Raw genomic sequence first — 111,351 nt, forward strand, 5'->3', positions numbered from 1 at the left:
CACCAGTCGGTCGCCCTGGACCTGATCCTCGACTGCGAGCCCGGGTGCTACACGCTCGTCGGCCCCCGCCTGGCCGACGACGGCACCATCGTCGACGCCCGGCGGGTCGCCTGGGAGCCGGGCGGCGCCTTCGTCACCCCGCCGGGGTGGTGGCACGCCCACCACAACGAGTCCGGCGCCGAGGCGCACCTCCTCCCCGTCCAGGACGCCGGGCTCCACACCCACCTCCGCACCCTCGACATCAGGTTCAGCTAGGACTCGGTCGCTCGTCGCCGGCGCTCACTCCCTCCGAGCGGGCGCGTGGGAGGATCCGCTCATGGACGACCGGACGATCGCTCGGGGGGTGGCGGCGGGGCGGCTGGGCTTCGGGCTGCTGGTGCTGCTCGCTCCCCGGCTGCTGACCCGGCGGGTCGGGGGCCGCACCGATCCGCCGGCCCCGTACGTGTGGTGGCTGCGGGCGTTCGGCATCCGCGACGCGGTGCTCGGCGCCGGCACCCTGGCGGCCCTCGCCGACCCCGACGAGGAGGCCGCCGTGCGGTGGGTGCAGGCCGGGGCCCTGGCCGACTCGGCCGACGCCGTCACCGCCGTCGTGTACGGGCGCGACCTCGACGGCTTCAGCCGATGGGCCACGCTCGCGCTGGCGATCCCCGCCTCCGCCCTGGGGTGGAAGGCCGCCGCCGGCCTGGCCGCCCGGCGCTGAGACCCGCCCCCCGCCGCCCGCTCGAGGCGGCCGCCGCCTACCGACCGCACGAGCCGACGGCCTATCGTGCCGCCCGATGTCTCCCCACCGAAGCCCTCGCGCCCCCCGCCGCCTCGCGGCCGCCGGCGCCCTCGCCCTGACCCTGGTCCTCGTCGCCGGAGCGTGCTCCAGCGAGGAGGAGGGCAACGTCGTGGCCGACGTCTTCGAGGACGACTCGCTCCCCACCCAGCCCGCCGCCCCCGAGAGCGCGGCCGGCAAGGAGTGCGTCGAGCCCGTCGAGCCCACCGAGTTCGAGGGCAAGCCCGAGGTCGAGATGCCCGTCGGCGAGGTGCCCACCGAGCTCGAGACCACCGACATCACCCCGGGCGACGGGGCCGAGGCCGTCGAGGGCAAGCTGCTCCGCCTCAACTACGTGGGCGTCGCCTGCTCCACCGGCGAGGAGTTCGACACGTCGTGGAAGGAGGGCGGCGAGCCGATCGAGCTGACCCTCGGCGCCGGCGAGGTCATCCCCGGCTGGGACCAGGGCCTGGTGGGCATGAAGGTCGGCGGGACCCGGCGTCTGGTCATCCCGGCCGAGCTCGGCTACGGCGCCACCGGCTCCGGCCCCGACATCGCCCCCGACGAGGCGCTGGTGTTCGTGGTCGAGCTGCTCGAGGTCTCCGACCCGCCGCCGGAGAGCGAGACCACCGTGCCCGAGGGCGAGGCGCCCGCCGACCCCGACGCCACGACGACCACCGCCGCCGAGGGCGAGACCACCACGACTGCGGCCGCCGAGGGCGAGACGACGACCACCGCGGCCGAGGGCTGAGCGGGCGCCGGGGCCCGGCCTCGGCGCCCCGTCCCCCGTCCCCCGTCCCCCGTCCCCCGCCCGCCCCGCCGGCTCCCCTAGGAGCCGACCAGGGTGGGGTCGGTGCGGGCCAGGCGGAACGTCTCCGCCGCCAGGGCGGGCAGCTCGCCCTCGGCCCCCTGGGTGAGCCACAGCACGGTGGCCGTCGTCCACACCCGGACGACCTGCTGGCCGAGCAGACGGGGCCGGGCGTCGCTGTCGTCGGTCACGCCGAGGACCTTGGCTGCGTGCTCGGCGATGAGGACCGCCAGGCGGTCGTGGTGGCCGGCGAAGCGGTCGGCCAGGGACGGCACGGTGTAGGAGACGCGGGTCTGGACCCGAACCAGCTCGGCGCGCTCGGCCACGTCGCGGGCCAGCAGGTCGAGCACGGCGGCGGCCGTCTCCGCGAGGGGCTCGTGGGCCCGGGCGGCCAGGAGCTCGGAGACCTCCCGCTCGCGACGGGCGTGCTCGGTCAGCAAGACGGCGTCCTTGGTGGGGAAGTACCGGAAGAACGTCCGCTGGGACACGCCGGCGGCGTCGGTGATGTCCTGCACCGTCGTCTCGTCGTACCCCTGCTCCAGGAACAGGTCGATCGCCGATCGCTGGAGCGCGATCGACGTCGCTTGCTTCTTCCGGGCACGGAGCCCCATCTGAGTCGCAGCCATGGCGACAGGGTAGACCGCGCCCCACCCTGGATTGACCGCCCGGTCAGGGGATCGGAGGACCTCCCGAGACCCCCCACCAGGGACGACTGGAACTACCGTCCACCCCGTGGATCGGACCGAGGCGGCGCGGGAGCTGGGGGTGCCCAGCGGGGCGGCGCCGGCCCTCGTCGAGAAGGCGTTCCGCCGGGCCGCCCGCTCCCGCCACCCCGACGTGGGCGGCGACGCGGTGGCGTTCCGGCGGGCGACCGAGGCCCGCGCCGTGCTCCTCCGACCCCGTCCGCCCGACCCGTTGGCCCGGGCGGTCGAGGTGATCGTCCGGTACCACCCGGCGGTCCGGGCCATCGAGGCGCTGATCCGCGCCATCGACCGCCAGACCATGCGGTCCCGCGGTACGTGACCCCTGACGCCGACCCTGCCGTTGGTCGACCGGCCGCCGGGTCCTAGGGTCGATCGACGTCATGTGGACGACCGCCGCCCCGCCCGACCTGCTCCGCGCCGCCACCAGCGGCGGCGACGACCAGGAGGACGGCGCCGCCTACCGGTGGGTCCTGGAGCGGACCGACAGCGAGGGGTGGGCCGAGGTGGCCAGCTGGATGGTCGACAAGCCCCTGCGCATCGCCATCATCTGGGTCGTCGCCTGGCTGCTGTCGCGGGTGGTCCGCCGCCTGATCCGGCGGTTCTCCGACAAGCTCGTCGGCTCGGTCGGGTCGGGTCGGCTGAAGCGGGCCCGGGACCGGGCGCCGAGCATCCTGGTCAGCGCCCAGATCCCCAGCGTGCGCTCGGCGGCCCGGGCCGAGACGATCAGCGGGGTCCTGAAGAGCGTCTCGTCGGGCGTGATCTACGTCTTCGCCTTCGTGTACACGCTGGAGGTGCTGGGCCTGAACCTCGGGCCGCTGATCGCCGGCGCCGGCGTCGTCGGTGTGGCCCTCGGCTTCGGGGCCCAGAGCATGGTGCGGGACTTCCTCGCCGGGACCTTCATCCTGCTGGAGGACCAGTACGGCGTGGGCGACGTGGTCGACCTGGGTGAGGCCATCGGGACGGTCGAGGCCCTCAACCTCCGCACCACCCGCCTCCGCGACGTGAACGGGACCGTCTGGCACGTCCCCAACGGCGAGATCCTCCGCGTCGGCAACCAGTCCCAGCAGTGGGCCCGGGCCGTGCTGGACATCGTCGTCGCCCACGGCACCGACGTCGACGCCGCCCTGAAGATCCTCAAGGAGGCCGCCGACGACGTGGCCGGGCGGCCGGAGATGGCCGCCGACGTCCTCGAGGAGGCCGAGGTCTGGGGCGTCGAGGCCCTGACCCAGATGGGCGTGACCCTGCGGCTCGTCATCAAGACCCGCCCCGGCTCGCAGTGGAAGGTGATGCGGGCCCTGCGCCACGACATCGGCCACGCCCTGGCCGAGGCCGGGATCCGGATGTCGGCCCCCGTCGGCGTCATCCCCCCGCCCGCCCCGCCGGCGTAGGGGCCACGCCCGGCCCGGCACCGCCCACCCGTCCCGGCTCCGCCGGCCGCCCGTCGGTGTGCGGGGCGAGGCGGGTCGCCACTACCGTGCCCGGGCGATGGCCGACGACACCCGCCCCGACCTCGAGAAGGTCCACCCCCGCCCGGACCAGGCGGAGGAGCCGGCCGACGACGTCGGGGCCAGCAACGTCGACCTCGACGAGGCCCGCCACGGCCCGGCCCACGTCTCGCCGTCGGTCCCCGAGCCGGGCCACGAGCCCGACGCCCACGGCCATGGCCACGCCGGGCATGACGTCCACGGGCACGACGACCACGGTCACGACGACCACGGCGACCACCCCGTCGAGAGCCCGACGTGGGTGCTGGCGCCCGTCGTCGTCGGTCTCCTCATCGGCGTGGTGCTGATCATCGTCCTCGGGCTCAGCGCCGGCGCCACCCCCTTCCACACCCTCTGACCAGGGGCGGGGTCGCCCGCCACCCGTCCTCCGGGCGCCGTCGGCGGCAGTCGCTGCGCCCGCGCCCCCACGGGGCCACCCGACCGACGAAGATGGTGGGGTGGAGGGTCGGGCATGACGGCGACGCGCGACGCCGCACCCGACGCGGCATCGCCGCCGACCCCGTCCGCCGACGAGCCGTCCGAGCGACCGGTGGTGGCACCGCCGCGCCGACGCCGGAGGCCGCGGTCGGGGCGGCGGGGCGTCGTCGGCACCCCGGCCCGTCGGGGCCGCCTCCTGGTCGGGGTCGGCCTCCTGGCCCTCGCGGTGGCGGCGCCGCTCGTCGCCCGCAGCGGCCTGTCCGACGCCCGGGCCGCGTCGGCGGCGATGGGCGCCGAGCGGGCCGGCGCGGCCGGGTTCGCGGACGAGGTGGCCTCCGCCGAGTCGGTCTCGGCCGGGCGCGCCGAGCGCGCCGCGGCGCGCGCCGCCGCCGCCCTCGACGCCCGCAACGAGCAGCGCCACCGCCTGGCCGCCCTCGGGCTCAACGAGGCGACGATCGACGCCTTCCTGGCCATGATCCTCGCCGACACCGAGGCGGTCGAGCAGGAGCGGGACCGGGTCACGGCCGACGTCGATCGCCAGGCCGGCGAGATCCCCACCATGGAGGACTGCCTCGTCACCGCCCGGCAGGCGATCAACCGGGCCTTCAACACGATCTTCGACCCGAACCTGGTGGTCCCCGGCCCCGCCGAGGTGTGCCGGGCGATCCTCGCCGGATGACCGGCCGCACGCTCGTCGCCCGGGTCCTGGGCCGGGCCGTCCTGGCCCTCGTCGTGGTGGGCGGGCTGGTGGTCGCGGGGGTCGCCGTGCAGGACCGCGACGAGGTGCGGGCCGACGCCCACGCCCTGACCCACGACGCCGTCGCCGACCTGGTCGCGGCCCGCGAGGGGCGGGAACGGATCGAGGGCCTCGAGGACGACGTCGACGCGTCGCAGGCGGCCCAGCGCCGGGACGACCTGGCCACCGTGGCGATCATCACCGCCCTCGACGAGCGGGAGACCCTGCAGGACCGGATCGAGCTGGCCCAGCTCGAGCTCGACCGGGCCCGCGAGGTGAGCGCCGAGCAGGTCGCCCGGCTCGACGTGCTCAAGGCCTGCGTCCACCACCTCGAGCTGGCCCGGGCCCGCTACGTCGCCGGCGACCGGGCCGGGGCCATCGCCGCCCACGCCGCGGGGGAGGACGTGTGCCTCGAGGCCGAGGCGATCACCGAGGGGGTGGCGGCCGTCCACCCCTTCGACTTCCCCGACCCCCAGATCCTGCGCGAGGGCGACATGTACTTCGCCTTCGGCACCAACGGGCCGGCGGGTGTCGTCCAGGTGGTGTCGTCGACCGACCTCACCGACTGGGACGTCCAGGGGTCGGCCCTCGACGCGGTGCCGGCGTGGGCCCACGAGGGGTTCACCTGGGCCCCGGCCGCCATCCGCACCTGGTCGGGCTTCTCGCTCTTCTACACGGTGCGGGACAAGGCGTCGGGCCGGCAGTGCATCAGCCGGGCCACGGCTGCCGCCCCGGGTGGTCCGTACGTGGACCGGTCGACGGGCCCGCTCGTGTGCCAGGTGGACATGGGTGGGTCGATCGACCCGAGCCCCTTCGTGGCCCAGGACGGCACGCTCCACCTGACGTGGAAGAGCGAGGGCGAGGTGGTCGGCGGCGGCGCCCAGATCTGGAGCGCCCCGCTGACGCCCGACGGCGGGGCCCTGGCCTGGTTCCCCACCCCGCTGCTGACGGTCGACAAGGCGTGGGAGGGGCGGACGATCGAGGGCCCGTCGATGGCCCGCACGGCGGCCGGCTGGATCCTCCTCTACTCCGGCAACCGCTGGGACTCGGGCGCCTACGCCACCGGGTACGCCACCTGCGCCGGGCCCACCGGCCCGTGCACCAAGCCGGCCGACAACGTCGTCCTGCGCTCCGACGGGGACCGGGAGGGACCCGGCGGGGCCGAGCTCTTCCGCACCACCGACGGCCAGCTCAAGGTGGCCTACGCAGCGTGGGACACCGGCGAGGTCGGCATCCCCAACCCCCGGCGCCTCCACCTCGGCACCGTCTCGATGACCCCCCTGGGCCTGCGGATCAGCTAGTGGCGGCGGGCTCGGCCAGGCGGACGTCGGTGCCCTGCTGGTCGCCCTCCACCAGCTCGAGGTGGCGGATGCGGCCGGCGTCCTGCAGGTCCTGGCCGGCGGCCCGGACGGCGGCCAGGAACGGCGGGGCGCCGGTGACGACGACGGTGTCGACGTCGGCCCGCATGGAGACCTTGGCGTCGGACTTGGCCTTGCGGACCTCGCCGAGGACGGCGGCGGTGGCGGCGAGGACGGCCGGGTCCCCGTCCTCGGCGCGGAGCTCGTCGCCCGAGGGCCACGGCGCCCGGTGGACCGAGCCCTCCTGCCACCAGGACCAGACCTCCTCGGTCGCGTAGGGGAGGATCGGGGCGAAGAGCCGGAGCAGCGTCGAGAGGGCGATGCCGAGGGTCGCCCGGGCCGAGGCGGCGGCACCGTCGTCGGGGTCCTCGCCGTAGGCCCGGGTCTTGACCAGCTCGAGGTAGTCGTCGCAGAACGACCAGAAGAACGCCTCGGTGCGCTGGAGGGCGCGTGCGTAGTCGTAGTCGTCGAAGGCGCGGGTCGCCTCGTCGACCAGGTCGGCCAGGGTGACCAGGACCGAGCGGTCGAGGGCCTCGGTGGGCCCGGCCCCGTCGGGCGCCGGTCCCAGGTTGAGGGCGAACCGGCTGGCGTTGAGGATCTTGATCGCCAGCCGGCGACCGACCTTCATCTGCCCGGTGTCGAAGGCGGTGTCGGTGCCGGGGCGGCCGTTGGCGGCCCAGTAGCGGACCGCATCGGAGCCGTGCTGCTGGAGCAGGTCGATGGGGACGACGACGTTGCCCTTCGACTTCGACATCTTCTTGCGGTCGGGGTCGAGGATCCACCCCGACAGGGCGGCGTTGCGCCACGGCGGGCTGTCGGTCTCGAAGTGGGCCCGGACGACGGTGGAGAACAGCCAGGTCCGGATGATGTCGTGGCCCTGGGGCCGCAGGTCCATCGGGTAGGTGCGGGCGAACAGGTCGGGGTCGTCCTCCCAGCCGGTGGCGAGGAGGGGGGTGAGCGACGAGGTGGCCCACGTGTCGAAGATGTCCGGGTCACCGGTGAAGCCGCCGGGCTGGTCGCGCTGGTCGTCGGTGTAGCCGGGCGGGACGTGCGACTGCGGGTCGATGGGCAGGGCGTCGTCGTCGGGGACGAGGGGCTCGTCGTACTGGGGGACGCCGTCGTCGTCGAGGCGGTACCAGAGGGGGACGGGGACGCCGAAGAAGCGCTGCCGGGAGATGAGCCAGTCGCCGTTGAGGCCCTCGACCCAGTTCTCGTAGCGGTGGCGCATGTACTCGGGGTGCCAGTCCAGCTCGTGGGCCCGGGCGACGAGGGCGTCGCGCAGCTCGGCCGAGCGGCCGCCGTTGCGGATGTACCACTGCCGGGTGGTGACGATCTCGAGCGGCTTCTCGCCCTTCTCGTAGAACTTGACCGGGTGGGTGATCTTCTCGGGCTCGCCCTGCAGGGAGCCGGCGTCGCGCAGGAGCTCGACCATGACCTGCTGGGCGCCACCGCTGCCCTTGCCGGCGAAGCGGGCGTAGGCCTCCCGCCCGGCGTCGGTGGTGAGCCAGGCGGGGGGCTCGAAGGCGAAGCGCCCGTCCTTGCCGATGACGGCCCGCGTCGGCAGGTCGAGCTCGCGCCACCACGTGACGTCGGTGGTGTCGCCGAAGGTGCAGATCATGGCGACGCCCGTGCCCTTCTCGGGGTCGGCCAGGGGGTGGGCCCGGACGGGGACCTCGACGTCGAAGATCGGCGTGCGGACGGTGGTGTCGAACAGGGGCTGGTAGCGCTCGTCGTCGGGGTGGGCGACGAGGGCGACGCAGCTGACCAGCAGCTCCGGGCGGGTGGTGGAGATGACGATGGCGCCGTCGCCGTCGGCGCGGGGGAAGGCGATGTCGTGGTAGGCGGCGGGGCGCTCGCGGTCCTCGAGCTCGGCCTGGGCGACCGCGGTCTGGAACGTGGTGTCCCAGAGGCTGGGCGCCTCCTGGGAGTAGGCCTCGCCCCGGGCGACGTTGCGGAGGAACGCCCGCTGGCTGACCCGCTGCATCCGGGGGCCGACGGTCGTGTACTGGTGGGTCCAGTCGACCGACAGCCCGACCAGGCGGAAGAGCTGCTCGAAGACCTTCTCATCCTCGACGGTGAGCTCCTCGCACAGGGCGATGAAGTTGCGCCGGCTGATGGCCAGGAAGTCCTGCCGCTTCTTGGCCGCCTGGGCCGGGGGCCGGAAGTCGGGGTCGTAGGGGACCGACGGGTCGCAGGTGACGCCGTAGTAGTTCTCGACCCGCCGCTCGGTGGGGAGGCCGTTGTCGTCCCACCCCATCGGGTAGAAGACGTCCTTGCCCTGCATGCGCTGGTAGCGCGCGATCGTGTCGGTGTGGGTGTAGCTGAAGATGTGCCCGACGTGCAGCGACCCCGACGCCGTCGGCGGTGGCGTGTCGATGGAGAACACCTCGGCACGAGGCCGGTCGCCGGCGAACCGGTAGGTCCCGTCGGCCTCCCAGCGCTCGATCCAGCGGGCCTCGATGCCCTCCAGGGCAGGCTTGTCGGGGACCGTCCAGCTCATCGTCGGAGAGTACCGGCGGCCCGGTGGGTGCTCCGAACCGGTTGCCTCACCGGATCCCTGCTGCTGCTGGCCGCGTGCGGGTCCGACGACGACGGCGTGTGGCAGCCGTCGCCCGACGATCGCTGGCACGTCCAGTACACGGGCGAGCTCGACGTGCCCGACGGGATCGACGTGGTGGACCTCGACATGGAGGAGACGCCGGCGTCGGTGATCGACGGGCTCCACGACGATGGCATCCGGGTCGTCTGCTACCTCTCGGCCGGGTCGTGGGAGCCGTACCGGTCCGACGCCGCCGAGTTCCCCGACGCGCTCCTGGGCGAGGCCTACGAGGGCTTCGAGGACGAGCGGTGGCTCGACATCCGGTCCCGCGCCCTGCGGCCCCTGCTGACGGCCCGCATCGAGGCCGCCGCCGACAAGGGCTGCGACGCCGTCGACCCCGACAACGTCGAGGGCTTCGAGAACGACACCGGCTTCCCTCTCACCGCCGCCGACCAGCTGGAGTTCGACCGCTGGCTCTTCGCCGAGGTCCACGACCACGGCATGGCCGTCGGCCTGAAGAACGGGCGCACCCTGGCCGCCGAGCTGGTCGACGAGGTCGAGTTCCAGGTCGACGAGGAGTGCATCGCCCTCGACGAGTGCGACGCCCTCGACGTGTTCGTTGACGCCGGCAAGCCGGTCTGGTCGATCGAGTACGAGGGCGATCCCGATGTCGTCTGCGCCCGCGCCGCCGAGCTCGGCTTCGCCACCTGGATCAAGGACCTCTCGTTGTCCGCCGGGGGCCACGAGTGCCCGGTGCCGGAGGGCGAGGGCGGGGCCGACGGCGGCGGGAGGTGACGGCGCGGCCGGTTCGGTTCAGGTGATCTCGGTGCCGTCGGGTCTGGTGATGTGCCAGGTGCCGGTGGGGTCGCGCCAGGTGGTGTAGCCGTGGGTGCGGAGTCGGTTGTGCCTCCCGCAGGCGGGTCCCCCGTTGTGGGGGTTGGTACTTCCTCCGCCTTCGCCGGTGCGGCCGGTGCTCCAGGGGGTGAGGTGGTCGCTTTGGCAGTCGGTGACCGGGACGTGGCATCCGGGCCAGTAGCAGGTGGTCGATGAGAGCTTGACGGCGAGGGCGGCGGGGCCGGTGAAGAGGCGGCTCTTGCGGCCGAGGTCGATGACGACGGAGTCGGAGCCGACGACCACCCGCCGCACGTGGCCGATGAGGGCCTGGGCGACGGCGGCGGTGGGCTCGACGGGGTGGCCGTCGAGGGTGGAGCACCGCCGTCCCGCAGCGGGGAAGGTGGCCCGGGCGTCGTCGACGGGGGTGGGGTCGATGTCGGCGAGGCGGGCGGCGATGTGTTCGAAGGTGGGTTGGTCGATGACCACGTTGGTCACCACCTGGGACCCGCCGGTGCTGGTGGCGTGGTGGGCGGCGGCGGAGCGGAAGATCTCCTCGAGGGCGTCGAAGCGGCGCTGGGCGTCGGTGCGGGGCAGGTCGGTGGTGGTGGCGGCGTCGCCGTGCTCGGCGCGGGCCTTGTCCCAATCAGCGAGGGTCTCGGCCTTGAGCTGGGCCTGGAAGATCGACCACAGCTCGGCCCCGACCAACGACCCACACCGCCCGGTGATCTCCCAGCCGCCGTCGAAGTTCTGGTGCAGCCGGGCGTCGCGCTTGTCGTGGGCGGCCTGGTCGCGGTCGCGGGTGCCGTCCTCGTCGAGGAGGCTCACCCACTCGCGGACCTTCTGATCGAAGACCCGGTAGGTGTCGGTGGCGGCTTCGGCGGCGAAGGAGGCCTCGTTGGCCTCCACCGCATCCCGGACCCGCGGGTTGGCATGGGCGCGGGCGATCCGCTCGACCTGGCAGCGACCGATGGCCCCCTCCGCGAACGCGGCCCCGACGGTGGGCAGGGACCGGAGGGCCTTGGCACAGGCGGCCCGCCGGGCTGCCTCCCGGGTCGAGAGGTTGGCGTGGTGGCGGACCATGACCTTGGCCGAGGCATGGCCGTCGGCGGCGTGGACCCCGGTGCGGTCGATCTCGGACACCAGGTCGATCTGGAGCGACTGGACCCGGCGGGCCACGTTCTCCAACCGGATGGTCAGAGCCCGGGCATCGGCATCATCGACGGGGGTGACCCCGGCGGCCTGCAACCGGTCGACGGCCGCGTCGAGGGCATCGAGCCCCTCGGCCGTCGTCGGATCGCACACCATCTCCATACCCCGAACCCTACGCCGGGGGTGTGACAGTCAAGCGGCCGCAAACCCTTGCCCCACAAGGGTTCGGCGTGATCCGACACCGCACCCGGGACACCCCCCGATGGCGGCCCGCAGCATCCGGAAGGGCGTGACACTGGCGCGTTCGCGGTGTTCATCGTCGCCGTTGCGTCGCCCGCGAGCGGTGACGGCGCGGCCGGTCGGTTCAGGTGTGAACAGGGCGCCGCTTGCGGTCCAGGTCGATCACGACCGAGTTCCGATCCGATCGCCACCCCCACACGTGGCCGCCGGCACCGTTCTGACAACGCTGCCGGACACCGATGTCGCCTGGCGTGAGCAGAGCGGCGGACGATGGCCCCACCGGCCAAGGCGTCCACGCCTGAAGGGTATGTCTCGTCTCGGGGAGCATCGGCCATGATCGGGGGATGCCTGATCGGGACGTGCCACTGGGGTTGGAGGAGATCCGCCTCTACGACACGCGCACCCGCTCGGTCCGGCCGCTGGAGCCGCTCGAGCCGGGGAAGGTCGGCATCTACACCTGCGGGCCCACCGTCTACGCCCCCCAGACCCTCGGCAACATGCGCAGCCAGCTGGTGCCCGACCTGCTGCGCCGGGTGCTGATCGCCGCCGGGTACGACGTCACCTTCGTCACCAACATCACCGACGTCGGCCACCTCGTCGACGACTCCGACGACGGCGACGACAAGATGGAGAAGGCCGCCGCCGCCACCGGCGAGAGCGCGGCCGACATCGCCGCCCGCTACACCGAGCAGTGGGCCGACGACCGGCGCCGGCTCGGCTGCCTCGAGCCCGACATCCGACCCAAGGCGGCCGACCACATCGCCGAGCAGATCGCCATGGTCGAGACGCTCGAGGCCAAGGGCCACACCTACGTGATCGACGACGGCGTCTACTTCGACACGGCGTCGTTCCCGGCCTACGCCGACTTCGCCGGGCTGCGCCTCGACGACCTGGAGGCCACCGGCCGGGTCGACAGCATCGAGGCCAAGCGCCACCCCGCCGACTTCGCCCTCTGGAAGCTGACCCCGCCGGGCGTGAAGCGCCAGCAGGAGTGGGACTCGCCGTGGGGCCGGGGCTTCCCGGGCTGGCACATCGAGTGCTCGGCCATGGCCACGAAGTACCTGGGCGAGCGGTTCGACATCCACACCGGCGGCATCGACCACGTGCGGGTCCACCACACCAACGAGGTGGCCCAGAGCGAGTGCGCCCTCGACGTCCACCCGTGGGTCGGGCACTGGGTCCACACCGAGTTCCTCGACCTGGGCGGCGAGAAGATCTCCAAGTCGAAGGGCCACGTGCTCACCGTCGACACGCTCGTCGACGAGGGCATCGACCCCCTGGCGTTCCGGTACTTCTCGCTCCAGGGCCACTACCGCCAGAACCAGGCCTTCTCGATCGACGCGGTGCGCGCCGCGGGCACGGCGCTGCGCCGGCTCCGGCTGATCGCCCACCAGGCCCGGGCGGCGGGCGGCGCCGCGGACCCGGATCGGTGGGAGGGCGCGCGCCGGGCCTTCTGGTCGGCCCTGGCCGACGACCTCAACGCCCCCGCCGCCGTCGCCGCCCTCTGGGAGGCGACCCGCGACCCGGATCTGACCCCCGCCGACCTGTGGGCCCTGCTGGAGGAGGCCGACACCGTCCTCGCCGTCGACCTCGGTGCGGCCCCCGACGCCGACCAGACCGGCAGCGACGCGCGCATCGACGCCTTGGTCGCCGAGCGGGCTGCGGCCCGGGCGGCCAAGGACTTCGCCACCTCCGACCGCATCCGCGACGAGCTGGCCGCCGAGGGCATCGAGGTCGTCGACACGCCCACCGGGGCGACCTGGCGCCGCCGCTGACCCGGCGTGGCGTCCCCGGACGCGACGAGCGCCTGACCCGGGGGCCAGGCGCTCGTGCTCGGTGGGGGATCCGAGGTCTAGGGGAGGAGACCGCCGCCGGGGCAGAGGATCGGCAGCAGCGTGCAGACCGGTCCGGCGGGCGCCGTCGTGGGGGGCGGGGGAGCCGGCGCCGTCGTGGGCGGAGGCGGGGAGGTCGTGGCCGGCGGGTTCGTCGGGGTGGGGGCGGGCGCCGGGGCCGGAGCAGGGGCCGGGGCCGGGGCGGGCGCCGGCGCGGGTGACGGGACCGGGGCCGGGGTCGCGGTCCCGCCACCCCCACCGCCCGACCCGCTCGAGGCCGTCGGGACGCCCGACCCACCGGCCGATGCGCCACCGCCCGATGACCCGCTGCCGCCGCCGGCACCGGTGCCGGCGCTGGAGGGGGACCCGCCACCGGTGCGGGCCGACGGCGCCCCCGAGGGCGAGCCGCCCGTCGAGGCTCCGGCGGACGGGGTGCCGTCCGGGGCGTCGGCCGCCGGGCCGCCGTCGCTGGAGACGTTGGCGGCGGGGATGGTGTCCCCGTCGTCGAGGAGGTCGCCGGCCCCGCCGGCGTCGCTCGGGGCACCGGCGGCGACCTGGTCGTCCCGGGTCGTCGGCGACGACGTCGGTGTGGTGGTCAGCAGGCTGCCCATGGCCGAGGCGGTCAGGATGCCAGCGGCCAGGGCGGCGAGGACGCGGGCCCGGGTGGGGGTGGCGCCGGCGGCGACCAGGTGACGGGGGCTGGGCCGAGGCCGCCGGCGGTCGAGGGCGGCGAACCCGTCGGAGCCCGAGCGGGGGCCGCCGAGGAAGGTGTCGGACGCGTCGGCGAGCTCCTCGGCCCGGGCCGGGGTGGTGGTCGCCGACTCCGGCGTGGGGGCGGCCACGGGGACGACCTCGAGGTCCACGTCGTCGGACGGTCCCCGGTCCGTGGCGGTCGCGGCGCCGGCGCCGGCCGGCGCCGGCTCGGCCTCGTCGGCCTCGGCGCCGATGGGCAGCAGGACGGGCGGGGGAGGGGTGGCCGCCGCCGGCGCGGCCCGCTCGGTGCGGCGGGGGCGTGCGCGGCGCCGGGACGACGCCTTCGAGCCGGCCCGGCCCAGGGCGTCGCCGATGCGTCCCAGCGGGGCGTCGAGGCGGGAGAGGACGGAGGTGAGGGGGTGCTGGTCGGGGATCGTGAGCCCGATGCCCTGCCACTCGTGCCAGGCGGTGGCGGTGGCGGCGGCCAGCTCGGCCGGGGCGCGGAGCCCGACGTCGCCGATGGCGGCCCGGGCGCCGGTGGGGGCACCGGCGGTGTCGGGGGCGGGGCCGTCGGCGCCGTGCTCGACGGCGGCGGCTGCGTCGCGGGTGCTCCAGCCGCGGTGCTCCTCGAGCCACAGCGCCACCCGGGTGGCGGGGTCGAGGGCGAGGACGTCGTCGGGGAGGCCGTCCGGCAGCTCGGCGTCGTCGACCTTGGCGGTGGCGGCCAGCTCGAAGGCGGCGGCCACCAGGGCCCGCTCGATGCAGGCGTCGGGCTCGCTGATCCCGGCGGCCACCCCGGCGAGGGTGCGGGTGAAGGCCCGGGCGGTGGCCCGCGTCGCCGTGCCGGCGTCGGCGGCGGCGAGGGCGGCGACGGTCCAGACCTCGTCGTGGAACCGGTCGGCGAGGGCCACGAAGGCGGCGCTGTCGCCGTACGCGGCCTTGTCGGCCAGGTGTCCGTCGGACAGGTGGTCGAACCGGTGTGCCTCCCGGTCGGACATGGTGGGAACCTCCGTCGAGGGCGCCCGGCCCCCGTGTCGTGGTGCGACCGGTGCGTGGTGCCCGGCGTCACCGGTGAGGTTCGACGCTCCGTGGCGCGTGTCCTGCCGTCGCCTGGGCTGGCACCGGTCCCGGGGTGGGCCTACTCTGGTTACTGCTCGGTAACTTCGCTGCCGGTGCCATGCCCGAGACGCCTGGACCCCCCGGAGGGCCCCATGTCCGAATTCAGCCTCGCCCTCAACGAGGACCAGCTCCAGATCCAGAAGTGGGTCCACGACTTCGCCGAGTCGGTCGTGCGCCCCGCGGCCGAGGAGTGGGACGAGCGGGAGGAGTTCCCGTGGCCCATCGTCGAGGAGGCGGCCAAGATCGGCCTCTACGGCTTCGACTTCATGGCCCAGGCCATGCTCGGCGACCCCACCGGCCTCACCATGCCGGTCGCCATCGAGGAGCTCTTCTGGGGCGACGCCGGCATCGGCCTGTCGATCTTCGGCTCGGGCCTGGCCGCCGCCGGCATCGCCGGCAACGGCACGCCCGAGCAGGTCATGGAGTGGGTCCCGCAGTGCTACGGCACCCCCGAGAAGGTCCAGCTGGGCGCCTTCTGCGTGTCCGAGCCCGACGCCGGCTCCGACGTCAGCTCGCTCCGCACCCGGGCCGTCTACGACGAGGCCAAGGACGAGTGGACCCTCAACGGCACCAAGGCGTGGATCACCAACGGCGGCATCGCCGACATCCACGTCGTCGTGGCCGCCGTCGACCCCGAGCTCAAGGGCCGGGGCCAGGCCAGCTTCATCATCCCGCCCAACACCGAGGGCCTCTCGATGGGCCAGAAGTACAAGAAGCACGGCATCCGGGCCTCGCACACCTCCGAGGTCGTCCTCGACGACGTGGTGATCCCCGGCTCGTGCCTGCTCGGCGGCAAGGAGAAGCTCGACGCCAAGCTGGCCAAGGCCCGCGAGGCGCTGGGCAAGCCCAAGACCGAGTCCTCGGGCAAGCAGCCGGCCATGGCCACCTTCGAGGCCACCCGCCCGGCCGTCGGCGCCCAGGCCATCGGCATCGCCCGCGCCGCCTACGAGTACTCGCTGGAGTACGCCAAGGAGCGCAAGGCCTTCGGCAAGCCGATCATCCAGAACCAGGCGATCGCCTTCATGCTCGCCGACATGATCACCGAGATCGACGCCTCCCGGCTGCTGGTCCACCGGGCCGCCTGGCTCTCGCGCAACGGCACCTACGTCAACGCCGAGGGCAGCCAGTCGAAGCTCAAGGCCGGCCGCACCGCGGTGTGGGTCACCGAGCGGGCCATCCAGATCCTCGGGGGCTACGGCTACACCCGTGAGTACCCCGTGGAGCGCTGGCACCGCGACGCCAAGATCATGGACATCTTCGAGGGCACCGAGCAGATCCAGCAGCTCGTGATCAGCCGGGCCATCTCCGGCATGCGCATCGAGTAGCCGATCTGGTCCCTGACCAGGTGTTTCGACAGAGCCCCCGGTTCCGCCGGGGGCTCTGTCGCGTCCGGGTGTCGGCCGGCCCGATCGGACGCACCGCTCGTCGCCGGAGCGCGGTCGCGGCGGTCGGACGGCCGCGCCAGGCGGTTGCCGACCCCGCCACCCGACCACCATCGTGGGGTCCGTGACCCCGACCCCTCCGCCGGGTCCTCCCGACCGGCCCGACCCGTCGGGGCGCCAGACGGGCGCGGGACGGTCTGACGCGTCGGAGACCGCGTTGCCCGACGACTTCACGGGCTACCTGGTCGACACCGACGTGCTCCTGCGCGAGCTGGCCGCCCGAGGGGTGCGCCCCTCCCACCCCGTCATCCACGCCGACCACGTGACCTACAAGGGTCAGGGGCGGGCCCCCGAGGCCCGGACGATCACCGTCGTCGGGGTCACCGGCACCGACGAGCTCGACTGCGCGGTCGTCACCGTCGACGGAGCGTCCGACCGCCCCGATGGCTCGACGTTCCACATCACCCTCTCGACCGCGCCCGGCGTGCACGGCCGACAGGCCAACGCCGTGCTGGCGACGACACCGGTCGAGCCGATCGAACCCTTCGAGGTGCCGTTCCGCCGGGTCTGACGCTCGAGGGGTGCTCCGCCCCGTCCCTCCACGCCAGTACGGGCGCCCGTCGATCAGACCGGCGGGGTCGGACGAAGGCGCCGGACCTCGGGCGACGACAGGTACCTCTCGGGCACCGGCTGGGCCAGGTAGTCGAGCGTCAGCTCCTGGCCCGCCTCGATCGAGCCCTGCGCCCAGAGTCGTCGTCCGTCGGCGTCGATCGCCACGTTGGGGTGCTCGCTGTGGTTCATGAACCCGTAGCTGGTGCGGATCGGCCGCACCAGCAGCGCCGTCGGCGTCAGCGCGTTCCACTCCAGCGCGTCGACGACCATGGGGCTCGACTCCGGGTCGACGACCTGGCCGTCGAGCACCCCGACCAGGCTGCCGGCGGCGAGGGGCGCGGTGGCGAAGAGGCCGCGACCGTCGATCTCGCTCGGCCGCACCTCGGTGTTCGGCATGGTCACGAGGGGCGCGCCACCGAGGTGCCGCGCGACCACCTCGTCGATGGCGGCCGACGCCGCCTCACCCCGGCGGACGGTGTCGATGATCACCGCCGCCACCGTGGGGCGGACCCGAGCCGGGAGCTCGTGGCCCATCCCGGGGATGGCGTGCAGCGTGGCGGTGGCCAGCTCCCGGGCCAGCGCCTCGCCGTTGCCCAGCGGGAACAGCGGGTCGTCCTCGCCGTGCACCACGGCCACGGGCACGGTCACCTCTCCCAGGCGCTCTCGCCAGCGGTCGCCCTGCGGGGCGATCGGGTGGTTCGTGACCATCGCCTCGAGGTCGCGCGTGCGCTCCACGACGACCGCCGCCAGCGCCCGGGCGTCGTCGGCGGCGAAGGGGGAGCGGTCGCTGCCGAACGGGCGCTCGCCGGCCACCAGGTACTCGACCCAGGCCTCGGCGTCGCCGGGCGGTGGGGGTGGCGCGGAGGCGGCGAAGGCCTCCATGAGCTCGTCGCGGACCTCGGGCAGGTCGGGGTCGTTCGGTCCGTGGGCCACCGGTCGGCTGGCGACGAGGGTGAGCGAGGCCACCCGGTGCGGGTGGCGCACCGCGGCGAGCTGGGCCACCCATCCGCCCTGGGAGAACCCGACCCAGTGCGCGGCATCGACACCCGTCGCATCGAGCACGGCGAGGGCATCGTCGACCAGGTCGGGGAGCCCGTACGACGGTGCTCCGGCCGGGTCCGCCGACGCCGCGCCCGTGTCCCGCTGGTCGAAGCGGATCACCCGCAGCCCGGCCGCCGCCAGGGCCGCGCACAGGTCCGGCCGCCAGAAGTCCATGGACCCTCCGGTGCCGGCCACCAGCAGCACCGGCGGCCCGAGATGCCCCGGGGCGGGCTCGTCGACCACCACGTGCCCGCCCCGGACGGGGACCGTCACCATCTCGCTCGTCGTCGTTGCCATCTCCGGACCTCCACTCATAATATACCGTCCAGACGGTACAGTACCGTCTGGACGGTACAGTAAGTGGAAGGGGCCGACGATGGCAAGAGGCAAGGCGGAGGCGACCCGGGGCCGACTGCTGGACGCGACGAAGCAGATCCTCGTGGAGCGGGGCGTCGGTCAGCTCACGCTCGACGCCGTGGCCGAGCTGGCGGGGGTCTCCAAGGGCGGGCTCCTCTACCACTTCCCGTCCAAGGCGGCGCTGGTCGAGGGTCTGGCCGAGCGGCTGCGCGACTACACCCGGGCCAACCTCGAGCGCGCCGCCGAGGCCGGGACGGTTCGCACCTTCCTCGAGACCTCGCTCCCCCACAGCGCCGAGGCGGAGCACTACTGGGCGGTGTTCAGCGCCCTGCGGAGCGGCATCGACGTCAGCGACGAGACGCGCGACCTCGTCCAGGAGGTCTTCACCGTCTGGAGCGACGCCCTGCGCGCGGACGTCGCCGATCCCGTGCTGGCCGACATCATCCGCCTCGTGGGCGACGGGCTCTACCTCGGAGCCGTGCTGGGCCTCGAACCGCTCGACGCGCCGGCGCTCGAGCGGGTGTTCGCGCGGCTCGACGTCGACCTCCACGGTGCGGAGACGGGCCGCTGAGAGGGGCGATCCCGGGCGGGCGGGTTCGACCGAACGGGTGCGGCTCAGCGGTCCACGACGACGGCCGTGCCGATGAGCTGCTGGCTGTGGACCCGGGCCACGTTGTCGGCGAGGAGGTGGGCCCGCTCGACGTTGGGCCCGGCCCACCCGAGGTCGAGGGTCTCGTGGAACAGGCTGAGCCACCGGGCGAAGTGCGCCGGCGTGAAGGCGTGCTGGGCGTGGATGAGGGCGTGGGCGCGGAACGGGTTGCCGGCGTAGCCCGGGAGGCCGAGCAGGGCCCGACACCAGAAGGCGGTGAGCTTGGGGAGGTGCTCGGACCAGTCGACCTCGGCGACGTCCTCGAACACCGGCCCCAGCAGGTCGTCCATGGCGACGTCGGCGTAGAAGCGGCGCACCATCTCGGCGATCTCGTCGGGGCTGTCGAGGTCGTGCACCGGCGATCGGGGCTGCTCGACGTCCGCGGTGGTGGTGGTCTCGGCCATGGGGCCTATTGTACTAGCACCTGCTAGAAGAAATCCGAGCCGGCCACCCCTGGAGAGCACATGAGCGACGTCGTCGACACCCTCGTCGAGCGAGAGTACGCCTACGGGTTCCACGCCGACCTCGAGTCGGACGTGGCCCCCAAGGGTCTCGACGAGGGCGTGGTCAGGCTGATCTCGGCCAAGAAGGAGGAGCCGGCGTGGCTCCTCGAGTGGCGCCTCGCCGCCTTCGAGCACTTCCTCACCCTCGAGGAGCCGACGTGGTCGAACGTGCACCACCCGCCCATCGACTACCAGGACATGCACTACTGGGCGGCGCCCAAGCCGAAGGGGCCGGCGCCGAAGAGCCTCGACGAGGTCGACCCGCAGATCCGGGCCGAGTTCGACAAGCTCGGGATCTCCCTCGCCGAGCAGGAGCGCCTGTCCGGCGTCGCCGTCGACGCCATCATGGACTCCGTCTCGGTGGCGACGACCTTCAAGGCCAAGCTGGCCGAGGCCGGGGTGATCTTCTGCTCCTTCTCCGAAGCGGTCCGTGAGCACCCCGAGCTCGTGCGTCAGCACCTCGGGACGGTGGTGCCGTTCCGCGACAACTTCTTCGCCGCCCTCAACTCGGCGGTGTTCTCCGACGGGTCGTTCTGCTTCGTGCCCGCCGGTGTCGCCTGCCCGATGGAGCTCTCGACGTACTTCCGCATCAACGCGGCCGAGACCGGCCAGTTCGAGCGCACGCTGATCATCGCCGAGGAGGGCGCCAGCCTCAGCTACCTCGAGGGCTGCACCGCGCCCCAGCGCGACGAGAACCAGCTCCACGCCGCCGTCGTCGAGCTCGTCGCCCTCGACGACTCGTCGATTAAGTACTCCACGGTCCAGAACTGGTACCCCGGCGACGCCGACGGCAAGGGCGGCATCTACAACTTCGTGACCAAGCGGGGGCGGGCGGGGGACCGGGCGAAGATCTCGTGGACCCAGGTCGAGACCGGCTCGGCGATCACGTGGAAGTACCCGAGCGTCATCCTCCAGGGCGACGACTCCGTGGGCGAGTTCTACTCCGTCGCCGTCACCACCCACCGCCAGCAGGCCGACACCGGCACGAAGATGATCCACATCGGGCGCAACACGACGAGCACGATCCTCTCCAAGGGGATCTCGGCCGGTCACGCCCAGAACACCTACCGCGGCCTGGTCAAGGTCCTCCGCTCGGCGACCGGGGCCCGCAACCACACCCGGTGCGACTCCCTCCTGATCGGACCCGAGTGCGGCGCCCACACGTTCCCGTACGTCGAGGTGAAGAACGACACCGCCCAGGTCGAGCACGAGGCGTCGACGTCGAAGGTCAGCGAGGACCAGCTCTTCTACTGCCGCCAGCGGGGTCTCACCGAGGAGGACGCCACGTCCATGATCGTCAACGGCTTCTGCCGAGAGGTGTTCGACGAGCTCCCGATGGAGTACGCGGTCGAGGCCCAGGCCCTCATGCGGCTCACCCTCGAAGGGGCGGTGGGCTGATGCTGCGCATCGCGAACCTCACCGCGTCGATCGGCGGCACGACGATCCTCGACGGGCTCGACCTCGAGATCGGGGCGGGCGCGGTGCACGCCGTCATGGGCCCGAACGGGGCGGGCAAGAGCACCCTCTCCAACGTCCTCGCCGGCCGGGACGGCTACACGATCAGCGGCTCGGTGACCTTCGACGGCGTCGACCTGCTCGCCCTCGAGCCGGAGGAGCGGGCGGCCAGGGGCGTGTTCCTCGCCTTCCAGCACCCCGTGGAGATCCCAGGCGTGGGGAACATGTACTTCCTCCGCACCGCCCTCAACGCCACCCGCCTCGAGCGGGGCCAGCCCGAGATGAGCGCCGTCGAGTTCCTCGCCCTGGCCCGCGATCACATGGCCCGGCTCGACATGGACCCGGCCTTCCTCAGCCGCGCCGTGAACGACGGGTTCTCCGGCGGCGAGAAGAAGCGCAACGAGATCCTGCAGCTCTCGCTGCTCGAGCCGCGCCTCGCCATCCTCGACGAGACCGACTCCGGCCTCGACATCGACGCGCTGCGCGTCGTCGGTGAGGGCATGGAGCGCCTGCGCCAGCCCGACCGGTCGATGCTGATCATCACCCACCACCCTCGCCTCCTCGAGGTCGTGCGCCCGGATCGGGTGCACGTGCTCCAGGGCGGTCGGATCGTCCGATCCGGCGACCACACCCTGGCCGCTGAGCTGGAGGCGGTCGGGTACGGGGCCGTCGCGGGGGCGCCGCGATGAGCAGCACCTCGACCGGCCTGCTCGAGCGGCTCGCCCCGCCGACGCCGCCGAGCGCGCGGGCGGAGCGAGGACGGGTGTGGCTCGCCGCCCACGGGCTCCCGACCTCCCGCGACGAGGCGTGGCACTACGCGCCCGTCGACGTCATCGTCCGCGCCCTCGAGACCGCCACCCCGCCCGCCGACCCGTCCCCGGCGATGTGCCGGGCCGCGGTGGATGACCTCGCCGGCGACCACGGCGGGCCGCGCCTCGTGTTCGTCAACGGTGCCCTCGACCTCGGCGCGTCCGACGTCGGTTCCCCGGTGGACGGTCTGTGGCTCGGCAACCGCGACGGGATGAAGGCCCGGCCGCCGTCCGCGCGCGCCGCCGAGGACCAGCCCGTCGACGGCTTCCACGCCCTCAACTGGGCCGCGGGGCGCGACGTCGCCGCGGTGATGGTCGAGCCGCACGCCCAGCTCGACCGGCCCGTCCACGTCGTCCACGTCGCCGCCCCCGGCGAGGGCACCACCGCGAACCACCCGCGGACCGTCGTGCTCGCCGGCCCCGGGAGCCGCCTCCACCTGATCGAGTCCTACGTCGGGTTCGCCGGGCCGTCGGTCACCAATGCGTCCACGCGCGTCGTCGCCGGAGTCGGGTCGACCGTCACCCAGCACCGCATCCAGGACGAAGCACCGGCCGCCATCCACGTCGGCCGCACCGCCATCGACCTCGGCGCCGACGCCACGGTGCGGGCGACGTCGATCATGACGGGCGGCCGGATCGCCCGGAGCGCGATCGACGTCCGCTTCACCGGCGCCGACGGGCGCGCCGACATCGATGGGCTCTACCTGCCGTCGGGCGACCAGCGCCACGACACCGTCGTCCGGGTCGACCACGGCGCCTCCCGCGGCACGAGCACCCAGCGGTTCCGGGGGATCATCGACGGTCGCGGACGGGGCTCGTTCAGCGGCCACGTCCTCGTCCGCCCCGGGACGACCGGCACCGACGCCCACCAGTCGAACCGCAACCTCGTGCTGACCCCGACCGCCCAGGCCGACACCCGACCGTGGCTCGAGATCCTGGCCGACGACGTCCGCTGCACCCACGGCGCCACCGTGGGGCGCCTCGACGACGACGCACTGTTCTACCTGCGGACCCGCGGCATCCCGTGGGAGACGGCGCGAGCCATGCTGATCGCCGCCTTCGCCGCCGAGGTCGTCGACACCATCACCCCGACCTCGCTGCACGACCGGGTGGCCGCGTCGGCGGCGCTGCGGGGCGGGGGCTGAGCGGTGGCCTGGTCGCCGATCCGGCTCCTGCGGGACTGCCCGGCCACGACGGTGCCCGCCGGGCAGCGCGTGCTCCTGTCCGAGGGCGGCGAGGTCGAGGTCGTCCAGCGGCTCGGGGGGAGCATCACCGTGCGCACCGAGCTGGGATCGCTCCTGCGCATCGACGCCGTCGACGCCGACGCCGTCGGCCTCGAGCCGCCAGACAGCGACGCCGAGCCCGCGGACGACGAGGGCTCGTTCGCGATGGACCGCGTCCTCGACGCCCTGGGCCAGGTCTACGACCCGGAGATCCCGGTGAGCATCGTGGACCTCGGGCTGGTCTACCGCTGCGAGGAGCTCCCCGGCCCGCTCGGCACCCGCCGCATCGAGATCGACATGTCGATGACGGCGCCGGGGTGCGGGATGGGTGACGTGCTGCGCGCCGACGCCGCCCGAGCGGTCATCGCCATGCCCGGTGTCGACGACGTCGAGGTCACCCTCGTGTGGGACCCGCCGTGGACGATCCACCGCATGTCGGACGCCGCCCGCCTCCAGCTGGGGATGCTCTGAGCGTGGCCGCGAGCACGCGGCGCGCCCGCGATCAGGGCTCGGCGTAGGTCCAGTCGTGGCGCTTGCGGGCGTAGGCCTCGTCGTAGGTCGCCCGGCCGTCGGCCAGGTCGACCAGCCGCGGGAAGGGCCGGCTCGCCGGGCGGGGGCAGCGGTGCTGCTCGACGTGCTCGGCGAACTCCTCGGGGAAGGCGCGCAGGACGCTGCTGACGACGAGCTGCTCCTGGACCGGGAGGTAGCAGCGGTTGCCGTCGGTGACGCGCTGGAGCCAGCCGCCGATGGCGGCGAGGTCGTCGTCATCGCCGTCGCCGGCCTCGATGCGGGCGAGGTGGGCGGTGATCTCGCCCGAGCCGATCTTGCACGGAGGGCACTGACCGCAGGACTCGATGGCGAGGAACCGGGACATCTGGTGGGCGACCCCGACCATGCACGCCGTGTCGTCGTGGACGATGAAGCCCGCCGCGCCCATCCCGCTGCCGATGGCGGCGAAGCCCTCGTAGCTCACGGGCGTGTCGAGCTGGTCGGCCGTCACGACGGGGTTGGCGACCCCCGAGAAGACGGCCTTGATGCGCCGGCCGGGGTGGATGCCGCTGCCCACGCCGTCGATCGCCGCGCCCAGCGGGGTGCCGAGCTCGACCTCCCCGACGTCGGGCGCGACGACGTCGCCGACGACGGTGGCGACGATGGTCCCGGGCGACTCGTCGGTGCCCATGGTCCGGAACCAGTCGGCGCCCCGGGCCAGGATGTGGGGCACGTTGGCCAGGGTCTCGACGTTGTTGACGAGCGTCGGGTTGGGCTCGTCGGTCCGGCGGTCGGCGCCGTGCGGCCCCGCCTCCCAGCCGGCCTGGGGGGAGGAGGCGAACAGGCCCTGCTCGTAGGGCGGGAACCACCGGGGGAGAGGGGGCTTGCCCTCGATCACCTCGAGCATCGCCTTCTCCTCGCCGAACAGGTACTCGTCGGGGCCGCCGACGATGGTGACGGTGCAGTCCGAGCAGATGCCGGCGTCCTGGAGCTCCTGGACGGCGCGGGTGACGGCGTCGATCTCCCGCTCGAACGACGCCTTGAGGCAGATGAAGACCTCCTCGGCGCCGATGGCGAACCCGGCGATGACCATGCCCTCGACGACCTGGTAGGGGTTCGCCCGCAGCAGGGCCCTGTCCTTGAACGTGCCCGGCTCGCCCTCGGCCCCGTTGACGACCAGGTACCGACGGCGGGCGGTCTGGCCGGCGATGCCGGCCCACTTGCGGCCCGTGGGGAACCCGCCGCCGCCACGTCCCCGCAGCCCCGAGGCGGCGATCATCTCGATCGTGGCCGCCGGGCCGATCCGCTGCGCCGTCTCGACGCCGAGGCCGCCGTGCTCGGTGGCCAGGTACGCGTCGAGCGAGGTGATCGGCTCGGGCGGCAGGAGGAAGGTGCTCATGTCGGTCCTTGGCGGTCGGGGGGATGACGGCGAACGGTCGTCTTGATGTCTACGACGGCGGCGCCGGCGGCGCTGGCGGCGAGCGAACCAGCCCGCGATCGACCCGAGATTAGTTCTGCTCTACGCTAGAACTATGAACGAGACGCGCGCATGGAACCCCGACGACCTCGCCGCATCGTGGGCCTCGCCGCCAGGGTTCGGCCGGTGCGTCGGCATCGGCAGCGGCATCGGCGTCGCCCTCGCCTTCGTCGGGATCGCGGTGCCGAGCGTGCTGTCGGGGTTGGAGTGGGAGTCGGCGGTCGGGTTCGGCGCCTTCGTCGCCTTCTGGGGCGGACTGGGCTTCGGCAGCATGATGGGAGGCGTCGCCTACGTGACGGGGCTGGAGGAGGCCGCGGCCGCGGACGCGGCCCTCGAGGCACCGGAGGCCGCGGAGGCCGGCGCACCGCCGGAGCGCGAGGGACCTCCGTCGACCCCCGAGAGGTCCGACGACCGTCGTGTCGCCTGACCGCACCGCGACCGACGGCGGAGGCGCATCGGACGCGGCGCCGTCCGGGCGACGTCCGGCCCGACCGCGAGCGCCCTTCCACGTGCGCACCCGGGAGGGCCGTGTGGTGGTCGTGCTGGCCGATGCGGTGGACGCCGCCACCACCGACCGCCTCGTCGGTTGGCTGCGCGAGGCGCCACCGGAAGGCCCCGTGGTGATCGACGTCGGTGGCGTGACCCTCCGACGAGACGAGCTCCGCGCCCTGGACGAGCTCGTGGTCGCGCTGTCGGACCTCGACCTCTACCTGGCGTGCCCGCGTCTCAGTGGTCGGCGGTTGCTGACGCACCTGCTCCCGAGCAGGCCGCTGGTCGTGTCGTCCCCGAGCGATGCCGCCCCGTGGGGCCGGGATCCTGGTGACGGGTGCTGGTCGGGTCGATCCGGACGGCGTCCGGCGGACCGCCGCCCGGAACCCCCTGTCGGCGCCACGCCGCCTCGGTGACGCCCCGGACGGCCGAGGAGGCGGCGACGTGACATCCCGGGCACGTGCGCGGGCAGCACCCCGGCAGCCTGCAGGAAGGCGTGGGCTGAGGTCGGGCCGACGAACCGGAACCCGTCGGCGCGGAGGTCACGGGCGAGCTCTCCTGCCGCCCGCGCCTGACGGGGGTCGTCCGGGTCGGTGCCCACCACGCCCCGGCGGGACCAGACGAGCTCCTCGAGCCCGCCGTGTCGGCGGAGCGCGATCGTCGCCTCGGCGTTCGTCCGCGCCGCCGCGACCTTCGCACGGTTCCTGATGACCTCCCGGTCCTGCCCGATCACGTGGAGGTCGTCGTCGGTCAGGGCGGCGACGTGGTCCGGGTCGAAGGCGCCGAACGCCCGGCGGAGGGCGGGTCGCTTCTGGAGGACGATGAGGCACGACAGCCCCGCCTGGAACCCCTTCAGGGCGAGCCGCTCGTAGAGCGCTTGCTCGCCGTGGGCGGGGCGCCGTCACTCGGCGTCGTGGTAGGCGAGCAGCAGCGGGTGGTTGAACGCCCATCGGCACCGGGCGATCCCGTCATCGCCGACGCCCAGGCGTGCGTCCGTGGCGGTCCTCACGCCTCGGTGGTCAGCCGGCAGCGCAGACGGCACTGGGCGTTCCGAGGGTCCTTGGGGACGAGCTCCTCGACGACCATGCCCCCGACCGCCTCGGCGACCCCCTGGGCCAGGCCGAGGTGGATGTCGCAGATGGTGTCCGGGTCGGTGAGCACGGCGGAGGTGAAGGGGCAGGTCTGGAGGGTCACCGCCACCCGGTCCCCCCGGTGGCGGGCGGTCGGGTCGAAGCCCTGCCGGGCCATCTCCTCCACGAACGCACCCGTCGGGTCGTCGGTCGGCGTCGCGCCCCGCCGGAGGCGGAGCCCCGCCCGCCGCCCGACCTCGACCGGGGTCTCGCCGGTGCGGGCCAGCTCGGTCAGCAGCACGGCGAGCCGCTCGTAGGGGCCCATCGGGCCCCACCGACCGTCGGCCGCCGGGTCGACGGTGTAGCGCAGCCGGGGCCGGCCGCGCCCGGTCGGCGCCGCGGTGCTCTCGACCACCAGCCGGGCGGTGACCAGCTTGGCGAGGTGCTGGCGGATGGCGTTGTGGTTCAGCCCGAGGTGGGCGGTCAGCTCGGCGACGTCGGCGCCGTCGTCGGCGTCCACCAGGTACCGGAAGATCTGGTGCCGGGTAGGGTCACCCAGTGCTCGTGCCTGCTCTTGGAGGGTCGGCATGGGCGCCCCGATCTCGTGCTCGTCGATGGGGCGGTCCTCCCGCACCCCGGCGCCGGCAGTCTAGTAGCGACTAGGAATATTCGTCGCAGCGTCCCGTGCGCCACGGGGCCGGGCCGGCGACCGTGGACAGGACCTCGTGAGATGGCGATCACCGACGCGGTCGAGACGCACCTGATCCTCGGCCTCAACCTCGCCGCGACCTTCGTCTTCGGGTTCAGCGGCGGACTCGCCGCCGTCCGGGCCCGCCTCGACGTGTTCGGCGTCGTCGTGCTCGCCGCCGTCGTCGGCCTGGCCGGCGGGATCACGCGCGACCTGCTGATCGGCGTCCCGCCCGAGACCGTCCGGGATGGTCGCTTCCTGATCGCCGCCGCCGCGCCCGGCGTGGTGTGCTTCGTCGCTCGGAGGGGGCGGGACCGGCTCCAACGGGCGGTGCTCGTCTTCGACGCCGTCGGCCTGTCGCTCTTCTGCGTCACCGGTGCGACCAAGGCCCTGCGGCTCGGCCTGGGCCCGGTCCAGGCGGTCGTCCTCGGGGCGATCACCGGCATCGGCGGCGGCATCGTGCGCGACGTTCTGCTGCGCGAGGTGCCGACCGTCCTGCGCACCGAGCTCTACGCCGTGCCGGCGCTCGCCGGCGCCGCCGTCGTCGCCGTCGCCCACCGGGCGGGGAGCGATGCCGGTGCGTTCGCGGTGGTCGGGGCGGCCGTGTGCCTGCTGCTGCGCCTCGTCGGCCTGCGCTACGTCATCAACCTCCCCGTCGCCGACGACGGCCCCCGCCCCCGGGGTGAGGGGGGATCGGAGCGGTGAGGGCGCCCGTGGCGCGAGGCGGGTCGGGGGGCATCGAGATGACGTGATGTTTGCCGAAATGGGGTTGAGGGCAGGCCGGCTGCATGTCCGAGGCCGCCGCCTCCCCCGCTGACCTGCGCGCCTTCGCCGACACCGCCGACGGCATCGACGATGCCATCACCCGCGCCGGGTCCCGCCTCACCGCCGCCGCCGCCGCCTGGGCCGCGTCGGGGCCGGCCTACGGCAGCTCGGTCGGCGCCGGCACCGGCGCCGAGGTCACCGAGGTCGCCCGGGACTGGGCCTACACCACCGAGTGGGTCCGCCTGGTCGCCGCCCGCTTCGTGGCCGCCGACTCGACGCCGACGTCGTTCGGCGTGGTGGTCGGCGACGACGAGCACTTCGCCGGGCGGATCCCCCCGGCCACCGAGGACGAGGCCGAGGCCGAGGCGGCCGCCCTGGCCGACGAGTGGTTGGCGCTGCTCGACGAGACCGGCCTCTCCGAGGACGAGCTGGCCGAGATGGCCGGCGTCTCCGTCGACGACGCCGAGGCCATGGCCGAGCGGTTCCCCGAGCTGCGCGACCTCCTCGAGCGGGTCGAGGCCAACAGCGCCCTGGAGCCCTTCAGCGCCGCCTTCGTCGAGCAGCTGGGCGCCGATGGCGTGACCCAGACCGTCGAGGCCATCCACCTGCTGGGCGAGGCCCAGTTCGTCGTCGGCACCGGCGACCCGGAGTCGACCTTCGCCAACGCCGACCTGTCCCACGATCTGCTCGCCCCGTTCGACCGCGTCGTGCTGGCCGGGCTCGACGACGACCGCAACCAGGCGGTGGCCGACGACCTGCTCACCGCCGACACCCCGCGGGAGATCCACGACCTCGCCCTCCTGCTCGCCCATGGCGACGGGGCCCCGTCCTTCATCGCCGACGCCGCCGAGCTGGTCCTCCGCTACCGCCGCGAGGACCCGTTCAGCCGGGTCCCGTCGCCCCCGAGCTGGAACCGCCTGTACGTCACCGACCCCGCCCTCAACGCCGACGAGCTGCTCGCCATCCGGATCCTCGACCGCAGCCCCGAGGCCGCCTTCGAGTTCGTCACCGAGACCGACGGTGACGGCGTCTACACCGGCAACGCCGACCTCCTCGTCCACCCGCCCAACATCGACGCCGTCGAGGCCCTCACCGGCTACTTCGACGACGACATGGACGACCAGGACCTCCGGGACGAGTACCTGGAGGCTGCCGGCGGCGCCATCGAGGGCGCCTTCGCCGTCTGGCCCGAGAGCCCCGACTCGCCCCCGGGGACCGATCGCGCCGCCGCCGACGCCTTCGGGGTGGTCGTGCACCACACCGGCGACGGGGACGTGCCCGACCTGGTCAAGCGCTCGATCGCCCGGGTCGGCGCCACCACCTTGATCATGGAGCAGATCGCCCTCCACGGCGACGACGCCTCCCGGCTCCACGCCGGCGACGACGCCCTGTGGAACGTCGACGACGACGTGGTGCGGGACTTCTTCCAGGAGCTGGCCTACGACAACGACGGGCCGGGGTCGGCGCTGGAGATCATCTCCCACGGCGTCGGGGCCTACGGCCAGCGGGAGCTCCAGGCCGGCGTCGACGACCTCGTCCAGGACGGCGAGCTCCGCTACGACCACATGGCCGACGAGCTCGACCGGGTCGGCTCCCTGTGGGGCAACCTCGGCGCCGGGATGCAGGAGCTCAACGACGACGAGCTCAGCGCCGAGCAGCGGCGCGACGCCCTCCTGGCCGGCATCAACGGCGGCGGCCGGGCCCTGGGGGGCGCCCTGATCACGATCTCGCCCGCCACCGGGGGGACCTCGGCGGCCGCCGGGCTCACCGTCTACGCCCTGGTCGAGGGGGGCACCCGCCTGGGCGACTCGCTCGACGAACCCGGGCTGGTCGACGTCGACGGCTTCAAGGACGAGGCCCGGACGCTCACCTACGCCCAGATCGAGGCCATGGTCGAGGCCGACCCCGAGCTGGTGGCCCTGCTGGAGGGTGAGGACGGCGATCTCGAGGGTCCCCTGGCCACGATCTTCGGCCACGTCGACGGGCAGATGCTCGACAAGCTGTTCGAGGCCGGCGCCTGACCGGCGGCCCTCACACCAGGCCCGGCCCCGTCATCCACACCACGGGGGAGTCGGCCAGGCTGCGGCCGCGGAAGCCGAGACCGACGCCGTCGAGCACGTAGACCCGGCCGTCGTCGTCGACCTCGACCCCCACCGGGGCGTCGAACCGGAGGTCCTCGACGGGAGCGGTGTCGGCGTCGGCGTCGCCGGTGCCCAGCAGCGGCTCGAGCGGTCCGCCGGCGACCGGCCCGGCCCACACCACCCGGCACCCGGTGTCGGCCACGACCAGCATGTCGCCGTGGCGGGCCACGTCGACCGGCGCCGGGGCGCCCTCGACGCCGTCGGGGCAGCCGGGCAGGTCGCCCCGCTCGGTGACGGTGCCGTCGGCGGCGACGGCCCAGAGGGTCCGGCAGCCGGGGTCGGCGACGATCGCCCCGTCGTCGGTCGCCGCCAGGCCGTGGGGCATGGACTGGGCACACCCCTCGGCCGCCAGGTCCACCGTGAGCGTGTCGCCGGCGCCGGCGCGACGGACCGTGGCGGGCGTGCGGTAGGTGCGCCAGAGGCCGCCGTCGCCCTCGGCGAGGGAGCCGAAGACCTGCTCGGCGTCGGGCACGGAGCCGTCGGTGGGGGCGACGGGCGTGCGCGCCGCGGGGTCGGCGAGGGCGATCTCGTCGGCCAGAGCGCGGGTGTGGACGGTCGGCACCAGCACGGTGTCGGCCCGCACGAGGGGGTCGCCCGCCGAGAACGAGGCGTCCGTCCCCTCCCCGTCGGGAGCCAGGACCCGGACCGTGTCGGCGTCGGGCTCGAGCACCCAGACGCCGGCCTCGCCGTCGCCGGCCTCGGCGGCGACGGCCACGGTGCCGTCGGGGCCGACGCCCAGGCCGGTGACGTCGGCCAGGTCGGCGGAGCGGGCGTCGACCCCGTCGGCCAGCTCGGCCTCGCCACCGCCGAGGATCCGGGTCACCTCGCCCTCGTCGGCCGAGGGGCGCCCGCCGTCGCCGCCGAAGAGGCCGCAGGCCCCCAACCCGATCATCGCGGCGGCGAGCCCGATGCGGGTTGCCCAAGATCGTCCCGTCACTGGGCGTGCGCCGGCTGACCTCCGCCCCCGCCGCCGGCGGGCGCGTCCTCGGCGGCGGCGGCGTCGTTGCGGCGGCGCTGCTCGGCGTTGGCCGACTCCCAGGCGTCGATGAGCCGCCCCCGCTCCCGTGAGCAGCGGTCGGCCAGGCCGGTGGCGGTGGTCGCCTGGTCGGCCACGGCATCGTCGAACTCCCCCCGGTTGATGCCCCGCCAGTGGGTGCGGGCCCCGGCGGCGGCAGTGGCGCGGTCGGCCACGCCCTCGTTGAGGGCCGTGGCCGCCGCCCGCAGCTCCCCGGCCAGGTCGGCGGCCAGGGCGTGGTCGAAGTCGACGGCAGGGGCCCCGTTCTCGGGGCGCACGATCGGGGGAAGGTCGCTCATGGCCCCTCATGGTTCCCCGATGGCTGTCGGGCAACCCTCCGCCTGCGCCGGTCGGGGTCAGGCCATGGGCAGCCCGGCGGGGGCGGCGCTCTCCCAGGCGTCGTCGACGTGCACGACCCGGCGCCCGGCCCGGTCCAGGAGCGAGGCCCCGATGGAGGCCCGGTAGCCGGACTGGCAGTGCACCCAGACCTCGCCGTCGGGGACCTCGTGCTCGCGGCCCTCGAGGTCGTAGAAGGGGATGCCGACGGCGCCGTCGATGTGGGCCTCGTCCCACTCGTCCGGTCGGCGCACGTCCAGCACCACGACCTCGGCCCGGTGAGCCCGCTCCTCGGCCAGGTCAGCGAAGGTCGCTCGGCGGTAGCGGGCCACCGCCCGGTCGCCGGCGAGCCGCTCGGTCGGGCCCGTCGCCGCCCCCGCGGGGTCGTCGATGCCGATCCGGACCAGCTGCCGCTTGGCCTCCACGACCTGGTCGGCGGTGTCGCCGACCAGCGTCAGCGGTGTCCCCCACGGGATCGTCCAGCCCAGGAAGGTGGCGAACGGGTCGGCGAGCTCCACCGAGATCGTGCCCGGGACGTGACCGGCGGAGAATGCCGTGCGCTCCCGCAGGTCGACCACCCACTCGCCGGCGTCGATGCGGCGGCGCAGCTCGGACGGGTCGACCTCGGCCGGGATGGACAGGTCGGCCTCGTCGGCCCCCTCGGCGTTCCGCACCCCCATGTGGGCGTAGTAGCGGGGGTAGGCGGTGAGCCCGGCCACCAGCTCGGCCACGAAGGAGTCCTCGTCCTGGGTCAGGGCGTTGTTCTGCTCCTTCTCCCGTCCGATGGTCGACTCGGTGCCCTTCGTCTCGGTGGCCGAGCAGAAGCTGCCGAAGCCGTGGGTGGGGTGCACCTCGACGTCGTCGGGCAGGCGCTCGGCGAGCCGTCGCGCCGATCGGTGCTGGGCCCGGGTCAGCTCCTCGGTCCGGTCGGGGTCGACCAGATCGGTGCGACCCATGGCGCCGAAGAGCATCGAGCCGCCGGTGAACACGGCGACCTCCTCACCCCCGACCGCCAGGACGTAGGAGAGGTGGGTCAGCGTGTGCCCGGGTGTCGCCACCGCCGTGATCTCCATCGACCCCGCCGTCACCGTCTCGCCGTCGCTGATCGGCGTGCGGTCGAAGGCGACGTCGTCGGCCGCGTTGACCACGTACGCGGCCCCGGTGCGCCGGGCCAGGGCGAGACCGCCGGAGACGTAGTCGTTGTGGATGTGCGTCTCGAGCACGTGGGAGACCGGGACCTCGCCGACGACCGCCAGCACCCGGTCGATGTCGCGCTGCGGGTCGATGACCGCAGCCGCCCGACCGTCGGTCACCACGTAGCTGCGGTCGCCCAGACCGCTCGTCTCGACCACCCGGATGTCGACCATGCCGACGCCCTGGCTCGGATCGCCGTCCCGAAACAGGTTGACGAACATACCCCCCGGGGGTATACCGGAGGAGACGGAAGCGGAGGACGCACCATGAGCACCTCGACCACCCACCCCCGGAACGGCCCCCAGGCCCCGGACCACCACGGTGGCCACGGCGAGCACGAGGGACACGGCGATCACGGCGGCCACGGCGACCACGGCGATCACGCCGAGATGTTCCGCCGGAAGTTCTGGATCAGCCTGGTCCTCACCCTGCCCGCTGTCGTGTACAGCGAGATGGTCCAGGACTGGCTGGGCTACACGGCGCCGTCCTTCGCCGGTGACGAGTGGGTCGCCCCGCTCTTCGGGGCGACCGTCTTCCTCGTCGGCGGGCCCGTGTTCCTGCGGGGCGGCTGGTCCGAGCTGCGGAGCCGCCAGCCCGGGATGATGCTGCTGATCTCGATGGGTCTGCTGGTGGCGCTCGGGGGGTCGGTGGCCACCGAGCTGGACCTCATCGACGTGGACCTGTGGTTCGAGCTGGCCACCCTCGTCACGATCATGCTGCTCGGCCACTGGCAGGAGATGAAGGCGATCGGCCAGGCCCGCGGGGCGCTCGCCGCCCTCGCCGAGCTCCTGCCCGACGAGGCCGAGCGGGTGACCGAGGGTGGTGTCGAGACCGTCCACCTCGCCGACCTGGGCGTCGACGACGTCGTCCTCGTCCGCCCCGGCGGTCGGGTCCCGGCCGACGGCGTGGTCGTCGACGGCGCCGCCGAGCTGGACGAGTCGATGGTGACCGGCGAGTCCCGACCCGTCGCCAAGGGCGAGGGCGACCGGGTCGTCGCCGGCACCGTCGCCACCGACTCGTCCATCCGGGTGCGGGTCACCGCCCTCGGCGAGGACACGGCGCTGGCCGGCATCCAGCGGCTCGTGGCCGAGGCCCAGACGTCCCGGTCGCGGGCCCAGGCCCTGGCCGACCGCTTCGCCGCCCTGCTCTTCTACGTCGCCGTGGCCGCCGGGCTGGCCACCCTCCTCGTGTGGAACCTCGTCGGCGACACCGACGCCGCGGTCGTCCGCACCGTCACCGTCCTCGTCATCGCCTGCCCCCACGCCCTCGGGCTGGCCATCCCGCTGGTGATCTCGCTCTCCACCTCGGTGTCGGCCCGGGCCGGGATCCTCATCAAGGACCGCCTCTCCCTCGAGCGCATGCGCTCCATCGACGCCGTCCTGTTCGACAAGACCGGCACCCTCACGAGGGGCGAGCACGTCGTCAGCGCCGTCGTCGGCGTCGATCGTGACGACGACGACGTCCTGCGCCTCGCCGCCGCCGTCGAGGCCGACTCCGAGCACCCCCTCGCCCGCGCCATCGTGCGGGCCGCCGAGGAGCGGCGCCTCGGGTCCGCCCGGGCCACCGGGTTCCAGGCCACGACCGGCCGGGGCGTCTCGGCCACCGTCGACGGGCGCCTCTACCAGGTCGGGGGGCCGGCCCTGCTCCGGGAGGCGGGCCTCACCGTCCCCCCCGAGCTGGCCGACCCGGTCGAGACGTGGAGCGGGCGGGGTGCCGCGGTCCTTCACCTGGTCGAGGAGGGCCGGATCATCGGCGCCCTCGCCCTCGAGGACGAGGTCCGCCCGGAGTCCCGCGAGGCCATCGACGAGCTGCACCGGCTGGGCATCCGGGCCGTGATGATCACCGGCGACGCCCGTCCCGTCGCCGAGGCCGTCGGGCGCCAGCTCGGGATCGACGAGGTGTTCGCCGAGGTCCTGCCCGAGGACAAGGACAAGGCCGTGTCCGACCTCCAGGCGCGGGGCCTCTCGGTGGCCATGGTCGGCGACGGGGTCAACGACGCCCCGGCCCTGGCCCGCGCCGACGTCGGCCTCGCCATCGGCGCCGGCACCGACGTGGCCATGGAGTCCGCCGGCGTCGTGCTGGCCTCGTCCGACCCCCGCAGCGTCCTCGGCGTGATCCGCCTGTCCTGGGCCAGCTACCGCAAGATGGTCCAGAACCTGGCCTGGGGGGCGGGGTACAACCTCGTCGCCATCCCCCTCGCCGCCGGGGTCCTGGCCTTCGCCGGCGTGAGCCTCTCGCCGGCGGTGGGCGCCATCTTGATGAGCCTCAGCACCATCGTCGTGGCCGCCAACGCCCAGCTCCTGCGCCGGGTCGACCTCACCGCCGGCGACGCCTGACGGGTTCCGCTCCTGTCGATCCCATCGGCCGTCGACGGTGGATCGGGATCGACGGGACGAGCCGGAGAGCCGGCCGGGCCCCGCTCCCCGGGGCGGAGGCGAACCCTCAACGACCAGGGCGAATGGCCGACGGTTCCCCCGTGGCGATCGTGAGCGAGGGGGAGCCGGGGACGGCGGAGATCGCCGCGATCTCCCGCGCCGTCGCCGCCTCCGCCGCCGACCGCCGCCGGGAGACGCGGGACACGACGCTGATCGCCGGGCTGGTGGCGCTGGCCGCCCTCCCGCTCTGGACGACCTTCGACGCCGTGCTCGTCCCCGCCCGGGCCGGCGAGTTCCTCGTCGCCCGACTCCTCGGCGAGGCGGCCATCGGCCTGGTGTGGCTGGCGCTCCGGTGGCGCCGGGTCGGGGAGCGCTGGCCCGAGCAGCTCTCGCTCCTGATGGTGGTCGCCCTCGAGCTCACCATCGCCTGGATGGTCCCGCAGGCCGGCGCCGAGGTCGAGGCCTACCTGCTGGGCCTGACCCTCCCGTTCTTCGCCACGGCCTTCCTCGTGGTGTGGCGGTGGCCGATGACCGTCGTGCTGGCCGTCGTCACCGCGGTCGCCATCGCCGTGTCCTCGATCGGTGCCGACCCTGGTCTGACCGGGCAGCAGGTCACGACCGCGGCGTTCTACGGGCTGACCGCCGTGGCGTTGGTGATCTCCGCCCAGGTGTACCGCGAGCGCCGTCGCTGGCAGCACCACCTCACCCAGACCGCGCTCGAGTCGGAGCGGACGCGCAACGCCGCCCTCGTGGAGGAGCTCGAGCAGCTCAGCCGCGAGGACCCCCTGACCGCGGTCGGGAACCGGCGGGCGTGGGACGAGCGGCTGACCGCGGAGATGCTGCGGGCCCGCCGCCGCGGCCGGCCGCTGTCGGTCATCATCTGCGACCTCGACCACTTCAAGGCGGTCAACGACCGGGGCGGCCACATCCTGGGCGACGCCGTCCTGCGCACGTCGGCCGCCCTCGTCTCGGACCTCGTCCGCGAGACCGACTTCGTCGCCCGCCTGGGCGGCGACGAGTTCGCCGTCCTGTGCCCCGACACCTCGCTGACCCACGCCGCCGACGTGGCCTCCAGCATCCGTGACGCCATCCGGGGCGAGGCCTTCGGGCGCGGCGCCACCATGACCTGCTCGATCGGTGTGGCGGAGCTCGAGCGGGGCGACGCCAGCACCGAGGCCCTCTGCCACCGGGCCGACGGCGCGCTCTACGAGGCCAAGATCCACCGGGACACGGTGCGCTGCGCCGTCCCGACGGCGGCGGCGCACGAGCCGGTGACGCTCCCCGTCACCGGCCGCTGAGCCTCGACGCTCACACCTGAGGCCGCCGCCGCGGCCTCTCCACCGGTGTGTCCGCGGCCGGCGCTCAGGCGCCGGGGGTCGGCGGGATGGCCCCGCCGTCGGTGCTCTCGGTCAGGGTGTGGCCGCACGCGCAGGAGTACTCGTCACCGTGGGGGCACGGGACCTGCACCTGGATGCGGCACCCGCAGTCGTCGTTCGAGCAGCTCAGGACGGTGCCGGGGGCGACGGGCATCGGGGACCTCCGCAGGAGTGGTCGGGATCGCACGGCTCCCCACCGGGACGGGCGGTCAAACGCCTGCGCCCGGGTAGGGGGCGGCGGTGTCGCCGTCGACCTCTCCCCGCGGCCGGGCCCGGGTCGGCTGCTCGGGCTGGGACTACAAGCCGTGGAGCGGGCCGTTCTACCCGGCCGGCCTGCCGGCCCGGCTCCGCTTCTCCCACTACGCCGAGCAGTTCGACACCGTCGAGCTCAACGCCACCTTCTATCGGCTGCCGGCTGTGTCCACCGTCGAGGGGTGGCGGGACCAGGCGCCCCCCGGGTTCTGCTACGCGGTGAAGGTCAGCCAGTTCGCGACGCATCGGCGCAAGCTGCGGGAGCCGGCCACGTGGGTGCCGAACCACCTGGACCGGGTCGAGCACCTCGGCGCCCACCTCGGCCCGAACCTCCTGCAGCTGCCGCCCCGGTGGCGGCGCGACACCGCCCGGCTCGACGAGGCCCTCGCCGCCCTGCCCCGCCGGCTCCGCTGGGCGGTCGAGCTCCGGGACCCCGACTGGGTCCACGACGACACCTTCGCCTGCCTGGCCCGCCACGACGTGGCCCTCTGCATCCACGACCTGATCGCCGACCACCCGTGGGTCACCACCACCGACTGGACCTACGTCCGCTTCCACGGCCCCGATGCGAGGCGGGCGCCGTACGCCGGGCGCTACACAGGGCGCCGCCTGTGGCGGGTCGCCGAGAGGCTGGGGGAGTGGCAGGACGGCGGGTGCGACGTCTTCGCCTACTTCAACAACGACCAGGGGGCCCACGCCCCGGTCGATGCGGCCTGGCTGCGCGACCGCCTGGCCGATGGCGGGCGTTGAGGCCGCGTCGTCAGGTCGTGCGCAGCAGCGGGGCCAGCGCCGCCAGCAGGTAGAAGGACCCGACGACGGGGACGACGTCGGTCCCGGCGGCGGTGGCGGCGATGAAGTCCGCCGCCCCCGACGCGTCGGCGGCGATGGTGACGTCCAGCGCCGGGGCCCGGTCGTGGGCCAGGGCAGCCAGCGCGGCGGGATCCATCGACGGCCCGGACGGCACGTCGCCGCCGCGGATCGGGAACCCCACCACGCACAGGCGGTCCGCCTCGGCGGCCACGATGTCGACGAGGGCGGCGGCGTCCTTGTCGGCCTTGCAGCCCAGCACCCACGGCCGGGGGCGGCGGCCGTGCTCGCGGTGGAGGCGCTCGACGAAGGCGGCCAGCTTGATCCGGTTGTGGGCCCCGTCGAGCAGGGCGCGACCGCCGGCGGGGAGGGCGACCGCCTCGAACCGGCCGGGGAGGGCCAGGGAGCCGAGCGGCGGCAGGCGACGGGCCAGGTCGTGACCCGTGTGCGCCCCGAGCACCTCGAGCGCGGTCCGGGCCACGGCCTCGTCCTCGACGAGGTGGGGCACGTCGGTGGGCGCCGGTGCGGGATCGACCCATCGGACCCGGCAGCGTCTCGCGGCCGCGGTGTCGGCCAGCACCGCCTCCACCTCCGGGTCCTCGGGCCGCAGCACGACGGCCTCGCCGTCGACGGTCAAGATGCCGGCCTTCTGGGCGGCGATGGCGACCTCGGTGGCCCCCAGCACCGCCTGGTGGTCGAGACCGATCCGGACGATCACGGCGAGCTTGTCGCGCCGGCGGATGGTGTTGGTGGCGTCGAACAGCCCGCCCAGGCCCGTCTCGACCACCACGAGGTCGCAGCGCCGGTCCCGGAAGTGGAGCAGGCTCATGGCCAGGGTGACCTCGTAGGACGTCGGCGGGCCGTGCGGCCCGTCGCCCATGGTCCGCACGGCGGGCAGGACCCGATCGAGGAGGGCGACGACCTCGTCCTCGTCGGCCTGCTCGCCGTCGACGGCGAAGCGCTCCCGCAGGTCGTACACGTGGGGCGACACGTGGAGGCCGACGCGGAGCGGGCCCGATGCCGCTGCCGCGATGGCGGTAGCGACGGTGCCCTTGCCGGCGGTGCCGGCGACGTGGACGGCGGGGATGGCGTCCTGGGGGTCGCCGAGGGCGGCCATGAGCGCCTGCGAGCGGGCGAACCCGTCGCCCTCGCGGAACAGGCCGTCGGCCGTCTGGAACAGGTCGACCTCGACGAACGACTCGACGTCGGCGAGCGTCGTCGGCGCCCACGGGGAGCCGGACCGGTGCCGCCCGGTCGTCACCCCGCCCCCTCGAGCGGCCGCCGGCCGAGCGCCACGTCGAGCGCCGCCTCGTAGGCCGTCACCGCGTCGGGCCGCGCCGCGGGGAGGGCCCGGACGAGGTGCTCGAACGACCACCCGGAGTTGACCTCCATCACCGCCACCCGCCCGGCGTCGTCGGTGAGGAGGTCGATGGCGGCGACGGCGAGGCCCAGCGACCGGCGGGCCCGGGTGGCCAGGTCCCGACCCTCGTCGGTGCCCTCGTCCACGCCCCACGAGGTGATCGTGGCCCCGAGGGCCAGGTTGAACATGGGCAGGGATCCGTCGCCGGGGGCGGGGGCCTTGGCGTAGCGCAGGACGGGCTCGTCGCCGAGGAGGACCCAGCGCTCCTCGGCCACCACGGCCACCAGCGGCTGGACGACGACCGACGGCTCCGGGCCCAGCAGGTCCTGGACCGCGGCCCACGCCGCGACGGGGTCGTCGGCCCGGTGCACGTCCGCACCCGAGGTCCCCTCGTTGGGCTTGACCACCACCGGCGGCGACACGCGGGACAGGACGTCGTCGAACGCGGCCCGGGCGGTCCGGCCGTCGACCCACCCCTGGCGGTCGTCCCGCAGGATCAGCTCGGCGGGGACGACCGGCAGGCTGTCGGCGGCCAGACGGGCGGTGGCGGCGGCCTTGTCCCGGGCCAGGGCGGCGGCGACGGCGGTGTTGAGCGACAGCTGGTAGCCGAAGACCTCGAGGTGGCGGTGCCCGTCGCCCACGCGGACGAGCCAGCCGCCGGCCTCGACGTCGTGGCCCAGCCCCCGGCGCGCCGCGATCTCGCCGAGGGCCCGGACCACGAAGCGGTCGCGGGCGGCCGTCGCCATCAGACGGCGCGGGTGCCCTCGGGCCGCCCCGCCGCCCACCGCAGTCGGTCGGCGAGGCGGAGCTCGGGATCCACGGCGACGTCGGTCGTCAGGACCTCGAGCACGGTGAGGAACCGGCGGACCTCGGCCACGTCGTGGACCCGCAGGATGACCCCGGGGCCGCTACCCACAGCAGCCACCGCCGCCAGCGTGCCGGCCAGGCGCTCCTGGGGGCGCGTGGCGGTGAGGGCCCCGATGAAGTCCTTGCGGGAGAGGGCGAGCAGCAGCGGCAGCCCCTCGGGGTCGATCTCGTCGAGGGCGCGCAGGACCTCGACGGTCTGGGCCGGGGTCTTGGTGAAGTCCGGCCCGGGGTCGACCACGATGGCGTCGTCGGCGATCCCGGCGGCCCGGGCCTCGGCGACCTTGTCGGCCACGAACCGGCGGACGACGCCGACCACGTCGCCGTCGTACAGGTCGGTCTCCTGCAGTCGCTGCTTGGGCGGGGCGGCGGTGTGCATGACGACCAGCGCCGCCCCCCGGTCGGCCACCAGCGGGGCCAGCGCCGGGTCGCGGAGGCCGCTCACGTCGTTGACGATGTGCGCACCGGCGTCGAGGGCGGCGGCCACCACCGCGGGCTTGTAGGAGTCGACCGAGACCACCACGTCGGGGGCGGCGGCGACGATGGCGGCCACGAGCGGCACGACCCGCTCGCGCTCCACGTCCGGGTCGACCTCCGGCACCCCGGTGCTGGCGGACTGACCGCCGACGTCGAGGACGGTCGCCCCCTCCGCCACGAGGGCCAGCGCCTGGTCGACCTGGGCGTCGAGCGGACGGGCGCCGGGGTCGGAGAAGGAGTCGGGGTTGGCGTTGACGACACCCATGAGCACCGGGCGGGACAGGTCGAGGGTGCGATCGGCGAGGCGGAGGCGGGTGCGCAGGGGCCGGGTCACCCCGGTACGTTCGCGCGCCGCACGCCCCCGCCCTCAGCCGAGGTGCTCAGCCCTCCCTCGAGGAGCTCTCGCCGCCACCGGTCTGCGACGGGCGGGTCCCGCCGGGGCTCAGGGTCTGGTCCTTGCTGTAGCTCAGCGGGACGAGGTACCAGGTGACGGCGGCGAGGAGGACCACCGCGGGACCGATCCAGCGCGCCGGCGTGTCGGAGAAGGCGGCGTCGCCCACCACGTAGAGGGCACACCCGATGGCCAGCCCGAGGCAGGCGGCTCCAGCGATCGCCAGCCGGTTGGCCGTCCGGATCATCTCCTCCTTGGTGCCCTCCCGGAAGCGCAGCCGGTGATGGACGGTCGGGGCGATGAGGAGGACCGACGCCACCGCCGCCAGGGTGATGGCGGCGATGAACACGGTGCGGGACTCACCGTCGACCTTGTCGAACCCGCCGGAGAACGGCGCCGTGAGCAAGAAGGCCAGGAGCACCTGCACGCCCGGGAGGGCGACGCGGAGCTCGCCCAGCAGCTGGTCGAGCTCCCGGTTGAGCCGCTCGTGCTCGGTCTCGGCGGAGGAACCGGGGACCTGGTCGCTCACGGGGCGATCTCCGTCGGCATCGTGGGGCTCCTCTCGCCGGGCGGCGCCCTACCCGACGGGAGCGCGGACCACACTCGGCGCGTCGGTGGTGAGCGGCCGCCTGCGCCCGTCGGTTTCCCGGCCCGCCGACGGGGAGGGGCGAACCGGAGGTGCACACATGCAGAGCACAGGTGGAGACATTGGCGACGACGCCGTGGACGACGTCGAGCAGTTCCTCGCTCCCGACGACGACACGGCGGCGGGCCAGGACATGGCCAGCGACAACGATCCGGCGGAGGGCGAGGAGGGCAGCGCCTCCGGCCTGCCTTCGTCCGGCGAGGATCCCAAGGGCGGCGCCCCCTCGAGCTGACGACCGTTTCCGGGGGGCGGGGGTCGGGCAGCGGCGCGGAGACCGATGCCGACCCGGAGTGCCGACCGTGCCCCCTCGCCCCCAACCGACGCCTGCATCCGGCGCCGACCCGACCCCCAGCGAGAGCGGGCCCATCGGCCCTGTGCCCGAGGCCAACCGACCGGGGCACCACCCGCCCGTCGAGCAGGACAAGCCCCGGCGCCGGCCCCCGGTCCCCAAGGGAGCGCGACCGCGCACCACGACGTGGAGGTTCCGCTACGACTGGCCCGTGGCCGCCGCGTCGCTGCTCGCCGGCGCCCTCCCCGGCCGGAGCGAGGTCGAGGTGGGCGAGACGCACCTGCGGGTCCGCTACGGCGTCTGGTCGCTCCGCACCGAGCTGACCAACGTGGCCGACGTGACGATCACGGGCCCCTACGCACCCACCAAGGTCGGGGGCCCGCCCCGGCTGTCTCTGAAGGACAGCGGCGTCACCTTCGGCACCACGACGGCCCGCGGCGTCTGCATCGGCTTCCACCGACCGGTGCGGGCCGTCGACCCGCTCGGGCTGGTGCGCCACCCGGCCGCCACCGTCACCGTCGAGGATCCGGAGGCGTTCAGGAAGGAGCTCCAGGCCGCCGTCCGCCGGGTGAGCTGACCGACGCCCGGGCCGGCAGGGTTTCCCGCGCCGAGGCGCCGGGGAGTCGCAGCCATGGCCCTCACCGCCGTCGCCCTCAGCTGCACCCTCAAGCCCACGCCGTCCGAGTCGAGCACGGATCTCCTGTGCCAGCAGATCCTCGACGACCTGGCCGAGCACGACGTGGAGGGAGCGCTCATCCGGGTCGTCGACCACGACATCAGGCCCGGGGTGACCTCCGACGAGGGTGAGGGTGACGCCTGGCCGGCCCTGCGCCAGGAGGTCCTCGACGCCGACATCCTCGTGCTGGGCACGCCGATCTGGATGGGGCAGATGTCGAGCGTGTGCAAGCGCGTCCTCGAGCGGATGGACGCCTTCATCAGCGAGACCGACGAGGGCGGCCGGCTCATCACCTTCGACAAGGTGGCCGTGGTGGCCACCGTCGGCAACGAGGACGGGGCCCACGCCGTGGCCGCCTCGACCTACCAGGCCCTCTCCGACGTCGGCTTCACGATCCCGCCCAACGGCCAGGCCTACTGGGTCGGCGAGGCCATGGGCTCGGTCGACTACAAGGACCTCGACGCCCCGCCCGAGAAGGTCACCGAGACCGTCGCCGACGTGGCCCGCAACGCCGCCCACCTCGCCCGGCTGCTCCAGGCCGACCCCTACCCCGCCTCGGAGTAGCAGGGCGGCGGCGGCCTCGTTTCCCCGCAGGCCTCGCGGGGAGGACCGCGGCCATGAGCGACCAGCAGCGAGCCGAAGCCCTCGACGACGACAAGCTGGGTGCGGAGGTCCCGCCCGAGGAGCCCCTGGGGGTCGAGGAGTACGGCACCACGCCGGCCGAGGAGGCCTGGGACGAGCCCCTCGAGGAGCGGATCGCCCGCGAAGAGCCCGACGTGCCGGTGGGCGACCACGAGCGCGGCGAGCCGAGCGACCCGACCCTCTCGGACGTCGCCCAGGAGCGCGAGGGTGCGGTCCCGGCCGAGGAGGCCGCCCTCCACGTCGTCGAGGACCCGGAGGCCTGACCCGGCCCTCGGCCCGGCGCCGGGGGGTACCGTCAGCGATCCGGACCGAGGAGGCCCTCATGCTCGACGCCGTGCCCGCCCTGCTCCCCGACCTGCGCGGCCTCTACGAGGACCTCCACGCCCACCCCGAGCTGTCCTTCCAGGAGCACCGGACCGCCGGCATCCTCGCGGACCGCCTCCAGGCGCTCGGGTACGAGGTCACCGCCGACGTGGGTCGCACCGGGGTGGTGGCCACCATGGAGAACGGGCCTGGGCCGACCGTCCTGCTCCGCGCCGACATCGATGCCCTGCCCGTCGAGGAGGACACCGGGCTCGCCTACGCCAGCACCGTGCGAGCCCGCGACGCCAGCGGCCGCGACGTCCCCGTGGCCCACGCCTGCGGCCACGACATGCACGCCGCCTGGCTCGTCGGCGCCGCCACCGTCCTGGCCCACCACCGCGACGGCTGGGCCGGGTCGCTGCTGCTGGTCGTGCAACCGGCCGAGGAGCTCGGTGCCGGGGCCCGGGCCATGCTCGACGACGGGCTCTACGAGCGCTTCGGGCGCCCCGACGTGGTCCTGGGCCAGCACGCCGCCCCCGCCCCGGCCGGCTGGGTGCTGCACCGGGCCGGGCCGATGATGGCCGCCAGCGACGCCGTCGAGGTCGTCCTCCACGGGCGCGGGGGGCACGGCTCGGCCCCCCAGAACACCGTGGACCCGGCGGTGCTGGCCGCCTCGACCGTCCTGCGCCTCCAGACCATCGTGTCCCGCGAGGTCGACCCGGCCGAGACGGCGGTGGTGACGGTGGGCCGGCTCCAGGTCGGCACCAAGGAGAACATCATCGCCGACCGGGCCGAGCTGGGGCTCAGCATCCGGACCTTCCAGCCCCACGTCCGGGCCCAGGTGCTCGCAGCGATCACCCGCATCGTCGAGGGCGAGTGCCAGACGGCCGGCTGCGCCCGCAAGCCGGAGATCACCGAGGGCTACGCCCTGCCGGTGGTCGACAACGACGCCGCCGCGACCGAGCGGATCGCCGCCGCCTTCGCCGCCCACTTCGGCCCCGAGCGGTCGATGCCGGGGCCGGTCGCCACCGGGAGCGAGGACTTCGGGTTCTTCGGCGAGCAGGCCGAGGTGCCGTCGGTGTTCTGGTTCGTCGGGGTCACCGACCCCGAGCTGGTGCGCCGGGCGTTCGAGGAGGGCCGCTTCGCCGAGGACGTCCCCTACAACCACTCGCCCCGGTTCGCCCCCGTCCAGGACCCGTCGATCGCCACCGGGGTCGAGGCCCTCGTGACCGCCGCCCTCTGCTGGCTGGCCCCGGGCTGACGCCCTCCTGCGACAGCCGGGGGCGGTCCCGTCCCGGAGGTGTCGCGAGCGCTCCTCAGCGCAGGGCCCAGGGGCGGGGCGCCTCGCCGGTGTCGACGGTGACCAGGCGGAGCCGGGCCTCGTCCTCCATCGCCGCCGAGCGGTGGCGGTTGGCGACGCACCAGCACGTGGACCACAGGGCCCACACCTCGTCGAGGCGGTGCTCGCGGGCCCGGGCGGTGAGCGGGGCGCCGTAGGCGCCGTCGAAGGCGTCGAGATCGTCGTCGGGTCGGCCGTACCAGCGGACGAAGGCGACGGTCGGGGCGGCGTCGTAGGAGCGGGGACCCCACCCGGCCAGCTCCAGGTCGACGAGCACGGGACCGTCCCGGCCGATCACGACGTTGCCGGCGTGCAGGTCGCCGTGCAGCACGGCGCCGCCGTCGACGGCCAGGTCGGCCTCGTCGACCTCGTCCCCGCGCCCGGCGGCGGCGGCGAGGGCGCGGGCCCTCTCGACCGCGGCCGCCCAGACCGGCTCCAGCCGGGTGGCGGCCCGGCGGAGGATGCCCAGCTCGTCGTCGGTGGTCCGGCCGGCCGGGATGGCCACCTCGAGCTGGGCCAGCCCGGCGCCGAGCGGGTCGCACTCGACCAGGCCCCGGGGGTCGAGGACGCCGGTGGTGCCGTGGAGCCGGGCGGCCAGGGCGGCGAGGGTCGCCGGGTCGGCGACGGCGTCCCGGTCGACGTCGGGCACCTCCCGCCACGCCGTCACCAGCCAGCCGTCGATCGGCGCCGGTCCGGCGAGCCGCCGGGCGGCCGGGACGCCGGCGTCGGCGAGGAGGGCGGCGACGGCGGCCTCCTGCCGCGGCCCGGTGGTGCCACCGGGGACGGCGAAGGTCCGCACCCGCGAGGCCGGGAACACGACCACGTGGCGGGTCGCGGCCCGCACCACCTCGGCCCCGGTGGCGTCGAGCCCGAAGGTGGCGGCGAGGACGTCGATGTCGGGTGGGGCGGGCGCCGGGACGACCAGCGGTCCGGCGACCAACGTCCTCCGTCCCCCCCACCCCTCTGATCGGCCTCGCTCCGCTCGGAGGGCCATGACCTAGGCCGCCCCGCGGGTCTCGACCCAGTCGGCGACGAGGGCGCCGAGGACGGGGAGGCTGATGGTCGACGACCCCAGGACGACGTCGTGGAATCCCGGGAGGTCGAAGCGGTCGCCCAGCGTGCGGGTCGCCCCCTCCCGCAGCCGGAGGATCTCCCGCTGGCCGATCTTGTAGGCGAGGGCCTGACCGGGGATGGCGAGGTAGCGGTCGACCTCGGTGGTGATCTCGTCGACGCCGACCGGCATGTGCTCGACCATGTGGTCGATGGCCTGCTGGCGGCTCCACCCCAGGGCGTGCATCCCCGTGTCGACCACCAGGCGGCAGGCGCGCCAGGCGTCGTTGACCAGCATCCCGACCCGGTCGAGGTCGGTGGCGTAGAGGTCCATCTCGTCGGCCAGCCGCTCGGAGTAGAGGGCCCAGCCCTCGACGAACGCGGTGTGGCCGGTGCCGAAGCGCTGAAACGCGGGGAGGTCGTCGAGCTCGCCGGCGATGGCCAGCTGGAGGTGGTGCCCGGGGATCGACTCGTGGAACGCCACCGACGCGGTGTCGAAGCGGTTGCGCTCGGCCGGGTCGTGGGTGTTGACGAAGTAGGTGCCGGGCCGGCTGCCGTCGGCCGCGGGCGGGAAGTAGTAGGCGCCGGGAGCGTCGGCGGCGAGCATCGCGGGGACCGCCTTGACCTCGCACGGGCTGACGGGCAGGCGTCCGAACCAGTCGCCCATGACCTCGGCGGCGGCGGCGACGCAGCGGCGGGCGTCGTCGAGCGGCTCCTCGGGGCGGGCCGGGTCGTAGCGCAGCGCCGGGTCGGTGCGCAGGCGCTCGAAGATCTCCGGCAGGGCGCGGACGCCGAACATCTGCTGGCCCAGCTCGGCCAGCTGCTCGTCGATGGCGGCCAGCTCGTCGAGCCCGATCTGGTGGATGGCGGCGGGCTCGAGGTCGAGGCCGGTGTTGGAGCGGATCAGGACCCGGTACAGGGCGTCACCGTCGTCGAGGGCGCACAGGCCGGGCTCGTCGTCGCCGCGGGCGACGGGCAGCAGCTCCTCGCGCAGCACGGCGCCGTAGCGGGCGAAGGCGGGGCGGACGACCTCCTCGGCCGCACCGCGGAGCGCATCGCGCCACGCCGCCTCTCCGTCCCAGTCGGTCGGGCCCTCGTAGGCCGTGAACGGGTCGCGGTCGAGCGGCGAGGCCAGGTAGCCGTCGACCTGGTGCAGTGCCCGCTCGACGACGACGCGGGGCGGGGTGCGCCCGGCGGCCAGCCCGGCCCGGAAGCGCTCGATGGCCCCGTCGACGAGGGTGCCCACCTTCCGCTGGCGCTCGACCAGGTCGAGGGCGTTCTGGGGCTCGGGCGCGTTGATCTGCGGCGCGGAGGTGAGGAGGTCGGCGGCCAGGCCGTCCATCTGGTCGTACCGCAGCTCGGCGATGCGGTGGTCGATGTGCTCCACCGCCTCCGACAGCTCCTGGAACAGGAGGTTGTGGGTGACCCTCTCGGCCAGCGGGGCGTCGTCGACGTCGACCTCGGCCACCCGCTCCAGCAGCTCGCTCCACCGGGCGCGCTGCTCGGCCTCGGCGGCGACGCTCACGTCCTCGATCTCGGTGTCGAAGCGCCGGTCGCCGAGGAAGGTCGCGTAGGTCGGGTTGGCGCGCAGGACGGCCTCCCAGTACTCGTCGGCCAGGGCGCGGATCGGCGTCGGCTCGCTGAGGTCGGTCATGGGGACATCATGCCCCTCGGCCTCGGGAGCGTCGTTGCGCCTCTGTGAAGGCTGTGCGTCCGGTGGGCGCGGCGCCTGGTGGGTCCCGGTCAGGTGCCCCGGATGCCGCGCAGGCCGGCCCAGGCCAGGTTGGCCACCCGGTGGGCCAGGGCGTCGGGGTCCGGTTCCGATGCGGTGCCGGCGAGCGAGTGGCGGCTCGTCACCTCGGCGATGCCGACGATGCCGCGGGCCAGGAGCAGGCGGTCCTCGTCGCCCAGGCCGTCGACCTCGATCAGGGTGGCGATCGACTGGGCGAAGGTCTCCTCCACGCGGAGGACGACCTCGGTGAGGTCGTCGTCGCGCCGGCTGTCGGCGGTGAACAGGAGCCGGAAGGCGTCCCGGTGCTCGGTGACGAAGCGGAAGTAGACGCGGAACCCGGCCTCGACCTGCTCGCGGGGTGAGGCGGCGTCGGCGGTGGCCTTGACGACGGCGGCCTCCAGCCGGTCCGACACGTCGGCCACCAGCTCGAGGTAGAGGGCCCGCTTGGAGGTGAAGTGCTGGTAGAGCACGGGCTTGGTGACCCCGGCGGCCTCGGCCACCTGGTCCATGCTCACGCCCGAGTAGCCCCGCTCGGCGAACTCGCCCAGGGCCACGTCGAGGAGCTGGCGCCGACGGGCGGCGGCGGGGAGGCGAGCGGCCATCGCCCGAGGTTACCGACCAGTAGGTCCCTCTCCGCCACGACGCCCGCACCCAGCGCGAGCCCGCACGTCCGGCCCGAGGAGCCGCCAGGAGCGGGGAGGACGGCTGGGTGCCTCGGAGCGAGCGCCAGCGAGCGGAGAGATCTGCGGTCACGGCGATGGCAGACGGGACCGGGACGCGGAGGGGCCCGCCCGGACTGCGGCGGAGCCGCATGTCCGGGCGGGCCCGAGCCCCGGGGGCGGGGGGAGGGGGTGACCCCAGGACTCGGGCCCTGCCACGGTCTTGCCCATCATGCCAGAGGATGGCCGATATGGGAATGACTGAGAGGGCGCTTCTGACGACCGCCGGCGCATGCTAGCCCCGTCACCTGACCCGCGGGTCAAGTGACGGGGCTACTGTCCCGCCCCGTCCGATGTGGAGGTGGTGGCTGTGCCCGTCGTGCCCGAGATCCAGGCCCTGCTCGACCAGCTGGCGGCGGCGCCGCTCGACATCAGCGAGGTCGACCCGCCGACGATGCGGGCGCTGTACGCCGCCCTGCGCGCCGCCGACGGCGAGCCCGTCGCGGTGGGGCCGGTCGCCGACGTCGCCATCCCCGGGCCCGGCGGCGACATCCCGGCTCGGGTGTACCGGCCCACGGCCGACGGCATCGCCCCGGTCCTCGTCTGGTACCACGGCGGCGGGTGGACGATCGGGGACGTCGAGACCTCGGACCCCACCGCTCGCAAGCTGTGCCTGCGCGCTGGCGTGGTGGTGGTGTCGGTCGACTACCGGCTGGCGCCGGAGCACCCGTACCCCGCCGCCCCCGACGACGCCTGGGCCGCGCTGACCTGGGTGGCCGAGCACATCGGGGAGCACGGCGGCGACCCGGCGCGCCTCGCCGTCGGCGGCGACTCGGCCGGCGGGAACCTGGCCGCCCTGGTGGCCATCCGGGCCCGCGACGCCGGCGGGCCGGCGATCCGTCACCAGCTGCTCGTGTACCCGGCGACCGACCTGACGATGGCGCACCCGTCGATCACCGAGAACGGCGAGGGGTACTTCCTGACGAAGGCGACCATGGACTGGTTCGTGGACCACTACCTGGGCGCCGACCGGTCCCACGGCGACCCGGCCTCACCCGCCGTCTCGCCGCTCGTCGTCGAGGACCTGGCCGGGCTGCCGTCGGCGCAGGTGCTGACGGCCGAGTTCGACCCGCTGCGCGACGAGGGTGACGCCTACGCCGCCCGGCTGGCCGACGCCGGGGTGCCGGTCGACCACGTCTCGGGTCCCGGTCTGGTCCACGGCTTCTTCGCCATGGGTGACGTCTCACCCGACGCCGATGCGGCTGCCGTCGCCGCCGCCGAGCGCCTGCGGGCGGCCCTGGCGTAGCCGGTGATCGAGATCCCCGAGCTGGTCCGGAACAAGGCCCTCGCCGCCGGTGCCGACGCCTGGCTGGAGGGGCTGCCCGCCCTCGTGGCCGTCCTCGAGCAGGAGTGGGGGATCGATGTCGGACCGCCCTACCCGGACGGGACGGAGGCGTACGTCGCCCCCGCCGTGCTCGACGGGGGGACCGAGGCGGTCCTCAAGCTCTGCATCCCGAGGTCCCTCGACGCCGCCCGGCGCGAGATCGTGACGCTCCGGCTGGCCGACGGCGCGGGGTGCGCCGCCCTCCTCCGCCACGACCTCGATCGCGGCGCCCTGCTCCTCGAGCGGCTCGGGCCGTCGATGGCGGACCTGGACCTGCCGCTGGAGGAGCGGACGAGCGCCTTGCTGGACGCCGCCCGCCGGATGTGGCGCCCGGCCCCCGACGTCGACCTGCCGACCGGTGCCGAGAAGGCCCGCGACCTGGCGGCCTACGTGACGCGCACCTGGGAGGAGCTGGGGCGGCCCTGCCACGAGGCGACGGTCGAGCACGCCCTGGCCTGCGCTGCCTCCCGGGAGGCCGGCTTCGTCCCCGAGCGGGCCGTGCTCGTCCACGGCGACGTCCACCAGTGGAACGCCCTGCGCGCCGGCGACGGGTGGAAGCTGGTCGATCCCGACGGGCTGCGGGCCGAGCCCGAGCTCGACCTGGGGATCTTGCTGCGCGAGGACCCCGACACCCCCGCCGCCCTCCGGGCGCGGTGCCGGTGGCTGGCCGACCGCACCGGCCTCGACCCCACCGCCATCTGGGAGTGGGGCGTGGTCGAGCGGGTGTCGACCGGTCTGGTGTGCACCGAGATCGGGCTCCAGCCCGTCGGGCGCGACATGCTCCGCGCCGCCGACCAGGTCGCCCGGGAGCGCTGAGCAACGCCGTCTGCTCGTTCTGTCAACCCTCGTGCGCCTCTGCTGCGCATGAGGGTTGACAGAAGGGGTCACGGGACCGAGGTGGTGCCGGTCGTGGTGCCGCCGGGGCCGGAGGCGGTGAGGGTGTAGGCGCCCGGGCCGGGGGAGCAGCCGGTGGCGGTGCCGATCGTCGGCTGGGGGCCGCCCGGGGCGCCGGGGCCCGAGATGGTCACCGAGTCGGTTCCCGCCGTGCGCCAGCTCAGGGCGATGCGGGCCGAGGCGGTGGTGCAGAGCGACCCCGGGGCGGGGGCGCGGGTGGCCGAGAACGAGACGATCGTCGGCGCCGGTGGGGGTGGGGGTGGTGGTGCGGTGGTGGTCGGCGCCGGGGCGGGGGCCGTGGTGGTGGGAGCCGGATCGGGGTTGGGGCCGAGGCCGAGGTCGGGCTCGACCTCGATGTTCGCCGAGGGGCCGGTGGTCGGCGGCGCCGGTGGGGTCGGGGCCGGGAGCGACCCGGGCGGGACACTCGTCGTCGGCGCCGTCGTGGTCGAGGTCGGGGTCGTCGTGGTCGAGGTCGGGGTCGTCGTGGTCGAGGCCTGCTCGGTGGTGGTCGGGACGGTGGTCGAGGTGGTCGCGTCGGTCGCCACCTCCTCGGGGTCGGTCGCCCCGTCGTCGCCGAGCAGCACGATGGCGGCGACCACCACCAGGACGAGCACGGCGGCGGCCGCGGCCACGGCGGCCGGCCGGCGGGCCGACCGGGCGACCGGACCACCCGGCCCGGCGTCCGCCGGATCGCCGGATGCGTCGCCCGCGTCGGCGTCCTCGCCCACGAGGGCGGCCGGTGGCTCTCCCACCGGCACCCCGGCCTCGGCCAGCCCGTCGCGGATGGCGGTGATGACGGCGGGGGCGACGACGAGCAGGGGGGCGGCGGCGAACAGAGCGTCGGGCGCCAGCCGGCCCTCCTGGCGGCGGGCGCACGCCTCGCAGTCGGCCACGTGGGCCGTGGTGACGCGCACGGCGTCGGCCCCGAAGGCCTCCACGCCGGCGGCCACGAGGGTGCGGCCCAGCTCGGGGCACGCCGGGTGGCCGGCCCGCCAGAGCACGCACGCCCGGACGGCGTCGCCGAGCCGGGCCCGCAGGCGGAACAGCGCCTGGTGGGCGGTGTTGGCCGCCACACCGAGCTCCTCGGCGATCTCGCCCGGCGACAGACCGTGGCGCAGGTGCAGGTCCAGCACGCTGGCATCCCGCGGCCCCAGGGCGGCTGCCGCCGCCCACACCAGGTCGACGTCCTCGGACCGCGACGCCGCGGTCGCGGCCTCGTCGTCCGGGATCGCTCGTCGATCCACCATCTCCATCGTCTCCTCGTCGCCGACGGGGACGGACCGCCGCTCCCGCTCGAGCCGGTTGAGCGCCCGGTTGCGACCGATGCGCAGCACCCAGCCCCCGAACGACTCGACCTGCTCGAGCCGGTCGAGCCCCGTCCAGGCGGCGAGGAAGGCGTCCTGGGCCACCTCGGCCGCCACCTCCCGGTCGCGGACGATGCGGAAGGCGACGTCGAGCACGCGCACCGACCAGCGGTCGAAGAGCACGCCGAAGGCCTGCCCGTCGCCGGCCTGGGCGGCGCGCACCAGCTCGGCGTCGTCCACGGGGGTCTTCAGGTCCATCGCCGCTCCTGACCGCTCGGAGGGGGACGCCTTACATCTTGCCGGGGTCGGCTCCGAGGTGCCCGCCGGCCCGCGGGGTCGGGCCACCGGCGCCCCTCGGGCGGCCCGGGGTCGGAGGCACCGTCGTCCCCGGCGCCGTCGGCCCGGCCGGGGGGATCTCCCCGGCGCCGAGCCGTAAGCGCCTCGGCGGCGGCCGGTCAGGACGGGCACCACACACACCCGACCCCTCCCAGGAGGAAACGTGAACCGCACCACCCGCCGCCTGACCGCCGCCCTGGCGCTCGCCCTCGGCCTCGGCCTGGCCCCGACCGCCGCCGGCGCCGCCGACGGCGACGCCACCCTGCGGCCGACCCCGCTGCCCGCCGTCGGGGCCGACGGCTACGCCATCCCGACCCCCACACCCCCGCCCCCGGTCGGCTCCGACGACCTCGCCGTGGCGCGCCCCTCGCTGTCGATCGAGCTCGACGCCATCGACGAGGTCGACTTCCACATGCCCGGTCGGCTCGTCCTCTCCTCGCCGCTCGACGTCGACCTGTCCACCCAGGTGCAGGTGCTGTTCCCCGACGCCGACCCCGAGGACGTCAGCTGCCCCGAGGTCGACTTCGGCCTCCCGTGCTCGTGGACGTTCGGCGTCGATGTGCCGGCCGGCGCCACCGAGGTGCCGTTCGAGCTCGAGATCCTCGACGACCAGGTCGACGAGGACGCCGAGGTCCTGCGGGTCGCCGTCACCTCCACCCACCCCGACTCCGCCGTGCAGGTCGGTCCGGCGGCCGACGCCCTGATCTACGACGGCGCCGGTCTCGAGGTGGCCATCGTCGACGATCCCGAGGCCGCCGAGGGCGACCCCGGATCGGACGGCACCCTGGACCTCGTCGTCGAGGCGAACCAGGCCGTGCCCCACCCGGTGACGTTCCGGGTCCGCACCGGCGTGGTCGGCGGCTACAACGGCGCCCTGCCCGGCGTCGACCACCAGGCCGTCGACGTGGTGGTCGAGCTGCCCGCCGGCGACACCACGCGCACCGTCGAGGTGCCCCTCGTGGGCGACGACCTGGTCGAGCCGGACGAGCTGCTCTTCGGGTCCGTCGAGGATCCCTCGCACGGCGCCATCGCCTTCGACGGAGGCACCACCGTGGCCCGCATCCTGGACGACGACGTCGCCGTCGGCGGCTGGTCGCGACCGGGCGGGTTCACGACCCGGTAGCGGCTACCAGTCGTCGTCGCGGTCGGCCCGGTCGGCCGCCTTGACGGCGTAGCCGAAGACGATGGCCGGGGCGAGGACGATCGAACCCACCACCAGGCAGGCGACGATCAGGGTGACGACCCAGTCCTCGAGCCCGACCACGAAGCCGACCAGGAAGGCCACGATGGCCAGCCCGAACAACCCGTAGCCGAGCCTCTGGCCCAGATCGACCCATCGGGCGATCTGGGCCCGGCGCGCCAGGACCGGGTCGCCGTCGGGGTCGGGGCGGGGTCCGGACGGCATGGCCTCAGCCTGCCGTCCGGTCCCGGTCGGGGGCGAACCGGACCGGCCGGGCACAGGTCGGTACCACGTCCTCCGACCCCGCCCGCGCCCTGAGGGGGTCGGCTCCGCCGACGCCGTACCCTGCGGCGGTGCGGACGTCCCACCACACCGACCACGAACGCGAGGACCTGGTCGCCCGGAAGCGGGCCGATGGTGTGACCGCCTCCCTCGTCCTCCCCGCCCGGGACGAGGAGGCCACCATCGCCCGGGTGCTGGAGGCGTACCTCCCGCTGCGCGACGAGGGGCTGCTCGACGAGGTGCTGGTGGTCGACTCGCTCTCCGGTGACGCCACCGCCGCCGTGGCCCGGGAGGCCGGCGCCACCGTCGTGGCCGTGGGGGACGTGCACCCCGCCATCCCCGCCCGGCGGGGCAAGGGCGAGGCCCTGTGGCGGGGCGTGCTCGCCAGCACCGGCGACATCGTCGTGTTCGCCGACGCCGACGTCCTCGACGCCGGCCCCCACTACGTGGTCGGGCTCCTCGGTCCGTTCCTGGACGACCCGGCGGTGCAGCTGGTCAAGGGCTTCTACGAGCGACCCATCGTCGGCGCCGACGGGGCCGTCGAGGAGCACGGCGGACGGGTCACCGAGCTGGTGGCCCGCCCCCTGCTCAGCCTGTTCCGCCCGGAGCTGGCCCGGCTCGTCCAACCTCTCGCCGGCGAGTACGCGGGGCGTCGCTCCCTGCTCGAGGCGGTGGCCTTCCCGGTCGGCTACGGCGTCGAGATCGCCCTGCTGCTCGACGCCTTCGGCCGCCACGGCGGGGCCGGGCTGGCCCAGGTCGACCTGGGCCGGCGCACCCACCGGCGCCAGTCGCAGCAGCAGCTCGGGGTGATGGCCGCCGAGGTGATGGCGGCGGCGCTGCGCCGGCTCGGGCTCGACCCGACCGACGACGTCATGCACCAGTTCGCCCCCGAGGGCCACGGCGCCATCGCCACCGCCCTCGCGGTGGACGAGCGCCCGCCGATCGCCTCCCTCTGACCGGGGACCACGGATGGTGCCAGGCACCATCCGTGGTCTCCGCTACCGCTCCTGGAGGGTGGCCACGTCGGGGCCGGCGTCGTCGACCGCGGCCACGACCCGGTCCCAGCCGGTCGCGTCGTCCTTGAGGTGGGCGTCGTAGAAGGCCAGCGTCGCCTCGGTGACCACGGTGCCCCAGTCGTCGACCGGGCCGTCGAAGTAGCCGTCGTCGTGCACCGCGTCGGTGAGGGTGATGAACCCGCCGGGGGCGTCGATGACGTCCTCCCACGCCATGAGGGCCGCGCTGATGGGGGTGGCGGTGTCGGGACCGGTGTCGGCACCGCCGTGGAACATGAGCAGCGGCCGATCGGTGGTCGAGGGGTCCTGCTCCTCGCTCGAGAGCGGGAACCAGATCCCGGCGAACTCGGTGACGACGTCGATGCGGGGATCGGCGCAGCAGGCGTTGAACCCCACGCTCAGGGCGGTGATGGCGCCGAAGGACTGGCCGCCCACGCCGATGCGCTCGGCGTCGACGATCCCACCGAGCTCCTCGTCGCCCCCGTCGGGACCGAGGTCGGCCAGGGCGGTGTCGATCAGGAACGAGACGTCGCCGGTCTGGTTCTCCACCTCGTCGAACTTGGTCCCGCCCGGCGTGCCCTCCGACGACAGCGGGAAGTCGGGGGCGACGATGACGTAGCCGGCCGAGGCCCAGGCGCTCAGCGTGCCCTCGTAGTGGTCCCCGGCCCGGCTGCTGCCGTGCCCGAACACGATCAACGGCCAGGGCCCGGGCTCGCCCTCGGGGGCGTAGACGACGACGTCCAGGGTGCGCTCGGGGAGCTCCGGCTGGCCGCCGTGCGCCGGGGTGGTCCGGGTGGTGTCGACCCAGGTGCGCCGGGCCTCGGACACCTCGTAGGTGCCGAGGGGGCTCGCCGCGCCCTCGGCCGGCGCCGCCGTGGTGGCGTCCGACCCGGCGGCCGTCGTGGAGGGGTCGTCCGACGCCGGGGCGGTGCCCTCGGCGGTGGTGCCGTCACCGTCGTCGGAGCACCCGACGGCGGCGAGGGCCAGCAGGCCCGCGAGGAGGAGGAGCAGGAGGCGGCGCATCAGTGGTTCAGCTTCGCGTGGATGCCCTTGGTCGCCTTGTACATGGCGACGAAGGCGTCGTAGAGGGGCTCGTAGGTGGCGGTGGTCGACCGGTCGGGCGTGAACTCCCGCTCGACGGCGACGAGGCCGTCGAGCTCGTCGACGGTCATCTCGCCGAGGGCGACCCAGGACACGAGGGCCGCCCCCCGCGTGCCGGCGTGCTGGAAGTCCTCGACCCGGCGGATCGGGCGCTGCAGCACGTCGGCGTGGATCTGGCACCACAGGTCCGACCGGGCCCCGCCCCCGATGACGACGATGGGGCCGAGCGGCGCCTTGGTGAACGACTCCACCGCCTCCATCAGCCACCGGGAGTTGTAGGCGACGCCCTCGAGGATCGACCGCAGCATGTCGGCCCGGTCGTGCGAGAGCGACAGGTTGGTCCAGCCGCCCCGGATCGTGTGGTCGTCGACCGGGGTGCGCTCGCCGTTCAGCCACGGCAGGTAGATCAGCCCGTTGCTCCCCGAGGGGGCCTCCGCCGCCACCTCGTTGAGCTCGTCGAGCGTCGCGACCAGCCGCAGCCGGTCGCAGGCGTGGAGGAGGCAGGCCCCGGCGGCCTCGTGCTCGTTGGCCAGGAAGTACTTGCCCGGCAGGGCGGCGGGGAAGGCGGCCATGTTGTTGCGGACGTCGGTGCGCTTGCCGGGTAGGTGGAAGCTCAGCCACGACGACGTCCCCAGGTACAGGTGGGGCTCGTGGTCCCGCACCGCCCCGCAGCCGACGCAGGCGGCGTGGACGTCGCCCATCGACGTGGTCACCGGCACGCCCGCGGCGATCCCCCACTCCTCGGCCACGGCAGGGAGGAGCTCGCCCACCACCGACGCCGACGGCACCAGCGTGGGGAGCTTGGCCTCGTCGACCCCGGTCCACTCGAGCAGCTGCGGGTGGTAGGCGGTGGTGTGGCGGTCGCGGTTGTCGGTGAGCCAGAGCATCACCGCGCAGTCCTGGGAGGAGACCGCCTTCCCGGTGAGGCGGAGGTTGAGGTAGTCACCGGGCTCCAGCAGCCGGTCGGCGGCGGCGTAGACCTCGGGGCGCTCCTCCTTCAGCCACAGGATGTGGGCGATCGAGTCCTTGCCGCTGAGGCTGGGGGCGGCGCCGGTGAGCTGGACCCAGCGGGCCAGCCGGCGGGGGTCGTAGCCCATGACGTTGACCCGGCCGCTCACGACCCTGCCGATGGCGGCGGCGCCGCGGCTGTCCATCCAGATGATGGCGTTGCCGATGGCGTTCCCGTCGCCGTCGACCGGCACCGTCCCGCACCACTGCGACGTGACCGAGACCCCGGCCAGGTCGGCGGCCTCGTCGGGCGCCGCCGCCACCAGGCGGTGCACCGCCGCGGTGATCGCCCGCCACCAGTCATCGGGGTCCTGCTCGGCGCCGTCGGGCGGTTGGAGGAGGAGCTCGGTCATCTCGACCTCGTGGGCGACGACCTTCCCCCGACGGTCCACGAGGGCGACCTTGGGGCCGCCGGTCCCGAGGTCGATGGCGAGGATGTGGTCGGGCATCGGTGGGTCTTCCGGAGGAGGCGGGTGGGCGGCCGGACCCTACCGACCAGAAAAGTGGACCGAGCGGTCAAGTTGTCGGTGCGGATCGTCACATGCTGTGGAAGGATGCTGAACAGCCGTCCAACAAGGCCGCCCGAACGGCCGGATACGAGGAGTGAGACGTGGAGTCACGAGCCGCCATCCTGTGGGAGCAGAACGCCGAGTGGAGCGTCGAGGACATCACCCTCGACGACCCCAAGGCCGGGGAGGTCATGGTCGAGCTGGCCGCCTCGGGCATGTGCCACTCCGACGAGCACCTGGTCACCGGTGACATGGTCCTCGACCCCGAGATCGCCAAGATGATCGGCCTCGAGCAGTTCCCCGTGATCGGCGGCCACGAGGGGGCCGGCACCGTCGTCGAGGTCGGCCCCGGCGTCACCGACCTCGCCGTCGGCGACCACGTGGCCCTCGGGTTCATCCCCGCCTGCGGCCGCTGCCCGTCGTGCGCCCGGGGCTGGCAGCACCTGTGCGACCTCGGCGCCTTCCTCCTCGCCGGCCGCCAGATCACCGACCTCACCGCCCGGCACCACGCCAAGGACGGCACCGACCTGGGCACGATGTGCTGCCTGGGCACCTTCTCCCCGGTCACCGTCGTGTCCGAGGCCAGCTGCATCAAGCTCACCGACGACATCCCCCTCGACAAGGCCGCCCTCGTGGGCTGCGGCGTCACCACCGGGTGGGGCGCGGCCGTCAACGCCGCCAACGTCCAGCCCGGCGAGACCGTCGTCGTCGTCGGCATCGGCGGCGTCGGCGCCAACGCCCTCCAGGGCGCGGCCTACGCCGGCGCCCGTCACGTCATCGCCGTCGACCCCGTCGAGTTCAAGCGGGAGCAGGCCCCGATCTTCGGCGCCACCCACACCGCCTCCAGCTTCGAGGAGGCCCAGGCGCTTGTCGGCGAGCTCACCTGGGGCGCCAACGCCGACAAGGTGATCATCACCACCGGCCAGGTCACCGGCGACATGATCGCCCCGGCCATGTCGCTGCTGGCCAAGGGTGGGCGCTGCGTCGTCGTCTCGGTGGCCGACATCAAGGCCAACGACGTCCAGCTCAACCTGTTCGAGCTCACCCTCCAGCGCAAGGAGCTCGTCGGCTGCATCTTCGGCAACGCCAACCCCCGCCGGGACATCCCCCGGCTGCTGCGCCTCTACATGGAGGGCCAGCTCAAGCTCGACGAGCTCGTGACCCGCGAGTACGACCTCGACGGCGTGAACCAGGGGTACCAGGACATGCGCGACGGGAAGAACATCCGGGGCGTCATCAAGTACTGAGGCCCCGCCGGCGCCCACCGGCCCGATCGCCACTGCCTGGAGGGGTGCGGTGAAGCTGTCTCGACTCACATCTCCATCGGTGCCGGGCGGGGCGACGTTGCTCGTCCCGCTCGGCTCCACCGAGCAGCACGGTCCGCACCTGCCGCTCGGGACCGACACGCTGGTCGCCTCGGCCCTGTGCGACCGGTTGGCCGCGAGCCGGCCCGACGTCGTCGTCGCCCCCGCCCTGCCCTACGGCTCGAGCGGCGAGCACGCCGGGTTCCCCGGGACGCTGTCGATCGGCCAGGAGGCGCTCGAGCGCGTCGTGGTCGAGCTGGTGCGGTCGGCCGACGCCTTCGCCGGGGTCGTCCTCGTGTCGGGCCACGGCGGCAACGGCGAGGCCCTGTCCCGAGCGGTGGCGACGCTGACGGCCGAGGGGCGGAGGGTCCGGGTCTGGGCCCCCCGGATCCCCGGCGGCGATGCCCACGCCGGCCACACCGAGACGTCCCTGCTGCTCGCCCTCGACCCCCGCGCCGTCCGCGAGGACCGGGTCGAGCCCGGCGCCACCGAGCCCCTGGCGGAGCTGATGCCCGCCCTGCGCACCGGTGGCGTCCGGGCCGTGTCCGCCAACGGCGTCCTGGGCGACCCGACCCGGGCCTCGGCCGACGACGGCGAGCGGCTCCTCGAGACCCTCACCGCCGACCTGGCCGCCGCCGTCGGCCCCCCGCCCCCGACCCGGTGACCCGATCCGACCGGTCCCGTCGGACCTGACGCCCGTTCGCATACGGTCGGGTCATGAGCCCGCCGCCGGTCGCCATCGTGACGGGCGGGGCCCGCGGGATCGGGGCGGCCACGGCCGCCGCCCTGGCGGCCGCCGGCTGGCGGTTGGTGGTGGTCGACCGGTGCGAGGACGACCCCGCCCTCGCCTACCCCCTGGCGACGCGCGCCGACCTCGACGGGGTGGTGGCCGCGTGCGGCGGCGACGACCGGGCCGTCGGCGTCGTGGCCGACGTGCGGGACCAGGCGGCCCTCGATGCTGCCGTGGCCGAGGCCATCGCCCGCTTCGGCCGCCTCGACGCGGCCGTGGCCGCGGCCGGGGCGATCCACGGCGGCGCGCCGGCGTGGGCCACCGACGACGCCACGTGGGAGGCCATGGTCGGCATCAACCTGGAGGGGGTGTGGCGCCTGTCCCGGGCCGCCGTCCCCGCCCTCCTGGCCTCGGCGCCGCCCCGGCGGGGCCGGTTCGTGGCCGTGGCCTCGGCCGGCGCCAGCGTCGGCCTGCCCCTCCTGACCGCCTACACCGCGGCCAAGGCCGGCGTGGTGGGACTGGTCCGCAGCCTGGCCGCCGAGCTGGGCCCCGAGGGCGTGACCGCCAACGCCATCGCCCCGGGATCGACCGACACCTCGATGCTGACCGCCAGCGCCGAGGTCTACGGGCTGGCGTCGTCGGACGAGTTCGCCGTCCACCACCTCCTCCAGGGGCTGGTCACGGCCGACCAGGTGGCGGCCCTGGTGGCATGGCTCTGCAGCGAGGCCAGCGGAGCGGTCACCGGGGCCCTCCTCCCGGTCGACGCCGGCATGACCGCCCGGTGACCGATCGCCCGGCCCTCCCGGTGGGGTTCCGGGTCGCCCTCGACCCCGGCGTGCGGCGCATCGACGGGGGCCGGGTGCTCGTCGGGGGCGCGCCGCTGCGGCTGCTGCGGGTGACCTCGGCCGGCGCCGGGCTGCTCGACCGCCTGGCGTCCGGCGCCCCGGTGCCGTCCGGATCCGGCGGTGCCCGCCTCGTCCGTCGGCTGCTCGACACCGGGATGGCCCACCCCCGGCTCGACCACGTGGACCCGCCCTTCGGGGCGGGCGACGTCGCCGCCGTGATCCCCATCCGGGGGCGCACCGACCAGCTGGCCCCCACCCTCGCCGCCCTCGGCCCCGTCGGGGAGGTCGTCGTGGTCGACGACGGCTCGCCCGCGCCGGTCGCCGTCCCCGACGGGGTGCGGGTCCTGCGCCACGAGCGCAGCCGCGGCCCGGGCCCCGCCCGCGAGGTCGGCTGGCGCGCGACCGACCTCCCGGTCGTCGCCTTCGTCGATGCCGAGGTCGTGCCCGCCGCCGGGTGGCTCCCGGCCCTGCTGGCGCACCTCGCCGACCCTGCGGTGGGCGCCGTCGCACCCCGCACCGTGGCCTCCGGCGGGCCGGGCCGGCTTGCGGCCTACGACGCCGATCGGTCCCCGCTCGACCTGGGACCGGCCGAGGCGACCGTCCGCCCCGGCAGCCCGGTGCCCTACGTCCCCACGACCGCGCTGGTCGTGCGGCGGGAGGCGATGGCGGCGGTGGGCGGGTTCGACCCCGACCTGCGCTTCGGGGAGGACGTCGACCTGGTGTGGCGCCTGGTGGCCGCCGGGTGGACGGTCCGCTACGCCCCCGAGGTCACCGTCACCCACCCGGTCCGCCCCGACGGCCGCGGCTGGGTGCGGCAGCGGTTCGCCTACGGCTCGTCGGCCGGCCCGCTCGCCGTCCGCCACGGCGCCGCGGTGGTGCCCCTCCGCCTGTCGGGGTGGAGCGGCGCGGCGTGGGCCCTGGCCGCCGTCGGGCACCCGGGGCTCGGCGCCCTGGTGGCGGCCGGGTCGACCGCGGCCCTGGCCCGGAAGCTCGGCGGGCTCGACGACCCGGCGGGCGAGGCCCTCCGCCTCGCCGGTCGGGGTCATCTCCTGGCCGGCCGGGCGATCGCCCAGGCCGTGCGCCGGGCCTGGCTCCCTGCCGCGGTGGCCGCCGCCGTGGCCAGCCGTCGCCTGCGCCCGGCGGTGGCGACCGCCGTCCTCGGCCCCGCCGTGGTGGACCTGGTGCGGCGGGGCCCGGTCCCCGCCGCCCTGCACCTGGCCGACGACGCCGCCTACTGCGCCGGGGTGTGGGCCGGGTCGTGGCGCGCCCGGACCGGCCGGGCGCTCCTCCCGGCCTCCGCCGGCCCGGTCGACCCCCCGACGTGACGCGACGGGGGGTCGGGGGCGTGCCGTGAGCGGCTCAGACGGGTCGAGCCCTACTTGTGGTCGCCGAGGACCCGGGTGAAGCCCTCGGGGACGACCACGTCGTCGGGCGTGAGGTCGTGGACCGACTCGTGGCCGAGGGCGAGGAGGGCGGAGTCCATGCCGGCGCGGATGATGTCGAGCACGTTCTCGACGCCGGCCTGGCCGTTGGCCGACAGCCCCCACAGGTAGGCCCGGCCGATCATGACGGCGCGGGCGCCGAGGGCGAGGGCCTTGATCACGTCGCTGCCCCGGCGGACGCCGCCGTCGAGGAGGACCTCGACCTGGTCGCCGACGGCGTCGACGATCGAGGGCAGCATCCGGATCGGGGCCGGGGTGCCGTCGAGGTTGTTGCCGCCGTGGTTCGACACCGAGATGGCCGTGGCGCCGGCGTCGACCGCGGCGCGGGCGTTGTCGAGGCGGGAGATGCCCTTGAGCATGAACGGCCCGCCCCAGGCCTCGCGCAGCCAGGCCACGTCGTCCCACGAGGGCGGCGGGGTGCCCATCCACTCCCCGTAGGCGCCGAAGAAGCGGGGGGCCTCGGCGCCCTTGGGCACCACGTTGGGGACGGTGAGGTCGGGGAGCTTGCGGGTCCGGGCGAACTCGAGCAGCCACGCCGGCTTGAGGGCGACCTCGGGGGCGAAGGTGGCCATGGTCTTGAGGTCGATCTGGTCCGGGATCGAGGGGCTGCCCCAGTCCCGCGAGTGGGAGAACGACCAGTCCAGGGTGAGGATCAGCCCCACGCAGCCGGCGTCGCGGGCCCGCTGGAGGCGGGCCTCCATGGCGTCGCGGTCGCCCATCCAGTAGATCTGGAAGAAGACCTTGGGGTTGGCCGCCACGACCTCCTCGACGGGCTTGGACGCGAACGACGAGAGGCCCATCGCCGTGCCCCGCGCCGCCGCCGCCCGGGCGACGGCCACCTCGCCGTCGGGGTGCACCGCCTGGACCCCGGTCGGCGAGATCAGCACCGGCAGCGAGATGTCCTGGCCCATCACCGTCGTGGCCTGCTCGCGGTGGGCGGCCTGGCCGGCCACGTGGGGGGCGAAGCCCAGCTCGCCGAAGGCGTCGAGGTTGTCGGCGTAGGAGATCCCCTTCTCCGACCCGGCCAGCAGGGCGCTGTAGACGGACTTGGGCAGGCGCCGCTTGGCCCGGCGTTGGGCCTCGGCGACGGTCTCGAACCAGGGGTTGCGGGGCATGGGATCTCTCTCGGAGGGGTCAGGCGCGCGGGAGGACGAGCCCGTGCAGGGGGTCCTCCTCGCAGGCCTTGTCGGGGCGGCCCGGGCGGGGGCCGAGGGTGACGGGGACGGGCTTGGAGTGGTCGACCGACGGCCGGGGCTTGGCGGCATCGGCGGCCAGGCCGGCGAGGGCGGTCTCGCCGTGGCCCTTGACGCACTCGGGGTCGGGGGCGTCGAGGGGGAGGCCGGTGAAGAACTTGGCCGCCATGCAGCCGCCGCGGCAGGAGTCGTAGGCCGAGCACTGCGTGCACGCCCCACCCGACTGCGGCTCGCGCAGCTCGAGGAACAGCTCGGACTCCCGCCAGACCCCGGCGAACCCGCCGCGGTCGCGCACGTTCCCGGCCCTGAACCGGTCGTGGATGGCGAAGGGGCAGGCGTAGACGTCGCCCACGGGGTCGATCAGGCACACGACCCGGCCAGCGCCGCAGAGGTTGAGGCCGGGGAGGGCGTCGCCGTAGGCCGACAGGTGGAAGAACGAGTCGCCGGTGAGGACCCGGTCCCCGTGCTCGACGAGCCAGTCGTAGAGCTGGCGCTGCTGCTCGGGGCGCGGGTGGAGCTCGTCCCAGGTGTCGGCCCCGCGACCCGACGGGCGCAGGCGGGTGAGGCGGAGCTGGGCGCCGTAGCGGTCGGCGATGGCCTTGAACTCGTCGAGCTGGCCGATGTTGTGGCGGGTGCAGACGACCGACATCTTGAAGTCGCGCATCCCGGCCTCGGCCAGGTTCTCCATGGCGGTGAGGGCGGCGGCGTGGGTGCCGGGGCCGCGGACGGCGTCGTTGACCTCGGCGGTCGCCCCGTCGAGCGAGATCTGCACGTCGAGGTAGTCGGTGGCGGCCAGCCGCCGGGCCCGGGCCGGGGTGATCTTGAACCCGTTGGTCGAGAACTTCACGCCCACGTCGTGGGCCACGGAGTAGTCGAGCAGGTCCCAGAAGTCGGCCCGCACGGTGGGCTCGCCGCCGCCGATGTTGACGTAGAACACCTGCATCCGCTGGAGCTCGTCGATCACGGCCATGGCCTCGGCCGTGCTCAGCTCGTGGGGGTCGCGCCGGCCCGACGACGACAGGCAGTGGACGCACGCCAGGTTGCAGGCGTAGGTCAGCTCCCAGGTCAGGCAGATGGGGGCGTCCAGGCCGCGCTCGAACTGGTCGACCAACCGGCCGGGGGCGAGTGCGCTCATGCGGGGACGTTCCTTTCCGGCCACTCGCTCCGCTCGCCGGCCGGGACGGGGGTGCGGGGGACGATCATGCCGCTGTCGGCCAGGGTGCGGAGGGCCGTCAGGTACTGCGGCCACAGGCTCTCCTCGATGCCGGCGGCGACCAGGGCATCGGCCACGGTCGGCGCCCCGGCCAGGCCGGTCACGACGTCGACGAGCGGCGGCACCTTGAGGAAGCTGAGCTTCCGGGTGCCGAAGTGGTAGGCGAGGGCGCCGAAGGGCTCCGGACGGAGCGAGACGGCGTCGTCGAGGCCCCAGGCCTCGTCGAGCACGACGGGTCCGATCAGTAGACGCCGCACATGCCGTCGATGGAGACCTCTTCGACGAGGAGCTCCTCGACGACGTCGTCGTCGGCGCGGACGTCGGCGTCGTCCTGCTGGGGGTCGGTCACCTGGGGCTCGGACATGGTCCACCTCGACGGTCGGGGGGCGGGTCGGCTCATCGTACGAGGTGGCCCCCGAGACCGGTAACCCGGAGGTGGGAGCCGGGACCGGCCCGGCGGACGCCACACTGCCGCGGTGACGGTCGTGGTCCTCGTGCTCCTCGCCGCGGGGGTCCTCGCCGCCGTGGCGCACCTGCGACGGCCGGCGCTGGCGGTCGTCCCGCCCGTCCTCGCCGCGGTGGCGGTGGCCGTCGGCGGGCTGGCGGCCGGGGTGGCCCGCGCTGCGGTCGGCGACCTGGTCGAGCCCCTGCTGTTCGTGCTGCTGGCCGTCCCCCTCGCCGTCCTGCTCGACCGCGCCGGGTGCTTCGGCGCCGTGGCCCGGCGCCTGCCGGCGGGGCGCACCGCGGTCGGGCTGTGGGTGGCGGGCGCGGCGACGGTGGCCCTGGTGAACCTGGATGCGGCGGTGGTTCTGCTCACCCCGGTGGCCATCCGGGCGGCGGGCCGGTCGGGCGAGGACGCCCGCGGCCTGGCCCTGCAACCCGTCCTGCTGGCGGCCCTGTCGTCGTCGTGGCTCCCGGCCTCGAACCTCACCAACCTGATCGCCGAGGAGGACGGGCGGAGCGGGCCGGTGGCGTTCCTCGTCCACCTCGGCCTCCCGTCGCTGGCCGCCGTCGGCGTCGGCTACGTCCTGTGGCGGCGGGCCTGGCCCCGGCCGGTCGTCCCGGAGCCGGAGCCGGGGCCGGGCTCGGCGGGACCGGCCCCGCCGCCGGTGCGCCGTGACGTCGACCCGGTCGACGACGGGGCCGCGCTCGTCCTGGCCGCGGTGGTCGGGGTGACGCTGCTCGTCGGGTTCACGGTGGGTGGGGCCGTCGGCATCCCGCCGTGGGCCGTCGCCGCCGTGGTCGTCGCCGGCCTCGGCCTCCGGGCCGGCGCCGTGCCCCTGGCGGCCGTCCCGTGGACGAGCGCCCTGGTCGTCGCCGGGCTGGCCGTCCTGGCCGTCGCCGCCGCCGAGCACGTCGCCGTCGACGCCGCCCTGGGCACCGGTCGGGGCCCCGCCGGCATGGCCCGCGTCGTCGCCGTGGGGGCGCTGGCGGCCAACGCCACCAACAACCTCCCGGCCTTCGTGGCCGGCCTGCCCCACCTGCCGGCCGGGGACGGCGTCCGGTGGGCGTGGCTGCTGGGCGTGAACGCCGGGCCCACGGTCCTCGTGACCGGCTCGCTCGCCGGGCTCCTGTGGCTCGACGTCGCCCGGCGCAGCGGCCTCGACGTCGGCGCTCGGGACGTGGCCCGGGCCGGCCTCCGGATCGGGCTGCCCGCCCTGGTCGCGGCGACGGCCGTCCTCGTCCTCACGGTCTGAGCGGCCCCGGTAGGGTCCGGTGCCGTGGAGTCGCCGTCGTCGGACATCCGGGTCACCGTCGCCGACGGCGTGGCCCGGCTCACGATCGACCGCGAGGCGCAGCGCAACGCCCTGTCGTGGGACGCCATCGCCGCCCTGCGCACGCTGGTCGGCCAGGCCCGGACCGACCCCGCCGTGCGGGTCGTCGTGCTCACCGGCGCCGGGGACCGGGCCTTCTGCGCCGGCGCGGACCTGGGCGGCATGGCGACGGGCGCCGACGTCGACCCGGCCGCGACCCACGCCGCCCGGGGCGAGCTGGCCGGGCTGTTCACCGACCTCTGGGCCCTCGGCAAGCCGACCATCGCCCGGGTCCGGGGCTACGCCCTGGCCGGCGGGTTCGGGCTGGCCCTCGCCTGCGACCTGGTCGTGGCGGCCGACGACGCCGTCTTCGGCACCCCCGAGGTCGACGTCGGGCTCTGGCCCCACCAGATCACCGTGCCGCTGGTCCGGTCGATGCCCCCCAAGAAGGCGCTCGAGCTGATGATGACCGGTCGCCGGGTCGACGCCGCCGAGGCCGACCGCATCGGCTTCGTCACCCGTGTCGTGCCCGTCGCCGACCTGGACGCCGCCGTCGACGAGCTGGCGGCCACCCTCGCGGCCAAGTCCCCGACCGCCCTCCGGGTGGGTCGCGACGGCTTCTACGCCACGTGGGACATGGCCGCGGCCGAGGCCCTCGCCGTCCTCCACCCTCTGCTGACGGTCACCGCGTCGACCGCCGACGCCGCCGAGGGCCTGGCCGCCTTCCGGGAGAAGCGCCCGCCGAGCTGGCCCAGCGCCCGGGGCTGAGGCTCAGCGCACGAGGTCGGCCGGGAGGGGCTCGGCGTGGAGGACGACGAGCTCCTGCACGGCCCGGGTGAGGGCGATGTAGAGGAGCCGGCCGGCGGAGGCGTCGTCGAGCGCCTCGTCGACGAACCGGGCCGGCTCGACGACCACCACGCCGTCGAACTCGAGCCCCTTGGCCTCGGCCGGGCTGACGACGCTGACGGGGGCACCGGTGACGGCGCGGACGCCCTGGCCGGCGTCGACCCCGGCGGCGAGCAGCGCCCCGGCCACGCCGTCGCGCCGGTCGGGGCCGGGGACGATCACGCCCACGGACGCCCACCCCGTCGCCAGCCTCCGGACGGCGGCGACGGCGGCGGCCTCGAGCGCGTCCGGCTCGGTCACCGCCTCGAGCCGGGGCGGTCGCCCGCCGACCCGCACCGACACCGTCGGGGTCAGACCCGGGGCGACCCGCGGCAGGAGCCGGTCGGCCAGCTCCATGGCCGCAGCGGGGACCCGGTAGCCGACGGTCAGGTCCTCGCGCCGGGCCGTGGGGGGCGAGCCGAGGTGGCGGAGGGCCTCGTCCCACGACGCCGTGGCCCCGGGCTCGGTGGCCTGGGCCAGGTCGCCCAGGATCGTCATCGACGCCGACGGGCACCGACGGGCCAGCGCCCGGAGGGCCATGGGCGAGAGGTCCTGGGCCTCGTCGGCCACGAGGTGGCCGTAGGTGCGGGGCACACCGTCGATGCGGGCCCCGGCCTCGTCGACCAGCACGGCCTCGGCCACGGTCCACCGCTCGTCGTCGAGGCTCGCCGCCGCCGGGCGGAGGACGAGGGCCTGCTCGTCGGCGTCGAGGATGCCGGCGGCGGCCCGGCGGAGGGCGGCCCGGCTGGTCAGCAGGCGGCGCACCAGGGCGGGCCCGCGGGCTGACGGCCAGAGGCGGGTGAGGGCCCGCCGGAGGTCGTCGGAGGTCCGGACGGCGGCCTCCAGCTCGGGCGGCGGGCCGTCGGCGTCGCCGGCCCGGGCGGCGTGGGCCTCGAGGGCGAGGGCGACCAGCCGGGTCCGCACCGCGCCCCGACCGACGGTCCAGGGCACGCCCCGGTCGGCGACCTCGTCGAGCAGGGCCGTGACCTCGTCGGCCGGGACGGTGATCCGCCCCCACGGCGTGGCGATCACCAGGTCCTCCGTCGGCGGCCGCCGCTGCCCGGTGATCGCCGCCTCCACGACGGCGGCCATCCGGGCGTCGCCCAGGAGGCGGGCCCGGTCGGGGCCGTCGACGGCCCGCACGTGCTGGTCGACCGCCCCGGCGACCAGGCGCTCGATCGTGCTCTGCCGGGCGGCGGCCTCGCCCAGCGACGGCAGCACCTGGCTGATGTAGCGGAGGAACACCGGGTTGGGCCCCACCACCAGGACCCCGTCGCGGTCGAGTCGCTCCCGGTGCTCGTAGAGCAGGAACGCGGCCCGATGGAGGCCGACCGCGGTCTTGCCCGTCCCCGGCCCGCCCTGCACGACGAGGCAGGTCGCGAGGTCGGCCCGGATGACCTCGTCCTGCTCGGCGGCGATGGTGGCGACGATGTCGCGCATGGCGCCGGTGCGGGAGCGCTCCAGCTCGGCCAGCAGGGGGTCGGGGATCCCCGCAGCCCGGACCTCGCCGGCCAGGTCGGGGTCGTCGAACACCTCGTCGAAGAGGTCGACGACGTCCCTGCCGTCGACCAGGAACCGACGCCGCCGGGCCAGCTCCTGGGGGTCGACCGGCGTGGCCCGGTAGAAGGGGATCGACACCGGTGCCCGCCAGTCGACGACCACGGCGTCGCCGGCGGGGTCCTCGACGTGGCGCCGGCCGACGTGCCAGCGGTCGCCGGCCTCGGTGTCGATGCGGCCGAAGACGAGCCCGGGGACGTCCGGGTCGAGGAGGCGGAGGCGGTGGTCGAGGTGGCCGGCGGCGATGGTGCTGTCGACCTCACCGTCGTCGCCGGCCCGGCGGGCGGCGTCGGCGACGCGGCGGGTGGTGGCGGCCATGGCCGCCAGGTGGGCGTAGGCGGCGGCGACGTGCGCCCGCTCGTCCGGGAGGTCCGGGTGCGGCGGAGGGCCCGGCGGGTCGGGTGGCGACCCGGGGAGGGTCGGGTCGCGGGACACGGGGGCGGCGGGGTCGGCCGCCGGTGGGTCAGGGGGCATCGGGGTCTCCGGGGACGCGCGGTGGCACCCCCCGTCCGGCGGACGGGGGGTGTGGAGGGCCGGTGACGGTAGTCGCTCGGTGCCCGCGGCGCCGTCGGGATCGCCGGCGCGGGCTGTCGGCGGCGCCGGTCCCCGACGCCGCAGGTGGGCCGACCGACCCAAAGTGCGACGGACCCCTGGATGTCCCCGCCCCGAGGCCGATGGGCGGGTGTGACCGAACCAGGCGGGCCCCCCGACGACCGTCCCGATCCGCCCGAGGGCGCCGGGCCCCCGGCGCCCCGGGTCGACGGGCGAGCGCCGGTGCCGGGCCGCGTCCCGGGCCCACCGGCCGATCCCCGCCGACGCCCGCCCGGGGCCCTCGACGCCGACCGGCCCCGTCCGGCCGCACCCCCGTCCGCCGCCCCCGGCCCGCACCCCGCCGCCCCCCTCCCCACCACGGTCGCCGCCGTCGCCGCGCCCACCGCGGCACCCCGCCCGGCGCCGATCCACCCCGGAGGGAGCCCCGTCACCGAGCAGGAGTGGCAGGCCTCCGTCGCCCCGGCCGACGTCGTCACCGCCACCGCGCCCGCAGAGGCGGCCACCCCGGCGCCTCGCGCCGCGGCCCCTCCTGTCGCGACGCCGGCACCCGGCCCCTCCCGACGCGTCGTCGTGGCCGCCCCGCCCCGCCCCCCCTTCACCGACGCCGAGCCGCCGTTCCGCTGGCAGGTCGTGCTGCCCAGCGCCCTCGGCCGGAAGGTGACCATCCGCGTCGGCGAGACCCAGATCGACCTCGGGGGGACCGTCGTCGACCTCGCCCACCTGCGCGACTCCCGGTTCAAGCTCGACGTCGAGGCCGCCCTCTTCCGCCGGGCCGCCTCGGCGCGCATGACCGTCGCGGTGGCCCTGGCCGACGGGTCGACCGTGCGGGTCTCGGCTCGCAACGCGGCGTCGTCGCGCCGGGCGACGGCGATCGTGGAGACGCTCACCTACCTGTGGGCCACGATCGAGGAGATCACCGGCGGGGACCAGCGCAAGCAGCTGGTGGCCAAGCTCGAGCGGGGGTCCGAGGTGCAGGTGGGCCGGCTCCGCCTCACCAGCATCGGCGTGGCCTGGAAGCGCCACCCGATCGTGCGGTGGAGCACCCTCGGCGACCCTCGGCGCGAGGGGCTCGAGGTGGTCATCCCCGTCGAGGACGGCGACCCCCTCGTCGTGCCCCTCCACGACGACGCCTACCAGCTGCCGACCCTGATCCCGGTCCTGCGCCGCCGCTTCGGCTGAGCGACGCCCGACGGCCCGTCGGTCAGCCGGCGAGGGCGACCGGCAGCGACACGTAGGCCGGGGCGAAGTCGGTGGTGCAGAAGCTGACGTAGCCGTCGACGACCAGCGCCACCGATCGGGCACCCCCGTCGTAGCGGTGCGAGAAGGTGAACGTGTCGTCGACCGGTCCGGCGCTGGCGTCGGGCCGGGTGTCGGTGGTGGGGTCGTCGTCGACCAGCTCGTCGCACGACGTGGGCTGGTGGGCGGCCCAGGGTCCGAAGTGCTCCGGGGCGGCGCCCTCCTCCCAGGTGACGCTCCCGCTCGCCCCGCTCCCGTGGTCGGCGGTGATCCGCACCGTCAGGTCCACCCAGCCGGGCCGGGCCGGGTCCTGGGTCGCGGTCACCGTCATGGTGATGCCATCGCCGACGTCGGTCCGGCTCACCGTCTCGGGGCCGGCGGGCGGCACCGTCGGGGGCGGGGGAGAGGTCGTGGTCGGGGCGTCGGTGGGGGTCGGCGGCGGTCCCTCGGGGACGGTCGTGGGGGGCGCGGTCGTGGTGGGCGTCCCGGTCGTCGTGGTCTCCGCCTCGGTCGTCGGGGCGTCGGTGGTCGTCGGGTCCTCGACCCTCGTCGTGGTCGTCCCCGCCCGGTCGGCGTCGAGCACCTCGCCCGCGTCGCCGCCGGTCCCTGCGGCCAGGGCCCCGGCCCCGAGGAGCAGCACGATGGCGGCGGCGCCCGCCCCGACGAGGGCGCGCTGGCGGCGCTGGCGGCGGATGCCGGCCTGCTGGCGGATGTGGGTCAGGAGCTCGTCGTCAGAGCGCATCGGTGTTCTCCTCGAGTTCGCGACCCAGGTCGGCGCGCAGGGCACCGAGGCCCCGGGCGCTGTGGGTCTTGACGGTGTTGACCGACACGCCCATGGCGGCGGCGGTCTCGGCCTCGCTCAGCCCGGCGACGTGGCGCAGCACGACCGCCTCGCGCTGACGCCGGGGCAGGGCGGCGAGGGCGGCGGCCACGTCGAGCCGCAGGGCGGCGTCGGCGCCCTCCCACGGCGGGTCGTCGGGCAAGACGACGCCCGCCTCCCGGCGGCGCTTGCGGAGGGCGTCGAGGGCGACGTTGGTGGCGACCCGCATGATCCACGCGTCCCGGTGGGGCAGGGACCGCACCTTGGGCCAGCGGGTGAGGGCCCGGATGAAGGCCTCGGCGGTGGCGTCCTCGGCCGAGGCGTCGTCGCCGAGGATGCGCCAGGTGAGGTGGCGGACGAGCGGCACCAGGTCCCGGAAGGCCTGGTCGAAGCCGTCGTCGGTCGTCGTCATGGCTGTCGCCACCACCGGGTTCGCTCTGAGCGGGATCGCCGTCATCGACCTCTCAACGACGGCCGACCCTCCCACAGGTGACACGGCCTCGCGACGGCTCTGGCTACGGTCGCCCCGTGCCCGTCCACATCGAGACCCACGGCGACGCGGTCCGCGTCGTCACCATCGACCGGCCCGATCGGCGCAACGCCATCGACGCCGACCACGTGGCGGCGCTGACCGAGGCGGTGACGGGCGCCCCGCCGACGACCCGCGCCCTGGTGCTGCGGGGCGCCGGCGGGCACTTCTGCGCCGGCGCCGACCTCAAGGGCATCGAGGGCCCCGAGTTCGCCGCGCTCCTCCGGGTCCTGCTCCACGGCCTCCGCGACGCCCCGTTCCCCTGCATCGCCGCCGTGGAGGGCGCCGCCCTGGGCGCCGGCACCCAGCTCGCCGTGTCGTGCGACCTGCGCACGACGACCGACGGCGCCACCTTCGGCATCCCCGCGGCCAAGCTCGGCCTGGTGGTGGACCTCTGGACCGTGCAGCGGCTGGCCGCCCTCGCCGGCCAGGGGGTGGCCCGGGCCATGCTCCTGGCCGCCGACACGCTGTCGGGCACCGACGCCCACCGCCTCGGCCTGGCCCAGCGGCTCGGCCCGCCCGACGACGCCGTCGCCTGGGCCGAGGGCATCGCCGCCAAGGCGCCCCTCACCATCGCCGCCCACAAGCTGATGCTCAACGCCCTCGACGCCGACCTGCCGGTCGACCCCGACGTCGCCGCCGCCTTCGACCGGGCCTGGGCCAGCGCCGACCTGGTCGAGGGCAAGGCCGCCTTCGCCGAGAAGCGGACGCCCGTCTTCCGCGGCGAGTAGCCACGGATGGTGCCTGGCACCATCCGTGTGGACACGGATGGTGCCAGGCACCATCCGTGCTCATGGCTTCGGTTCAGATGCTGAGGCCGACGGTGCGGGCGAAGCCCTCGTAGCTGAAGCTCTCGAAGAACAGGTAGAGCACGACCAAGGTGGCGGGCAGGCCGACCACGTAGGACGCGATCCACGGGACCTTCGTCCGGCGGAGGAGCACGGCACCGACCCGGGTCAGGCCCCACACCAGCATGGCGACCAGGCCCCACCAGGCGCCCGGGAAGGTGAGGGCCGGCTCGGTGGCGAAGGCGTCGATGGTGGACCCGCCGCCGGCGTCCTCGCCGATCAGCTCCTGCACCTCGGCGGCGGCCTCGTCCTGGCCGTCGAGCTTGGGCACCGGGTCCCCGACCAGCTCGGCCACCACGATGATCCGCTGGGCCGCGGAGAACTTGGGGTGGCAGGCCGTGAGCGTCAGGAGGTCCTCGCCCTCGGGCTTCTCCGGGGTCGGGTTCTGGGGCTGGATGACCGACACGTCCTCGGGCTCGACGATCTTCACCTCGCGCACGGCGTAGGTGAACTCGCCCTGGAGCGTCTCGAAGATGATCTCGTCGCCGGGCACGAGGTCGTCGACGTCGTGCAGCGGGGCGCCGTAGGTCGTGCGGTGGCCGGCGACGGCGGCGTTGCCGGCCTGGCCCGGCAGCGGGGTGCCCGGGTAGTGGGCCGCGCCCCGCTTGAGCTGGTCGGTGCCCGTGCCCTCGACGGTGTAGTAGGGGCTGTCGCGCCCGATGGCGGGGATGCGGAACGAGCCGATCACCTCGCCGACGCCGGGCGGGGCGATGGTCGGGGCGACCTGCGGTGGCGTGGTCGCGACGGGGCCGCCCTCGGTCGTGGCCGGGGCGTCGGTGGTCGCCGGCGGCTCGGTGGTGGTCGCCTCGGCCTGCGCACCGGCCGCCGCGCCGGCGAACTCGTCGGCGAGCTCGCCCTGCTCCCGGTCGGTGTGCAGGTTGGTGCCCCAGATCTGGTAGGCGACGAGGAGCAGGATGACGACGCCGGTGGTCATCATCAGCCGGCCGACGGCCCCGACCACCCGGGCCACCCGGTGGCGCGACGCCGGCGGGCCGGCGCCCGCTGCTGACGGGAGGGGCCCGTCGCCCGGCGGGTCCGCCCCCACCGCGGTGTCCGTCGTCAGCACGCCCGAGAGGGTAGTGCCGGGTCGGCCACCGCCCGCCGGCGGGTCGGGTGCCGCTCCGAGAGGGCTCGGCCGGCACGGCCCCCACTAACGTCCGCCCGGCCATGGAGCCCGTCGTCGACCTCCGAGGCGCCGTCGCCCTGGTCGGCCGGTTCCCGGCCCTCGCCGGCGCCGACCTGGCCGTGGCCCGGGGCGAGGTCGTCCTCCTCCAGGGGCCCAACGGGGCCGGCAAGACGACCCTCCTGCGGTGCTGCGCCGGCCTCGTCCCGGTGGTGGACGGCGAGGCCCGGGTGCTCGGCCACGACCTCCGCCACGAACGCCGCCGGGTGAGGCGCCGGGTCGGGCTGCTGGCCCACGCCACCGGGCTCTACGACGACCTGACCGTCGAGGCCAACGTCCGGTTCTGGGCCGCGGCCGCGGGGGCGGACCCGGACGACGTCGCCGCCGCCCTCGACCGGATGGGCCTGGCCGGCCGGCTCCGGACCGTCGCCGTGGCCCAGCTGTCGGCCGGCCAGCGGCGCCGGACGTCCCTCGCCGTGCTCGTGGCCCGCCGCCCCGAGCTGTGGCTGCTCGACGAGCCCCACGCCGGGCTCGACCAGGCCGGCCGGGACCTCGTCGACGGGCTGATCGCCGACGCCGTGGCCGCCGGGGCCACCGTGCTGCTGTCGTCGCACGAGCTGGAGCGGGCCGAGCGGGTCGCGCACCGGCAGGTCGAGGTCGTCGGCGGCCAGGTCCGGGAGGTCCGCCGTGGCCGGTGACGCCTCGTCCGTCTGGCGCGACGCCGTCCTCGTCGCCCGCAAGGACCTCCTGATCGAGGCCCGTACGCGGGTGGCGGTGAACCAGGTCGCGCCGTTCGCGGTCCTCGTCCTCCTCCTGTTCGCCTTCGCCTTCGACTCCTCGACGCGGGTCCTGCGGGAGGGCACGCCGGGCCTGTTCTGGATCGCCGTGCTCCTGTCGGGCCTGCTCGCCGTGCAGCGGGCGTTCTCGCTCGAGGCCCCCGACGGCCTGCGGGACGCCCTGCGGCTCTCGGGTCTGCACCCGGCCGGGATCTTCCTGGGCAAGGTCGCCTCGGTGGCGCTCCAGCTCCTGGTGCTGGACCTCCTCCTCGGTCTCGGCGTCGTCGCCCTCTACGACGCCCGCCTCGGGGCGCCCGCCCTCCTCGTCCCCTCGGTGGTGGTGGCGACGCTCGGCCTGGCCGCCGTCGGCTGCCTGTACGGGGTCCTCTCGGTCGGCCAGCGGGTGGCGTCGACGCTGCTGCCGCTGCTGATGCTCCCGGCCCTGGCCCCGCTGCTGCTGTGCGCGACCCAGGCCGTCGACGCCGCCCTCTCGGGCACCTCGGGCGAGGGCTGGCGGTGGCTGCTCCTGCTGGTCGCCTTCACCGGGTCGTACCTGGCCCTCGGCGCCGCCACCTTCGGCATCCTCCTCGACGACTCCTAGCGGGAGGACGCGACGTGCCTGGCACGTCGCGTCCCGGCCGAGGATCTGCGCCCCGACTTGCCAGGGAGGGGGGTTCTGGAGTGCGCTGGTGGCGCTCCATGAACGCCTCGACCGCCTCCAAGGGCACGCGGGTGCTGGGTGCGCTGGCCCTCGGCGGCCTGGCGCTCCTCCTCCTGTACGGCCTCGTCCTGTCACCCGCCGACGGCGTCTCGGTGGCCCAGGCCACCGACGGCCAGCGCGTGGGCCAGGGCGACTACGTGCGGATCATGTACGTCCACGTGCCCACGGCCATCGTCGCCTTCCTGGCCTTCTTCGTCACCGTCGCCGGCAGCGTCGGCTACCTGATCCGGCGGTCCGAGTGGTGGGACGTCCTGGCCCACGCCTCGGCCGAGCTGGGCGCCGTCCTGCTCTTCGCCACCCTCGTCACCGGGGCGCTGTGGGGCGAGCCCACCTGGGGCACCTACTGGGAGTGGCAGGACGCCCGCCTGACCACCACGGCGATCCTGTTCTTCCTCGTCCTCGGGTACCTGGCCGTCCGCCGCCTGCCGCTCGAGCGGGCCCGGCGCTCGCGGATCGCCGCCGCCGTGGGCATCCTGCTGGGCCCGACGACGATCGTGTGCCACTACGCCACGACCTGGTGGCGCACCCTCCACCAGGGCCCCACCATCAGCCGGCTCGACCCGCAGATCGAGGGCGAGATGCTCCTCGCCCTGATGATCGGCATGGTCACCTTCGGCCTCATCTACGTCTGGCTCACCCTGCACCGCTTCCGGGTCCTGTGGCTCGAGAACCGGGTCGAGGACCTCGGGCTCGACCGGGCCCTGGCCGAGCGCCGGGCCGAGGCCGCCGGCCCCGCCCCGGCGACCGGCGGCCCCACCCCCACGGGAGCGCCGTCGTGATCGTCGCCAGCAGCCCCTGGGTCTCGGTGGGCGTCTCCTACGTGCTCGTCTTCGGCTCCATCGCCGTCCTGGCCTGGCGGAGCCGGGCCCGGGGCCGGCGCCTGGCCCCGCAGGTGCCCGAGGACCAGCGCTCGTGGATGACCACGGGCGCGGAGCCGGCGCCGGCCGAGCGATGAGCGACTCCCCGACACCGGAGCTCGACCTCACGCCGCGCACCGGACCCGACGACGGCCCCGGCTCGCCCCGGCGGCGCCGCTCGCGGGGCAAGGGCCTCCTCGTCGGCGGGGTGATCGCGGTGCTGCTCGCCGGCGTCGTGGCCCTGCTCGTCGTCCAGGTCCAGGGCAGCTCGCTCTACTACTACAACGTCGACGAGGCGGTCTCGCAGCGCGAGGCGCTCGGCGACCGCGACATCCGCATCCAGGGCACCGTGGTCGGTGAGCCCCGCGAGCAGGGCCCCGACGACGCCCTCGTCTTCGACCTGGCCTTCGCCGGCGAGTCGGTGGCCGTCCGCCACCTCGGCCCCGAGCCGCCGCCGCTGTTCGACGCCGGCGTCCCGTCGGTCCTCGAGGGCCACTTCGACGACGACGGGGACTTCGTCTCCGACCGGATCGTGATCAAGCACTCCGAGGAGTACCGCGAGGAGAACCCGGAGCACGTCGAGGACGCGCCGACCTAGTGCTGGCCTCGGTGAACGCTTCCCTCGGGACGGCCGGCGTGGCCCTGGCCCTGGTGGCCTCGGTGGGCGGCATCCTCACCGTGGTGCTGGCCCAGGCCAAGGGGCGGCCGGCCCTGCTGCGGCAGGTCCCCGCCTTCGTGGGCCTGGTCGCCCTCGGCGCCGTGCTGGCCACCGCGGCCATGCAGCGGGCCCTGATCACCCGCGACTTCTCGGTCGAGTTCGTGGCCCAGAACGGCAGCCGGGCCACCTCGCTGCCGTTCACCATCTCCACCATGTGGTCGGCCCTGGAGGGCTCGATCCTGCTGTGGGGCCTCGTGCTGGCCGGCTACCTCGTCGCCGTCATCTGGAAGTTCCGGACCCGCCTCGAGGACCCGCTCGTGGCCTGGGCGATGCTGGCCATGTTCGCCGTCACCGCCTTCTTCTTCGGGCTGATGGTGGGCCCGGCCGACCCGTTCGGCACCGTCGCCAACCCGCCGCTCGACGGACCCGGCCCCAACCCGCTGCTGCAGGACCACCTGCTGATGGCGTTCCACCCGCCGATGCTCTACCTGGGCTACGTGGGCTTCACCGTGCCCTTCGCCTTCGCCATCGGCGCCCTGGCCACCGGCCGGGTGGGCGAGGGGTGGCTGGTCGAGACCCGGCGGTGGACGCTCTTCGCCTGGGGCTTCCTCACCGTCGGCATCGTGCTGGGCGCGTGGTGGAGCTACGAGGTCCTCGGCTGGGGCGGGTACTGGGCGTGGGACCCGGTCGAGAACGCCTCGCTGCTGCCCTGGCTCACCGGGACCGCCTACCTGCACTCGGTGATGGTCCAGGAGCGGCGGGGGATGCTGCGGGTCTGGAACCTGTCGCTGCTCTGCGCCACCTTCGCCCTGACCATCCTGGGCACGTTCCTCACCCGGTCCGGCGTGCTCGACTCCGTCCACGCCTTCAGCGAGTCGAGCATCGGGCCCATCCTCCTCGGCTTCTTCGGGGTCGTCGTCCTGGTCACCCTCGGCCTCATCGGGTGGCGGGGCGAACAGCTGCGGGCCCCGGGCCGGATCGACTCGCCGCTGTCGCGGGAGGGGTCGTTCCTCGCCAACAACCTGCTCTTCGCCGGCTTCGCCTTCGTCGTCTTGTTCGGGACCGTGTTCCCGCTGATCGCCGAGGCCATCGACGACCGGCGGGTGTCGGTCGGCGTGCCCTACTTCAACCGCATGGCCGGGCCCATCGGCCTGATGCTCCTCTTCCTCATGGCCGTGGCCCCCGCCCTGCCGTGGCGGAAGGCCTCGCCCGAGACCCTGTCCCAGCGGCTGCTGTGGCCGGCCTGGTTCGGCGTGGGCGTCGTCGTGGCGTGCGTCGCCGCCGGGGTCCGGGGCCTGGTGCCGCTGGTCGCCTTCGGCATGGCCGCCTTCGCCGGCGGCGCCGCCCTGCGGCAGGTCATCCTGGCCACTCGCCGCAACGGCTGGCGCGGGTTCGTGGGCCGCACCAACGGCGGGATGATCGTCCACCTCGGGGTGGTCCTGGTCGCCGTCGGCCTGGCCGGGTCGGGGTCCTTCGCCGAGCAGGCCGAGGCCCGCCTGGCCCCCGGCGACAGCCGCGTCGTGCACGGCCACGAGGTCACCTACGTGGGCTACGACGAGAGCGACGAGCCCAGCCGCCTGATCCGGGCCGCCGAGGTCCGCGTCGACGGGCGGACGCTCGAGCCCCGCCTGCAGCGGTTCCCGAACGCGACCCAGGAGATCGGCAAGCCGGCCGTCCGCTACGGCATCGGCGACACCGTCTACCTCGCCCTCATCCAGGCACCGCGCAGCTCCGACGGCACGATCCTCCTGCGGATCATCGTCCAGCCCCTCGTCGGGTGGCTGTGGGCCGGTGGTGCGGTGATGGTGCTGGGCACGATCCTGTCGGCGTTCCCCGGCCGCCGCCGGCGGGGCACCGAGCCGGTCTCGGCCCCGACCCGCTGGTCGGGTCGCCGGCGGCCCGCGCCGGACGACGCCGTCCCCGAGCGGACCGACGCCGTCGATCCCGACGACGAGCGCGAGCCGGTGGTGACGGGATGACGGACCTCGACACCGACCCCGGGCTCGACGACGACGCCGATCCCGTCGCCGAGGCGCCTGCCCGCCGGTGGCGGATCTTCGGCCTGCCCGTGTCGGTGGTCGTGGCCGGCGTCCTCGGCGTCGTCATGATCCTCCTGATCGCCCTGCTGGCGACCCGCGACCCCGCCGCCGATCGCCAGGCCGACAGCCCGCTGCTCGGCCGCCCGGCGCCGCGCATCGAGGGCACCACGGCGCTGGAGGGCCGGCCCTTCGACTCGGCGACCTACGACGGCCGCTGGCTCGTCGTGAACTTCTTCGCCACCTGGTGCGTGCCCTGCGTGCAGGAGCATCCGGAGCTCATCGCCTTCCAGGAGGCGCAGCGGGAGGCGGGCCAGGCCAACGTGATCAGCGTCGTGTTCGAGGACGACCGCGCCTCGGTCGAGCGGTTCTTCGACCGCAACGGCGGCGACTGGCCGGTGGTCCTGGCCCCCTCGACCGTCATCGCCGACTGGGGCGTCCAGGGCGTGCCCGAGTCGTTCGTGGTCGACCCCTCCGGCACCGTCCGCTACAAGCTCATCGGGGGCGTCACCGCCGAGGGCCTCACCCGGCTGGTCGGCTCGTGAGCCGGCGCCTCCTGTGGGTCGTGCTCGGCGTGGTCGCCGTCGTCGCCCTGGCCATCGGGTCGCGCGGCGCCGGACCGTCCTCGGCCGAGGAGCGGCTCTGGTCGATCGCCGACGGGGTGCGCTGCCCGCAGTGCTCGGGCCAGTCGGTGGCCGACAGCGACGCCCCTGCGGCCAAGGCCCTGCGGGACCAGATCCGGGCCGACATCGAGGCCGGGCGCAGCGACGACACCATCCGGGCCCGGCTGGCCGACGGGGCCTACGGCGAGGACATCCTCCTCAACCCGCCACGGAGCGGGTTCGCCGCCCTCGTCTGGATCGTGCCCGTCGCCGTGGTCGTGGTGGCCTTCGGCGGCCTGGCCCTGGCGTTCCGACGCTGGGAGCGCCAAGGGCCGGCGACGCCGTCGCGCCGCGACCGCGAGCTGGTGGCCGCCGCCCTCGGCCCCGATCCGGACGACCCCCACGGCGAGGGCGCCGGCCGGTGAGCCCCGGCGACGCCGACACCGAGGCGTCCCCCCCGAAGCCCGGGACCCTCGCCGCCCGGCGGGCGGCGGCCGCCGCCGGCGCCCCGGGCGGGCCCAGCGCACCGCCCCGCCCGTCGTCGACCTCGCCCCGACGGGCCCGCTCCGGCGGTTCGGCGGCCGGAGCCGCCGGGGAGCCGCGGACCGGGCGGCCGCAGACCGAGCGGCCGCTGACGGGGGCCGGGCGCGACGACACCACCGCCTTCCTCCTCCAGAGCCTGCGCGACCTCGAGCGCGAGCACGACGCCGGCGACCTCGACGACGACGACTACGAGGCCCTCCGCGACGACTACACGGCCCGGGCCGCGGCCGCCCTCCGGGCCGAGCAGCGGGGAGCGGCCCCGCCCGTGCCCGCCGCGCCCCGCCGCTCGCCCGGCCAGTGGGTCCTGATCGTGGCCGGCATCGTCGGCTTCGCCGTCCTCGCCGGGGTGCTCGTGGCGCAGGCCTCGGGCCAGCGCCAGGCCGGCGAGGGCGTCACCGGGGAGGTCACCCAGACCCCGACCCAGGCCGCCGGCGAGTGCATCAACCTCACCATCGAGGTCCAGCAGGGCACCAAGGGCCCCGACGACGCCATCCCGTGCTACGAGCGGGTGCTCGAGGACGACCCCGACAACGCCGTCGCCCGCACCTACCTGGGCTGGACGCTCTACCTCACGGCCCGCCAGTTCTCCTCCAGCCTGGGCCAGGAGGAGCTGGTCGACCTCTACGTCCAGGCCCGGCGCCAGCTCGACCTGGCCGTCGAGGCCGACCCCGCCTACGCCGACGCCCGGGCCTTCCTGGTGGTCCTGGCCGTCAACGAGGGCCGCTACGCGGAGGCGGCCGAGCAGCTGGCGGCGTTCGACGACCTCGACGCCCCCGCCGACATGGCCAACCTGGTCGACGGGGTCCGGGCCGAGATCGAGGCGAACCTGGCCGACCCCTCGACCACGACCACCGCCCCCGGCTGACCTCGACAGTCGTTCTGTTCGCGCCAGGCGACATCGGTGTCCGGCAGCGGTGTCAGAACGGTGCCGGCGGCCACGACACCGACCGCCGAGCAGACCACCGACACGCCGCCTCTGCCTGGCACCACCCCCGTCCACGCATGGTGCCAGGCACCATCCGTGCGCTCGGGCTGGTCAGGGGCGCGGGTCGACGAAGGTGGCGGTGGTGATGGTGCCCTCGTCGCTCACGGCGATGGCGTAGAGGGTCCCCTTGGGGAGCCCGTCGCGGTCGCCCACCTCGACGCCGTCGCCCCGCAGGGCCTCGATGGCGGCGGGGATGACGTCGCCGTGGCTCGACAGCACGACGTCCTCGCCCTCGGCGGCCAGCTCCCACAGCAGGGTCGTCGTCTGGGCGGCCGTGGCCCCCTCGGTGAGCGCCGGGTGGACCTCGACCTCGAGGCCGCGGGCCCGGGCCACGGGGGCCACCGTCTGCTGGCAGCGCACGGCGGCGCTCGACAGCACCCGCTTCACGGGGGCGTCGGCGAGGTGGGCGGTGATCGCCTCCACCTGGCGACGGCCCTTGCCGCTGAGCGGCCGGTCGACGTCGGCGCCGTCCCAGTCCGATCTGCTCCCGGCGTTGGCGTGGCGGACGAGGAAGAGCGTCACGGCGGCGCACGGTAGCGGTGATGGGCGCCCCCGGTCATCCGGCCCCACGGTGGTCTTGGTCACCCCGACGGGTGAGCGGGGCCGCGGCGGCGGAGGGCCCGCAGCCCGCGCAGGACCTCGGGCAGGGCGGCCAGCAGGGCGTCGACGTCGGCGTCGGTGGTGGACCACCCGACCGACACCCGCAGCGACCGGAGGGCGTCGACGCCCATGGCGGCCAGGGTCGGCGAGGGCTCGAGGCTCTCCGAGGAGCAGGCCGAGCCGGAGTGGACGGCGACGCCGGCCCGGTCCAGGCCGAGCAGGACGGCCTGGGGCTCGACGTCGTCGAAGCCCAGGCACACCAGGTGGGGCAGCCGGTCGACCGGGTCGCCGTGCACCCGCACGTCGAGGTCGGCGACGCCGGCGAGGACCCGATCGGTCAGCCGGCGGGCCTCGGCCTCCTCGGCGGCCAGCGTCCCGTCGAGCAGCGACGCGGCCGCCGCCCCCAACCCGACCAGGGCGGGCACGGCCTCCATGCCGGCCCGGCGGGCCCGCTCCTGGTCGCTGCCGACCAGCAGCGGCTCCAGGCGCAGGCCGCGGCGGACGAGCAGCGCCCCCGTGCCCGACGGCGCCCCCCACTTGTGGCCGCTGAGCGAGACGAGGTCGGCCCCCAGGCTCCGGAGGTCGACGGGCACCCGCCCCACGGCCTGGGCCGCGTCCACGTGGACCAGGACGCCGCGGGCGTGGGCGGCCTCGACGACGGCCCCGACCGGCTGGGTGGTGCCCACCTCGTGGTTGCCCCACTGGACGTGGACGACCGCGGTGTCGTCGCGGATGGCGGCGGCGACCGCATCGGGATCGACCCGCCCGTGCCCGTCGACCCCGACCACGGTGACGTCGCCGTGGCGGGCCGCGGCGGCCGGCACGGCCGAGTGCTCGACGGCGGTGACGACCTGGTGGCCGCCCCGGCGGGCCGCGCCCCACGCCACCGAGGCGATGGCCTCGGTGGCCCCGCTGGTGAACACGACCTCGCGGGGGCGGGCCCCGACGAGGGCGGCCACCTGCTCGCGGGCCTGCTCGAGGGCGACCCGCGCCGTCATGCCCTCCTCGTGGATGCGCCCGGGGTCGCCGCCCCCGAGGTCGAGGGCGGCGACCAGCGCGTCACGGGCCGCCGGGCGCAGCGGCGAGGTGGAGGCGTGATCGAGGTAGTGGCGGGCCACGCCGAGACCGTACCGACGGCGGGGCGCCGACGACCGGCCCGGCCCTGCGGGTCAGCGCGAGCGGCCGGCCGCGGCGGTGCGTCGAGAGCCGGGGCCGGTGCCCGGCGGAGCCTCAGCCGTCGGTCGTGTCGTCGTCGGCCTGCGGGCAGCCCTCGAAGGCGTCGTCCACGCGCTCGGCGGCGGCCTGGAACTCCTCGTCCTCGAACACGCTGCTGCCGGCCTGCTGGGCCTCCTCGACCGTCGTCGCCTGCTCGGCCTCCTCGACCAGCAGGTCGACGGCGTCGATCAGGACCTCCACGTCGGCGGCCAGGGCGTCGGGGGCGGCGTCGGCCACGTCCTGGAGCCCGTCGCGGAGCACGGCGGCCCCGTCCCGGATGTCCTCGACGGTCTCGTCGGGCAGGTCGTCGGCCGACTCGTCGAAGGCGGCGTAGGCGGTGCAGAACGCGTCGTCGACCTCGACCTCGCCGCCGCCGCCGGTCGTCTCAGGCTCGTCGGTCCCCTCGGTGGAGTCGGGGGCCTCGGTGGTGTCGGACGGGTCGGCGGGCTCGTCGGGATCGGACTCGTCCGTCGCGTCGTCGTCGGCCGCGGTGGTCGACCCCTCGGCGGTCGTGGTGGTTGTGTCGCGATCCTCGTCGGCGGCGTGGTCGTCCCCGCCGCACCCGGCGAGCAGGGCGACGACGGCGAGGGACGCGGCGAGGAGGGTGAGGCGGCGAGGCATGGGGGCTCCGGTGGTGGGGGAACCCCCGACCGTAGTGATCAGCCCGACAGCGATGTGATGCAGACCTGGTCGCCGCGGGCCAGCGAGGCCTCGGTCTCGGCCCGGGCGTCGGCGTCGGTGAGGGTGGCCAGGAGGCCCCGGACCATCCCCCGGTCGACTGCGCAGATCACCGGGTGCTCGACGGCGGCGTCGCCGAAGGGGCAGTGCTCGGAGATGATGCGCAGCTCGCCCCGGGTGTCCTCGGCGTGGGCCGCGAACCCGTGGGCGGTGAGGGCGTCGGCGGCGGCGTGGAGGGCGGCCCGGGCGCTCCGGGGGGCGTCGTCGTCCATGCGCCCGGCCATGGCCCGGCCGTAGTGCTCGCCCACGGCCTCGGCCACCTGCTCGGCCCGGGCCGGGCCCAGCTCGGTGAGCGCCGCCCCCAGCAGGGCCAGGAGGATCTCGTCGTGGCGCACGGGGACGTCGAGCTCGACCTGCTCGGCCGTGGCCCGGTAGCGCTTGGACGGCCGGCCCGAGCCCCCGCCCCGTGCCACCGACACCTCGAGGTGGCCGGCCCCGACGAGCTTGTCGAGGTGGTGCCGGGCCACGTTGGGGTGCAGGGCGCAGGCCTCGGCGACCTCGGCGGCGGTGACGCCCTCGGCCCGCTCGTGGGCGAGGAGGTAGATCCGCCGTCGCGTCGGATCGCCGAAGGCGGAGGTGATGGCCGTCACGGCGGACGAGAAGTCGGTGGGGGACAGCCCAGGGCTGCCGGGTGCGACGGGCACACCGGTATCCTACCGGTGGCCTCGGAGGCCGCCCCGGGCGGTGCCCGTGCGGCGCATGCCCGTGCGATCGGTCTGCACCCCCGGTCCCGTGCTCCGGAGCCGCCGTCGACCCAGGAGTCCCGCCGTGCCCGTCACCGAAGCCGACGTCCTCGAGGCCCTCCGGCCCGTCCAGGACCCCGAGCTGCACCGCAGCATCGTCGACCTCGGGATGGTGAAGGGCATCGCCATCGACGGCGCCACCGTCGCCGTCCGCATCGCCCTCACCATCGCCGGGTGCCCACTGCGGGCCGAGATCACCACCCGCGTCACCGAGGCGGCCGTCTCCCTCGACGGCATCGACCGGGCCGACATCGACTTCACCGTGATGACCGACGAGGAGCGGGCCGCCGTCCGCCAGCTCATCCACGGCGACCCCGCCTCCACCGCCGGCAGCCAGGCCGCCCACGGGCACGCCGAGGGCCGGTCGATCCGCTTCGCCGAGCCCGACTGCCCCACGCGCGTCCTGCTCATCGCCTCCGGCAAGGGCGGCGTGGGCAAGTCCTCGGTGACCACCAACCTGGCCGTCTCCCTCGCCCAGCGGGGCAAGAGCGTGGCCGTCGTCGACGCCGACGTGTGGGGCTTCTCCATCCCCCGGATGCTCGGGGTCCAGCACGCCCCGGCCGTGATCGACGGGATGCTCGTGCCGCCGGAGACCCACGGCGTGCGCTGCATCTCCATGGGCTTCTTCGCCGAGGAGGACACGCCGGTCATCTGGCGGGGGCCCATGCTGCACAAGGCGCTCGAGCAGTTCCTCACCGACGTCTACTGGGACGACCCCGACTACCTGCTCGTCGACCTCCCGCCCGGCACCGGCGACATCTCCATCTCCCTCGCGTCGTTCCTCCCCCGGGCCGAGTTCTACGTGGTGACCACCCCGCAGCCGGCGGCCCAGAAGGTCGCCCAGCGGGCCGGGTTCATGGCCCAGAAGGTCAACCTCGGCATCAAGGGCGTCATCGAGAACATGAGCTGGTTCACCGGCGACGACGGCACCCGCTACGAGATCTTCGGCTCCGGCGGCGGGGCCGAGCTGGCCACCACGCTCGAGGTCCCCCTGCTCGGCCAGGTCCCGCTCGTCCCCCTCCTGCGCGAGGGCGCCGACAACGGCCGACCCATCGTCGTCCACGAGCCCGACGGCGAGGCCGCCCACGCCTTCGCCCGCATCGCCGAGGAGATCGACGTCACCCTCGCCCCCACCCGGCGCTACCGCAAGGAGCTGAAGCTGATCTAGGTCTTCTCGTCGGACGCCTCGCTGGCGCTGGTGGTGCTGGATCGTGTCGGCGGCGGAGCAGGAAACGGGTCGGGGGGAGGCGGGGGTGGGCGTAGGTTGCCGTGGTGAGCAAGGGGTCACCGTCGATCGTCGTGTTCTGCACCGTCGGGGCGTTCCTCGCCGCGGGCTACGGGACCTTGTTCACGCTGCTCGACGAGTACCGGGACGAGTACGGCATCGGCGAGACCGGCCTCGGGCTGGTGATCGGGCTGGGCTTCATCGCCGCCTTCGTCGCCCAGGTCACCATCGCCCCCCGGGCCGACCGGGGCCACGCCCGCCAGGTCGTCGTCGCCGGCGTCCTGCTCGACGTGGCCGGGCTGGTGATCCTGGCCTTCGCCACCTCGATCGTGCCGCTGCTCGTCGGCCGGTGCGTCATGGGCATCGGCATCGGCATGGCGACGCCCGCCCTGCGCCGGATCGTGATCCTCGCCGACCCCGCCGACCTGGGCCGGAACGTCGGCCGCCTGCTCGCCGCGGACGTGGCCGGCTTCGCCGCCGGTCCCGCCATCTCCGCCGTGCTGGTCGGCCCGCTGGGCATCCCGGCGCCGTTCCTGGTCATCGGGGTGGCCACGCTCGTGCTGCTGCCCGTCGTCGCCGGGACGTCCATCACCGAGACGCCGGAGGCGACCGCACCCCGCTTCGCCTTCGACCTGCTCCGCGCCCGGCCCTTCGCCGCCGCCGTGGTCCTCGGCTCCGCGGTGTGGCTGATGATCGGCGCCTTCGACGCCCTCTGGTCGCTGGCCCTCGACGACCTCGACACCGCCGACTGGCTCGCCAACCTCGGCATCAGCCTCTTCGCCCTGCCCCTCGTGATCCTCGGGTCGCGGGGCGGCCGGCTCGCCCAGCGCGTCGGCCCCTTCCGCGTCGCCTCGGCGGGGTTGTTCGCCGCGTCCGTCTTCATGTTCACCTACGGCCAGGTCCCGAGCGGGGTGGCCATGTTCGCCGTCGCCATGGTCCACGCCGTGACCGACGGGCTCACCGTGCCGGCGACGGGCGTCGCCGTCGGCGTCCTCGTGCCGGCCGAGCGCCAGGCCGGCGCCCAGGGCGTGCTCGGCGGCATCCAGGTGCTCGTCGCCGGTGTGGCCGCGCCCGTCATCGGCGGGCTCTACGAGGCGTTCGGCCGGACGGTCGCCTACACCGCCTCGGCGGCCGGGATGGCCGTCCTCGTCGTCGCCGGGCTGGCGCTGGCCGGTCCCGCCTGGCGCCTCCGCGGCGACGGCGACGGCGACGGTGACGGGGAGGCCGACGCGGGCGACGAGGCTCGGGCCCCCGCCGATCCTGGCGCACCCGGGGTCGTCGCCGGGATGGACCTCGACCCGACGGGCTGAGGCGGCGCCGGGCCGGTCCGGCGATGGGCGGCCCCCGCCGGGCGGGTCGTACCCTGCACGGGTCACACCTGACGCCCGGAGGCATCGCCATGGCCAACGACCACCCCTACGCCGAGCGCTACGGCGTCAACCGGCGCATCCCCGAGCAGGGCATCCCCCGCGAGCAGGTGCTGGCCGAGCTGCGGGAGATGGCCACCGAGGAGGACCGCTCCTGGGAGACCGGGCAGGTCAGCGGCACGATGTACTGCGGCGACCACGAGCACTACGACTTCCTGAACGAGGCGTTCGGGATGTACGCCCACGTCAACGCCCTCCAGCGCGACATCTGCCCCAGCCAGACCCGGTTCGAGGGCGAGATCATCGCCATGACCCTCGACATGCTCCACGGCGAGGCCGTCACCGACACCGAGGCCGCCGGGATCGTCACCACCGGCGGCACCGGCAGCATCCTCCACGCCCTGATCGCCTACCGCGACCACGCACGCGAGAGCCGCGGCATCACCCGGCCCAACTTCGTCAAGCCCGAGACGGCCCACGCCGCCTTCGACAAGGGCTGCCACCTGTTCGGCATCGAGGTCCGCACCGCCCCGATCGATCCCGTCACCACCAAGGCCGACGTGGCCGCCATGGCCGACCTCATCGACGACCAGACCATCGCCATCATGGGCTCGGCCTGCAACTACGGCTACGGCACCATCGACCCCATCGACGAGCTGTCGGCCCTGGCCCTCGAGCGGGGCGTCGGCCTCCACGTCGACGGCTGCCTCGGCGGGTTCATCCTCCCGTGGGGCCAGGAGCTGGGCTGGGACATCCCCGTGTTCGACTTCCGGCTCCCCGGCGTCACCACCATCTCGGCCGACACCCACAAGTACGGCTACGGCTTCAAGGGCAGCTCGGTGCTGGCCTTCCGCGACAAGGCCCTGCGCAACAGCCAGTACTTCTTCCTCACCGGCTGGTCCGGCGGCAAGTACTGCTCGCCGGGGATGGAGGGGTCCCGCTCGGGCGGGGCCCTGGCCTCGACCTGGGCCGCCATGGTCTCGATCGGGCGGGAGGGCTACCTCGGCTACGCCAAGGCGATCTTCGAGACCGCCGACGCCATGAAGGCCGCCGTCCGGTCGCACCCGGAGCTGCGGGTCATGGGCGAGCCCACGTTCTGCTTCAGCTTCACCAGCGACGCCTTCGACATCTACCACGTCAACGACTTCATGCGGCGCAAGGGCTGGCGCTTCAACGGCCAGCAGTACCCCAACGCCATCCACATGGCCGTCACCCGCCCGCAGACCCAGCCCGGCGTGGTCGAGCGGTTCGAGGCCGACCTGGCCGAGGCCGTGGCCTACGCCCTCGAGCACAAGGACGAGACCCCGTCGAGCGCCGCCATCTACGGCGGCGTCGCCGGCGGCCTCGACGACGAGGCCGACGAGTTCATCCGCATGGTGATGGCCGACATGATGGACCGCCACCAGAGCGTCCCCGCCAAGGACTGAACCGCGTCCCCGATGAGGGGTCGTCGGCGTGACCTCCTACGATGAGCCGGCTGTCAGACCGGAGGAGCACTCGTGGACGTCCGCATCGGAGTCACCTACACCGCCAAGGAGCTCGAGGTCGAGCTGCCCGAGGGGGCTGACGCCGACAAGGTGAAGGCCGACGTCGAGGCGGCGCTGGCGAGCGGCGGCGTCCTGTGGCTCACCGACCGGAAGGGCCGCCAGGTCGGCGTGCCCGCCGAGAAGGTCGCGTACGTCGACCTGGGCTCGGCCGCCGACTCCCGCCGGATCGGCTTCGCCGGCTAGCCGGGGCCTCCCCGGCTCCGAACCCCCACCATGGCCCTCGACCTGCTCGACAGGCGGCTCCTCTTCGTCACCGGCAAGGGCGGCGTGGGCAAGTCCACCGTCACCGCCGGGCTGGCCCTCCTCGCCGCCGAGCGGGGCAAGCGCACCCTGGTCTGCGAGGTCGACGCCAAGGGCGGGCTGGCCGGCTTCTTCGAGTCGTCTGCCACCGGATTCGACCCCACCGAGGTCCAGCCGAACCTGTTCGCTATGGCGATGGACACCGAGGCGTCGCTCAAGGAGTACCTGAGCCTCCAGCTCAAGCTCCCGCTCGTCGCCCGCATCGGCCCCCTGGCCCGGACCTTCGACTTCGTCGCCAACGCCGCCCCCGGCGTGAAGGAGATCCTCACCGTCGGGAAGCTGGCGTGGGAGGTCGTCGAGGAGCACTACGACATCGTCGTGGTCGACGCGGTGGCCAGCGGCCACATCGTCGGCCAGCTGGCGGCGCCGAAGGGGATCAACGAGCTCGTCTCCGTCGGCCTGGTCCGCAACCAGACGTCGTGGATGCTCGACGTCCTCGAGGACCCGGCCAAGACCGGTGTCGTCATCGTCGCCGCTCCCGAGGAGATGCCGGTGAACGAGACCATCGAGCTCTCGGCCCGCCTGCGGGCCGAGACCGACGTCGACCTGGCCGCGGTCATCGTCAACCGGGTCCTGCCCGAGCTGTTCGGCCGGGGCGAGGAGGAGCTGTTCGAGTCGCTGCGGGAGCCGGACCGGGTCGCCGCCCTGGGTGCCGCCGTCGACGGCGACGTGGGCCCCATCCTCGACGCCGCCGAGCTGGCCGTGACCCTGCGCCGCACCCGCGCCGGCCACCTGGCGGCGCTGCGCGAGGGCCTGGAGGGCACCGACCTGCTGTACCTGCCCGAGGTGTTCGCCCGCTCGACCGGCCTGCGGTTCACCCGCCGGGTGGCCGAGGCCCTCGACGAGGAGCTGGGCTGACGTGGCACGGGTCGAGAAGGCGGCGACCGCCGACACCGAGGAGATCCGCACCCTCCAGCAGCTGCTGAGTTCGAAGGAGATCGTCATCTCCTGCGGGTCGGGTGGGGTGGGCAAGACGACGACGGCCGCTGCCCTCGCCGCCATGGCCGCCGCCCACCTCGGCGGCAAGGTCCTCGTCCTCACCGTCGACCCGGCCCGGCGCCTCGCCAACGCCCTGGGCCTGGAGCGGTTCGGGAACGTCGAGACCAGGGTCGACGACAGCGCCTTCACCGACGCCGGCGTCGAGGCCCGGGGCGAGCTGTGGGCGGCCATGCTCGACACCAAGCAGTCGTGGGACGACCTCGTCCAGCGCCACGCCCCGGACGCCAAGACCCGCGACGCCATCCTCGGCAACTCGATCTACGCCAACATCTCGGGCCGGTTCGTCCAGAGCCACGACTACATCGCCATGGAGCGGCTGTACGAGATCCACACGTCGGGCCGCTACGACCTGATCGTGGTCGACACCCCACCCACCAGGAACGCCATCGACTTCCTCGACGCCCCCGATCGGATGGGTGAGTTCTTCTCCAGCCGCCTGCTGCGCTGGCTCACCGCCCCGGCCAAGAACCGGGTCCTGTCGATGGCGTCCAAGCCGTTCTACCGGGTGGCCGACAGCATCCTCGGCTCCCAGTTCCTCGAGGACATCGCCGAGTTCTTCGGGCTGTTCCAGACCATGGCGCCCGGCTTCGTCGAGCGGGCCGACGCCGTCACCCGCACGCTCTCGGACCGGCGCACCTCGTTCATCGTCGTGTCGACCCTCGAGGCGGCGCCGGTGCGGGAGGCCGAGTACTTCATCGAGGAGCTCGAGGCCCGCAAGCTCCACCTCGGTGCGGTGGTGCTCAACAAGGTCCTGCCGTCCTACCTCCGCCGGACGGCGACCACGGGCGTGGCCCGCCGGCTGATCTCCCAGGCCGACGAGGTGGCCGCCGACGTCGCCCCCGGCGTGGGCGATCCCGACGACGTGGCCGCCGTGCTCCGCGAGGTGGGGGAGAGCTTCCTCAACTACCAGGTCGTCGCCAACCGGGAGCAGGAGCAGCGGGCCGAGCTGGCCCGGACGCCGGACGTGGTCGCCACCGTGCCCTACTTCGACCACGACATCGCCGACCTGGCCGGCCTCCTCCGCCTCGGCGACGCCATCTGGCGCTAGCCGGATCGGGTCCGGTCGGACCGGACCCGCCCCGTCAGGCCTGCTCGAAGACGACGTCGAGGGTGCCGAGGAGCCAGCGGTCGTCGTCGTCGACCGAGCAGGGGAGCGGAGCCCGCAGGCTGAGGCCCTCGACGAGCTCGACGGCCGGGCCCCGGAGCACGACCGCGTCGGCCGGGACCTCGCCGTCGAGGGACGCCGTGACCACGGGGCCGACGTCGACGACGACCCGCGCCGCCGGGGCCTGGGCCTCGACGACCAGGGTCCCCGCCCGCTCCGAGCCGCCGCACGCCATGAACGCGGGGCCGAGGGCGGCGGCGTAGAGGAGGGCGGCGCGGACCTCGTCGTCGTCCTCGACCGGGTCCAGCCCGAGGGGCAGCACGATGTCGCGCTCGTGGACCCAGCCGTCCCACAGGGCGTGGAGGGCGAGGGCCCGCAGCGGGATGTGCCCCGGGGGCGCCTCGGCGAGGGTGTCCCACCCGCCGGCGTCGAGGCCGTCGAGCGACCGGGCCAGGCCGTCGATCCCGTCGCGGTAGGCGGCGAGGAGCTCGGCGTCGGGGGTGTCGGCGTGGGCCGCGACCAGCTGCGGGGGGCTGGTCACGGGGTCGAAGGTGGCGAGGAACCGGCTGGGCTCGCCGGCCCGGCCGGCCCCGATCGAGAACGTCCAGAAGCGGTCGACGTCGACGAGGTGGGCGACCACGTCCCGCACGGCCCAGGCGTCGCAGCGGCTGGGCGCCGCCCACTGATCGGCGGAGAGCCCGTCGAGCCGGTCGGCCAGGCGGCGCCGCTGCTGCACCAGCACGTCGGCGGGGTCGGGGTGCTCACCGGCCAGGCGGAGCACCGGCGCATCGTCGTAGCGGGGCGTCAGCTGCACACCCGGACGGTACCGGGAGGTCATCTCAGCGTCAGACCGGTTGCCCGGGCGGGGGACCGGCGCCCCGCGGCCCACGGCGCGGGTGGCGGCCGGCCCTACCCTGGCCGGCGTGGCCAGCCTCGCCGAGATCGCTCGGACCCAGACCCAGCTCGACTCGGGACAGCTCAGCCACCTCCAGCGGTTCACCACGTCGTGGGGCCTGGTCGCCGACCTGTGCTTCTCCGACCTGCTCCTCTTCGTGCCCACCGACGCCCAGGGCACCCACTTCGTCGTCGCCGGCCAGGTCCGCCCGACGACCAACCAGACCCTCTACGTGCGGGACCTCCTGGGCGAGATCGCCGACGAGGAGGAGCGGCCGCTGATCGCCCGCTCGTGGAAGCGGGGCGAGATCATCGAGGGCGAGGTCACCGACCCGATCATCCGCGAGCGCGTGCGGATGCTGTGCATCCCGGTCCGGTACCAGGGCGAGACCATCGCCGTGCTGAGCCGCGAGTCGACGCCCACCGTCGGTCGGGCGGCCGGCGAGCTGGAGCGGACCTACCAGGAGATCTTCAACCGCTTCGCCCGCATGATCGCCGCCGGCGAGTTCCCCTACGCCCGGGAGGACGGCGACTCCGAGGAGAACCTGCGGGTCGGCGACGGGTGCCTCGTGCTCGACCGCTCGGCCCGGGTCGAGTACGCCTCGCCCAACGCCGTGTCGGCCCTCCACCGCATCGGCATCCACGTCAACACCGAGGGCCTGCGGCTCGGTGAGCTGGGGCTGAACGACGAGCCGGTCCGCACCGCCTTCGCCGTCGCCGCCCCCGTCACCGAGGAGATCGACCCCCGCCCCGGGGTGAGCGTGCTCATCCGGTGCATCCCCATGGTCGACTCCGGGCGGGTCACCGGGGCGGTCCTGCTGCTGCGGGACGTGTCCGAGCTCCGGCGCCGGGACCGGCTGCTGCTGTCCAAGGACGCCACCATCCGGGAGATCCACCACCGGGTGAAGAACAACCTGCAGACCATCTCGTCGCTGCTGCGGCTCCAGGGCCGCCGGCTGGCGTCGGAGGAGGCCAAGGCGGCCATCGGGGAGTCGGTGCGGCGCATCTCGTCGATCGCCCTGGTGCACGACATCCTCGCCCGGGAGCCGGGGGAGGACCTGCCGTTCATCGACGTCCTGCGCCCGCTCGTCCGCATGGTCGAGGAGAGCCTGAGCACCCCCGACCGGGAGGTCACCTTCACCGTCGTCGGGGACCCGGGCACGCTCCCGGCGGGAGTGGCCACGCCCATGGCCGTGGTCCTCAACGAGCTGCTCCAGAACACCATGGACCACGCCTTCCCGTCCGGGTCCGACGGCGCCGAGGGCGAGGAGCCCCAGGTCGGCCACGTCCGGGTGGAGATGGAGAACGACGGGCTCGAGCTGGTCACCCGGGTCATCGACGACGGCGTGGGCCTGCCCGAGGGCTTCTCCGTGGCCTCGTCGACCGGGCTCGGCCTGTCGATCGTCCGGGCCCTGGTCACCTCGGACCTGACCGGCACCATCGACATGTTCGAGCCCCTCGACGGCTCCCCCGGCACCGAGGTCGAGCTGAGGGTCCCCCTCGACGCGGAGCGACCGGGGTGAACCTTCTCGTCGGAAGCCTCGCTTCGCTCGTTTCCTCCTCGAGCTGACGACGCTCGCTGCGCTCGCCCTGAAGACCTTCCCAGAGGCGGACGGCTCGTTCCTCGCCGCCACGCCTCTTCGTGTGGGGGTTCCCCCCACGCCCCCAGCGGCGGTGATGATGTGGGTGGAGAGGCCCCTCCGGGCGGTCTGACTCTCCCAGCGGCTGACCTTCCCTTGTGGGGGTGTCTTGGCGCAGATCTGTCGGCCGCCCGGGGGGCTTCTCCGGTTGCGCCTGCTGGCTTGGCGTCCGTGACTTCATAGGAGCCTGGCCTGGTCCCATCACCGTCTTGTCCGCGTTGCCGGCTGGCGGGCGCTGTCCCTCGAACAAGGAGCAGCAATGGTGACCACGATGACAGACGACCCGGTGCGCGTCACGGGCGGCGTCGATACCCACAAGCACGTCCATGTGGCCGCCGCCCTCGATGGCCGGGGCGGGGTGTTGGGGGTGAGGGAGTTCCCGGCCACGGGTGCAGGTCATGTCGATCTGCGGGGTTGGTTGGGCTCGTTCGGGACCGTGGACGCTGTCGGGGTCGAAGGAACTGGGTCCTGGGGGGCCGGGTTGTGTCGATCGCTGCGCGAGGCCCAGGTCACCGTCCATGAGGTCTGGCGCCCGAACCGTCAACGTCGTCGCAGGACCGGCAAGTCCGACCCTGCCGATGCTGTGGCGGCTGCCCGGGCTGTTCAGGCCGGTGACGGCCTGGCGGTCCCGAAGGACCGGACCGGGCCTGCTGAGGCCGCCCGTCTCGCTCGCATCAGCCGAGACTCGCTCACCCGGGAGCTCACCAAGCTGGCCAACCAGATCCACGCGGTGATCGACAGCACCGCCTCGGAGACGCTCCGAGACCGCTACCGGCACAAGACGATCTCGCAGATCGCCACCGAGGCCGCCCGGTCCCGCCCGGGGGGCGAGGTCACGAACCCCGACGTCATGGCCGCCATCACCCTGCGGCGCCTTGCTCGGCGGTGGCTCGCAGCCAGCGTCGAACGCGACGAGGTCGACATCGACTTGAAGGTCATCGTCGAAGCCGCCGCCCCCCAACTGCTCGATGAGCCCGGCATCGGCGTCGATGTTGCGTCGGTCTTCATCGTCAGCCTCGGCGACAACCCCGACCGCATGGCCACCGACGCAGCAGCCGCAGCCGCCTGGGGCGCCAGCCCCGTCGATGCCAGCAGCGGCCTCCACCAGCGACACCGGCTCAACCGCGGCGGCGACCGCCAAGCCAACCGGGCCCTCTACATCGTCGCCCTGTGCCGCATGCGATGGGACCCCACCACCCAGGCCTACATCGCCCGCCGAATCGCCGAGGGAAAGACCAAGAAGGAAGCGATCCGCGCCCTCAAACGCCACCTCGCCCGCCGCATCTGGCGCCTCCTCACACAAACCCCCGCCCCCTGCCCCTCGCCTTGACATCCATAGGAGCATCTGCGCCGGGACGGGCTGGTTCGTGCTGCTCGCGCCGGTCGGTCGGCCGGGCCGGGTCGAGGAGGGCCCTCGTCGCGGGTCGACCGGTGCGACGGGGGGTGCGGACGCGACACCGCCCGGGCCGGGGCCCGGGCGGGTCGTGCGATCGGTGGGCCGGAGGCCCGGGGATCAGGCGGTCTGGCGGGCTCGCTGCTGGGCCTGCTTGCGGAGCTGGCGGCGCTCGTCCTCGGAGGTGCCGCCCCAGATGCCGGAGTCCTGGTTGGTCTCGATGGCGTACTCGAGGCACTGGGTCTGGGCGTGGCACTGGCGGCAAACGGCCTTGGCCGTCTCGATCTGCTCGATGGCCGGCCCGGTGGTGCCCACCGGGAAGAACAGGTCCGGATCGGTGTCCCGACAGGCGGAGTCGCGGCGCCACTCGGCCGAGGCGACGGTCAGGGACAGCAGATGGCTAGGGCTCAGAGCCACGGGGGACCTCCAGTAGGGCCTTCGAAGAGGTGAGGCGAGCTCGTGACTCGCTTCACATGCGTCGCACCCGCGCGGGCAAGGCGGTGTGCGCGGCGATAAGGGGGAGGCTACCCCGGTGTGCTAACGACGGCAAGCACTTCTTCTGTGAAGATCTGCACCTGTGTCGGTCCGCTCACGGATCGTCACTCGTCATCCTGACCGAAGGGCACCCATGGCCGGAAATCGACCGCTGATCATCGCCCACCGGGGGGCGTCCGCCGCCCACCCCGAGAACACGGTCGCGGCCTTCGCCGCCGCCGGGCCCCTCGGGGCCGACGCCGTCGAGCTCGACGCCCGCCGCACCGCCGACGGGGCCGTGGTGGTGCTGCACGACGACACCCTCCCCGACGGCCGGGTGCTGGTGGAGACGGCCCGGGCCGACCTGCCGCCGGAGGTCCCGACCCTGGCCGAGGCCCTCGACGCCTGCGGTGACCTGGTCGTCAACATCGAGATCAAGAACAGCCCCGAGGACCGGGACTTCGACCCCGACGAGGCGGTGGCCGCCGAGGTGGTGGCCGAGGTCCGCCGGCGGGGCACCCCCGAGCGGTACCTCGTGTCGTCGTTCCACCGGCCCACGATCGACCGGGTCCGGGAGGCGATGCCCGAGCTGGGCACCGCCTTCCTCCACATGCACCAGGACGGGGCCGTGGCCCTGGCCGAGGCGGTGGCGCACGGCCACGGCGCCCTCCACCCCTGGTACGGCTGGGCGACCGAGGCGGTCATCGCCGCCGCCCACGACGTCGGGGTGGTGGTCAACGCCTGGACGGTGGACGACCCCGACGTCATGGCCCGCCTGGCCGGGTGGGGCGTCGACGGCATCGTCACCAACGTCCCCGACGTCGCCCTCGCGGTGCTGGGGCCGCGCTAGCGGCCTTGCGGACCCCCTCGCGGGTCACTGGGGGTCAGGCACCATCCGTACCGTCGGGTGACGGGTTCGTCGTGGGTGGCGGCGTACGGAAGGTGCCTGACCCCGCCTGGTCGGTGACCGCCGGGCGGGGTGGTCTCGTCAGCGGCCGAGGAGGCCGCCGGCGAGGCCGCCGAGACCGCCACCGGCGGCTCCGCCGGCCGGACCGGTGTTCTGGCCGCTCTGGTTCATGGTGGCCAGGTCGAACTCCGAGGGCTGGACGATGACCCAGCCCTGGCCCGAGAAGCCGATCTGGAGGGCCTCACCGCTGCCCCGGCCGATCAGGTTGCTCATCTTGAACGACGACGCGATCTGGGTCTGGAGGTTGGCCGACCAGCACACGACGGCGTTCGAGTCGACGAAGGTCGGCGCGTCGGTGGCCAGCACGACGGGGGTGCCCTTGGTGGTGATGGCCACCATGCCGTGACCCTGGATGATCGTGTTGAACAGCCCGCCGGCGGCGATCCCGCCCCCGCCGACGAAGTGGACGTCGACGTCGAGGCCGGCCGAGTAGGCGAGCACGTTGCGCCCGTTGATCGACACGGCGTCGCCCTCGAGCTCGATGAGGTGGACGTCGGAGGCCTGGTCGGCGAAGAAGACCTCGGCCTGACCGCTGATCTTCATGGTGGCCACGCCCTCGCCGGAGAGCTTCTGCTTCACCATCTTCTTGATGCCGCCGGCGCCCTGGTAGTCGAAGCTGGCCTGCCCCTGGTAGGCGACCATGGCGCCCTGGCGGGCGAACATCTCCGGCGGGTTGCCGTCGAGCCCGACGCGGACCTTGAGCATCTTGGAGTTCTGGAGCGTGAACGCTCCGGTCCCGGTGGCCTCGGCGTTGGAAAAGATCTCGCTCTTCATGCCCGGAACGTACGCCCGGTCCGGTGGTCCGGGTAGAGCGTCGGGTACGCAAACGACGGGGGTGCGGTCCCCCTTCGTCGTGCCCGCCGGGAGTCAGGTCTCGGCTGGGTCCAGGGGGCGCACCGGCACGACCAGGTCGAGGACGTCGGGCACGTAGCGGATCGAGATCTCCTCGATGTCGCCCAGGTGGTCACCGTCCACCTGGTACGGGAACGGGCCGTGACCCCTCACCTCGACGGCGGTCACCCCCGAGCGCTGGTCGACCTGGCCGATGCGGGCCACCCGGCCGCCCCCGGCCAGGGCCGCGGTGGCGACCCGCACGATGGTGTCGATCCGCATCGACCGGATGGTGATGGCGACCAGCGGCGAGTCGAGCGTGGCGTCGGGGGCGATGTCGAGGGGCCGGTTCCCGAGGTACGTGTAGGGGTTGGTGTTGAGGACGACGGCGAAGGACCCGTCGTCGACGACCCTCTCGGGGTCGGGGCCCTCGGGGAAGGTCACCCGGAACCGGGGCCGGGTGCGGTCGAAGTGGCGGAACCAGGTGCTGAAGGCGGCGTAGACGAACAGCGGGTGGCCGAGGTAGCGCTTGACCTGCGGTCGTCGCTCGACCTGCTCGATCACGGCGGCGTCGAAGCCCAGACCGGTGTGGAACAGGAAGTAGCGGCCGTTGAGCGAGCCCAGCCCGACCCGGCGGATCGACCGGGCGGCCAGGGCCTCGAGCAGGTCGCTGGTCGCCTCGATGGGGTCGTTGGGCAGCCCGATGGTGCGGGCGAAGACGTTGGTCGAGCCCCCCGGCAGGGTGGCGAGGGCGGTGCCCGTGCCGGCCAGACCGTTGGCCGCCTCGTTGAGGGTGCCGTCGCCGCCGAGGACGACCACCACGTCGGCGCCGTCGGCGGCCGCCCCCTTGGCCAGCCGGGTGGCGTGGTCGCGGCGGTTGGTCTCGGCCAGCTCGACGTCGTGGTCGGCCGACAGGGCCTTGCGGATGACGACCCGCGCCCGGGCGGTCACCGACGACGAGAAGGGGTTGACCACCAAGACGATGCGCACAGGGAGGCCGAACCGTACTCAGGGGCGACGCGACCGCGGCACCGTGCTGCCGCTCCACGGCGCCGGCCCGGGGTGGGGCGGGACCCGCGGGTGGACCACGGTGACGGCGGCCAGCCCGGCGAGGACGCCGAGCGCCCACCCGCCCAGCACGTCGAGCGGCAGGTGGACCCCGACGTAGAGGCGGGCCAGCCCGATGGCGACGGCCAGGGCGGCGAGGGGGATCCGCAGCCGGGGCGCCTCCCACCCGGCCACCACGGCGAGGGCGGCGGCCACGGCGGCGTGCGCCGACGGGAACCCGGGGTCGGCCGGGAGGTGCTGGCGCACCACGACGTCGGCGAGCAGGGCCGGCGGGCGGGCGCGGTCGACGGCGACCTTCAGACCGCCGGCGACGAGCCGGGCCACGAGCAACCCGACGAGGGCGGCGGCGGCGAGGCGCCATCGCCGGGCCAGGGCGGCGACGGCGACGACGACCAAGGCCCCCAGCGAGGCGCCGAGGTGCATCACCAGCTGCATGGGCGCCCCGACCCCCCGGGGGAGGTCGTTGGCCCACCTCAGGACGGCCACCTCACCGGCCACCAGATCGCCGGGCAGGGCCGCTGCGGTCGTCGCCACCAGGGTCGCGACGGCGGCGACGACGACCCCCCGGACGGGTGTGATGACGCCTGAGCTTGGATTTGGCCCGTCGTCCATCAACCGCCAGACTCCCAGACCATGAACGTGGTCGTCTGTGTCAAGCAGATCCCTGACCCCGCTGATCCCGGCGCTCTCAACCCGGATCACACCCTGAAGCGGGACGGGAAGCTCATCCTCGACGAGTCTGATACCTACGGCGTGGAGATGGCGCTGCAGCTCGTCGACAAGGCCGGGGAGGGCGAGGTCACCCTCGTGTCCATGGCCCCGAACGGCGAGGTCGCCGGCCTCCGCCAGGCGCTCGCCATGGGCGCGGCCAAGGCCGTGCTCGTGAGCGACGACGCCCTCGCCGGCGCCGGCGCCCTCGACACCGCCAAGGTGCTCGCCGCCGCCATCGGCACCGTCGACGGCTACGACCTGGTCCTGGCCGGCGTCGAGTCGTCCGACGGCTACACGGGCGTCGTGCCCGAGCAGATCGCCGGCCTCCTCGACCTCCCGTCGGTCGGGTTCGCCAAGTCGGTCGACATCGCCGACGGCAAGGTCAAGGTCCAGCGCCAGACCGAGGCGGGCTACGACGAGGTCGAGGCCCCGCTGCCCGCCGTGGTGAGCGTGACCGCCGGCGTGGTCGAGCCCCGCTACCCCTCCTTCAAGGGGATCATGGCCGCCAAGTCGAAGCCGGTCGACACCAAGACCGTCGCCGACCTCGGCATCGACGCCTCCGTCGTCGGCTGGGCCGGCGCCGGCCAGGAGATCGTCGACGTCGCCGCCGCTCCCGAGCGCGAGGCCGGTCAGAAGGTCGTCGACGAGGGCGACGCCCACGAGCAGATCGTCGCCTTCCTCGACGGTCTCAAGGTCCTCTGAGGACGGAAGGAACAGTCATGGCTCTCTCCAAGATCTGGGTCCACGTCGAGGTGAACGAGGGCACGGTCGCTCCGATCACCCTCGAGATCCTCTCCAAGGCGCGCACGCTGGCCGACACGGTCGAGGCCTTCGTCGGCGGCTCCGCCGACGGCCTGGCCGACGTCCTCGGGGCCCACGGCGCCACCAAGGTGTTCGCCACCGGCGACCTCGGCGGCGTGCTGCAGGGCGTCCACGTGGCGGCGGCGGTCGCCGCGGCCGTGGAGGCCGAGGCCCCCGATGCCATCTTCTTCGGCACCACCTACGACGGGCGCGACATCGCCGCCCGGCTGTCGGTGAAGCTGGACAAGCCGGTCATCTCGAACAACACCGGCGTCGAGCTCGACGGCGACGCCCTCAAGGTGTCCACCGAGATCTTCGGTGGCACGCAGATCGTCACCACCAAGTTCGCCGCCGGCAGCCCCGCCATCGCCCTCTTCCGCCCGAAGTCGTTCGTGGCCGAGGAGGCCGGCGGCGGCGCCGCCGAGGTGGCCGAGCTGGCCACCGGCGACACCGGCAACGCCGGCTCCGCCACGGTGCTCGACCGTCACGTCGAGGAGACCTCGGGTCCCAAGCTCGACGAGGCCGCCGTCGTGGTGGCCGGTGGTCGCGGCCTCGGCGAGTCGGACAAGTTCGACATGATCGAGCAGCTGGCCAAGCTGCTGAAGGGCGCCCCGGGCGCGTCGCGGGCGATCGTCGACGCCGGCTGGGTGCCGTACTCGTACCAGGTGGGTCAGACCGGCAAGGTCGTGAAGCCGACGGTCTACATCGCCGCCGGCATCTCCGGTGCGACCCAGCACATGGTCGGCATGAAGGGCTCCAAGAACATCGTCGCCATCAACAAGGACGAGGAGGCGCCCATCTTCGGGATCGCCGACCTCGGCATCGTGGGCGACGTGCACAAGGTGCTGCCGAAGCTCATCGAGGCCCTCCAGGCCCGCTGAGCCCACGCGTTCACCGTGAGCGGCCCCGGGCAGTGCCCGGGGCCGCTCCGCGCCCGGCACCACCCTCACCCGATCGGTTGACCACGCTCGTGTCGTCGCTCCCGCCTCCGCAGGCGCCGCCCCGCCGGGTCGGCGCGTGAGCTCCCGGAGCCCCCGCGTCCGGGGCCGTCGGGCCAAGAGGGAGCTGGCCGTGCGCCGCCAGCGCCTCGCCGCCGGCGAGGGCGTGGCCCTGCCGTGCAAGGCGCGCCGCACCACGTCCCGGGGCTGGGGGGAGTGGGTCGACGGCCGGCTCCGGCTCCCGAGCGCCGAGGGGGGCGAGGCGTCGTTCGTGGTGAACGACCCGACCGAGGTCGCCCTGGTGACCCGGCAGGGGGCGGCGCCGGTCCCCCTCGACCCGCCCCACGAGGTGCGGGTCCGGCCCGTGCGCTACAGGACGGAGGCCTTCCACGGCTCCGACGCCGAGATCATCGTGGTGACCTCCGAGCGCCGGGTGGTCGAGCTGGCCCTCCCGCCCGACGAGGTCGAGCCGGTGGCCCGCCGCCTGGCCCAGCTGCCCGTCCCCGCCGACCCCGACGAGGGCTGACACGGAAGGTGCCAGGCACCATCCGTGGCCACGGAAGGTGCCAGGCACCGTCCGTGCACCCGTCCGGCGGGGTGCTCAGCCCTCGGGGACGAGGAGGCCGCGCACCGTGCCGGCGAGGAGGTGCTCCTCCAGCACGTCGGGGTCGGGCCACGGGAGGCCCGGCTTGGCGACGAGCAGCGAGGCCAGGCCGTGGACCGACGACCAGAACAGGATGCCGACGTGCAGGGCGCCGCGCTCGGCGATCTCGGGCCGCACCCGCCCGCTGTCGATCAGCTCCTGGGAGATGCGCAGGAGCAGGGCGAAGCTGGAGCCGTCGGCCACCATCTCCTCGGCGTAGGCCTGGGCCGAGAGCTCGAAGCGGGCCATGAACATGATCCGGTAGTGCTCCGGGTGCTCGACGGCGTAGCGGATGTAGGCGCGCCCGAGCGCCACCATCTGCTCGGTGGTGTCGTCGGCGCCCAGGGCGTCCTCGAGCGCCGCCGAGAAGTCCGTGAAGCTGTGCCGGCACACCTCGAGGAGGAGCATGTCCTTGTCGGCGAAGTGCCGGTAGATCGACGGGGCGGTCACGCCGACCGCCTGGGCGACGGCGCGGATGGAGACCGCGTCCTCCGACGCGGTCTCCACCAGCAGCGCCTCGGCCGCAGCCAGGATCTCCTCCCGCAACCGCTCGCCCTCGCCGCGGCGAGAGCGGGGGCGGGCGGTCGTCGATCCTGTCTCCATCAGGCTCCTACGGGGACCGGCTCCTCGCGGGAGGGGCCGTCGGTGGGGCCCACGCTAGGCCCGGGCGGCGGATCGTCCCGATCGTCGTCGTCGAGGTCGACCGTCTCGGAGATGCCCACCCGGGCGTGGATCCACCGCATCCACCGTGGCGCCCACCAGTTGGCCTCGCCGGCCAGCCGCATGAAGGCGGGCACGAGGGTCCCCCGGATCACGAAGGCGTCCATCAGCACCGCCAGCGTCAGCCCGATGCCGAACAGCTTGATGAAGCTGACGTGGCTGGTGGCGAAGGCGAGGAACACGACGCTGATGAGGAGGGCGGCGGCGGTCACGATGCGGCCGGTGCGCTCCAGGCCCCGGGCCACCGAGCTGACGTTGTCGTGGCCGGCGTCGTGCTCCTCCTTGATGCGGGAGAGCAGGAACACCTCGTAGTCCATCGACAAGCCGAAGGCGATGCAGAACATGAGGATCGGCATCGTCGAGTCGATCGAGCCCGTGGACGTGAAGTCGAGGAACCCGGACAGGTTCCCGTCCTGGAAGATCCACACCATGGCCCCGAAGGTCGCGGTGAGGCTGAGCAGGTTGAGGACCAGCGCCTTCAACGGCACCAGGACGCTCCCGAACATGAGGAACAGGAGCACGAAGGTGATGCCGGCGATGATGGCCAGGGCCAGCGGCAGCCGGGAGAACATCGAGTCCTTGCCGTCGACCAGGGCGGCCGGCTCGCCGGCCACGAGCACCTCGAACGGGGCGTCGGTCGAGCGGATCTCCTCGACCAGCGCCTCGCCCTCGGGCGAGACCGGCTCGACCGACGGGACGACCGACATCCACGTGGCGTCGTCGCCGGCGAAGCGGGCCGTCAGCTCGGGCCCGACGGGGACGGCGGCCCCGTCGATGTAGACGCCCGTCGCAGCGTCGACCCGGGCCACGCCGTCGAGCTGGGACAGGCCGGCGGCGTAGGCGGCGATGGCCTCGTCCCGCTCGGCCCCGGTGCCCGCGGGGCTGGTGTCGGCGGCGACGACCGAGAGGGCGCCGGCCTCGTTGGAGGAGTACTCCTCGCGCAGGATGTCGTTCACCTGGCGGCTCTCGGCCGAGGCGGGCAGGACCCGGTCGTCGGGGCGGCCCAGCTCGATGTGGCGGAACGGGCTGCCGAGGGCCAGCAGCACGAGCACCACGACGGTGATGACGGGCAGGGGGCGGCGCATCACGAGGGTCGCGACCCGGTGCCAGACGCCCTCGCCGACGGGCTTGGGCTCGCGCCGACGGAGGGCCAGGGCGTCGACCCGGTGGCCGAGGACCGCCAGCACGGCGGGCAGCACGACCACGGCGGCCAGCCCGGCCAGGGCGGCCACGGCGACGCCGGCGTAGGCGAAGGACCGCAGGAAGGCCTGGGGGAAGACCAGCAGGGCGCACAGCGAGGCGGCCACGGTGAGGGCGCTGAAGGCGACGGTGCGCCCGGCGGTGCGGACCGTGCGGACGACGGCGACGGGTGGCTCGTACCCGGCCGCCAGCTCCTCCCGGTACCGCGACACCATGAACAGGCTGTAGTCGATGGCCAGGCCGAGCCCCATGGCCGTGGTCAGGTTCAGGGCGAAGATCGACACCTCGGTGACACCGGCCAGGCCCCGCAGGACGAGGAAGGTGCCGACGATCGACAGGGCGCCCATGGCGAGGGGGAGGAGGGAGGCGACGACGCCCCGGAAGATCAGCAGGAGCAGGATGATCGTGATCGGCAGGGCGATGAGCTCGGCCCGGACCAGGTCCTCCTCGATGGTGTGGTTGATGTCGGCGAAGGTCCCGGCGGCGCCGCCCATGGCGACCGTCCCGCCGTCGATCGGGCCGCTGAGCTCCTCGCGCAGCTCCTTGCCCCGCTCGACGACGTGGGACTGGTCGCCCTCGATGCGGGCCACGACGATGGCCGAGTCGCCCTCGGCGGAGCGCAGCGGCGGCGGGCGGCCGAGGGTCCAGTAGGACGCGACCTCGTCGATGTCGGGCTGGGCCTCGAGCTCGGCGACGAGGGCCTCGGCCGAGGCGGCCAGGGCGGGGGCGTCGACGTCGGTGCCGTCGTCGGCGGTGACGAGGAGCAACACGTTGGGGGCGCCCGTCCCGAACGTGTCGGCCAGGGCGTCCTCGGCGCGCGAGGACTCCGACGCGGGGTCGTCGAAGCCGCCCGAGGAGAGGTGCTCGGCGACGCCGCCGCCGACGGCGCCGGCGAGGGCGAAGCCGACGGTGGCCAGCACGAGCACGAGGACCCGGCGGCGGACGGTGAGGTGGGCGAGACGGGTGAGCATGGGTCTGATCGCTCCGCAGGGTTAACGGTGTTCAGGTAACGTCGTTAACACTCTGCTCGTCCGGGGTCGCTGTCCAGATGACGTCGGTCACCGGAGCGGGCACGACTGTTCGCGCCGCGCGCGGATGCTGGTCCCCGGACCGCCGCCACGGTCCAGCGCTGCCCATCCTCGACGTGGGGTGACATCTCTCGTCAGGAATCTCGCTGCGCTCGGTTCCTTCCTCGAACGTGGCGTGCTCGCTGCGCTCGCGCCGAAGGTCTTCCCAGAGCCGGAGGCCTCGTCCCTCGGCCCCACGGCTCTTCGTGTGGGGGTTCCCCCCACGCCCCAGCGGCTGCGCCGGGCAGACCGCGTGGCGCGGGAGCCCACCTCCTCGCTGCGACGCCGTTCGCTGCGCCTCGGTCACACCAGGGGCCAGGGGATGGCGCGGCCGGTGGGGTCGTGGGGCATCTGGCCGGCGTGGCGGACCATGCGGGCCCGGCGCAGCAGGAGCTCGATCTCCTCCTCGCGGAGCAGGTCGGTCAGGGCGGTGGGCAGGCCCCGGTCGAGGAGGGTGGCGACGGCGTCCATCAGCTCGTCGGGGATGGGGTCGCCGGCGAAGTCCCAGATCACGGTGCGGAGCCGGGCCTCGGTGGAGAAGCAGAGGCCGTTGTCGATGCCCCAGATGTGGTCGTCGGCGTCGATGAGGACGTGGCCGCCCTTGCGGTCGGTGTTGTTGGCCAGGATGTCGAACAGCCCCATGCGCAGGAGCTGGTCGTCGTAGCGGCCCTCGTCGCGCAGGACGAAGTAGTGCCGGGAGAAGTCGGCCTCGACGAAGCGTTGGAGCGAGCCGACGCCGAGGGCGTCGTCGCGCTCGACGGTGCCCGGGATGCAGTCCCAGCCCAGGGCCACGCTCAGCTCGTAGGCGGCGATCTCCCGGCGGTACAGGCCCTCGGGGAAGTCCCACAGCGGCCGCTCGCCGGCGAGCGGCTTGTACACGCCCTTGAGGCCGGGCGGGAGCGATGCGGTGGTCGTGTCCTCGTCGGGATCGGCGTCGTCCCCGCCCCGGTCCGGATCGTCCTCGTCCCACCCGTCCCCGGACTCCGGCTCGACGCACACCTCGGCCGCGATGTCGGCGACGGGATCGGGATCGCCGTCGGTGGTCGGCCGCGGCTCGTCGTCGACCTCGCCGACCGAGGCGAGGAACGTGCCGTTGCTGCTGTCGACGATGCGCCCGAGGAGCTCGAGCGGGCCGCGGCGCAACCGGTCGAGGGGCTCGGGCGGAGGCGTCGGCGGCGCCGTCTCGACCATGGTGGTCAGCGGGGGGGACCGTGGCCGTTGGTGCGGGGGCAGGCGTGGTCGGGCCCCATGGGGTGGCCGCACACGGGGCACGGCGGGCGCCCGCCCTCGACCAGCTCGACGGCGTGGTCGACCAGCGCCGTCACCTGGGCCCGGGTCAGGCGCACGCGCAGGCTGGACCGGTCGTCGCCGAGGGGGTCCTCGTCCTCGTCGTCGAGCTCGCCGATCTCCTCGATCAGGATCACGATGCGGTCGGCCACGTCGTCGTAGGCGACCGACAAGGTGCCGGCCACCCAGTCGGGCTCGTACGGCGGCGCCAGGGCCAGGTCCACGGCGGCGTCGTCGCCGCCCTCGACCGCGGGCAGGTCGGCCAGCACACCCTGGAGGTACTCGGCCAGGGCGGCCACCTGCTGCTTCTCGCACTTCACGGTGACGTGGACGGTGCCGGCCTGGGCCTGGAAGAGGAACGTGCGGGCGCCGGGCTCGCCCAGGGTGCCGGCGGTGAAGCGGTCGACGGCGTCGAAGTCGTGGCTCTCAGCCATGGGGGGTCCTGACGGGGGGACGGAGGGTCCTCGCGGGAGGTGGGGCCGCGCTCACGAGGGCACCAGGGCGGACAGGTCGCCGGCGGTCGTGTTGACGGCGAGCACGACGGTGCCGAGGTCGCCGTAGGCCACGGCGGAGATCGAGCAGGGCGACACGACGATCCGCTGGAACTGGTCGAGGTGGGCGCCCAGGGCCTCGTTGAGGGCGGCCTTGATGGGGTCGGCGTGGCTGACGAGCACGATGGTCCCGCCCGGGTGGGCGGCGACGAGCCGCCGGGTGGCCCCGACGATGCGGGCCTGCATCTCGGCGAAGGACTCGCCCCCGGGGAAGCGGAACGCGCTGGGCGCGCTCTGCACCGCCTTCCACTCCCGGAGCCGGCGGAGCTTGGCCAGCTCCGCCCCGGTCCACTCGCCGAAGTCCGCCTCGAGCAGGCCCTTGTCGACCTTGACCCGCAGCCCGAGGGCCTTGCCGATGGGGGCCGCCGTCTCCCGGGTCCGCTCGAGGGGGGAGGCGTAGACGGCGTCGACCTTCTTGAGCCCGGCGATGCGCTCCGCGGCGGCCTCGGCCTGGCTCACCCCGGCGTCGGCGAGGTGGAGGCCGGGGGCCCGGCCGGGCAGGACCGCACCGGTGGTCGGGGTCCGGCCGTGGCGCACGAACAGCACCCGGGTCGGTGGGGGAGCGCTGCGCCGGGCCATGGCTCGGCAACCTAGCGGCGGATCCCGACGCCACCTCCCGTCGCACCGCCCTCCTACGCTGGCCCGCCCATGGCTGCCGACGACTCCCTGGCCCGTCTCGAGGCCGAGATCGTCGCCTGCCGGGCCTGCCCCCGCCTGGTGGCCTGGCGCGAGCAGGTCGGCCGGGAGAAGCGGGCCGCCTTCCGGGACGAGACCTACTGGGCCCGCCCCGTCCCCGGCTTCGGTGACCCCGCCGCCCACCTGGCGATCGTCGGGCTGGCCCCGGCGGCCCACGGAGCCAACCGCACCGGGCGCATCTTCACCGGCGACCGCTCGGGCGACGTCCTCTACGCCGCCCTCCACCGGGCCGGGTACGCGTCGCAGCCGACGAGCACGCACCGCGACGACGGCCTGCGGCTCGACGGGTGCTGGATCACCTGCCCGGTCCGGTGCGCGCCGCCGGCCAACGCGGCGACGCCGGCCGAGCGCGACACGTGCCGCCCCTACCTCGAGCGCGAGCTCGCCCTGCTGACCGGGGTGCGGGTGCTCCTGGTCCTGGGCGGGTTCGGGTACCAGGTCGTCTGCGGCCTCCTCGGCGTCCGGCCCCGCCCGAAGTTCGGCCACGGGGTCGAGGTGCCGCTCCCCGACGGGCGGACGATCCTCTGCTCGTACCACGTGAGCCAGCAGAACACCTTCACCGGGCGGCTCACCCCCGCCATGCTCGACGACGTGCTGGGGCGGGCCCGGGAGCTGGGCCGGACCTGATTCCCGGGCGCTCGGGGACGACCGGTAGGTTGGACGGCCGATGTCTCGCCCCACCCCGACCCGTCCCCGCCCCACCCGGGCCCGTGCTGCCGGCCTGTTCCTGGTCGCCGCTGTCGCCCTCGGCGCCTGCTCGCACCAGCGCGACATCCCGGACGCCTACGGCGACACCACCGAGGGGAACTTCATCGAGGGCTGCGAGGTCGCGCTGACCGACGACGACGGCGCCGGTCCGGCGTTCTCGGACGACGACGCCCAGGCCGTGTGCGAGTGCTCCTACGAGGACATCTCGAACCCCGAGACGGGCATCCCCTACGAGGACTTCCGGGAGATCAACGACGAGCTCGAGCAGGAGCCCGGCCCCCTGCCGGAGGCCATCCGCGACCTCGTCCAGACCTGCGTCGACGAGAACCTGAGCTAGATCCCGACCGGTCGAGATCGGCCCGTCGGGGATCGCTCGTCCGGCGCCGAGCTAGCCCTCTGGCTGCTGGTCCGGCGCCGGCCCCTCGGCCGGGGCGGGCGCCACCGGCTCGGTCGCGGCGGTGGTCGCCTCGCCGGCCACCGGGGCGCCGGGCTTGTCGTTCCCCGGGTTCGACCCCGCCGGCGCCGGTTCCGTCGTCGCCGTCGCGTCGCGGGTCGGTGCCGCGTCCGCCGTCGGTGCGTCGGCCGTGGCCGTCGCCTCGCCCGGGGCCGGCGCGTCCCCCGCCGGGGCGGCGTCGGCCTTGGGGGCGGCGTCGGGCTTCGGTGCCTTCGGGGGGAGCGGGGGCATGCGGCGGGGGGTGTCGACGGCGACGCCCTCCTTGGGCCAGCGAGCCCGGCTCTTGCGGGCCAGCTTGTGCATGAGGGCGATGGCGCCGGGGTCGTCGTCGCCGGGGCGCGTCTCGATGCGGCCGGCGGCGGCGAGGCGTTGGATCACCTCGCGCCCCAGCTCGGTGCGGACGATGGTCAGCGTCCAGTCGTTGAACTTGCCGATGCCGCCGGTGGAGATGTCGGCGTGCTCGGCGGCGAAGTCGGGGCAGTGGTTGCAGCCCTCGCGGGTCCAGGCGTGGCACTCCTTGAGCGGCACCTCGTGGTAGGTGCTGTCGTGGGTCCAGATCTGGAAGACGCCCTTGATGTTGACCTTCTTGATCATCGCCCGGGTCAGGCCGTACTTGGCCTCGAAGAGCTCCTCGAAGATGGCGTCGTCGAAGGTCTTCGAGCACAGCAGGCCGATGTTGAACTTGAACGGCTTGCCGACCTTTCCGATCTTGCGGGACCACATCACCGGCGGCACCGAGCTCTGGCAGCTCATCCCCACCAGGGCCAGGTTCTCCAGGCCCCGCTCCTGGGCCTCGGGCAGGGCCAGGGTGTTGGCCGAGTAGGTGTAGCGGCTCCCGGCCGAGGCCATGATCTCCTCGGGTGTGGTGGCCACCCCGGGCTTGGCGACCCACGTCGAGCCGTCGCCCTCGAGATAGCTGACCAGGGCGCCGTCGATGTACTTCTCCTCCAGCAGCCACAGGAGCATGGCCGAGACCAGCCCGCCGTCCTGGCCCGCCTCGTGGACCCCGTCGTCGACCGCCCGGGTGAGGAGGATGTCGGAGTAGATCCCCGACAGCTCGTCGGTCTCGCGCACCCGGCCGAAGAGGTGCTCGTCGGCCTGGGTCTCCCACATCTGGTAGCGGGGGCACGCCCGGGTGCACGACGTGCAGCCCTTCTCCCCGTGGATGCAGTTGTCCTTCCCCAGCTCCTCCTCGAGGTGGAACGGCTTGTAGCCGCCCTGCACGTGGTCGTAGCCGATCACGTCGTGGGGACACGCGATCACGCACCCGGCGCACCCGGTGCACAGCCCGGAGGTGATGACCTCCTCGTAGAGCTCCTTCCACTGCGCCGTCCATCGGGCGGCCTTCGCAGGAGGAGCCTCGGTCGACGGTGGATCGGCGACGACGTCGGTCATGGGCCGCAGGTTAGGCCCGGTCCGGTGGCACCCCGCCCGAACCGGTGATCAGATCGGAGCGGTTCGCCGCCGGATCCGGGTCACCGTTCGGGAACGGAACGGGGGCCTCGGGACTCGTCGGGAGGTGATGCAGGTGACCGACGACCCCGAGGCGAGGACCATGACGCCGCTTCCCCTGGCCGCCGTGCCGGCCCCGGAGGGGCCGGGCTACGGCGGCTTCGACGAGATGTTCGCCGCCGAGCGGGTCCCGATGACCCGTCTCGCCTACCTGCTGGTGGGATCCGAGGCCGTGGCCGAGGAGGTCGTCCAGGACGCCTTCGCCCAGGTCTACGAGCGCTGGGAGCGGCTCGACCGACCCGGCGGGTACCTGCGGACGTGCGTGGTCCACGGGGCCCGCCGGGCCGGCAAGCGCCGCAGCCGCGAGCTGCGGGTCGTCCACGAGTCGCCCGAGCCCGCCGCCCTCGACGCCCGGGAGCTGCTCGACGCCCTCGCCCGGCTGCGGCCGGCGTGGCGGGCCGTCGTGGTGCTGCGGTTCTACGGGGACATGACCCAGGACGAGATCGCCGATGTGCTCGACATGCGGGTGGGCACGGTGAAGTCCACCCTGCACCGAGCGCTCGGCCAGCTGCGAGAGGAGATCGCCCGATGAGCACCGACACCGACACCCACGGGGCCTTCGAGGCCGCCCTGGCCGCCCGCATGAGCGCAGCCACCGAGACCGTCACCGCCGCCGGCGTCACCCGCGAGGGCATCGACCAGCGCCTCGCCGCCCGCCAGGCCGCCCGCCGGCGCCGCCAGGGCGGGATGGCGGTCCTCGCCGCCGCCGTCCTCGTGATCGTCGGCGCCATCGGCCTGTTCACCCTCGGCGGTGGCGACGACTCCGGCAGCCCGGTCGTGGCCGACGGCGGCGGCACCACCGAGGCGCCCTCCCCGTCGACCGAACCGCCGAGCACCCAGGCCCCGACGACCGCGGCGTGCGCCCCCGCCTTCATCCCGGGTGCGGACGAGCCCCTGACGGACCCGGAGTGCGAGGCGGGGCCGCCCACCACGGCGCCGTCGGCCACCGATGCCCCTGCGCCGGCGGCCGAGCCGCCGACGACGGTCACGCCGAGCACCGACGTCCCGCCGTCGACGAGCCCGCCGGCGACCGATCCGCCGAGCACCGCCGTCCCCCCGGCCCTCGTCCCGGGCCAGGCGTGCGCCCCGGGCTCGTCGCCCGACTGCATCGACCCCGAGGGCGACGGCTCGCACGTGTACCTGATCGGCGGGGCCGACTGCATGGCGTCTCCGATCGGCGGCTCGCAGTGCGCCGACCTCGACGGCGACGGGAACGCCGGCTACCCCGACCAGGGCTGACCCACCCTTCTGGCAACCCTCATCCACCCACCAGGTGGATGCGGGTTGCCAGAACGCGTCACGATGGCCCGATGGACCTGACCTACCCCCCCGAGGCCGAGGAGTTCCGCACCGAGATCCGGGGGTGGCTCGAGGAGAACCTGCCGGAGGGCTGGTTCGACGAGGGCTTCGAGATGACGCCCGACGAGCGCAAGGCGTTCACCGAGGAGTGGACCGAGAAGCTGTTCGCCGGCGGGTGGATCTGCGCCACCTGGCCCCAGGAGTACGGCGGCAAGGGCCTCTCGCTGATCCAGGGCGTGGTCCTCTCCGAGGAGTTCTCCCGGGCCAAGGCGCCCATGCGGGCCGACTTCTTCGGCGACACGCTCGTCGGCCCCACGATCCTCCAGTACGGCACCGAGGAGCAGAAGAAGCAGTTCCTCCCGCAGATCCTCAAGGGCGAGGTGCGCTGGTGCCAGGGCTTCTCCGAGCCCGAGAGCGGCTCGGACCTGGCGTCACTGAAGACCAAGGCCGTCCTCGACGGCGACGAGTGGGTCATCACCGGGCAGAAGGTCTGGACGACGCAGGCCCAGTTCGCCGACTACTGCTTCCTCCTCGCTCGCACCGACCCGGACGTCAAGAAGCAGGCCGGCATCTCCTACCTGCTCGTGCCCATGCAGCAGGACGGCATCGAGGTGCGGGGGATCGTCCAGCCCGACGGCACCGACGAGTTCAACGAGGTGTTCTTCGACGGCGCCCGGTGCCCCAAGGAGAACGTCCTCGGCGGCGTGAACAACGGCTGGACCGTGGCCAACTCGACGCTCGGCTTCGAGCGGGGCATGTCCGCCACGACCGGGCACCGCCGCTTCGAGGAGGAGTGGCGCCTCCTCGTCGAGCAGGCCCAGGCCAACGGCAAGATCGCCGATCCCATCGTCCGCCAGGGCCTGGCCCGCTACCACTCCAAGATCCAGATCCTCCGCATCAACGGCCTGCGGAACCTGACCGCCAACCTGACCGGCGAGAAGGACATGGGGGTGGCCGCCCTCGGCGCCACCAACAAGATGTTCTGGTCGGAGATGCACAAGGAGGCCATGGAGCTGGCCCTCGACATCTTCGGCACCGAGTCCCTGCTCTCGACGGTCGGGCCCGAGAAGGGCTCCTGGCCGGCGACGGCCCGCACCCAGGGTCGCGCGGCCTACCCGGTGAGCCCCATGGTGTCGTCGTTCTTCTTCAGCCGGTCCGAGACCATCTGGGGCGGCACGTCGCAGATCCAGCGCAACATCGTCGGCGAGAAGGTCCTCGGCCTGCCCCGCGAGCCCAAGCCGCCGGCCAAGGGCTGATCCTGGCGCACCCCCGGCGGCGCGCCCGTCCCTCCTCCACACTGAGAGGGTGATCCGGCGACGCGTCCTCGCGCTCGTCGCCGTGGCGTCGCTGCTCCTGGGGTGCGGCTCGTCCCCGTCGGACGACGACGGGGCTCGGGGATCGACCACGACGGCGGCGACCACGACGATCGGTGACGACGCCGGGGCGGGCGCGTCGACGTCCGCCCCGACGACCACCACCGAGGCGCCGGGACCGGTGGCCGAGCTGCCCCGCGGCGGCACCGAGATCTTCCCGGCCTTCCGCGTCGTCGCCCAGTACGGCAACGCCCAGGCCCCGGTGATGGGGGTGCTCGGCGAGGTGCCGCCCGAGCAGGCCGCCGCCCGGGTGCAGGCCGCAGCCGACCCCTTCGCCACACCGGACCGGCCGGTGCTGCCGGCCTTCGAGCTCATCGTCACCGTGGCCCAGGGCGCCCCCGGCCCGACGGGGACCTACTCGACCCCGACGCCGATGGAGCTGGTGCGCCCGTGGCTCGAGGCGGCGCGCGCCGCGGACATGCTGCTGGTCCTCGACCTCCA

General features: G+C 74.5%; 112 protein-coding genes and 2 pseudogenes (2 of these 114 running past the window's edge). 67 read left to right on the forward strand and 47 right to left on the reverse strand.

Annotation, left to right across the window (positions count from 1 at the left end):
- The 3 genes and pseudogenes from HC251_RS02655 to HC251_RS26155 all read left to right on the forward strand — a co-directional run.
- A protein-coding gene (locus HC251_RS02655) for a hypothetical protein (protein WP_219943778.1) crosses the window boundary here: on the forward strand, positions 1–255 show its 3' portion. 702 nt of this gene lie to the left of the window's left edge; 255 of the gene's 957 nt are visible here — the last part of the coding sequence; its start codon lies beyond the left edge, outside the window; the stop codon is at positions 253–255.
- 61 nt (positions 256–316) lie between these two features.
- On the forward strand, positions 317–700 hold the full coding sequence (locus HC251_RS02660) for a hypothetical protein (protein WP_219943779.1): 384 nt from the start codon (positions 317–319) through the stop codon (positions 698–700).
- Positions 701–1,013: 313 nt separating this feature from the next.
- Positions 1,014–1,358: pseudogene (locus tag HC251_RS26155) on the forward strand (FKBP-type peptidyl-prolyl cis-trans isomerase); the annotation flags it as partial.
- A 227-nt stretch (positions 1,359–1,585) separates the two neighbouring features.
- Here HC251_RS26155 and HC251_RS02670 read toward each other — a convergent pair.
- Complete coding sequence (locus tag HC251_RS02670) at positions 1,586–2,191, reverse strand: TetR family transcriptional regulator (RefSeq protein WP_219943780.1); 606 nt, start codon at positions 2,189–2,191, stop codon at positions 1,586–1,588.
- Positions 2,192–2,297: 106 nt separating this feature from the next.
- On the opposite strand from HC251_RS02670, the gene HC251_RS02675 reads away from it, so the two are divergent.
- The 5 genes from HC251_RS02675 (at position 2,298) to HC251_RS02695 (ending at position 6,228) form a co-directional block, all read left to right on the forward strand.
- Positions 2,298–2,588 carry a hypothetical protein gene (locus HC251_RS02675; protein WP_219943781.1) on the forward strand — a complete coding sequence of 97 codons (291 nt, stop codon included), beginning with the start codon at positions 2,298–2,300 and terminating at the stop codon, positions 2,586–2,588.
- A 61-nt stretch (positions 2,589–2,649) separates the two neighbouring features.
- Positions 2,650–3,657 (forward strand): mechanosensitive ion channel family protein, encoded by a 1,008-nt coding sequence (locus HC251_RS02680; protein ID WP_219943782.1) that lies wholly within the window; start codon positions 2,650–2,652, stop codon positions 3,655–3,657.
- 97 nt (positions 3,658–3,754) lie between these two features.
- Positions 3,755–4,111 carry a hypothetical protein gene (locus tag HC251_RS02685; RefSeq protein ID WP_219943783.1) on the forward strand — a complete coding sequence of 119 codons (357 nt, stop codon included), beginning with the start codon at positions 3,755–3,757 and terminating at the stop codon, positions 4,109–4,111.
- 114 nt (positions 4,112–4,225) lie between these two features.
- On the forward strand, positions 4,226–4,870 hold the full coding sequence (locus HC251_RS02690) for a hypothetical protein (RefSeq protein ID WP_219943784.1): 645 nt from the start codon (positions 4,226–4,228) through the stop codon (positions 4,868–4,870).
- Complete coding sequence (locus tag HC251_RS02695; RefSeq protein ID WP_219943785.1) at positions 4,867–6,228, forward strand: family 43 glycosylhydrolase; 1,362 nt, start codon at positions 4,867–4,869, stop codon at positions 6,226–6,228. Before HC251_RS02690 ends, HC251_RS02695 begins: the two co-directional genes overlap by 4 nt.
- On the opposite strand, the gene valS is transcribed toward HC251_RS02695, so the two are convergent.
- The gene (gene valS / locus HC251_RS02700) at positions 6,221–8,785 is read right to left on the reverse strand and encodes a valine--tRNA ligase (RefSeq protein ID WP_219943786.1); all 2,565 of its coding nucleotides are present in this window, start codon (positions 8,783–8,785) and stop codon (positions 6,221–6,223) included. The two genes, HC251_RS02695 and valS, sit on opposite strands and share 8 nt — an antisense overlap.
- Positions 8,786–8,812: 27 nt before the next feature.
- Between valS and HC251_RS02705 the strand changes: the two genes are divergently transcribed.
- On the forward strand, positions 8,813–9,619 hold the full coding sequence (locus HC251_RS02705; protein ID WP_219943787.1) for an endo alpha-1,4 polygalactosaminidase: 807 nt from the start codon (positions 8,813–8,815) through the stop codon (positions 9,617–9,619).
- Between the two features lie 18 nt (positions 9,620–9,637).
- On the opposite strand, the gene HC251_RS02710 is transcribed toward HC251_RS02705, so the two are convergent.
- Positions 9,638–10,969: an HNH endonuclease signature motif containing protein gene (locus HC251_RS02710; RefSeq protein WP_219943788.1), complete on the reverse strand. Its 1,332-nt coding sequence runs from the start codon at positions 10,967–10,969 to the stop codon at positions 9,638–9,640.
- Between the two features lie 422 nt (positions 10,970–11,391).
- Here HC251_RS02710 and cysS point away from each other — a divergent pair, with 422 nt between their 5' ends.
- Positions 11,392–12,822, forward strand: a complete 1,431-nt coding sequence (gene cysS, locus HC251_RS02715) for a cysteine--tRNA ligase (RefSeq protein WP_219943789.1) — start codon at positions 11,392–11,394, stop codon at positions 12,820–12,822.
- 77 nt (positions 12,823–12,899) lie between these two features.
- On the opposite strand, the gene HC251_RS02720 is transcribed toward cysS, so the two are convergent.
- Complete coding sequence (locus HC251_RS02720; protein ID WP_219943790.1) at positions 12,900–14,570, reverse strand: hypothetical protein; 1,671 nt, start codon at positions 14,568–14,570, stop codon at positions 12,900–12,902.
- Between the two features lie 213 nt (positions 14,571–14,783).
- Between HC251_RS02720 and HC251_RS02725 the strand changes: the two genes are divergently transcribed.
- The gene (locus HC251_RS02725; protein WP_219943791.1) at positions 14,784–16,016 is read left to right on the forward strand and encodes an acyl-CoA dehydrogenase family protein; all 1,233 of its coding nucleotides are present in this window, start codon (positions 14,784–14,786) and stop codon (positions 16,014–16,016) included.
- A gap of 274 nt (positions 16,017–16,290) precedes the next feature.
- Positions 16,291–16,644 carry a hypothetical protein gene (locus tag HC251_RS02730; RefSeq protein WP_219943792.1) on the forward strand — a complete coding sequence of 118 codons (354 nt, stop codon included), beginning with the start codon at positions 16,291–16,293 and terminating at the stop codon, positions 16,642–16,644.
- Between the two features lie 53 nt (positions 16,645–16,697).
- Here the strand turns inward: HC251_RS02730 and HC251_RS02735 are convergent, their stop codons facing one another.
- Positions 16,698–18,023: an alpha/beta fold hydrolase gene (locus HC251_RS02735; protein ID WP_219943793.1), complete on the reverse strand. Its 1,326-nt coding sequence runs from the start codon at positions 18,021–18,023 to the stop codon at positions 16,698–16,700.
- Between the two features lie 79 nt (positions 18,024–18,102).
- Here HC251_RS02735 and HC251_RS02740 point away from each other — a divergent pair, with 79 nt between their 5' ends.
- The gene (locus tag HC251_RS02740) at positions 18,103–18,654 is read left to right on the forward strand and encodes a TetR/AcrR family transcriptional regulator (RefSeq protein ID WP_219943794.1); all 552 of its coding nucleotides are present in this window, start codon (positions 18,103–18,105) and stop codon (positions 18,652–18,654) included.
- A 44-nt stretch (positions 18,655–18,698) separates the two neighbouring features.
- On the opposite strand, the gene HC251_RS02745 is transcribed toward HC251_RS02740, so the two are convergent.
- Positions 18,699–19,136, reverse strand: a complete 438-nt coding sequence (locus HC251_RS02745; protein WP_219943795.1) for a group III truncated hemoglobin — start codon at positions 19,134–19,136, stop codon at positions 18,699–18,701.
- A gap of 60 nt (positions 19,137–19,196) precedes the next feature.
- Between HC251_RS02745 and sufB the strand changes: the two genes are divergently transcribed.
- From sufB to sufT, 4 genes are read left to right on the forward strand one after another with little or no spacing between them, the layout of a single operon-like run.
- Positions 19,197–20,633 carry a Fe-S cluster assembly protein SufB gene (sufB, locus tag HC251_RS02750; protein WP_219943796.1) on the forward strand — a complete coding sequence of 479 codons (1,437 nt, stop codon included), beginning with the start codon at positions 19,197–19,199 and terminating at the stop codon, positions 20,631–20,633.
- The gene (gene sufC / locus HC251_RS02755) at positions 20,633–21,379 is read left to right on the forward strand and encodes a Fe-S cluster assembly ATPase SufC (RefSeq protein ID WP_219943797.1); all 747 of its coding nucleotides are present in this window, start codon (positions 20,633–20,635) and stop codon (positions 21,377–21,379) included. The genes sufB and sufC overlap by 1 nt, the downstream gene beginning before the upstream one ends.
- Positions 21,376–22,644 carry a Fe-S cluster assembly protein SufD gene (sufD, locus tag HC251_RS02760; RefSeq protein ID WP_219943798.1) on the forward strand — a complete coding sequence of 423 codons (1,269 nt, stop codon included), beginning with the start codon at positions 21,376–21,378 and terminating at the stop codon, positions 22,642–22,644. Before sufC ends, sufD begins: the two co-directional genes overlap by 4 nt.
- Before the next feature lie 3 nt (positions 22,645–22,647).
- The gene (sufT, locus tag HC251_RS02765; protein ID WP_219943799.1) at positions 22,648–23,193 is read left to right on the forward strand and encodes a putative Fe-S cluster assembly protein SufT; all 546 of its coding nucleotides are present in this window, start codon (positions 22,648–22,650) and stop codon (positions 23,191–23,193) included.
- A gap of 31 nt (positions 23,194–23,224) precedes the next feature.
- Here sufT and HC251_RS02770 read toward each other — a convergent pair whose 3' ends face one another.
- Complete coding sequence (locus HC251_RS02770) at positions 23,225–24,610, reverse strand: NADH-ubiquinone oxidoreductase-F iron-sulfur binding region domain-containing protein (protein ID WP_219943800.1); 1,386 nt, start codon at positions 24,608–24,610, stop codon at positions 23,225–23,227.
- A gap of 133 nt (positions 24,611–24,743) precedes the next feature.
- Between HC251_RS02770 and HC251_RS02775 the strand changes: the two genes are divergently transcribed.
- Entirely contained in the window at positions 24,744–25,115 is a 372-nt protein-coding gene (locus HC251_RS02775) for a hypothetical protein (RefSeq protein ID WP_219943801.1), read from the forward strand.
- Positions 25,116–25,394: 279 nt separating this feature from the next.
- Here the strand turns inward: HC251_RS02775 and HC251_RS26160 are convergent.
- Positions 25,395–26,063 (reverse strand): annotated as a pseudogene (locus HC251_RS26160) (DNA-3-methyladenine glycosylase I); the annotation flags it as partial.
- Between the two features lie 119 nt (positions 26,064–26,182).
- Positions 26,183–26,881, reverse strand: a complete 699-nt coding sequence (locus HC251_RS02785) for a metalloregulator ArsR/SmtB family transcription factor (protein WP_219943802.1) — start codon at positions 26,879–26,881, stop codon at positions 26,183–26,185.
- Positions 26,882–26,977: 96 nt separating this feature from the next.
- Between HC251_RS02785 and HC251_RS02790 the strand changes: the two genes are divergently transcribed.
- Both HC251_RS02790 and HC251_RS02795 read left to right on the forward strand, forming a co-directional pair.
- Entirely contained in the window at positions 26,978–27,640 is a 663-nt protein-coding gene (locus HC251_RS02790) for a trimeric intracellular cation channel family protein (protein WP_219943803.1), read from the forward strand.
- A gap of 83 nt (positions 27,641–27,723) precedes the next feature.
- Positions 27,724–29,721: a hypothetical protein gene (locus tag HC251_RS02795; protein WP_219943804.1), complete on the forward strand. Its 1,998-nt coding sequence runs from the start codon at positions 27,724–27,726 to the stop codon at positions 29,719–29,721.
- Between the two features lie 10 nt (positions 29,722–29,731).
- Here the strand turns inward: HC251_RS02795 and HC251_RS02800 are convergent, their stop codons facing one another.
- The 3 genes from HC251_RS02800 to HC251_RS02810 are packed head-to-tail and all read right to left on the reverse strand — an operon-like array spanning position 29,732 to position 32,559.
- The gene (locus HC251_RS02800; protein WP_219943805.1) at positions 29,732–30,733 is read right to left on the reverse strand and encodes a hypothetical protein; all 1,002 of its coding nucleotides are present in this window, start codon (positions 30,731–30,733) and stop codon (positions 29,732–29,734) included.
- Between the two features lie 41 nt (positions 30,734–30,774).
- A complete protein-coding gene (locus tag HC251_RS02805; protein WP_219943806.1) occupies positions 30,775–31,155 on the reverse strand; it encodes a hypothetical protein in 381 nt (126 codons plus the stop codon).
- Positions 31,156–31,212: 57 nt separating this feature from the next.
- A complete protein-coding gene (locus HC251_RS02810) occupies positions 31,213–32,559 on the reverse strand; it encodes a rhodanese-like domain-containing protein (RefSeq protein WP_219945603.1) in 1,347 nt (448 codons plus the stop codon).
- A gap of 93 nt (positions 32,560–32,652) precedes the next feature.
- On the opposite strand from HC251_RS02810, the gene HC251_RS02815 reads away from it, so the two are divergent.
- Positions 32,653–34,722, forward strand: a complete 2,070-nt coding sequence (locus HC251_RS02815; protein ID WP_255566582.1) for a heavy metal translocating P-type ATPase — start codon at positions 32,653–32,655, stop codon at positions 34,720–34,722.
- Between the two features lie 140 nt (positions 34,723–34,862).
- Complete coding sequence (locus HC251_RS02820) at positions 34,863–36,059, forward strand: diguanylate cyclase (RefSeq protein ID WP_219943807.1); 1,197 nt, start codon at positions 34,863–34,865, stop codon at positions 36,057–36,059.
- Positions 36,060–36,123: 64 nt separating this feature from the next.
- Here the strand turns inward: HC251_RS02820 and HC251_RS02825 are convergent, their stop codons facing one another.
- Positions 36,124–36,291 carry a hypothetical protein gene (locus HC251_RS02825; RefSeq protein WP_219943808.1) on the reverse strand — a complete coding sequence of 56 codons (168 nt, stop codon included), beginning with the start codon at positions 36,289–36,291 and terminating at the stop codon, positions 36,124–36,126.
- Positions 36,292–36,377: 86 nt separating this feature from the next.
- Between HC251_RS02825 and HC251_RS02830 the strand changes: the two genes are divergently transcribed.
- Entirely contained in the window at positions 36,378–37,139 is a 762-nt protein-coding gene (locus HC251_RS02830) for a DUF72 domain-containing protein (RefSeq protein WP_219943809.1), read from the forward strand.
- 10 nt (positions 37,140–37,149) lie between these two features.
- Here HC251_RS02830 and HC251_RS02835 read toward each other — a convergent pair whose 3' ends face one another.
- Genes HC251_RS02835 through HC251_RS02850 form a run of 4 tightly spaced genes read right to left on the reverse strand, consistent with a single transcriptional unit; the run spans position 37,150 to position 40,817 of the window.
- Positions 37,150–38,457, reverse strand: a complete 1,308-nt coding sequence (locus tag HC251_RS02835; RefSeq protein ID WP_219943810.1) for a folylpolyglutamate synthase/dihydrofolate synthase family protein — start codon at positions 38,455–38,457, stop codon at positions 37,150–37,152.
- Positions 38,454–39,302 (reverse strand): RimK family alpha-L-glutamate ligase, encoded by an 849-nt coding sequence (locus HC251_RS02840; RefSeq protein ID WP_219943811.1) that lies wholly within the window; start codon positions 39,300–39,302, stop codon positions 38,454–38,456. Before HC251_RS02840 ends, HC251_RS02835 begins: the two co-directional genes overlap by 4 nt.
- Entirely contained in the window at positions 39,302–40,231 is a 930-nt protein-coding gene (gene folP, locus HC251_RS02845; RefSeq protein ID WP_219943812.1) for a dihydropteroate synthase, read from the reverse strand. Before folP ends, HC251_RS02840 begins: the two co-directional genes overlap by 1 nt.
- Before the next feature lie 46 nt (positions 40,232–40,277).
- On the reverse strand, positions 40,278–40,817 hold the full coding sequence (locus HC251_RS02850; RefSeq protein ID WP_219943813.1) for a DUF6328 family protein: 540 nt from the start codon (positions 40,815–40,817) through the stop codon (positions 40,278–40,280).
- A 157-nt stretch (positions 40,818–40,974) separates the two neighbouring features.
- On the opposite strand from HC251_RS02850, the gene HC251_RS02855 reads away from it, so the two are divergent.
- From HC251_RS02855 to HC251_RS02875, 5 genes are all read left to right on the forward strand, one after another.
- On the forward strand, positions 40,975–41,166 hold the full coding sequence (locus tag HC251_RS02855; RefSeq protein WP_219943814.1) for a hypothetical protein: 192 nt from the start codon (positions 40,975–40,977) through the stop codon (positions 41,164–41,166).
- Positions 41,167–41,308: 142 nt separating this feature from the next.
- The gene (locus HC251_RS02860) at positions 41,309–41,800 is read left to right on the forward strand and encodes a hypothetical protein (protein ID WP_219943815.1); all 492 of its coding nucleotides are present in this window, start codon (positions 41,309–41,311) and stop codon (positions 41,798–41,800) included.
- Between the two features lie 54 nt (positions 41,801–41,854).
- Positions 41,855–42,463, forward strand: a complete 609-nt coding sequence (locus HC251_RS02865; protein WP_219943816.1) for a flavodoxin family protein — start codon at positions 41,855–41,857, stop codon at positions 42,461–42,463.
- Between the two features lie 53 nt (positions 42,464–42,516).
- Entirely contained in the window at positions 42,517–42,804 is a 288-nt protein-coding gene (locus HC251_RS02870; RefSeq protein ID WP_219943817.1) for a hypothetical protein, read from the forward strand.
- A gap of 59 nt (positions 42,805–42,863) precedes the next feature.
- Entirely contained in the window at positions 42,864–44,105 is a 1,242-nt protein-coding gene (locus HC251_RS02875) for an amidohydrolase (protein ID WP_219943818.1), read from the forward strand.
- A 55-nt stretch (positions 44,106–44,160) separates the two neighbouring features.
- Here the strand turns inward: HC251_RS02875 and HC251_RS02880 are convergent, their stop codons facing one another.
- The 3 genes from HC251_RS02880 to HC251_RS02890 all read right to left on the reverse strand — a co-directional run bounded on the left by HC251_RS02880 (position 44,161) and on the right by HC251_RS02890 (position 47,567).
- Positions 44,161–45,123 carry a phosphotransferase gene (locus tag HC251_RS02880; RefSeq protein ID WP_219943819.1) on the reverse strand — a complete coding sequence of 321 codons (963 nt, stop codon included), beginning with the start codon at positions 45,121–45,123 and terminating at the stop codon, positions 44,161–44,163.
- Positions 45,124–45,180: 57 nt separating this feature from the next.
- Positions 45,181–46,887: a DUF885 family protein gene (locus HC251_RS02885; protein WP_219943820.1), complete on the reverse strand. Its 1,707-nt coding sequence runs from the start codon at positions 46,885–46,887 to the stop codon at positions 45,181–45,183.
- Positions 46,888–46,976: 89 nt separating this feature from the next.
- Positions 46,977–47,567, reverse strand: a complete 591-nt coding sequence (locus tag HC251_RS02890) for a TetR/AcrR family transcriptional regulator (protein ID WP_219943821.1) — start codon at positions 47,565–47,567, stop codon at positions 46,977–46,979.
- A 427-nt stretch (positions 47,568–47,994) separates the two neighbouring features.
- Here HC251_RS02890 and HC251_RS02895 point away from each other — a divergent pair, with 427 nt between their 5' ends.
- Entirely contained in the window at positions 47,995–48,930 is a 936-nt protein-coding gene (locus HC251_RS02895) for an alpha/beta hydrolase (protein WP_370651329.1), read from the forward strand.
- Between the two features lie 3 nt (positions 48,931–48,933).
- The gene (locus tag HC251_RS02900) at positions 48,934–49,824 is read left to right on the forward strand and encodes an aminoglycoside phosphotransferase family protein (RefSeq protein ID WP_219943823.1); all 891 of its coding nucleotides are present in this window, start codon (positions 48,934–48,936) and stop codon (positions 49,822–49,824) included.
- A gap of 68 nt (positions 49,825–49,892) precedes the next feature.
- Here the strand turns inward: HC251_RS02900 and HC251_RS02905 are convergent, their stop codons facing one another.
- Entirely contained in the window at positions 49,893–51,464 is a 1,572-nt protein-coding gene (locus HC251_RS02905) for an RNA polymerase sigma factor (RefSeq protein WP_219943824.1), read from the reverse strand.
- Between the two features lie 241 nt (positions 51,465–51,705).
- On the opposite strand from HC251_RS02905, the gene HC251_RS02910 reads away from it, so the two are divergent.
- On the forward strand, positions 51,706–52,665 hold the full coding sequence (locus HC251_RS02910) for a hypothetical protein (protein ID WP_219943825.1): 960 nt from the start codon (positions 51,706–51,708) through the stop codon (positions 52,663–52,665).
- Positions 52,666–52,668: 3 nt separating this feature from the next.
- On the opposite strand, the gene HC251_RS02915 is transcribed toward HC251_RS02910, so the two are convergent.
- Positions 52,669–52,947 carry a hypothetical protein gene (locus HC251_RS02915; protein ID WP_219943826.1) on the reverse strand — a complete coding sequence of 93 codons (279 nt, stop codon included), beginning with the start codon at positions 52,945–52,947 and terminating at the stop codon, positions 52,669–52,671.
- Between the two features lie 128 nt (positions 52,948–53,075).
- On the opposite strand from HC251_RS02915, the gene HC251_RS02920 reads away from it, so the two are divergent.
- Entirely contained in the window at positions 53,076–53,960 is an 885-nt protein-coding gene (locus tag HC251_RS02920) for a glucosyl-3-phosphoglycerate synthase (protein ID WP_219943827.1), read from the forward strand.
- A gap of 42 nt (positions 53,961–54,002) precedes the next feature.
- Here the strand turns inward: HC251_RS02920 and HC251_RS02925 are convergent, their stop codons facing one another.
- Both HC251_RS02925 and HC251_RS02930 read right to left on the reverse strand, forming a co-directional pair.
- On the reverse strand, positions 54,003–55,040 hold the full coding sequence (locus HC251_RS02925; protein WP_219943828.1) for a hypothetical protein: 1,038 nt from the start codon (positions 55,038–55,040) through the stop codon (positions 54,003–54,005).
- Positions 55,040–56,575, reverse strand: coding sequence for an FGGY-family carbohydrate kinase (locus HC251_RS02930; protein ID WP_219943829.1), 1,536 nt, complete (start codon positions 56,573–56,575; stop codon positions 55,040–55,042). Before HC251_RS02930 ends, HC251_RS02925 begins: the two co-directional genes overlap by 1 nt.
- Before the next feature lie 161 nt (positions 56,576–56,736).
- Between HC251_RS02930 and HC251_RS02935 the strand changes: the two genes are divergently transcribed.
- Genes HC251_RS02935 through mftF form a run of 4 tightly spaced genes read left to right on the forward strand, consistent with a single transcriptional unit; the run spans position 56,737 to position 60,839 of the window.
- Positions 56,737–57,882: an NDMA-dependent alcohol dehydrogenase gene (locus HC251_RS02935; RefSeq protein ID WP_219943830.1), complete on the forward strand. Its 1,146-nt coding sequence runs from the start codon at positions 56,737–56,739 to the stop codon at positions 57,880–57,882.
- Positions 57,883–57,931: 49 nt separating this feature from the next.
- Entirely contained in the window at positions 57,932–58,603 is a 672-nt protein-coding gene (mftE, locus tag HC251_RS02940; RefSeq protein ID WP_255566583.1) for a mycofactocin biosynthesis peptidyl-dipeptidase MftE, read from the forward strand.
- Positions 58,604–58,656: 53 nt separating this feature from the next.
- Entirely contained in the window at positions 58,657–59,454 is a 798-nt protein-coding gene (locus HC251_RS02945; protein WP_219943831.1) for a mycofactocin-coupled SDR family oxidoreductase, read from the forward strand.
- On the forward strand, positions 59,451–60,839 hold the full coding sequence (gene mftF, locus HC251_RS02950; protein WP_219943832.1) for a mycofactocin biosynthesis glycosyltransferase MftF: 1,389 nt from the start codon (positions 59,451–59,453) through the stop codon (positions 60,837–60,839). The genes HC251_RS02945 and mftF overlap by 4 nt, the downstream gene beginning before the upstream one ends.
- A gap of 50 nt (positions 60,840–60,889) precedes the next feature.
- Here the strand turns inward: mftF and mftD are convergent, their stop codons facing one another.
- From mftD to mftA, 4 genes are read right to left on the reverse strand one after another with little or no spacing between them, the layout of a single operon-like run.
- Entirely contained in the window at positions 60,890–62,071 is a 1,182-nt protein-coding gene (gene mftD / locus HC251_RS02955; RefSeq protein WP_219943833.1) for a pre-mycofactocin synthase MftD, read from the reverse strand.
- A 19-nt stretch (positions 62,072–62,090) separates the two neighbouring features.
- A complete protein-coding gene (gene mftC, locus HC251_RS02960) occupies positions 62,091–63,284 on the reverse strand; it encodes a mycofactocin radical SAM maturase (protein WP_219943834.1) in 1,194 nt (397 codons plus the stop codon).
- On the reverse strand, positions 63,281–63,592 hold the full coding sequence (mftB, locus tag HC251_RS02965) for a mycofactocin biosynthesis chaperone MftB (RefSeq protein ID WP_219943835.1): 312 nt from the start codon (positions 63,590–63,592) through the stop codon (positions 63,281–63,283). Before mftB ends, mftC begins: the two co-directional genes overlap by 4 nt.
- Before the next feature lie 11 nt (positions 63,593–63,603).
- On the reverse strand, positions 63,604–63,726 hold the full coding sequence (gene mftA, locus HC251_RS02970) for a mycofactocin precursor MftA (RefSeq protein WP_219943836.1): 123 nt from the start codon (positions 63,724–63,726) through the stop codon (positions 63,604–63,606).
- Positions 63,727–63,838: 112 nt separating this feature from the next.
- On the opposite strand from mftA, the gene HC251_RS02975 reads away from it, so the two are divergent.
- Both HC251_RS02975 and HC251_RS02980 read left to right on the forward strand, forming a co-directional pair.
- Positions 63,839–65,059: a hypothetical protein gene (locus HC251_RS02975; RefSeq protein ID WP_219943837.1), complete on the forward strand. Its 1,221-nt coding sequence runs from the start codon at positions 63,839–63,841 to the stop codon at positions 65,057–65,059.
- Between the two features lie 24 nt (positions 65,060–65,083).
- Entirely contained in the window at positions 65,084–65,884 is an 801-nt protein-coding gene (locus HC251_RS02980; RefSeq protein WP_219943838.1) for an enoyl-CoA hydratase/isomerase family protein, read from the forward strand.
- 3 nt (positions 65,885–65,887) lie between these two features.
- Here HC251_RS02980 and HC251_RS02985 read toward each other — a convergent pair whose 3' ends face one another.
- Positions 65,888–68,032: an AAA family ATPase gene (locus HC251_RS02985; RefSeq protein WP_219943839.1), complete on the reverse strand. Its 2,145-nt coding sequence runs from the start codon at positions 68,030–68,032 to the stop codon at positions 65,888–65,890.
- A 210-nt stretch (positions 68,033–68,242) separates the two neighbouring features.
- Between HC251_RS02985 and HC251_RS02990 the strand changes: the two genes are divergently transcribed.
- Entirely contained in the window at positions 68,243–69,289 is a 1,047-nt protein-coding gene (locus tag HC251_RS02990) for a hypothetical protein (RefSeq protein WP_219943840.1), read from the forward strand.
- Positions 69,290–69,311: 22 nt separating this feature from the next.
- Here the strand turns inward: HC251_RS02990 and HC251_RS02995 are convergent, their stop codons facing one another.
- Positions 69,312–70,088: a hypothetical protein gene (locus HC251_RS02995; protein WP_219943841.1), complete on the reverse strand. Its 777-nt coding sequence runs from the start codon at positions 70,086–70,088 to the stop codon at positions 69,312–69,314.
- Positions 70,078–70,578 (reverse strand): RNA polymerase sigma factor, encoded by a 501-nt coding sequence (locus tag HC251_RS03000; protein ID WP_219943842.1) that lies wholly within the window; start codon positions 70,576–70,578, stop codon positions 70,078–70,080. The genes HC251_RS02995 and HC251_RS03000 overlap by 11 nt, the downstream gene beginning before the upstream one ends.
- A 116-nt stretch (positions 70,579–70,694) precedes the next feature.
- On the opposite strand from HC251_RS03000, the gene HC251_RS03005 reads away from it, so the two are divergent.
- Positions 70,695–71,426 carry an enoyl-CoA hydratase gene (locus tag HC251_RS03005; protein ID WP_219943843.1) on the forward strand — a complete coding sequence of 244 codons (732 nt, stop codon included), beginning with the start codon at positions 70,695–70,697 and terminating at the stop codon, positions 71,424–71,426.
- Positions 71,427–71,499: 73 nt separating this feature from the next.
- Here HC251_RS03005 and HC251_RS03010 read toward each other — a convergent pair whose 3' ends face one another.
- Positions 71,500–72,609, reverse strand: coding sequence for a class E sortase (locus tag HC251_RS03010; protein ID WP_219943844.1), 1,110 nt, complete (start codon positions 72,607–72,609; stop codon positions 71,500–71,502).
- A 101-nt stretch (positions 72,610–72,710) separates the two neighbouring features.
- Here HC251_RS03010 and ccmA point away from each other — a divergent pair, with 101 nt between their 5' ends.
- From ccmA to HC251_RS03055, 9 genes are all read left to right on the forward strand, one after another.
- Entirely contained in the window at positions 72,711–73,364 is a 654-nt protein-coding gene (ccmA, locus tag HC251_RS03015; protein WP_219943845.1) for a heme ABC exporter ATP-binding protein CcmA, read from the forward strand.
- Complete coding sequence (locus HC251_RS03020; RefSeq protein ID WP_219943846.1) at positions 73,354–74,043, forward strand: heme exporter protein CcmB; 690 nt, start codon at positions 73,354–73,356, stop codon at positions 74,041–74,043. The genes ccmA and HC251_RS03020 overlap by 11 nt, the downstream gene beginning before the upstream one ends.
- Before the next feature lie 98 nt (positions 74,044–74,141).
- Positions 74,142–74,942: a cytochrome c biogenesis protein CcsA gene (gene ccsA, locus HC251_RS03025; protein ID WP_219943847.1), complete on the forward strand. Its 801-nt coding sequence runs from the start codon at positions 74,142–74,144 to the stop codon at positions 74,940–74,942.
- Complete coding sequence (locus tag HC251_RS03030) at positions 74,939–75,118, forward strand: hypothetical protein (RefSeq protein ID WP_219943848.1); 180 nt, start codon at positions 74,939–74,941, stop codon at positions 75,116–75,118. Before ccsA ends, HC251_RS03030 begins: the two co-directional genes overlap by 4 nt.
- Positions 75,115–75,618: a cytochrome c maturation protein CcmE gene (locus tag HC251_RS03035; protein WP_219943849.1), complete on the forward strand. Its 504-nt coding sequence runs from the start codon at positions 75,115–75,117 to the stop codon at positions 75,616–75,618. The genes HC251_RS03030 and HC251_RS03035 overlap by 4 nt, the downstream gene beginning before the upstream one ends.
- A gap of 11 nt (positions 75,619–75,629) precedes the next feature.
- Positions 75,630–77,657 (forward strand): heme lyase CcmF/NrfE family subunit, encoded by a 2,028-nt coding sequence (locus HC251_RS03040; protein ID WP_255566584.1) that lies wholly within the window; start codon positions 75,630–75,632, stop codon positions 77,655–77,657.
- Entirely contained in the window at positions 77,654–78,259 is a 606-nt protein-coding gene (locus HC251_RS03045) for a TlpA disulfide reductase family protein (protein WP_219943851.1), read from the forward strand. Before HC251_RS03040 ends, HC251_RS03045 begins: the two co-directional genes overlap by 4 nt.
- Entirely contained in the window at positions 78,256–78,741 is a 486-nt protein-coding gene (locus HC251_RS03050) for a cytochrome c-type biogenesis protein CcmH (protein WP_219943852.1), read from the forward strand. The genes HC251_RS03045 and HC251_RS03050 overlap by 4 nt, the downstream gene beginning before the upstream one ends.
- Positions 78,738–79,724: a tetratricopeptide repeat protein gene (locus tag HC251_RS03055; RefSeq protein ID WP_219943853.1), complete on the forward strand. Its 987-nt coding sequence runs from the start codon at positions 78,738–78,740 to the stop codon at positions 79,722–79,724. The genes HC251_RS03050 and HC251_RS03055 overlap by 4 nt, the downstream gene beginning before the upstream one ends.
- Before the next feature lie 171 nt (positions 79,725–79,895).
- On the opposite strand, the gene HC251_RS03060 is transcribed toward HC251_RS03055, so the two are convergent.
- The 4 genes from HC251_RS03060 to HC251_RS03075 all read right to left on the reverse strand — a co-directional run bounded on the left by HC251_RS03060 (position 79,896) and on the right by HC251_RS03075 (position 83,041).
- Positions 79,896–80,366: a histidine phosphatase family protein gene (locus HC251_RS03060; RefSeq protein ID WP_219943854.1), complete on the reverse strand. Its 471-nt coding sequence runs from the start codon at positions 80,364–80,366 to the stop codon at positions 79,896–79,898.
- A gap of 59 nt (positions 80,367–80,425) precedes the next feature.
- The gene (locus tag HC251_RS03065) at positions 80,426–81,562 is read right to left on the reverse strand and encodes a cysteine desulfurase family protein (protein WP_219943855.1); all 1,137 of its coding nucleotides are present in this window, start codon (positions 81,560–81,562) and stop codon (positions 80,426–80,428) included.
- A gap of 112 nt (positions 81,563–81,674) precedes the next feature.
- The gene (locus HC251_RS03070) at positions 81,675–82,280 is read right to left on the reverse strand and encodes a hypothetical protein (protein ID WP_219943856.1); all 606 of its coding nucleotides are present in this window, start codon (positions 82,278–82,280) and stop codon (positions 81,675–81,677) included.
- 38 nt (positions 82,281–82,318) lie between these two features.
- A complete protein-coding gene (locus HC251_RS03075) occupies positions 82,319–83,041 on the reverse strand; it encodes a metalloregulator ArsR/SmtB family transcription factor (protein WP_219943857.1) in 723 nt (240 codons plus the stop codon).
- A gap of 124 nt (positions 83,042–83,165) precedes the next feature.
- Here HC251_RS03075 and HC251_RS03080 point away from each other — a divergent pair, with 124 nt between their 5' ends.
- The 6 genes from HC251_RS03080 (at position 83,166) to HC251_RS03105 (ending at position 89,626) form a co-directional block, all read left to right on the forward strand.
- Complete coding sequence (locus tag HC251_RS03080; RefSeq protein WP_255566585.1) at positions 83,166–84,308, forward strand: Mrp/NBP35 family ATP-binding protein; 1,143 nt, start codon at positions 83,166–83,168, stop codon at positions 84,306–84,308.
- A 104-nt stretch (positions 84,309–84,412) separates the two neighbouring features.
- Positions 84,413–85,675 (forward strand): MFS transporter, encoded by a 1,263-nt coding sequence (locus tag HC251_RS03085; protein ID WP_219943859.1) that lies wholly within the window; start codon positions 84,413–84,415, stop codon positions 85,673–85,675.
- 89 nt (positions 85,676–85,764) lie between these two features.
- The gene (locus tag HC251_RS03090) at positions 85,765–87,159 is read left to right on the forward strand and encodes a pyridoxal-dependent decarboxylase (protein WP_219943860.1); all 1,395 of its coding nucleotides are present in this window, start codon (positions 85,765–85,767) and stop codon (positions 87,157–87,159) included.
- A 72-nt stretch (positions 87,160–87,231) separates the two neighbouring features.
- Positions 87,232–87,462: a DUF3107 domain-containing protein gene (locus tag HC251_RS03095; protein ID WP_219943861.1), complete on the forward strand. Its 231-nt coding sequence runs from the start codon at positions 87,232–87,234 to the stop codon at positions 87,460–87,462.
- Positions 87,463–87,492: 30 nt separating this feature from the next.
- Positions 87,493–88,437 (forward strand): ArsA family ATPase, encoded by a 945-nt coding sequence (locus HC251_RS03100; protein WP_219943862.1) that lies wholly within the window; start codon positions 87,493–87,495, stop codon positions 88,435–88,437.
- Position 88,438: 1 nt separating this feature from the next.
- Positions 88,439–89,626, forward strand: a complete 1,188-nt coding sequence (locus HC251_RS03105; RefSeq protein WP_219943863.1) for an ArsA-related P-loop ATPase — start codon at positions 88,439–88,441, stop codon at positions 89,624–89,626.
- A 34-nt stretch (positions 89,627–89,660) separates the two neighbouring features.
- Here the strand turns inward: HC251_RS03105 and HC251_RS03110 are convergent, their stop codons facing one another.
- Positions 89,661–90,497 (reverse strand): maleylpyruvate isomerase N-terminal domain-containing protein, encoded by an 837-nt coding sequence (locus tag HC251_RS03110; protein WP_219943864.1) that lies wholly within the window; start codon positions 90,495–90,497, stop codon positions 89,661–89,663.
- Between the two features lie 109 nt (positions 90,498–90,606).
- Between HC251_RS03110 and HC251_RS03115 the strand changes: the two genes are divergently transcribed.
- Both HC251_RS03115 and HC251_RS03120 read left to right on the forward strand, forming a co-directional pair.
- On the forward strand, positions 90,607–92,100 hold the full coding sequence (locus tag HC251_RS03115) for a sensor histidine kinase (protein WP_219943865.1): 1,494 nt from the start codon (positions 90,607–90,609) through the stop codon (positions 92,098–92,100).
- Between the two features lie 388 nt (positions 92,101–92,488).
- On the forward strand, positions 92,489–93,547 hold the full coding sequence (locus HC251_RS03120; RefSeq protein ID WP_219941153.1) for an IS110 family transposase: 1,059 nt from the start codon (positions 92,489–92,491) through the stop codon (positions 93,545–93,547).
- 183 nt (positions 93,548–93,730) lie between these two features.
- Here the strand turns inward: HC251_RS03120 and HC251_RS03125 are convergent, their stop codons facing one another.
- Complete coding sequence (locus tag HC251_RS03125; protein WP_370651330.1) at positions 93,731–94,021, reverse strand: WhiB family transcriptional regulator; 291 nt, start codon at positions 94,019–94,021, stop codon at positions 93,731–93,733.
- A 217-nt stretch (positions 94,022–94,238) separates the two neighbouring features.
- On the opposite strand from HC251_RS03125, the gene HC251_RS03130 reads away from it, so the two are divergent.
- A complete protein-coding gene (locus HC251_RS03130) occupies positions 94,239–94,934 on the forward strand; it encodes a glycerophosphodiester phosphodiesterase (RefSeq protein WP_219943866.1) in 696 nt (231 codons plus the stop codon).
- Positions 94,935–95,072: 138 nt separating this feature from the next.
- Here HC251_RS03130 and HC251_RS03135 read toward each other — a convergent pair whose 3' ends face one another.
- The 3 genes from HC251_RS03135 to HC251_RS03145 form a co-directional block, all read right to left on the reverse strand.
- The gene (locus tag HC251_RS03135) at positions 95,073–95,825 is read right to left on the reverse strand and encodes an AIM24 family protein (RefSeq protein WP_219943867.1); all 753 of its coding nucleotides are present in this window, start codon (positions 95,823–95,825) and stop codon (positions 95,073–95,075) included.
- A gap of 93 nt (positions 95,826–95,918) precedes the next feature.
- Positions 95,919–96,872, reverse strand: coding sequence for a diacylglycerol kinase family protein (locus HC251_RS03140; protein WP_219943868.1), 954 nt, complete (start codon positions 96,870–96,872; stop codon positions 95,919–95,921).
- A gap of 18 nt (positions 96,873–96,890) precedes the next feature.
- Positions 96,891–97,562, reverse strand: coding sequence for a phosphatase PAP2 family protein (locus HC251_RS03145; RefSeq protein ID WP_219943869.1), 672 nt, complete (start codon positions 97,560–97,562; stop codon positions 96,891–96,893).
- Positions 97,563–97,583: 21 nt separating this feature from the next.
- Between HC251_RS03145 and HC251_RS03150 the strand changes: the two genes are divergently transcribed.
- The 3 genes from HC251_RS03150 (at position 97,584) to HC251_RS03160 (ending at position 99,926) form a co-directional block, all read left to right on the forward strand.
- The gene (locus tag HC251_RS03150) at positions 97,584–98,363 is read left to right on the forward strand and encodes an electron transfer flavoprotein subunit beta/FixA family protein (protein WP_219943870.1); all 780 of its coding nucleotides are present in this window, start codon (positions 97,584–97,586) and stop codon (positions 98,361–98,363) included.
- A gap of 17 nt (positions 98,364–98,380) precedes the next feature.
- On the forward strand, positions 98,381–99,343 hold the full coding sequence (locus HC251_RS03155; RefSeq protein WP_219943871.1) for an electron transfer flavoprotein subunit alpha/FixB family protein: 963 nt from the start codon (positions 98,381–98,383) through the stop codon (positions 99,341–99,343).
- Between the two features lie 136 nt (positions 99,344–99,479).
- Positions 99,480–99,926 (forward strand): hypothetical protein, encoded by a 447-nt coding sequence (locus tag HC251_RS03160; RefSeq protein ID WP_219943872.1) that lies wholly within the window; start codon positions 99,480–99,482, stop codon positions 99,924–99,926.
- A 75-nt stretch (positions 99,927–100,001) separates the two neighbouring features.
- On the opposite strand, the gene HC251_RS03165 is transcribed toward HC251_RS03160, so the two are convergent.
- The 5 genes from HC251_RS03165 to HC251_RS03185 form a co-directional block, all read right to left on the reverse strand.
- On the reverse strand, positions 100,002–100,646 hold the full coding sequence (locus HC251_RS03165) for a TetR/AcrR family transcriptional regulator (RefSeq protein ID WP_219943873.1): 645 nt from the start codon (positions 100,644–100,646) through the stop codon (positions 100,002–100,004).
- Positions 100,646–102,934: an MMPL family transporter gene (locus HC251_RS03170; RefSeq protein WP_219943874.1), complete on the reverse strand. Its 2,289-nt coding sequence runs from the start codon at positions 102,932–102,934 to the stop codon at positions 100,646–100,648. Before HC251_RS03170 ends, HC251_RS03165 begins: the two co-directional genes overlap by 1 nt.
- Positions 102,935–103,333: 399 nt before the next feature.
- Entirely contained in the window at positions 103,334–104,221 is an 888-nt protein-coding gene (locus HC251_RS03175) for an SCO1664 family protein (RefSeq protein WP_219943875.1), read from the reverse strand.
- Positions 104,222–104,226: 5 nt separating this feature from the next.
- Positions 104,227–104,751 carry a DUF3090 family protein gene (locus HC251_RS03180; RefSeq protein WP_219943876.1) on the reverse strand — a complete coding sequence of 175 codons (525 nt, stop codon included), beginning with the start codon at positions 104,749–104,751 and terminating at the stop codon, positions 104,227–104,229.
- Positions 104,752–104,802: 51 nt separating this feature from the next.
- Complete coding sequence (locus HC251_RS03185) at positions 104,803–105,447, reverse strand: MSMEG_4193 family putative phosphomutase (RefSeq protein WP_219943877.1); 645 nt, start codon at positions 105,445–105,447, stop codon at positions 104,803–104,805.
- A gap of 69 nt (positions 105,448–105,516) precedes the next feature.
- Between HC251_RS03185 and HC251_RS03190 the strand changes: the two genes are divergently transcribed.
- Positions 105,517–106,191, forward strand: coding sequence for a uracil-DNA glycosylase (locus HC251_RS03190; RefSeq protein WP_219943878.1), 675 nt, complete (start codon positions 105,517–105,519; stop codon positions 106,189–106,191).
- A 40-nt stretch (positions 106,192–106,231) separates the two neighbouring features.
- Entirely contained in the window at positions 106,232–106,609 is a 378-nt protein-coding gene (locus HC251_RS03195; RefSeq protein ID WP_219943879.1) for a hypothetical protein, read from the forward strand.
- 51 nt (positions 106,610–106,660) lie between these two features.
- On the opposite strand, the gene HC251_RS03200 is transcribed toward HC251_RS03195, so the two are convergent.
- Positions 106,661–108,121 carry a Coenzyme F420 hydrogenase/dehydrogenase, beta subunit C-terminal domain gene (locus HC251_RS03200; protein WP_219943880.1) on the reverse strand — a complete coding sequence of 487 codons (1,461 nt, stop codon included), beginning with the start codon at positions 108,119–108,121 and terminating at the stop codon, positions 106,661–106,663.
- A 160-nt stretch (positions 108,122–108,281) separates the two neighbouring features.
- Between HC251_RS03200 and HC251_RS03205 the strand changes: the two genes are divergently transcribed.
- From HC251_RS03205 to HC251_RS03220, 4 genes are all read left to right on the forward strand, one after another.
- Complete coding sequence (locus tag HC251_RS03205; RefSeq protein ID WP_219943881.1) at positions 108,282–108,770, forward strand: RNA polymerase sigma factor; 489 nt, start codon at positions 108,282–108,284, stop codon at positions 108,768–108,770.
- On the forward strand, positions 108,767–109,477 hold the full coding sequence (locus HC251_RS03210; protein WP_219943882.1) for a hypothetical protein: 711 nt from the start codon (positions 108,767–108,769) through the stop codon (positions 109,475–109,477). Before HC251_RS03205 ends, HC251_RS03210 begins: the two co-directional genes overlap by 4 nt.
- Before the next feature lie 71 nt (positions 109,478–109,548).
- Positions 109,549–110,793, forward strand: coding sequence for an acyl-CoA dehydrogenase family protein (locus HC251_RS03215; RefSeq protein WP_219943883.1), 1,245 nt, complete (start codon positions 109,549–109,551; stop codon positions 110,791–110,793).
- Positions 110,794–110,842: 49 nt separating this feature from the next.
- Positions 110,843–111,351, forward strand: partial view of a hypothetical protein gene (locus tag HC251_RS03220; protein WP_219943884.1) — the 5' portion only. The gene runs 460 nt beyond the window's last position; 509 of the gene's 969 nt are visible here — the first part of the coding sequence; it begins with the start codon at positions 110,843–110,845; its stop codon lies beyond the right edge, outside the window.

Origin of the sequence: Iamia sp. SCSIO 61187, assembly GCF_019443745.1 — a bacterium.
Classification (GTDB): Bacteria; Actinomycetota; Acidimicrobiia; order Acidimicrobiales; family Iamiaceae; genus Iamia.

What these genes read in the sequence shown, in the direction of transcription:
- HC251_RS02870 (WP_219943817.1), top strand. Translation starts at nt 42,517, where the DNA reads ATGAGCGACCAGCAGCGAGCCGAAGCCCTCGACGACGACAAGCTGGGT.
- HC251_RS02890 (WP_219943821.1), bottom strand. Translation starts at nt 47,567, where the DNA reads ATGGCCGCTCGCCTCCCCGCCGCCGCCCGTCGGCGCCAGCTCCTCGAC.
- HC251_RS03210 (WP_219943882.1), top strand. Translation starts at nt 108,767, where the DNA reads ATGAGCACCGACACCGACACCCACGGGGCCTTCGAGGCCGCCCTGGCC.
- HC251_RS02905 (WP_219943824.1), bottom strand. Translation starts at nt 51,464, where the DNA reads ATGGACCTGAAGACCCCCGTGGACGACGCCGAGCTGGTGCGCGCCGCC.
- HC251_RS02930 (WP_219943829.1), bottom strand. Translation starts at nt 56,575, where the DNA reads ATGCCCGACCACATCCTCGCCATCGACCTCGGGACCGGCGGCCCCAAG.
- HC251_RS03120 (WP_219941153.1), top strand. Translation starts at nt 92,489, where the DNA reads ATGACAGACGACCCGGTGCGCGTCACGGGCGGCGTCGATACCCACAAG.
- HC251_RS02775 (WP_219943801.1), top strand. Translation starts at nt 24,744, where the DNA reads ATGAACGAGACGCGCGCATGGAACCCCGACGACCTCGCCGCATCGTGG.
- HC251_RS02695 (WP_219943785.1), top strand. Translation starts at nt 4,867, where the DNA reads ATGACCGGCCGCACGCTCGTCGCCCGGGTCCTGGGCCGGGCCGTCCTG.
- HC251_RS03180 (WP_219943876.1), bottom strand. Translation starts at nt 104,751, where the DNA reads ATGGCTGAGAGCCACGACTTCGACGCCGTCGACCGCTTCACCGCCGGC.
- ccmA (WP_219943845.1), top strand. Translation starts at nt 72,711, where the DNA reads ATGGAGCCCGTCGTCGACCTCCGAGGCGCCGTCGCCCTGGTCGGCCGG.
- cysS (WP_219943789.1), top strand. Translation starts at nt 11,392, where the DNA reads ATGCCTGATCGGGACGTGCCACTGGGGTTGGAGGAGATCCGCCTCTAC.
- HC251_RS02810 (WP_219945603.1), bottom strand. Translation starts at nt 32,559, where the DNA reads ATGGTCGACATCCGGGTGGTCGAGACGAGCGGTCTGGGCGACCGCAGC.
- HC251_RS02740 (WP_219943794.1), top strand. Translation starts at nt 18,103, where the DNA reads ATGGCAAGAGGCAAGGCGGAGGCGACCCGGGGCCGACTGCTGGACGCG.
- HC251_RS02685 (WP_219943783.1), top strand. Translation starts at nt 3,755, where the DNA reads ATGGCCGACGACACCCGCCCCGACCTCGAGAAGGTCCACCCCCGCCCG.
- HC251_RS02855 (WP_219943814.1), top strand. Translation starts at nt 40,975, where the DNA reads ATGCAGAGCACAGGTGGAGACATTGGCGACGACGCCGTGGACGACGTC.
- HC251_RS03205 (WP_219943881.1), top strand. Translation starts at nt 108,282, where the DNA reads ATGACGCCGCTTCCCCTGGCCGCCGTGCCGGCCCCGGAGGGGCCGGGC.
- HC251_RS02690 (WP_219943784.1), top strand. Translation starts at nt 4,226, where the DNA reads ATGACGGCGACGCGCGACGCCGCACCCGACGCGGCATCGCCGCCGACC.
- HC251_RS02670 (WP_219943780.1), bottom strand. Translation starts at nt 2,191, where the DNA reads ATGGCTGCGACTCAGATGGGGCTCCGTGCCCGGAAGAAGCAAGCGACG.
- HC251_RS02660 (WP_219943779.1), top strand. Translation starts at nt 317, where the DNA reads ATGGACGACCGGACGATCGCTCGGGGGGTGGCGGCGGGGCGGCTGGGC.
- HC251_RS03190 (WP_219943878.1), top strand. Translation starts at nt 105,517, where the DNA reads ATGGCTGCCGACGACTCCCTGGCCCGTCTCGAGGCCGAGATCGTCGCC.
- HC251_RS03130 (WP_219943866.1), top strand. Translation starts at nt 94,239, where the DNA reads ATGGCCGGAAATCGACCGCTGATCATCGCCCACCGGGGGGCGTCCGCC.
- HC251_RS02800 (WP_219943805.1), bottom strand. Translation starts at nt 30,733, where the DNA reads ATGATCGGGTTGGGGGCCTGCGGCCTCTTCGGCGGCGACGGCGGGCGC.
- HC251_RS03185 (WP_219943877.1), bottom strand. Translation starts at nt 105,447, where the DNA reads ATGGCCCGGCGCAGCGCTCCCCCACCGACCCGGGTGCTGTTCGTGCGC.
- HC251_RS02680 (WP_219943782.1), top strand. Translation starts at nt 2,650, where the DNA reads ATGTGGACGACCGCCGCCCCGCCCGACCTGCTCCGCGCCGCCACCAGC.
- HC251_RS02710 (WP_219943788.1), bottom strand. Translation starts at nt 10,969, where the DNA reads ATGGAGATGGTGTGCGATCCGACGACGGCCGAGGGGCTCGATGCCCTC.
- HC251_RS02865 (WP_219943816.1), top strand. Translation starts at nt 41,855, where the DNA reads ATGGCCCTCACCGCCGTCGCCCTCAGCTGCACCCTCAAGCCCACGCCG.
- HC251_RS02790 (WP_219943803.1), top strand. Translation starts at nt 26,978, where the DNA reads ATGGCGATCACCGACGCGGTCGAGACGCACCTGATCCTCGGCCTCAAC.
- HC251_RS02745 (WP_219943795.1), bottom strand. Translation starts at nt 19,136, where the DNA reads ATGGCCGAGACCACCACCACCGCGGACGTCGAGCAGCCCCGATCGCCG.
- HC251_RS03000 (WP_219943842.1), bottom strand. Translation starts at nt 70,578, where the DNA reads ATGACGACGACCGACGACGGCTTCGACCAGGCCTTCCGGGACCTGGTG.
- HC251_RS02925 (WP_219943828.1), bottom strand. Translation starts at nt 55,040, where the DNA reads ATGCGCCGCCTCCTGCTCCTCCTCCTCGCGGGCCTGCTGGCCCTCGCC.
- mftD (WP_219943833.1), bottom strand. Translation starts at nt 62,071, where the DNA reads ATGCCCCGCAACCCCTGGTTCGAGACCGTCGCCGAGGCCCAACGCCGG.
- HC251_RS02725 (WP_219943791.1), top strand. Translation starts at nt 14,784, where the DNA reads ATGTCCGAATTCAGCCTCGCCCTCAACGAGGACCAGCTCCAGATCCAG.
- HC251_RS03215 (WP_219943883.1), top strand. Translation starts at nt 109,549, where the DNA reads ATGGACCTGACCTACCCCCCCGAGGCCGAGGAGTTCCGCACCGAGATC.
- HC251_RS02735 (WP_219943793.1), bottom strand. Translation starts at nt 18,023, where the DNA reads ATGGCAACGACGACGAGCGAGATGGTGACGGTCCCCGTCCGGGGCGGG.
- HC251_RS03045 (WP_219943851.1), top strand. Translation starts at nt 77,654, where the DNA reads ATGACGGACCTCGACACCGACCCCGGGCTCGACGACGACGCCGATCCC.
- HC251_RS03145 (WP_219943869.1), bottom strand. Translation starts at nt 97,562, where the DNA reads ATGGACGACGGGCCAAATCCAAGCTCAGGCGTCATCACACCCGTCCGG.
- HC251_RS02875 (WP_219943818.1), top strand. Translation starts at nt 42,864, where the DNA reads ATGCTCGACGCCGTGCCCGCCCTGCTCCCCGACCTGCGCGGCCTCTAC.
- HC251_RS02840 (WP_219943811.1), bottom strand. Translation starts at nt 39,302, where the DNA reads ATGGCGACGGCCGCCCGCGACCGCTTCGTGGTCCGGGCCCTCGGCGAG.
- HC251_RS02945 (WP_219943831.1), top strand. Translation starts at nt 58,657, where the DNA reads ATGAGCCCGCCGCCGGTCGCCATCGTGACGGGCGGGGCCCGCGGGATC.
- HC251_RS03150 (WP_219943870.1), top strand. Translation starts at nt 97,584, where the DNA reads ATGAACGTGGTCGTCTGTGTCAAGCAGATCCCTGACCCCGCTGATCCC.
- HC251_RS03100 (WP_219943862.1), top strand. Translation starts at nt 87,493, where the DNA reads ATGGCCCTCGACCTGCTCGACAGGCGGCTCCTCTTCGTCACCGGCAAG.
- HC251_RS02985 (WP_219943839.1), bottom strand. Translation starts at nt 68,032, where the DNA reads ATGCCCCCTGACCCACCGGCGGCCGACCCCGCCGCCCCCGTGTCCCGC.
- sufB (WP_219943796.1), top strand. Translation starts at nt 19,197, where the DNA reads ATGAGCGACGTCGTCGACACCCTCGTCGAGCGAGAGTACGCCTACGGG.
- ccsA (WP_219943847.1), top strand. Translation starts at nt 74,142, where the DNA reads ATGAACGCCTCGACCGCCTCCAAGGGCACGCGGGTGCTGGGTGCGCTG.
- mftC (WP_219943834.1), bottom strand. Translation starts at nt 63,284, where the DNA reads ATGAGCGCACTCGCCCCCGGCCGGTTGGTCGACCAGTTCGAGCGCGGC.
- HC251_RS02770 (WP_219943800.1), bottom strand. Translation starts at nt 24,610, where the DNA reads ATGAGCACCTTCCTCCTGCCGCCCGAGCCGATCACCTCGCTCGACGCG.
- mftA (WP_219943836.1), bottom strand. Translation starts at nt 63,726, where the DNA reads ATGTCCGAGCCCCAGGTGACCGACCCCCAGCAGGACGACGCCGACGTC.
- sufC (WP_219943797.1), top strand. Translation starts at nt 20,633, where the DNA reads ATGCTGCGCATCGCGAACCTCACCGCGTCGATCGGCGGCACGACGATC.
- sufD (WP_219943798.1), top strand. Translation starts at nt 21,376, where the DNA reads ATGAGCAGCACCTCGACCGGCCTGCTCGAGCGGCTCGCCCCGCCGACG.
- HC251_RS03035 (WP_219943849.1), top strand. Translation starts at nt 75,115, where the DNA reads ATGAGCGACTCCCCGACACCGGAGCTCGACCTCACGCCGCGCACCGGA.
- HC251_RS02815 (WP_255566582.1), top strand. Translation starts at nt 32,653, where the DNA reads ATGAGCACCTCGACCACCCACCCCCGGAACGGCCCCCAGGCCCCGGAC.
- HC251_RS03170 (WP_219943874.1), bottom strand. Translation starts at nt 102,934, where the DNA reads ATGCTCACCCGTCTCGCCCACCTCACCGTCCGCCGCCGGGTCCTCGTG.
- HC251_RS02915 (WP_219943826.1), bottom strand. Translation starts at nt 52,947, where the DNA reads ATGCCGTCCGGACCCCGCCCCGACCCCGACGGCGACCCGGTCCTGGCG.
- HC251_RS03175 (WP_219943875.1), bottom strand. Translation starts at nt 104,221, where the DNA reads ATGGTCGAGACGGCGCCGCCGACGCCTCCGCCCGAGCCCCTCGACCGG.
- HC251_RS03070 (WP_219943856.1), bottom strand. Translation starts at nt 82,280, where the DNA reads ATGCCTCGCCGCCTCACCCTCCTCGCCGCGTCCCTCGCCGTCGTCGCC.
- HC251_RS03165 (WP_219943873.1), bottom strand. Translation starts at nt 100,646, where the DNA reads ATGGAGACAGGATCGACGACCGCCCGCCCCCGCTCTCGCCGCGGCGAG.
- HC251_RS02825 (WP_219943808.1), bottom strand. Translation starts at nt 36,291, where the DNA reads ATGCCCGTCGCCCCCGGCACCGTCCTGAGCTGCTCGAACGACGACTGC.
- HC251_RS03155 (WP_219943871.1), top strand. Translation starts at nt 98,381, where the DNA reads ATGGCTCTCTCCAAGATCTGGGTCCACGTCGAGGTGAACGAGGGCACG.
- HC251_RS02995 (WP_219943841.1), bottom strand. Translation starts at nt 70,088, where the DNA reads ATGCGCTCTGACGACGAGCTCCTGACCCACATCCGCCAGCAGGCCGGC.
- HC251_RS02720 (WP_219943790.1), bottom strand. Translation starts at nt 14,570, where the DNA reads ATGTCCGACCGGGAGGCACACCGGTTCGACCACCTGTCCGACGGACAC.
- HC251_RS02795 (WP_219943804.1), top strand. Translation starts at nt 27,724, where the DNA reads ATGTCCGAGGCCGCCGCCTCCCCCGCTGACCTGCGCGCCTTCGCCGAC.
- valS (WP_219943786.1), bottom strand. Translation starts at nt 8,785, where the DNA reads ATGAGCTGGACGGTCCCCGACAAGCCTGCCCTGGAGGGCATCGAGGCC.
- HC251_RS02805 (WP_219943806.1), bottom strand. Translation starts at nt 31,155, where the DNA reads ATGAGCGACCTTCCCCCGATCGTGCGCCCCGAGAACGGGGCCCCTGCC.
- HC251_RS03090 (WP_219943860.1), top strand. Translation starts at nt 85,765, where the DNA reads ATGGCCAACGACCACCCCTACGCCGAGCGCTACGGCGTCAACCGGCGC.
- HC251_RS03135 (WP_219943867.1), bottom strand. Translation starts at nt 95,825, where the DNA reads ATGAAGAGCGAGATCTTTTCCAACGCCGAGGCCACCGGGACCGGAGCG.
- HC251_RS02885 (WP_219943820.1), bottom strand. Translation starts at nt 46,887, where the DNA reads ATGACCGACCTCAGCGAGCCGACGCCGATCCGCGCCCTGGCCGACGAG.
- HC251_RS03195 (WP_219943879.1), top strand. Translation starts at nt 106,232, where the DNA reads ATGTCTCGCCCCACCCCGACCCGTCCCCGCCCCACCCGGGCCCGTGCT.
- HC251_RS03200 (WP_219943880.1), bottom strand. Translation starts at nt 108,121, where the DNA reads ATGACCGACGTCGTCGCCGATCCACCGTCGACCGAGGCTCCTCCTGCG.